The organism is Limnohabitans sp. Jir61 (genome assembly GCF_003063545.1).
Taxonomy (GTDB): Bacteria; Pseudomonadota; Gammaproteobacteria; order Burkholderiales; family Burkholderiaceae_C; genus Limnohabitans.
Genome location: NZ_NESD01000002.1, coordinates 446951 through 560623, shown reverse-complemented (window position 1 = coordinate 560623; position 113673 = coordinate 446951). Strand labels below are relative to the sequence as shown.

Genomic DNA, 113673 nt, shown 5'->3' with positions numbered 1-113673 from the left:
GCAAGATGCAAAGCCAGCCTTTGAGCATGCCGTTTGTGCCACCGATTTCGCTGGTGAATGACTTATCGCTCAAGCCATTCAACATGGCCTACTACCAGCTACAAAAAATGAAGCGTGGTTTTGATGTGGCGCACTATGAGCCCTTCTCGTACCCATTGGATAACTTGCAGCACTGGAACCGCATCTACGGCCCTCGCGGGTTTTACCAATACCAAAGTGTGGTTCCGCGTGAAGCGGGGCAGCCCGCCGTGCAAGCCATGCTCGACGCCATCGCCGCATCGGGTGAGGGGTCGTTCCTTGCGGTGCTCAAAACATTTGGCAACCGCGAAGCCAAAGGCATGCTCAGCTTCCCGCAACCGGGTGTGACGCTGGCTTTGGATTTCCCCAACCGTGGCGAACGCACGCTCAAGCTGTTTGAGCAACTCGATGCCATCGTGCGCGAAGCCAAAGGCCGTTTGTACATGGCCAAAGACGCGCGAATGTCGCGCGACTTGTTTGAAGCCGGTTATCCGCGCTTGTCTGAATTTACGGCGTACCGTGATGCGGGCATCAGCTCTGCCATGTCGCGCCGTTTGATGGAGTTTTAAGAATGCAACACATCGTCATCATTGGCGCAACCTCGGCCATGGCCGAACATTGCGCCCGCTTGTGGGCGCAAGCTGCCCCCGTTCGTCTTACCCTCGTGGGCCGCGACGAAGCGCGCACCAACCGAGTGGCAGACGACTTGCGTGTGCGTAGCCCACAGTCCACCGTGCAGGTCATGACGGCTGACTTTGTAAATGCATCAGCCATTCAACACACGGTCAACACCATCGTGGCACGGGCCCCTATTGATGTGGTGCTGATTGCCCACGGCGTACTGTCAGACCAAACCACATGCCAAGACGATGTGTTGGCGTGTGATGCTGCATTGCAGGTCAATGGTGTTTCACCCGTGTTGTTTGCCGAAGCATTCGCCAAGCCCATGGTGGCAGCTAACCACGGCACGATTGCCATCATTGGCTCGGTGGCGGGTGACCGTGGCCGCAAGACCAACTATGTGTATGGCGCAGCCAAAGGCTTGGTGTCGCGCTACGCGCAAGGCATGCAGCACCGCTTGGCGCACACGAACGTGAAAGTGGTGCTCATCAAGCCAGGCCCCACCGACACCCCCATGACAAGCGATCTCAAAGCCAAGGGCCAGAAAATGGCCTCGGTCGAGCAAGTGGCGCAAGACATTGTCAAAGGCATTGCTGCTGGCAAACCCGTGGTTTACACGCCCGGTATTTGGCAAATCATCATGTTGGTGGTGATGCACTTGCCACGGTTCGTATTTAACAAGCTGAATATTTAACTCAGCTGCACCACCTGCATTCCGGGTAGTGTGGGCGTTGGAAATTCTTCATGGTCAAACGCCTTGTCGCCATCCTCTGATGCCACGCCCGTGGTCACCAAGTTTTTAAAATCAAACTTGGTGTGATCCATCAAGTGTGAAGGCACGACGTTTTGCATGGCTGCAAACATGTTCTCGATGCGGCCAGGGTGCTTCTTCTCCCACTCGCGCAGCATCTCCCCCACCACTTGACGTTGCAGGCCGTCTTGGCTGCCGCACAGCGTGCACGGGATGATGGGGAACTGGCGCACTTTGGCCCAGCGTTCTAAGTCTTTTTCGGCCACGTAGGCGAGGGGGCGAATCACCATGTGGTCGCCGCCATCGCTCACCAGTTTGGGAGGCATGGCTTTGAGCTTACCGCCGTAGAACATGTTCAAGAAGAAGGTTTGCAAGATGTCATCGCGGTGGTGGCCCAGCGCAATTTTGTTGCACCCCAACTCGCCCGCCACGCGGTACAAAATGCCGCGGCGCAAGCGCGAGCACAGGCTGCACATGGTTTTGCCTTCGGCAATTTTTTCTTTGACGATGGAATACGTGTCTTGCGTTTCGATGCGGAACTTCACGCCCACTTGTGCCAAATACTTGGGCAGCACATCGGCAGGGAAGCCGGGCTGCTTTTGGTCGAGGTTGACCGCAATCAACTCAAAGCTGATGGGCGCGCGCTGCTGCATCATCAACAAAATGTCGAGCATGGCGTAGCTGTCTTTACCGCCGGACATGCACACCATGATTTTGTCGCCTTCTTCGATCATGTTGTAGTCGACGATGGCTTGGCCCACTTGGCGGCACAGGCGTTTTTCGAGCTTGTGGTTCTCGTGCTCGATTTTGAGTTGCTTGGGGTCTTTTTCTGCAGTAGTCATATTGATTTGTTGGGGACAGAGCTAAAGGTCTGTCCCGCAATTAATTCCATTGTCCTGTTTCCATGCGAATGGCCACTTCGCAGTCTTCAAAAATTTCAAGCTTGGCGATTTTTACGCGCACACCCAACACACCTGGCAGTTGCATGAGGCGATGGGCGAGTTTGCCAATGAGGGTTTCGAGCAGGTTGACGTGCTCGGCCGTGCATTCTGTGATGATGATTTGGCGCACCTTGCGGTAGTCCAGTACGTGGCAAATGTCATCGTCGTGCGGCAGCAGGGGTTGTGTGCCAAGGTTCAACTCGGCGTCTACTTGAATGGGCTGTGGGTCAATCTTCTCGTGCTCCAAGATGCCAAGGTTGGCATCAAAGCGCAGGCCGGTGAGGTTCAAAATTTGTGTACCTTTGCTTGCCATGTCACAACACTCCTGGTTTGGCGCGGAACACTTCTACACCCACCGCTTCGCAGTCGGGGTAGACGTCGGGTTTGCGAGTGGACACGCGCGCGGCCATCACGCCGGTGTGTTCAAGCAAGTGCGTGAGAATGTCGTCACACAAAGTTTCTTGCAGGTTGACGTGGCCTTGCGCGATGCGGGCGTGCACCACAGCACGCACAAAGTCGTAGTCCACCACTTCGTCGATGCGGTCGTCTTTGGGGCTGGTGCCCGCGAAGGACACATACAAGTCCACATCGATGACGATGCGTTGCGCTGCATGCAGCTCAAAGTCGTGGATACCAATGTACGCTTGCACGGTCAGGCCGCGCAAAAACAAGCGGCGGCATTTGAGCAATAGGGTGTCGTTCATGATTTGAAAAGTTCCTCGACCACAAACATCACATCGCGTGCCAGTGGTACCAAATGTTGGCCGTTGTCCACGCGCACGGTTGTGCCGGTGATGCTGGCGTTGCCCGCCAAAAACGCCACGCTGCTGGCCACGTCGGCAGGGTTGATGGGCTGGCGCAGCAAGTTGGCGCTTGCGGCACGGTTGAAGTTGTCTTGGGTTTGTGGACCGCTCAGATACATCAGGCCGGGAGCGACGGCATTGACGCGCAAAGTGGGCGCGAGCGATTGGGCTTGTAAGCTGACGGCGCGCTCCAGCGCGAGCTTGGATAGCGTGTACGAAAAATAATCGGGGTTAAGGTTGAACACCTTTTGATCCAACACATGGATGACGCTAGGTTTGGCGTGGTGCTTTGTCGAAGCCAAAGCTGGCGTTTCTGTCGCTGCGGTGGCACTTTCAGCGCTGATGGCTTCTTTCGCGCCATCGGCATGCAGCGCCGCCATCCACTTGCCAAAGCGCATAGGCGCCATGAGGTTGACCTTGATCTGCGCCAAAGCCTGAGCCTCGTCAAAGTCTGCGCCTTCGTCAGGCACAAACAACGAGGCGTTGTTCACCACGCATTGCAGCGCTGTGCCGGTGATGGCCACGGTCGTGTTAAAAATGCTTTGGCAGCTGGCTTCGTTTTCCAAGTCGCCTTGCACGGCCAGTGCATCCACGCCCAAGGCGCGCAGCTCGGCGCACAGGGCGCTGGCTTGCGTCTCTGAGTGGTTGTAGTGACACGCGACATTCCAACCCGCGCGCGCAAAGGCGAGGCCGATTTCGCGGCCTAAGCGAACGCTGCCGCCAGTGATAAGTGCCCAAGAGCGCATGGTGTGAGGTGCCTGTGGTGGAAAGACGGTGAGAAAGGTGGTTGGGTCGAGTTACGATCTGCACCCAATGATTACCCCCCAATTATCCAACGACCCGGGCCAACAGGCTTTGTACACGCTTATTCAGCGCAGCATCGCCAATGCAGGCGGCTGGCTGGGCTTTGACCACTTCATGGCGCTTGCCCTCTACGCCCCTGGCATGGGCTACTACGCCAACAGCTTGCGCAAATTTGGCCTGACGCCCGAAAGCGGTAGCGACTTTGCCACCGCCCCCGAAATGTCCAAACACTTTGGCCGCACGCTGGCCCACCAAGTGGCCGAAGCCTTGCAAGTCACGGGCACTGACGAGCTGTGGGAGTTTGGTGCAGGCTCTGGCGCTTTGGCCTTGCAACTGCTCGATAGCCTTGGCGACAGCGTGAAGCGCTACACCATCGTCGATTTGTCGGGCAGCTTGCGTGAGCGTCAACAAGACACACTGAAAGTCCATGCACACAAAGTGCAGTGGGTGGATGCCTTGCCCGAGCAGCTGAGTGGTGTGGTGGTGGGCAACGAGGTGCTCGATGCCATGCCTGTGCAGCTGCTGGTGCGTAAAAGCGGTGTGTGGCATGAGCGCGGCGTGATTTGGAATGCGGATGCTGCTTCACCATTGCAATGGGAAGACCGCGTGACCGATCTGCGTCCTCCCATGGACGTGCCAGGCGAACACGATTACCTGACCGAAATTCACAGCCAAGCCGAAGCCTTTGTGGCCACGTTGGCCGACCGTTTCAAAGCAGGCGAGGCAGCCACGGGCAAAGGCGGCGCGGCTTTTTTGATCGATTACGGTTTTCCCGAGAGCGAATACTTCCACCCCCAGCGCAGCATGGGCACGCTGATGTGCCACCAGTTGCACAAAGCAGATTCAGATCCGCTGGCTGATGTGGGCCGCAAAGACATCACCGCGCACGTGAACTTCACGGGCGTGGCACTGGCCGCACAAGACGCAGGCCTGAGTGTGTTGGGCTACACCACCCAAGCGCATTTCCTCATCAACTGCGGCTTGCTGCCCCCGTTGGTGGATGCGCCACTCGACGAAAAGAGCATGGCGCAAAAGCTGATCACCGAGCACGAAATGGGCGAGCTGTTCAAAGTGGTGGCTTTTGGCACGACCGAGTGGGAGCCGATAGGCTTTGCGCAAGGTGACCGCACTTACGTGCTGTAAGCTGCTTTATGACACGCTGGCTCATTGTTGTTTTCTTAGCGCTGTTGCTGATCAACGCGGTCACGCCTTGGCTTCAAAAGCTAGGCTTTGGGCGTTTGCCTGGGGATATTCGGTTCAAAATTTTTGGGCGCGAGATATTTATTCCTCTCGCTTCTACGATCATTCTTAGTCTCGTGTGCGCGGGCATCTCTAAGGTTTTGTAGTTGTTTGCGGACTCCCCCCCTGTGTCAAGCAGAGTTGGGTGTACCTGCTCTGCTCCTACGCCGCTGAAGCGGCTAGATGTCGCTGCCGCAGGCACACCCAACTCCGCTTGACGCGCGTGTTTGTGGGATTAATACGAAACGCGGGGAGTTACTTCGGTATTTCCTGCGGACATGCGTACGTGAAACACAAAACTAGGTTAGCCCAAAGCAGCGAAGCGGCACGGGTGGTGGCCGCGGCAGCGACATTAGGTGCGAAGCGACGGCGGAGCAGAGCGGTTACCGCCCATGCCGTTTCGATGCGCCCCACTTTCCGCACCACGCCAAACAACCCCGCAGCTTTCAAAGCGCAGCAGCAACAGCCTTCAACCGCGCTGCATCCATACGTGCCCCCACAGCTGGTCCTGTGAGCCCTTCAGCCAAAGCCTGCGAACTGATAGCCGCACCGTCCACCGACTGAGCCGCCTTCAACAGCAAAGCCAAGCGAGGCCCCTGTGCATAAGCCTCGTCCTCTTTGCCCAAACGTCCACGCGCATCACATTTACACGCTTGCAGAGCCAGCAAAAACCGCTCAGGTCGACGCAGCGCATCGCAACGCACCAACAAACGCAACACAGCTTCAGCACCAAAGCCCAAGCTCTGATGGATGTTGCCGTGTTCACGCGCCACAAGTTCAGCCAGTTCTTTGCATTCCACCGGCACGCGCCAACGGGTGCAGAGTGCGCGGGTGAGTTTTTCGCTGCGCTGTTCGTGGCCGATGTGGCGGGGCAATACGTCGGCAGGGGTCGTGCCTTTGCCGAGGTCGTGACACAGGCAGGCAAAGCGCACTTCGAGTGGCGCATTCACGCGCGCTGACGTATCAAGCACCATTTCTAGGTGGATGCCGGTGTCAATTTCGGGGTGGTACTCGGCGCGTTGCGGCACGCCGTAAAGCTTGTCCACTTCAGGCAGCAAACGTTGCAAAGCACCGCATTCGCGCAGCACTTGTAGCATGCGTGAGGGCTTCGCACCCATCAAGCCGCGAGACAGCTCTTGCCACACGCGTTCGCTCACCAAGGCGTCTACCTCACCTTCGGCCACCATCTCACGCATGAGCGTCATCGTCTCAGGTGCCACGGTGAAATCAGGAAAGCGCGCCGCAAAGCGTGCCAAGCGCAGAATGCGCACAGGGTCTTCGCGGAAGGCCTCGGTCACGTGGCGCAGCACCTTGGCGGCGATGTCGCGTTCTCCGCCATAGGGGTCAGTGCGCTGGCCGTGTTCGTCTTGCGCGATGGCGTTGATGGTCAGGTCACGTCGGGCCAGGTCTTCTTCTAGCGTCACATCGGGTGATGCATGCACAGCAAACCCGTGATAGCCGCGCGCGGTTTTGCGTTCGGTGCGGGCGAGGGCATATTCCTCGTGTGTGTCTGGGTGCAAGAACACCGGAAAGTCTTTGCCCACAGGCTGGTAGCCCTGTTCCACTAAAGCCTCGGGCGTGCCGCCAACCACCACCCAGTCGCGGTCAGACCCGGCAACGCCCATTAGGGCATCGCGCACTACACCGCCGACCAAGTAGGTTTTCATCAATGCCCCGGGATAAACAAGCGTTTGATGGATTTGGGTTCAGACACGCCGAGTGCGCGCAGACCTTGCGTGTGGCCGCTGGCAATGTTGTTGACCTTCATGGAATCCAAGTTGTCTCGGCTCATCAGCGTGGGGCCAGGTGCGAACTCCATCAAAAGCGCTTGCAGCCAACCGATGGCATAAGGCAGTGAGATAACAGGGCGTTCTTTGCCTACCCAACGGCCTGCGAGTTGTACCAGTTCAGTCAATGTCAGGATGTCTGGACCGCAAAGTTCATACACCTGGCCTTCGGTGCTTGAGGTGTTGACGCAATGCACGATGGCTTGCGCCACATCGTGCACCCACACCGGCTGAAAACGTGTGTGAGCCCCGGCCAGTGGCATGACGGGGAAGACCTTTTGCAACTTGGCAAACAGGTTGATGAACTGGTCGTCTTTGCCAAAAATCACGCTGGGGCGCACCAGCGTCAAACCCAGAGGCTCTTTTTCAGCAGCAGAAAGCAGAGCCAACTCACCACGCGCCTTGCTGCGTTGGTACATGGAGGGCCCGTGCACATCTGCACCTAAAGCACTGATGTGGATGAGGCGCGTGACGTTTTCGGCTTGGCACGCGCGTGCCAAGTTGGCGGGCAGGGTGACGTGGGCGTGGGTGAATTCTTCTTCTGTGCCGTGCAAGATGGCGATGAGGTTGATCACCACATCGTGGCCATGCACCAAGGCTTGCAGTTGGTGGGCAACATTCACATCGGCTTGCACCACAGTCACGCCGGGCATCATTTGGATGTGGCGTGCAGGCAGGCGTCTCGTCGGCACGGTGATTTGGTGGTGTTGCAGGCTCAGACGCGAGCACACATGGCGGCCTACAAAGCCGCTGCCACCGAGGATCAAAATTTTCTTAACTATGGGTTGTTGCATGCTTGAACTGTAGTGCGAATGAAAAAACCTTGAGTGGTTAGAATTTTTACATGTTGACACCCTCTCGCCTTGGCCTTGTATTGCTGCTTGTTGTGGCCTTGTGTGATGTCGGTTTACGCTATCAATCGTTACCTAGCCCTGCGGTCGCGGCTGTCGTGCCTGATGTCTCAACAGAGGCGCAAGCCTGTGCCAGCTTTAGCATCGTGCGCGAAGGCCTCATCCCTATGCCCGAAGGCGTGCCTGCAGCGCATGCCAGTAGCTTGGTCACTTTTCCTATTTCCCACCCTTTGAATTCACAAAAAGCCTTGGCTGCTTTTTGGTTCGCGGGCACACGCGAAAGCGGAGCGGATGTGCAAATTGCCTCGTCCACGTTTGATCGCAACACGCAAACGTGGGATGCGCCGCAATGGGTGGTCAATCGCCACGCCGTGGGCAAAGACCTTGGCATTCAAATCCGCCGTATTGGTAACCCCGTGGCTTGGGCCGATGCTGCAGGCCGCCTGCATTTGTTTGTGGTGGCCACTGGCTTGGGTGGTTGGGCGGCCTCACGTGTGGTGCATTTAACAGAGCAAACTCCTATGCAATTCAAGGTGGTGCGCACCTTGCCGCTCACGGCCTTGGTGCCAGCGTTCAACACCAGTACCTTGGTGCGCACTGTACCGCTGGCCTTGAACGATGGCGGTGCAGTGTTGCCTTTGTATTTTGAAATTGGCATCAAGTATGGCGTGGCTGTGCGTTTGAATGCACAGGGTGAGATGCAAAGCATCACCCGCATCACGCAACGTCGCGAGGTGTTACAGCCCACCTTGGTGGCACATTCGCCCACACATTGGTCAGCCTTCTTGCGTGACTACAGCCCTACTGAAATGGTTGCGCACTCTGAAACCTTGGATGCGGGTGCGCATTGGCAAGATGTTGGCAACTTATCGCTCTCTAACCCTGGCGCGTCGATTGCTGCTTTGCACTTGTCTTCGGGCGGTTTGATGCTGGCGCATAACCCTGCAGGTCGTGGTCGTGAGGTGTTGTTGCTCAGCACCTCTGCCAATCAACCACTGTCTTGGACCACACGCACGCTGATCGATGGCGTGAAGGCTGACGAATACTCGTATCCCACCTTGATTGAAGTGCCCCAAGGATTCGCCAATCAACCCACGCATCCTGATGTGTGGTTGAGCTACACCCACATGCGCAAATCCATTGCGTTTAAACAATTGCGATGCGTCGGGAGTAAGTCATGAGTTGGTTCGAGATGACTCATGCGATGTTGCCCGCATCCGTGTTGTTACCTGTATGGGTCGCGCTGTCTTGGGCTGTTGTGATGTCTGCCGTGGTGTTGCGGCTGGCTTGCCGACTCAAGTTCAAGCTGTGGATTGCTGCGGTGTTGGGTGTGTTGGTGTTGTTGCCACAACTTAAGCTGGCGAGCTACTTGGCGTTGGCATTCCAGACGCCGAGCTTGGTGTTGTTTGCCTGGGCTGTGTGGTGCTGGACGGATGCGCTTCAGCTGCGTAAGGCCCTGACGACGACGCCTATGCCTGTGGCTTTTTTAGGGGTGGTTTTGGGTTGGGCGTTGGTGCTGGACACCTTGAACTACTGGCCAGCATTTTTTAATCCACAGTTGTATGCGCTGGGGTTTGAATCTGCAGGCTTATGGCTGGTGCTGGCTATCACAGCCGCTGTGATGTATTGGGCGCAGCCGCCCAAGCGTTGGGCGCTCAGCGCTACTGCTGTGTTGGCTGCTTATGTGTTGCTGCGCTTGCCCACAGGCAATGCCTGGGATGCCTTGCTAGACCCGTTTGTGTGGCTGGCCTTGCATGTGCAGCTATGGCGCACGTGGCGTGCGTTACGCCTTGCTTAAGGCTTCTTCACCAGCAAGTATTCGCGCCAGAACATCACGCGCTCTGGCGTTTGCAAACTCTTGAGGTTGATTTCACCCGCAGGGTGACGGCCACGCAAACCAATGCGTTGCGCCAAGATTTGGCATTCGGCTTTTTCGCAATCAGGCGCGGCTTCTTGCCAATAGCGATGAACCACCACTGCATCGTCAGTTTTTAGACGTTTTGCAATGTCTGCGTCTTCGTTGGGTTCATGGTCCATGTAAGGCGTAATGTTGCCGATGCCTGGAATCAAAAAGCGCCAACGTTCAAAGTCACCATTGAAGTTGCTAGGCGTTGCCAGCTTGGCGCCTTGCAATTGCGCCACCACCTCTGGCGCATAGGTGTTTGATGCAGTGTGCAGCGGCGCACAGAGCATGCCAAACCATGCAAATAGGCTGAGTACCAAACCAAATAACCAAATCCAGCTAGCTTGTATAGATTGCGCGCCTGCGCGTGAGAGCAGCGTGCCAAACAAACGCAGCAAGGCCAGCACTTGCAAAGCCAAGATCAATAGCAGTCCGAGTCGGCCCCAAAGTGGGTACAGGTCAATGCGCCAACCTGCCCACAAGAATAATCCCAAGAAGCCAAGCCCTAATAAGCTAAACACCGTGCCTAAACCCATTGCAGTGCGCTGTGCCCACTGTGGCAAACGCCATAACCAGATGGCACATAAAACGCTCATCACAGGCATGAGGGGAATCAGGTAACGTGCAGATCGTTGGCTCGGCACCATGAAGAACACGCTCAGCAACAGCACATAAATCCAGAGCACAGCTTGTGGTTGTACAACGCCACCTAAGCGAGCACGCCAAGCGGGGCGCATTTGGAATAAGCCCCAAACAGCAACGCCAAAGATCAGTGGGCCGAGCATGGCTCCGTTTTGCATCAAGCCCAAGGCTTGCACCCAAATGCTGAAGCCGCCGACAAATGCGGTGTGCAAATAACTTGGCCCTCCTGCGCTGACCTTGCCCCAGTTCTCACCCACCACAAATTCACGCCACACACCCATCGGATCGGGGTCAACCACAAACCACAGGGCGAACAAGCCCAATGCAAAGAGGGTGCTCAACGTCACGCGCACAAACCATGTACGCCAAGCCGCGTGGTTGAACCAACACAGACTCACAAAGAGCGTTGCTGCCAATGGCGCAATCAGCACAAATGATTTGTACAAAGCCACCATGCCCCAGCTGATGCTGGCCACGACAAACACACTGTGCGCAGGTTTGAACTGGCCGCCTTGTATGCCTTGGTTACGCGCACGCAGCACTTGGCATAGCAGCCACCAAAACGGTAGATTCATCCAGAAGGTTTCAATCGCACTGGTCAAGTATGGGCGGCCATAGCGGTAGGTGCTAAAGCACCCCAAGAAGATCAAGCCAGCCATCCACCCCAAGGTATTGGCATTCAGAACTTTGGGAAAAGGCGTTGGCTCGGTTTTCTGGCGCAGCCAGTCATTGGCCAAGGCGCGGGAGGCCCAGACGACCAGTGTTGTATTCGCGAACGTGTAAAGCAGGCTGGGAACGCGAAGCCACAGCAGTTTCCAATCGAGGCCCAGCCACGGCACAACCATCGCTTGCCAAAACAGCAGCGGTGGTTTGGTGTTGCGCATGTGGTCAAGCTCAGAGGCTAAAGGCAACCATGTCCCTGTGCTTTGTGCTTGCAGCCATGTCTTGAAAGCAATGTGGGTGTAAACCAACTCGTCGCCGTTGCGCGGAATGTTTTCGCCGCCTAGGTCAAACATGTAAACCAACACAGCCAACACTAGCAAACCGAGGGTGATGCTTTGGTAGCGTTGTGTGCGCTCGTCGTCCGACACCTCGCGAGGGTTGCCTTTGAAGGTCCACCAATCATTGGCAAAGTAGTTGATGACGCTGGCCAACACGATAGCAAGCACGTTGCCTAGCAAGTAGTGCAGATGTTGCGCAAGCCACAGCGTCAAGATGTATTGCACGCTTGTGCCCAACCAAGAGGCGAGTCCATAACGCACAAATTGCGTGGCAATGCCACCATGAAACTCGGCTTGGCGGTCGCGCCATGTCCACAGACGGTTCCATGCAAAGTTGTTGACTGTGGCCAACAAAATCGCAATGGCGAGCGAGGCATACAAACGCTGCTCGTCAGAAGCGATAGATCCCAATAAAAACTCTTGGCACAAGTACAACACCGCCAAGTTGACCACCGTGCCGCTGGCCCCCACCAAACCAAACTTGATATAGCGCCAACGCGCCAACATGGTTTGCACGATGGACGGGCTGTTGTCAGCCAATGTGTGTGTGGTCATTTAAATTAGTTGCAGTTTGTGCAGGACCAGTTTTTCAACTTCAGCTACCGTGATGACTTTGAGGCACTGGTTGTCACCGTCGCAAAAGCTATCGCGATGGTTGTAGGCTGTGAGGCAAGGCGAGCAAGCCATGCCAGATTCAAGTACGGTGGCGCGTTCGCTAATGGGGCCATACAAACGGCCAGTTTCTGGGCCAAAGAAGGCGATCACATCTATCGGTGTCAAGCTCGCAAAGTGGCCGGGGCCGCCATCGTTGGTCACCAACAACTCGGCGTTGTGAAACAGCATCAGCAGCTCGCGTAGGTTACGCGTGTAACCCGTCAGGCCAATGCACAGTGGGTGGCTCACAGCGTGCAGCACGCGCTGAGCTTGAGGAGTGTCTTCGGGTAAGCCAATCACGCCAACGGCGCAGCCATTGGCAATCAGTGTTTTGGCCAGCGCGATGTAACTGTCTTCGGGCCACGCACGGATGGGCAGTGCACCGCCACTCACGTACAGCAACACGCGCTTGGTGTTACCCATGAAACTACCAAAGTCGGCCATCAAACGCTCTTGAAAGGCTTGTAGTTCAGCTGTATCCACGGGCAGTTGAGGCAAGCTTTGCTGAATGGCTGGGAGTACAAAGCGGGTGAGTGGACGCGAGGACGTGTCCTTCAGTTGGGCAGATGTCCACTGCAAAGCAGCTTCTATCACTTTGGCCAACCCGACAAATTGCAGGCTGATGTGCTGGTAGGTGTTGTATGGCACAGGCGCGTTCATGAAACTGCCGCGATACAAACCTTCTTGCGTGTGAGAGGTAAAGCCCACGCGCACACGGGCGCCGCAAGCGTAGCTGAGCAAGGCGCTGATCCGTGAGAACAGCTCGCAGTCGATCACGCCATCCAGTTGCAAGGCGCGCAGGTTCCGCGTGGTGTGCCATAGATCGTGCAGCAACGAGCCCAGCGATGAGTCGTCGAGCGAATGCAAATGAGCTTCCGGTACAAAGCCCAGCAAGCGCATCACACCTTGGTTTTTTTTGAGCTGCAACACATGCAACTCAGCGTCTGGGTGCTTGGCCTTGAGGTGGTCAAACATGGCTTTGGCCAACACGACGGAACCCATTTCCGACAACAAAATCACCAAAATGCGCGGCGTGGTATTGCGGTGTTGGCGGGCATTGGGTGCTAACAGCGCCAATAGTTTGGACCAGACTGAAAGCAGGGCGCACAACGCTTGGCCTGCCCAGCGATCGATTGCGCGTTGTGTCGAAATTTTCATAGTGCTGAAATTATCCCATTCCCCTAGGTATAGGCCTTGTCCGTCGGATACACCTCATAATTCGGCTCATGAACCAACTCGACGCCCTCAAGCAATACACCACCGTCGTGGCGGACACTGGCGACTTCAAGCAACTCGCTCAGTTCCAGCCGCAAGACGCGACCACCAACCCATCGCTGATTCTCAAAGCGGTGCAAAAGCCCGAATACCTGCCCCTGCTCAAAGACACCGTGGCTGCACACGGCAGCGAACCGATGGACGCGCAGATTGACCGCTTGTTGGTACGTTTTGGTTGTGAGATCTTGGCCACCATCCCAGGTCGCGTGTCCACCGAAGTGGATGCCCGTTTGAGTTTTGACACAGCTGCCACGGTGGCGCGTGCCAAGCGCATCATGGCCTTGTACGAGGCGCAGGGAGTGAAGCGCGAGCGCGTGCTCATCAAAATCGCTTCCACTTGGGAAGGCATTCAAGCCGCTGCCGAGCTAGAGCGTGAAGGCATTCGCACCAACCTCACCTTGCTGTTCTCGTTCGCCCAAGCCGTGGCGTGTGGCGATGCCAAGGTGCAACTCATTTCCCCCTTCGTGGGTCGCATTTACGACTGGTACAAAAAGTCCGCTGGCGCAGCGTGGGTAGAGGCCGACAACGCCAATGCCAATGACCCCGGCGTGAAGTCAGTCCGTGCGATCTATAACCACTACAAACGCCACGGCATCCAAACCGAGGTGATGGGCGCGAGCTTTAGGAATGTTGGCCAAATCACCGCCTTGGCTGGCTGCGATTTGCTGACCATTGCACCTGAGTTGCTGGCGCAATTGGGTGCAAGTAACGAGCCTTTGACGCAAGCCTTGAGCGCTTCTGCTGCCTTGCAGCTGGACTTGCCAGAGGTGCATCACACCGAGGCATCTTTCCGCTACGCGATGAATGAAGATGCGATGGCTACTGAGAAACTGGCTGAAGGCATTCGCGCTTTCTGTGTGGATGCGGTGAAGCTTGAGGCGTTGATGCACTGATTTGTTTGTGCTGGGCTGGCTGCTTTGGCCTACGCGCGTGAGCGAATGGGCAGGCCAGTCGCTCACGCTTTGGGCGATCAAAGAGATTCATCGACAGAGTTGTTCAGACGAAAAAAAGCCCCGCAGTGCGGGGCTTTTTTATTGGTCTGTCAGTCTGCAAAAAATGCATCCCGACGCAGCATGAGAGTGCAGGGCAAGGCGCTGGCGCGCTGACAGTGGCATCGCCACGGCAAGCGGCTGCAACGCCGCCCTGTGCTCTCAGGCAAGGAGCACGTATTACATGCCCATGCCGCCCATGCCACCCATTCCGCCCATGCCACCCATATCAGGCATGCCGCCGCCGGCTTCGTCTTTTGGTGCTTCTGAAACCATGCACTCGGTGGTCAACATCAAAGAGGCAACAGACGCTGCGTTTTGCAAAGCAGTACGTGTCACTTTAGTTGGGTCCAAGATGCCCATTTCGATCATGTCACCGTAGGTGTCGTTCGCAGCGTTGAAGCCGTAGTTGCCTTTGCCAGCCAACACAGCGTTCACCACAACGGATGGCTCGCCACCAGCGTTGTAAACGATTTCGCGCAATGGAGCTTCGATGGCTTTCAACACCAGTTTGATACCGGCGTCTTGGTCAGCGTTGTCACCTTTGATGGTGCCAGCTGTTTGACGTGCACGTAGCAAAGCTACGCCGCCACCAGCAACGATGCCTTCTTCCACAGCAGCGCGAGTGGCGTGCAATGCATCTTCCACGCGGGCTTTCTTTTCTTTCATCTCGACTTCGGTGGCAGCGCCCACCTTGATCACGGCAACACCGCCAGCCAACTTGGCCACGCGCTCTTGCAGTTTTTCGCGGTCGTAGTCAGAAGTGGCTTCTTCGATTTGCACGCGCACTTGTTTCACGCGAGCTTCGATGTCAGCAGCTGCACCAGCGCCGTCGATGATGATGGTGTTTTCTTTGCCCACTTCGATGCGCTTGGCTTGGCCGAGGTCAGCCAAAGTCACTTTTTCGAGTGTCAAGCCAACTTCTTCGGCAATCACTTTGCCGCCGGTCAAGATAGCGATGTCTTCCAACATAGCTTTGCGACGATCGCCGAAGCCTGGGGCCTTGACAGCCACAACCTTCAAGATGCCACGGATGGTGTTGACCACCAAAGTAGCCAAGGCTTCGCCTTCGACTTCTTCAGCAATGATCAACAAAGGACGGCCAGCTTTTGCAACGGCTTCCAAGGTTGGCAACAAGTCGCGGATGTTGCTGATCTTCTTGTCAAACAACAACACGAATGGGTTGTCCAACAAAGCAGCTTGCTTCTCTGGGCTGTTGATGAAGTAAGGAGACAGGTAGCCGCGGTCGAATTGCATGCCTTCCACAACGTCGAGTTCGTTGTTCAAAGACTTGCCGTCTTCCACAGTGATCACGCCTTCTTTGCCCACTTTTTCCATGGCGTTAGCGATGATCTCGCCAATGCTGTGGTCGCTGTTAGCAGAGATAGAACCGACTTGAGCGATTTCTTTGGTGGTTGTGGTGGCCTTGGTGGCTTTCTTCAACTCTTCGATCAACGCTGCAACAGCTTTGTCGATACCGCGCTTTAAGTCCATGGGGTTCATGCCAGCGGCAACGTACTTCATGCCTTCGCGCACGATGGCTTGAGCCAACACGGTAGCGGTTGTTGTGCCGTCACCAGCGTTGTCAGACGTCTTGGAAGCAACTTCCTTGACCATCTGAGCGCCCATGTTTTGCAACTTGTCTTTGAGTTCGATTTCTTTGGCCACAGACACGCCGTCTTTGGTCACGGTAGGGGCGCCGAAAGAACGCTCCAACACCACGTTACGACCCTTAGGGCCCAAAGTCACTTTGACCGCGTTGGCCAAAATGTTCACGCCTTCAACCATGCGTGCGCGGGCTTCGCCGCCGAAAATTACGTCTTTTGCTGCCATTTTGATATTTCCTTAAATTTCTGAATTCGTGAACTTATTCGACGACGGCGAAGAGGTCTTCTTCTTTCATCACCAACAGTTCGTCACCAGCCACCTTGACGGTTTGGCCGCTGTACTTGCCGAACAACACGCGGTCGCCGACTTTGACGGTCAAAGCTTTGACGTCGCCTTTGTCATTGGTCTTGCCTGGTCCGACGGCCAAGACTTCACCTTGATCTGGCTTTTCAGCAGCTGAATCAGGGATGACGATGCCAGAAGCGGTTTTTGTTTCGCTGTCGATACGTTTCACGATCACGCGGTCGCCGAGAGGACGAAGTTTCATTGCATCTCCAAATAAGAGCTAAGGGTTTGAAAGCAAAGCGTCCAGACAGTCTGGACGCCGATAAAGCCACTGGTAGGGTGTTGTTAGCACTCCCGACCATTGAGTGCTAATTTTAGGGTAACTCTGAGAATTTCAAGTCCTGCAGATGTGAAAAAGCACCGACTAAGCGGTGCTTTTTTGAAATCAGGGCAATTCATGCCCGATTCAGGGCGTTACTGTTGACGGCTGTTCGCGTTTAACAGGTCAGCCATGACGCGGTAGTCAGTTAATGGCGTGTGCCACATGCGAACTTCACGCTCGATCACAAGCCAGCCAGCGAGTTTGCGCTTGCAATACTTGGCAAACGTAAACAGGCCCAAGAACAACGCAGTCCAAAGCACCACCCAAGCGCCCAATTCTTGACCTTCTGGTGAGGCATCCACGATGTCATAGATTGATGCGATCAAGCTTAAAGCGCCAAACATCAGCAGGGCTGCAGCGTAAGTGCTTTCTTGTTGCAGGCGCTGTACAACGATTTGTGCAAAAGCGTAGGCGCGCTCTAAGCGAGCCACACCAGGGTGTTTGGTGCTGTAGCTGAGGTTGATAAATGTCGTCATGAGGAGCCTTTAAAAATTTATCAGTCGGTGTGTCTATCAATCCATTATAGGGATAACCCTAATATTCCGTGTTTATAAGGGGCATTTGTTAGGGACTGCAAAAAAGCACTCCAAATAAATAGTACTTAATAAGTATTCAAAGGGTTTACACTAACTTTTGTAGTTCTAAGGAATTAATCATGAGCTACTTACCTGCGGATGCAGGTAATTTTTAACCCTTGGCAAGTTAGCCAAATTTTGAAACAGAAGGATATTTATGAAAACGATCAGCCGCTTGTTGGCTTCATTGGTGTTGGTTGCTACCGCTGGTGTTGCTAGTGCTCAAATGAAGGCACCTACAAGCTCTTCTTACTATGGTGAAGTCGGCTACACAGCAACCTCGATTGGCGATAGTTCATTGACTTTTAAGCCTCAACTTATCCGTTTTGTGGTGGGTAAAGACATCAATCAAAACTTGTCAGTAGAAGGCATGTTCGCACCAACAATTGCGAAAGATACATACCGTGGTGTTGATATCAAAGCTCAAACATACGGCGTCTTCTTGAAGCCAAAACTGGAAATCGCGAAAGATACAGAGGCATTTGCACGCTTGGGTTGGGCGAAGTCCCAACTGGATTTGAGTGCGAATGGTGCATCGGTTTCTTCATCAGACTCGTCAGTGGCTTTCGGCGCAGGCGTGCAAACACAATTTAATAAAGATGTGTACGGTCAAATTGACTACTTGCGTTTCTACAGCAAAGATGGCGTCAAGGCTGATGGCTTGACCTTCTCTGTAGGTACACGCTTCTAATTCAAGTAAATACCAAAAAACGCCTTGTATGCAAGGCGTTTTTTTTATGCTAAGTGCAATCCATCACATCATCAAGGCAGGTCCAAGTTTTCAGCCGGCGCGGAAGCCGACCGCGGCCCCACCAGCCCCAATTTGGATTTGAGCGACTGCGGCTGCCCCGTGATAAGTGCCGCGTAGTTGGTGGTGTTGGACAGTACTTTCTTCACATAGTCGCGGGTTTCGTGGAAGGGCACGTTCTCGGCCCAGATCGCGCCTTCCAGCACTGGGCCTGTACCGTCGTTGGGCGCACGCCAGCGGCGTGAGCGGCTAGGGCCTGCGTTGTATGCGCCTGCGGCTAAAGGCATGGAGCCTTCAAAGCTGTCGAGTACCAGTTTTAAGTAACCCGTGCCAATGGCGATGTTGGTGTCGCGGTCGGTGATTTGGTCTGGGGTGAAACCTGAGAGACCAATTTTCCGCGCTGTCCATTTAGCGGTGGCTGGCATCACCTGCATCAGTCCCGATGCACCCACGCCAGAGCGGGCGTCAGTGACGAAGCGGCTTTCTTGGCGAATCAGGCCGTATACATAAGCGGGATCGAGGTTGATGGTTTTGCTACGCGCAATGACCGCGTCTTTGTGTGGCATGGGGAAGCGTTGTTCAAAGTCGATGGCTGCGCGTGTGCGTTCGCTGGTGTTGATGCAACGGTCCCATACTTGGTTGTCGCAGGCGTGTTGTGCGGCAGCTAGCAATTCGCGGTCGCTCATCATGCCGGCTTTGCCTTGGGCATCGACGAGGTTGGTGGCATAGTTCCATTCACGCACGCCTTCGCTGCGTAAGCCCATGCCAATGGCGTAGAGCGCGCGTTGCAGAGAAGGGTTGCGGCGGGCTACTTCCAGCTCTTCGGCGGTGGGGGCGGGTGGGCGTGCAGGCGTGGTGACTTTGCGGCCCAGTTCTTCCAGCGCGAGTTGCTCATAAAAGCCACGTACGCCGGCAATGCTTTCAAACATTGCGTTGGCATCTTGCTGAATTTGAGGCGTCACTTTTTTGCGTGCCAACAAGGCGCGTGCGTGCCAGTAAATCCAAGTTGGGTCTTTGCGTGCATCGGCACTCATGGCGGCGATGCTGCTTTCGACTACAGGCCACTTGGGTGTGTTGCCCGCGCGCAGTGCGGCGCGAGCTTTCCAGCCCAGCATGTCGTCGTTCAAGTCTTTGTCGTGCGCGACGCGCGCAAAGTGGGTGAGGGCATCGTCATCCAAGCGCATGGCCGATTGACGACCAATCACGCCCCACACCCAGTGGCGCTCCTCGGTGGTGAGGTAAGGCTGCCACTTGTTGCGCATCAGCTTGTCGGCTTTGTCTGGGTCAGTCGAGGCTATTTTGACGAGGGCAAGGACCACCAATTCTTGGCGCACCTTTTGTGGTGCGGCAATGTGTTTGGCTAAAAACTTCTCAGCGTTGTTGATGGCTTCAGGTGCAACGCTGGCTGCATCGGGGGCGACGATTTGAACAGCGTTGCGTGCAGTGCGTGGACGGTTGTGTTCCACCATCAAGCGGGCTTTACGCCAGATGTCGAGCGCAGTGAATTGCTTGGTGAAGTACAGACGGTCAGCGGCCAAGGTGCAGCCGTCGTCAGCCTCTTTCATGCCCATCCAGTTTTTGCGCACTTCGTCGGCAATCGATGCGCTGGCGTGTGGGCCTTTTTCCAGCAGCTCCACAGTTAAGAAGTAGCAGCGCAGCTCGCGGTCGTCGCGCATGCGGTAGTGCTGATGTTCGTCTGCCAGCGTGCTCCAGTCCCGTCGTTGGCCCAAGAGCAGAAGCCAGTCGTTGCGCAAGCGGTCTTCTTGATATGTGGCGGGGTAGCGGGCAAAGAAAGCGCGCACTTCTTGGTGCGAGGCTTCGTCTAGTCGAGCTTTGAGTTCCCAGTAAGCAGCCCATGGCTCTAGCAAGTGCCCTTTGGCTTGGGGCAGCAAGGCTGTGAGGCGTTTGCGGTCGCCGCGCTTGAAGGCTTGGGCCATGTCGGTGATCACGGCATCGGCCTGTGCGTTGTTAGACGCATTGGCAGCCAAACTGGGTTGAACAGCACCAAACGCAAGGAAAACGCTGGCAAACAATGACACAATGACTCGAACATTCATGCACTGATTATCTGTGGACAAAAAAACCTTGCGCCAGCAGCTCATTGAAGAGCGTTTGAACTTGCCCGATAGGCTGGAACGGGCCGACCTGTTGCAACGCGTGATGCGGATTTGGTTGTTCAACCGTCCTGACACCGTGGTGGGTGCCTACTGGCCCATCAAAGGCGAGTTTGACCCGCTGCCCGCCTTGCACCGCTGGAAGGAAGACGGCGAGTTGTCAGACCAGCCGCAGCGCAGACGCATTGGTTTGCCCGTGGTCGATAAGGCGCATAAAACACTTACCTTTCATGCGTGGTACCCAGGCTGCCCGATGGAAGAAGATGCTTATGGCATCCCCAAGCCCAAAGACACCGAAGTGATCGTGCCCACTTTGTTGTTTGTGCCCTGCGTTGGCTACGGACCAGGCGGCTTCCGCTTGGGCTATGGCGGTGGTTTTTATGACCGCACCTTGGCCACCTTGCAACCCAAGCCTTTCACGGCAGGTTTGGGCTTTACCCACGGCTTTTTGCCTGACTTGATGCCAGAGCCCCATGACATGCCGCTGGATGCCCTGTTGAACGACAACGGTATTGTTTGGCCCATGGGCTAAAGCCTCATGGCTATCTCAGTGCCATCAAACTTTTGAAGTCTGCTTCGTAAGCTTTAAGCGTCTGCAACATGTGCAGGCGTTGCGCTGGCGTGGTGCTGTTGTGTAGTTTGGCGAAGCCTGCACAGTTCTCATTCCACAGTTCACGGTTGTAGGCTCGGTAGCGCTCGTTGGGTGAGTTAAAGCTGCGGTCGACCAAGCCCCGCAGCAAGCTTTGCGCTTGCTCTTGTTTGTTTGCCGTGTTGCCCTCTTGTGAAATGCGTTGCAAGGTTTGCATGGTGTCGGCTTGGCGGCGTTCGCGCTCGGCGTAGCTCAAGGCTGGGTCAAAGATGGAAGTGCTAAGCCATTGGTTCAGCGCATCGCGTTGGGGCTTGTCTAGGCGACCATAAAAATCTTCGAGTCGGCTGGTGGCTTGCTTGGTGCGATAGCGCAGCCGTTCTTCGGTGTCTGGGTCTAGCCAGTCTTCTTTCCACGTCTTGTTGGTCTTGTCGAAGCGCTTGCGCACACTACGTAGTTGGTCAGCACTCAGTTGGCTTGACAGTTGAGCAGATGCCGGCTCGATGTGTCGCAGTAAGCCAGTGAAGCTGATCTTCATGTCCTCAGTGATCGCACATACCTGTGCGGGCGTGATGTCATTCGGGGCCATGGCTTGCATGCGTTTGAGCAAAGCCACGTACTCGGTCAGTTGCTGTTGGCGATGCCAGCGCTGCAGATCGGTCAGCGCATCACGGGTGAACTGCTTTTGCTCACCCTGTAAATCGGCGTAGCCATCGAGCCACCAGTAAATCAAATCGTCGCTGTTGTTGTAGACCACCTTGATGGTGCTACAGCCGCTCAAAGTCATCAGCGCCGCGAGTGCAAGCCAGACGGATGCATGGCGGATAATTCTGCGCAAGATAAGGATGAATGACATGAAAGCTTTGGATGTGGTGATCATGGCTGCCGGCAAAGGCACCCGTATGAAGAGCAGTATGCCTAAGGTTTTACACCGTTTGGCAGGCAAGGCTTTGGTGCAGCACGTGATCGACACGGCGCGCACCCTGAAGGCCCGCCACACCATCGTCATCACAGGCCACGGTGCAGAGCAAGTCGAACCCGCTTTGTTGGCGGCCAACACCACTGACCACTTGCAATTTGCTCGTCAAATGCCCCAACTCGGCACAGGCCATGCGGTGCAACAAACCGTGCCTTTGTTGGCCGATGACGGCGTGGTGGTGGTGCTGTCAGGCGATGTGCCGTTGACACAAGCCGACACGCTGCAAGCTTTGCTGGACTTGTGCGATGGCAAACAACTCGCACTCCTCACCATCGACTTTGCCGACCCCACAGGCTATGGCCGCATCGTGCGCAGCCCCAGCGGCCAAGTGCACGCCATCGTCGAGCACAAAGATGCCAATGCAGAGCAATTGGCCATCAACGAGGTGTACAGCGGCATCATGGCTGTGCCCGCCAAGTTGCTCAAACCTTGGCTGGCGCGTTTGGACAACAACAACGCGCAACAAGAGTTTTATTTGACCGATGTGGTCAAGTTCGCCGAGGCCGATGGCGTGCCGGTGGTGGCTCACAAAATTTCAGATGCCGCGCAAGTGGCGGGCGTCAACAGCCCCACACAATTGGCCGAGCTAGAGCGCGCGTTTCAACTGCGCCAAGCCCACGCCTACATGGCTGACGGCGTTCGCATCATCGACCCCGCACGCTTTGATGTACGCGGCCATTTGAGCTGCGCGCAAGACGTTGAGATTGATGTGAACTGTATCTTCCAAGGCAATGTGTCACTCGGCCAAGGCGTGAAGATTGGCGCGAACTGCGTGATTGCTAACTGCACCATCGAAGCTGGCGCAGTGATTCACCCCTTCACCCACATCGATGGCGAAAAGCTGGGCGTGACCGTGGGCGAGGGCGCATTGATCGGCCCATTCGCCCGCTTGCGCCCTGGCGCACAACTGGCGGCTGAGGTGCACATTGGCAACTTTGTGGAGGTGAAAAACTCCACCCTAGCCAAAGGCGCAAAGGCCAATCACTTGGCTTATTTGGGCGATGCCACCGTGGGCGAGCGCGTCAACTACGGCGCAGGCAGCATCACCGCCAACTACGACGGGGCCAACAAACACCGCACCGTCATCGAAGCCGATGTGCATGTGGGTAGCAACTGTGTGTTGGTCGCGCCCGTCACCATTGGCACGGGCGGCACAGTGGGCGGTGGCTCTACCATCACCAAGAGTACCGAGCCCGGCGCGCTGAGCGTGGCGCGTGGCAAGCAAGTGAGCATTGCCAACTACAAGCGGCCTGAGAAAAAGCCAAAGGCATAAAACGAAAAAGGCAGCCTAGGCTGCCTTTTTTATGTGTTGCGCAGCACAGGCCACGTGCTGGTGAACTTCGCACGCTTGGTCGCAAAAAACGCTTTCACATTCCGCACATTCGCATCCTGCGTGAGCAGGCGTTGCGTGATGGCCAGATAGTCGGGCATGTCTGCCGCTTGCACCACCAACACAAAGTCAGGCCCCGGTGACACGCGCCAACATTGCTGCACGGCGTCGTCTGCCACGGCGCGTTGCTCAAAGGCGTCAAGGTGTTCGGCACCTTGTGCATCGAGCGTGACTTCTACCAAGGCCGTCAAGCCGTGACCAAGTGCAGCACCTAATTTGTCGGAACTCAGTACCGCTATTTGTCGCTCAATCCAGCCCTCGTCGGTCAGGCGCTTGACGCGGCGCAAGCAGGTGGGCGGCGAAATTTTGAAGCGCTCGGCCAAGGCCACGTTGCTCAGCGTGGCGTCGTGCTGCAAGGCGTCGAGCAGTTTCAGATCGGTCTCGTCAAGAAATTCTTGTTTCATAAGCATCATTTAATTGAAATTAAATTCCAAATTAAGTTAATGATGGAATTTTCGTTCAAATAATAGAAAAAATAAACAAGAAATTTCTTTTTGGTCTGCTTAATATCTGGGCAACCCAATTTAGGAGTGCTCTTTATGTGTGGCATCGTCGGCGCCGTTTCTACCCGCAACATCGTTCCCATCCTCGTGCAAGGCTTGCAGCGACTGGAATACCGTGGCTATGACTCTTGCGGTGTGGCGGTCCACTCGGCTAGCTTGGGTGCCAAGCAAGGTGGCTTGCAACGTGCGCGCAGCACGGCACGCGTGTCTGAGCTGATGGACCAAGTCAAGGCCGACCACATCGAAGGCGGCATTGGCATTGCGCACACACGCTGGGCCACGCACGGTGCGCCTGCGGTGCACAACGCGCATCCCCACTTCAGCCACGGCACGGGTGCTGGCGCTGGTGTGTACACAGGCGATGTGCCTAACAAGGTGGGCCGCGTGGCGCTGGTGCACAACGGCATCATTGAAAACCACGACGAGCTCCGCGCTGCATTGCAAGCTAAGGGCTACGAGTTCTTGAGCCAAACCGACACCGAGGTCATTGCCCACTTGGTGGACAGCCTTTACAACGGCGATTTGTTTGATGCCGTCAAAGCCGCCATCGTTCAGCTGCACGGCGCGTACGCCATTGCCGTGTTCCACAAAGACGAACCGCACCGCGTCATTGGTGCACGCGCAGGCTCGCCGCTTATCTTGGGCGTGGGCAAAGAGCACAGCGAAACTTTCTTGGCCAGCGATGCCATGGCCTTGGCCGGCGTGACCGACCAAATCGTTTACCTCGAAGAGGGCGATGTGGTGGACATTCAAATTGGCAAATACTGGGTGCAAGACCGCAACCACAAAGCTGTGACACGCGAAGTTAAAACTGTTCAAGCACACAGTGGCGCAGCAGAGTTAGGCCCTTACCGCCACTACATGCAAAAAGAAATTTTCGAGCAGCCGCGCGCCATTGCAGACACGCTCGAAGGCATTGAGGGCATCACGCCCGAGTTGTTTGGTGACGGTGCGTACAGCGTGTTCAAAGCCGTCGACAACGTGCTCATCCTCGCTTGCGGCACCAGCTACTACAGTGGCTGCGTGGCTAAGTATTGGATTGAAGCGATTGCCAAAATCCCTTGCCAAGTGGAAATTGCCAGCGAGTACCGCTACCGCGAATCGGTGCCCAACCCCAACAGCTTGGTGGTCACCATCACGCAAAGTGGTGAGACGGCCGACACCTTGGCCGCGTTGCGCCACGCGCAAAGCTTGGGCATGGACAAAACGCTCACCATTTGCAACGTGTCCACCAGCGCCATGGTGCGTGAGTGCAAGCTGGCCTACGTCACGCGCGCTGGCGCTGAGATTGGCGTGGCTTCCACCAAAGCATTCACCACGCAGTTGGCCGGTTTGTTCTTGCTCACCTTGGCCTTGGCGCAAACCAAAGGCCGTTTGAGCGATGAGCAAGAAGCTGCGCACATCAAAGAAATGCGCCACTTGCCCGCCGCTTTGCAGGCCGTGCTGGCGCTTGAGCCGCAGCTCATTGCTTGGTCGCAAGAATTTGCCAGCAAAGAAAACGCTTTGTTCTTGGGCCGTGGCACGCATTACCCCATCGCACTTGAAGGCGCGTTGAAGCTCAAAGAAATCACCTACATCCACGCAGAGGCCTATGCCGCAGGCGAGTTGAAGCACGGCCCCTTGGCGCTCGTTACCAGCGCCATGCCCGTGGTGACAGTGGCCCCTAACGATGCGTTGCTGGAAAAACTGAAAAGCAACATGCAAGAAGTCCGCGCCCGTGGTGGCGTGTTGTATGTGCTGGCCGATGGCGACACGAAGATTGAAAGCAGCGAAGGCGTCAACGTCATTCGCATGCCCGAGCACTATGGCGTGCTCTCACCTATTCTGCACGTCGTGCCCTTGCAGCTGCTCAGCTATCACACCGCGTGTGCGCGTGGCACGGATGTGGACAAGCCGCGTAACCTTGCGAAATCAGTGACCGTTGAATAACGCGCCTCGCATCGAAGTCCTCTCTTCCCGCCTGCACGGCAAAGGTGTATTCGCCTTGTGTCACATGGCTGCAGGCGAGAGGGTGATCGAGTACGTGGGCGAAATCATTTCTATGGCCGAGGCGCAGCGTCGCCATCCGCATGACCCGAGCAACCCCGAGCACACGTTTTACTTTCACATCGACGACACGCGGGTGATTGATGGCTTGTACGACGGCAATGCTTCACGGTGGATCAACCACTCGTGCCGTCCTAACTGTGAGCCTGTTGAGGTGGATGGCCGCATCTTCATTCAAACGCGCCGTCAAGTGTGGCGTGGTGAAGAGTTGACGTTCAACTACGGCTTGGTAAGTGACGAGCCAATCACCGATGCACTCAAAGCCAAATACGCTTGTCGCTGTGGCGCAAAAAAATGCAAGGGCACAATGCTGGCATGACAGATACCTCCGCAAAATGGGACAAGGCATGCAAGACCTTGGATGAAGAATTTCAACTCATTGCCAGTGAGCTACCCACTATAGAAACGGCCAAAGCGTTGTTTTTGCAATTGGTGGGTCGTCGAGAAATCACGCAAGAGGCAGCCAATGCCTTGATGTTCAGTTTGTATTTTTCCGGTTACCTCAGCATGTTGTTGTCGTTCAAGCAACAAACGCCCGACTTTGAAGTGCCTGATTACTTGCACAACCATCCGGTGCTCGAGGCTTCTAACCGTTGGGCCCAATTGGCCACCGATGGCCATTTGTTGTTGCAGTTGGCGCAGCCCATCATTCGCGACACGCAAGATTTGTTGAACGCTTTGAACTAAACCCGAGCAATGAACCCTGAAGATTTGCAAAAGCTGGTCACGCTGCGCATGCCGTTTGGCAAACACCAAGGCACGGTCTTGGCTGACCTGCCTGGCAACTATCTGAACTGGTTTGCGCGTGAGGGCTTTCCCAAAGGCGAAATAGGACGCTTGCTGAATTTGATGCACGAGATTGATCACAATGGGTTGAGCGACTTGCTGAAACCGTTGAGAGGTGAGTAATAAAACGTACGCCAACAGGCGTATTGAGTCGCCGCACGATCGCAAAGAGAATCCATTTCCAAACAAACTTGGATTGATATGAGCGACGCAGTAAAAAACGATTTGCAACAAAAGCTACAGGCTTTGTATGTGGACTTAGAGAAGGCGAATATCGCCTTGTTCAGCAGCAAAAGTGTTGAGAATGAACTGGTTGTGCGTGCGCTTGAAGATCAAGTCAATGAGCTGATTGATACGCTGATCGAAATGGATGCCGAGCCGTTGGAGAGTTGACGCAGTTTTAGCGCACAGTCCCATATGGGCAATACCCAGGCCGAGGCCCCACTTGTGGATGCAGTCTGCAGGTGTTGGGCCTTTTTTCATACACGTTGCAACGCCGCGTTTTGGCATCTAAGTTTTGGCAGTCACCATTGGCGCGACGCGACAGGGTGAAGATGCTGTTCTTGAAATTGAAGTGCTCGATCACGCCGATCTTTTGCAGGCGTTTGGCAATTTGCTTGGGCTCTTCGTGCTCGGCTTCAAATGGGTCGACCAGCTCTAGGCGTACCAAGTCGGGCAACTTCACTTCCACCGGCATGGTGCAGCAGTTGGCAGCACAGGTGCTACACAGGCCGTTACGGTAGCGGGTCCAGGTGTCGCAGTTGTCGATGTTGACGATGGAGATGTGTGACCTCATGCTGCGTGCTCCACGGATGCAGGCAAAGATGGCATTTGATAGGCTAACACTTTGAGCGAGCGCTCGGGTGACACATCTGCGAACACCACAGGGTTGGCCACGCGTTCAACAAACTTCAGCTCAGGGGCGAGCTCTTTCATTTGATCTTGCAAAAAGTCTAGGCCCAGCTCAGGTGCATTCAGGCACAAAAGCGCATACCCGCCGGGGGCCAGTAGTTCAGGCAAACGGCGCATGAGTTTGGCGTAGTCTTTGGTGGCGACGAAGCTGCCTTTTTGGTAGCTGGGTGGGTCGACGATGACCAAACCATAAGGGCCGCCACGTGTGATCTTCCCCCACGTTTTAAAGATGTCGTGCATCAAAAAAGTCGCGCCCGTGGTGATGCCGTTAAGCGGGTGGTTCTGCTGGCCAATCGCCATCGCGCCGTGACTCATGTCCACATTCACCACTTGCTTAGCTCCGGCTTGCAGGGCCACCACCGAGAAGGCGCAGGTGTAGGCAAACAGGTTGAGCACTTTCAGGCGCGGCTGGTCAGCGCCGTAGTTGCGCACCATGCGTCGCACCCATTCTCGGCCTTCTGCCATATCCAAAAATAGGCCATGGTTTTGGCCTTTGAGCACATGGACCCGAAAGCTGCTGCCTTTCTCTGTCACCACATGTGGATCGGGTACTTCGCCACTCATCAAGCGTGTTTCAAGGTGGCCTTCGGCGCGGCATTGAAAAACCCAGTTCAGGGGCTGATCGGGCGAAATCTGTGCCCAGCGTGTCGACAGCGCGACACCGATCGTGGCAAGTTCATCGTCACTCACAGCTTGAAAACTGGTCAACACCAACACGGGCGGAAACGCATCCAGCGCCCATTGTTCGCACCCCGGGAACAAGCCACCACGGCCGTGGAAGACGCGTTGTGCGTCAGTGGGTAGCGCCATCGTGGCTATGGCATTCAGCAGGGCTTGCATGTGAGGTGTAACGAGACAAATTGGATGAGAAGTGCATAAGTGTATGTACTTGCCCTCTCAGACCTCGGGGTAAGGGCGGCGCGGTAGGATAGCCCCCTTTTTCAAAAAACAGTTCGGACATCTCATGACCCCAGCAGAGCAAGAATTACGCACCGCCGCACTTGACTACCACCGCTCGCCCACCAAGGGCAAGATTCGCGTGGAGCCAACTCATCCGCTGGACAACCAGCACGACCTGAGCTTGGCTTATTCACCTGGCGTGGCGTACCCCTGCTTGGAGATCGAGAAAGACCCACAACTTTCATACGAATACACCAGCCGTGGCAACTTGGTGGGCGTGATCACCAACGGCACAGCAGTGCTCGGTTTGGGCGACATCGGTGCATTGGCCGGTAAGCCTGTGATGGAAGGTAAAGGCTGTTTGTTCAAGAAGTTCTCAGGCATTGACGTGTTTGACATCGAACTCGACGAACACGATGCCGACAAATTGGTCGACATCATCGCGGCTATGGAGCCTACCTTTGGTGGCATTAACCTCGAAGACATCAAAGCCCCCGAGTGTTTCTACATCGAGAAAAAACTGCGCGAGCGCATGAGCATCCCCGTGTTCCATGACGACCAACACGGCACCGCCATCATCTCGGCTGCGGCCATGTTGAACGGTTTGGAATTGGCAGGCAAAGACATTGCCAACATCAAAGTCGCCGTGTCTGGCGCAGGTGCTGCTGCCTTGGCTTGCTTGGATGTGTTTGTGGGCTTGGGTGTCAAGACTGCCAATATTTATGTGTGCGACTCCAAAGGCGTGATCTACGAAGGCCGCCCAGGCGGCTACGACGAGTCCAAAGCCCGTTTCGCACAAAAGACCGAGCTGCGCACTTTGGCCGATGCGGTCAACGGCGCGGACGTGTTCTTGGGCTGCTCAGCCCCTGGCGTGTTGACGCAAGACATGGTCAAGACCATGGCCGTCAAGCCACTCATCTTGGCCTTGGCCAACCCCGAGCCAGAAATTCGCCCCGAGTTGGCCAAAGCTGTGCGCCCCGATTGCATCATTGCCACCGGCCGCTCTGACTACCCCAACCAAGTGAACAACGTGTTGTGTTTCCCTTACATCTTCCGTGGCGCTTTGGATTGCGGCGCGACCAAGATCACCGAAGAAATGAAGATTGCCTGCGTGCGCGAAATCGCAGACTTGGCCAAGCTGGAAGTGACCGCCGAAGTGCAAGCCGCTTACCCAGGTTTGGATTTGGCGTTTGGTGTGGACAACATTATTCCTAAGCCCTTTGACACTCGCCTCATCCAGCGCATCGCACCAGCGGTGGCTCGTGCGGCCGAAGCGTCGGGTGTGGCCAAGCGCCCCATCAAAGACTTTGACGCTTACGCCAAAACTTTGGCTGCTTGGGTGAAGTAACACCTTGAGTCGGCTTAAGCTCACCCGCGACAAAATGTACAAAATGGTATCGCGCCAAATGCATGGCGTGGTTCCGTGTTGGGTCTGCGGTGAGCATGTGGCGCAAGCCGACGCCACGCTTGAGCACATTCAGCCGCTCAGTGAAGGTGGCAACAGCCACCAAGAGAACTTGGCTATCAGCCACGACCGCTGCAACAATTTGCGCCACGCAAAGACCAAAAACTGATGCCCCATCGCAAAAAACACTCAGCTTTACTTGGCATCTGTTTGTTGCTGTTGGCGGTGATGTGTTTTGCCACACTGGACACTACCAGTAAGCGTGTCACGACGGTAGTTCCGTTGATGATGGCTCTGTGGGGGCGTTACTTTTTTCAGGCTGTGCTCACCACGGCTGTGGTGTTTCCCATCAAAGGCTTGGATGTTTTTAAAACTGAACATCCACGACGACAAATCACACGCGGCGTGTTGTTGGTCTCAGTCACGGGCTTGGCGTTTTCCAGTTTGAAGTTTATGCCTGTCGGTGAGTTCACCGCCATTGTGATGACCGTGCCCTTGTTGGTCACGTTATTGGCCGCACGAATGCTAGGTGAACATGTTTCGGCACGTCGCATGGTGTTGGTGTGTGGCGGCTTCATTGGTACGCTCATCATCGTGCGACCTGGCACACAAGTGTTTGGGTGGCCTTTGTTAATTCCTCTGGCGTTAGTCATTGTGAATGCGGCATTTCAGTTGCTGACCAGTAAACTGGCGCGTACCGAAGACGCAATGACCACGCAGTTCTACACCACTTGGATAGGCACACTGCTGACCTCTATTCCCTTGTTTTGGTTCTGGTCTCCCATCACAGACACGCAAGTTTTATTGGAGTTGATCTTGATGGGCGTAGCAGGGGGCGTGGGGCACTTTCTGCTTATCTTGGCTTTTGAGCGTTCGCCGGCAGGCACGCTCATGCCTTACATGTATGCGCAAATCGGGTTTGCAATGCTTGGTGATTGGCTGGTGTTCCAACATGTGCCAGACCAACTGTCGATGCTCGGCATCGGCCTGATCACCCTCAGTGGTGTAGCCGGCGGTTTATTGACTGTGTACGAGACACGACAAAAAACACAAGACTAAAGCGACAGTTTTAGTCGCTAAGTGGCTGAATCGCGTTTTCTAAATTCATAAAAATCGGTCGGCCGTCGGGCGTATTGAGCGGTACGATTTTTTCTTCATGACCATTCGCCGCAGGAATGAGCGCGCACAGCGTGGGGCTAGTGCGTAGCTCGCCATTCAGATGTACTTCAAGGTCAGCGATGACCAGTTGCACATCGGTGAGGATTTGTTTGACTCGCATGTTGATTTTTCCCTTTTAACGTTGTGGTGTTCGCTCAAGTTTTTGCACATCAAAATGCTGTGCTTTGAGGCGATCTAACAAAGCGTCATACGCTTTAGCGTTCACCAGCGGTGTGCGTGACAGCACCCACAGGTATTCACGCGATGCGTCGCTCACCGCGGCCAGTTGGTAGTCTGCATCGAGGTCAATCACCCAATAATCGCCCCACACGGCTGAAAGCCAACTCAACCACGCAGGCGCAAAGCGCACTTGGAGTTTTGGCGATGTCGCGGGGCCGACTTGGTGTGCTTTACCCAGTGCGTCGATGGTGCTGCCGTCGGCAGTGACACAGCTGTTGAGTACTTGAACTGATCCATCGGCTTGCGCCAAATACTGAGCGCGTGTGTTGGCTGCGCACTTGGTTTGGAACCGGTTGGGGAATTTGGCGATCTCATACCAAGTGCCCATGTAGCGCGGCACATCCAACGAGGCAATGGTTCTCACGCTGGGTAAGTTAGCAGGCGTTGCCACGTTTTGAGCTGCTACGTTCAATACATGGCAAACCAAAACGGTAGCGAGACAAAAGCGTTTGAGCGACATCGACGTTCCTTAATAACCGAATTGCATCTGCACATGGCGCAACACGATGTCAGCGATTTGAATCAACAGCATCAAAGCGATGGGCGATAAATCCACAGCGCCCATGTGAGGCAACACGCGGCGAATAGGAATGAGCAAGGGTTCAACCAATTGCGCCAAGAAATAACGTGCATCCGACGCTGAACTGAACCATGACATCAATGCGTAGGCAATCACCATCCACATCAGGCTCGACAAAATGACGCTGAGCAACTCAAACCCAGCGTTGGTGACTAAGCTCAGCCAATGCGCTGTTGCACCTGCCACGATCCAGAGCAGGGAATGTTTGGCCAGCAGTACCGCGTAGGCGGCGACCAAGCTGGCCGTGTCCAAGCGGCCGATGGCAGGCACAAAGCGACGCACCGGCAACACAATCCAATTGGTGATGCTGAACACAAATGGAGCAAGCGGATTACCGCCACTGCTAGAGAGGTTGATGCGCTGTAAATGCATGTACATGCGCAGCAAACAGGTGCCAGCCACCAAGCCCACAACGAAGTGGAGGATCAAAGAGAAAATTTGTATCAACATGGCTTGAGTTTAGGCGGGCTAAGGCAAAATTTGAAGATTCACGAAAGATTGTTCCGCATGCAACAAATCCCTACTTTGCCGCGTTTTATTTTTGCCAGCCGCTGGCTGCAGCTGCCTCTGTATTTAGGGCTCATTGCTGCGCAAGCGGTGTATGTGTTTCATTTTTGGGTGGAGCTGGTGCATTTGATTGAGGCTGCATTTGGCAGCCAAGCGGCGCTAGATGCGTTGGTCACCAGCATTGGTTACAAAACTGGCATGACCGTCACGCACCTGAGTGAATCCATCACCATGCTGGTGGTTTTAGGGCTCATTGACGTGGTGATGATCTCCAACTTGCTCATCATGGTCATTGTGGGCGGCTACGAAACTTTTGTGTCTCGTATGTATTTAGAAAACCACCCTGATCAGCCAGAGTGGCTCAGCCATGTGAACGCGTCGATCTTGAAGGTTAAATTGGGCATGGCCATCATTGGCATTTCGTCCATCCATTTGCTCAAAACCTTCATCAATGCCGCCAACTACGATGAGAAAGTGTTGATGTGGCAAACCATCATTCACATCACCTTCTTGCTCAGTGCTTTGGCGATTGCCTTGACTGACAAAATCTCCCAAGCGGCCCATACCTCGCACGCGCCTTCTTCGCACTAAACAGAACTTACTCAGCAGCACGCCACTCTTATGCAAGCACGCAACCCCATTCATCGCAACGCACTCGTTCTCTTTTCGGGTGGGCAAGACTCCACCACCTGTTTGGCCCATGCGTTGGCGCAATACGAGCGCGTGGAAACCTTGGCGTTTGATTACCGTCAACGACATTTGGTAGAGCTTGAAGCCCGCATCCAAGTGCTGGCGCAAGTGCGTGAGCAATTCCCGCAGTGGGGACACAAGCTGGGCGAAGACCATTTGCTTGATCTTGGTGTGTTGGGGCAAGTGAGCGAAACCTCGCTCACGCGTGACACCGCTTTTAAGATGGAAGCCTCGGGCCTACCTAACACTTTTGTGCCGGGTCGCAACCTGTTGTTCCTCACACTCGCCGCTGCTTTGGCCTACCGCCGTGATTTGGATGTGATCGTCACCGGCGTGTGCGAAACCGATTTTTCGGGCTACCCCGACTGCCGCGACGACACCATGAAGGCCATGCAAATTGCCTTGTCACTGGGCATGGACCGCCGCTTGTTGATTGAGACACCGTTGATGTGGATCGACAAAGCGCAGACGTGGCAGCTGGCCTTTGATCTTGGCCAAAAAGCACACGCCGATGGTGGGAATCAGTTGGTGGACCTCATCGTCGAACACACCCACACTTGCTACATGGGTGACCGCACGCATCGCCACGATTGGGGTTATGGCTGTGGCACATGTCCAGCGTGTGATTTGCGAGCTAAAGGCTGGGAGCGCTGGAAGGCGTAAGCCTTTTATTCCGCTACCAAAACGAATTTGGCTGCACTGCCTTGAGGCGCAGGCACAAACTGCCAAACGGTTTCGTGATGGCTGGCCACGCTGGGGCGGTGGGCAATAGACACCAAGCCGCCACCTTCTTCGCGCACCATGGTCAGAAGCTTTTCGTAGAGCGTTTTCTCGGCTGCTTCATCCAATGCACTCGTGGCTTCATCGGCAAAGATCCAGCGCGGACGCTTCAGCAACACACGCGCCAAGGCCAAGCGTTGTTGTTCGCCGCCTGAGAGCTGTTGAGTCCAGTGGCCGGCCACGTCTAGGTCATTTACTAGGTGCGGCAACAAGGCGTCGTACAAAGCATTCTTCAAGGCTTCATCGGTGTAGTGCTCGGCACTGTCGGGGTAGGCCAGCGCTTGGCGCAAGGTGCCTTCGGGGAAGTAAGGGCGCTGCGGCATAAACACGCTGCGCTCAGGCAGTACCACGGGGCCGTAGGTGATGGGCTCGCCACGGCGGTCGTGTGTGGGCGATGTCACGTGCGGCCAAATACCTGCCAACACGCGCAGCAAAGTGGATTTGCCGCAGCCCGAGGGGCCGCGAATCAAAACGGTGTCGCCAGCAGCAGCGTTGAGTGAGGTGTCGGCCAGCAGCACATCGCCATTGGGCAGAGAGATGGTGAGTGGCGTGGTGTGCAAGGCATTGATACCCGAGACAGCGCCGGTGAAAGACAGAGGCGCAGTGTCTGGCTCGGCTGCCTCATCCACTTTGACTGCCAGCATCTGATCTTGAAAACTGGTCAAACGCAGCGTGGTGGCTTGCCACGATGCCAAGCGGCTGTAGTTGCTGATGAACCAGCTGAGCGACTCTTGCACTTGGCCAAACGCAGATGAGATTTGCATCAACTCGCCCAGCTGAATCGCACCGCTGAAATAACGGGGCGACGCCACCAACATAGGGAACACCACTGCGGCTTGGCCGTAGCCTGAGTTGAACCAGGTGTAGCGTTTTTGCACGCGCAACAAACGCATGAAGTTGTCTAGCACTTGTGCAAAGCGTTCTTGCAGCGATAAGCGTTCTACACGGCCGCCACGGTCGAGCGCGATGGCTTCGCTGTACTCGCGCACGCGCATCAGGTGGTGACGAAAGTCGGCTTCAAGACGTTGTTGAGCGAAGTTGAGTGACGCCATCGAGCGGCCAATGAAGTGACCAATCAAGCTACCCGCCAGCGCGTAGGCCAAGGCCATCCACACCATGAAACCGGGGATGTTGTAGGTTTCGCCCAGCACATCAAAACTAAAGCCGCCAGACAGGCCCCACAAGATGCCCACAAAGCTCAGCAACGTGACGCTGGCATCGAGTAGGCCGAGTGACAGGCTCACGGTGTCAGCGGTGAACTGCTGCACATCTTCTTGAATTCGTTGGTCGGGGTTGTCTGTGCCGTTCTTGCTTTGCAACTCCAGCTGGTAGAACACATGGCCTTTGAGCCAGCGTTGCAAGTAGTCGCGCGTCATCCACGCACGCCACCGCACTTGCAGCAGCTGCGTGAGGTAAAAGCGATACACCGCCACGATGATGAAGCACGTGGCCAGCATGGCGAACACACCGAGCTGATGCCAAAACACAGCGGCGTCACGGTTTTGCAGTGCGTCGTAAAACACGCGGTTCCAGTCGTTGAACAGCACCATCATGTAAACCATGCCGAGGTTCAAGCCCACGCACGCGGCCAGCAGCAAGCGGGCGCGCCATTTTTCTTCCGACTTGAAATAGGGCAGTGACAAAGCCCAGACGCGGCTGAGTTGCAAGCGGCTTTTTTGCCAATTCGTCGCCACGTTGTTGGCAACGCTTCTGAATGCGTTCATGTTTTTTAGACTTCGGTGTTGCGCACCCCGCTGGCCACATGGCCTGCGGGTACGTGACGGGCGGCAGATTCGATGTGGCCGGTTTGGTCGTCAAAGAAAAAGTCGGGTTCAAACTCGCGCAAGAACTCGCCTTTTTCAAGGCCGCCCAAGAACATGGCTTCGTCTACTTCAATGTTCCAGTTCATCAGCGTGCGAATGGCACGCTCGTGCGCGGGCGCGCTGCGAGCGGTGACCAGCGCGGTACGTATGCGCATGTGTGGTGTGCCCGCTTGTTGTAGCCCTTGGAGGGCCAGCAGCAATGGTTTGAATGGGCCAGCGGGCAAGGGCTGCGCGGCATTGGTTTTTTCGTGCTGCTGAAACGCGTCCAAGCCTTGAGTTTGAAATACACGCTCAGCTTCGTCGCTGAACAACACCGCATCGCCGTCAAACGCGATGCGCACTTCGTGTGGGTTGGCTTCGGATGCGTGCGCTGAGTGTGGGTACACCTGCGCGGCGGGTACGCCTGCGTCCAAGGCCGAACGAACGTCCGACAAATGCGTGGACAAAAACAAGTTGGCGTTGAGCGGTCGCAAATAGCGCCAAGGCGATTGCCCGCGCGTGAAGCTGCCGCGCTGAATCGGTAAGCCGTAATGTTGGGCCGAGCGGAACACGCGCATACCACTGACCGGGTCGTTACGCGAGAGGATGACCACTTCCACACGTTGCGCTTCAGAGGTGTTGAAGGCCAAGAGCTTTTGCACCAACGAGAAAGCAACGCCTGGCTTGGCCGGTGTTTCGAGGCGGTCGAGCTGCAGGTTCATGTAGGCGCGGTCGTCGCCTTGTTCGAAGACTTGGTTTTCTTCTTCGAAGTCGAACAGCGCTCGCGATGAGATCGCTACAACTAACTTGCCGTCTAAAGAAACACCCATGAATTACCTCACCCACTGATTGAGTTGAATGATGGGCAGCATCACCGCTAAGACGATGAGCATCACCATCGCACCCATTGCCACGATGAGCAGTGGCTCCAGAATTGTTGCCAGTTGCAAAGCGCGGCGTTGCACTTCTTCGCTCAGCTGCGCGGCGGCGCGTTGCAGCATGGTGGGCAGTGTGCCGGTTTGCTCGCCCAAGCGCGAGAACATCACCAACAAGCGTGGAAAACGTTTGTGTTGTGCGATAGCCGATGCCAGCGGTGCGCCTTCGCGCACCAGTACCAGCGCGTCTTGCGCATCGCGTTTGAGGGCGGTGTTGCTGAGGGTGTCGGCTGCGGCTTGCAGCGCTTTCAAAATGGGCACGCCTGCAGTGGCCAGCATGGCCAAGGTGCTGGCAAAGCGTGCAGCGTTGTAGCCACGGGCCAAGCGGCCAATCAGCGGCAGCTGCAACCACATGGCATCAAAACGCAAGCGCACATCGGCTTGTTTTAAAGCGATATGTCCGCCTGCGGAAAGCAAGGTGATCAGCACCAAGCCCCACACCCAAAAGTTCTGCACAAAGCTGCTCAAGGCCAGCATGAAGCTGGTGAGCGCGGGGAGTTGCTGCTGATTGCTGCCAAACACCTGCGCCACTTGCGGCACAACATAGGCCAGCAAGAACAACACGATGACCAAGGCCACCACACACACGATGGCGGGGTAAAGGCCTGCGGCCAACAACTTGCCACGCAAGTTTTGCTGCTCTTGCAAATCGTCGGCCAAGCGTTCAAGCACCAGCCCTAAGTGGCCGCTTTGCTCGCCCGCACCAATTACCGCAGTGAAGATGGCACTGAACTCGCGGGGGTGTTGGCTCAGCGCTTTGGCAAACGGTGCGCCCGCATTCACCTCGGTGCGCAGGGCAGACACCAGGTCGCGCTGACGGGGTGTTTCAGCTTCGTCACTCAAGGCAGATAGTGCGCGTTCAAGTGGCAAGCCCGCGTTGACCAAACCTGAGAGCTGGCGTGTCCACACAGCCAGTGCTGTGCTGCCAAATACCTTACTTTCCCAAATGATGGTATTCAAGCCGCTGCTGGTGCGTTGTACTGGTTCTACCTTGAGCGGCACCAAATCTTGTGCACGCAACTGGCTGCGTGCGGTTCGCGCTGTATCGGCCTCCAGCACACCACGGCGCGTTTGGCCTTGAGGGTCTAGGGCTTCAAACGAGTAGGCGGGCATGGTGGATTTGGCTAAGTGGCAGGGGATGGTTGCAGAGGTTTAGTCGCGTGTCACGCGAATCAGTTCTTCGCGGGTAGAAATACCGTGGCGCACCAAGCGTTCGCCATCATCACGCATCAGCGTCATGCCGTTGCGCAAAGCTGCATCGCGCAGCTGCGCTTCGCTGGCTTGGTTGTGGATGAGGGCGCGGATGTCGTCGTTAGTGGTGAGAAGTTCAAAAATGCCAGTGCGGCCTTGGTAGCCGCTTTGGCCGCAGGCGACGCAACCCAAGCCGTAGGCTTCTCCACTGTTATCGCCGCAATGCGTGCAGGTTTTGCGCAGTAGGCGCTGGGCCAACACACCCAGTAAAGACGAGCTAAGCAAGAAGGGCTCTACGCCCATGTCGGTCAATCGGGTGATGGCGCTGGCCGCATCGTTGGTGTGCAGCGTGGCCAACACCAAGTGGCCGGTGAGCGAGGCTTGAATGGCGATTTGCGCAGTCTCGTAATCGCGAATCTCACCAATCATGATGATGTCTGGGTCTTGGCGCAGGATGGCGCGCAGGGCTTTGGCAAAGTCCAAATCAATCTTGGGGTTCACCTGTGTTTGGCCCACGCCAGCCAGCTCGTATTCAATCGGGTCTTCCACCGTCATGATGTTGTTGCGCGTGGCGTCTAGCCCTTGCAGGGCAGCGTACAGCGTGGTGGTTTTGCCTGAACCCGTGGGGCCAGTCACCAAGATGATGCCGTGCGGCTGATGCACCAGCGCTTCAAAGCGGCGCAGGGTCTCGCCTTCCATGCCCACGGCTTGCAGCGTGAGTTTGCTCTCGGTTTTGTCTAGCAAACGCAGCACGGCGCGTTCGCCGTGCGCACTGGGCAAGGTGGACACGCGCACGTCAATCGCGCGTTGACCGAGTCGCAGCGAAATGCGGCCGTCTTGCGGCAAACGCTTTTCGGCAATGTCCAACTCGGCCATGATTTTCAAGCGCGAAATCAATGCCGCGTGCAATGCACGGTTAGGCTGCACCACTTCGCGCAGCGTGCCGTCGACACGGAAACGCACACTGCTGTGGCGCTCATACGGTTCGATGTGAATGTCGCTCGCGCCATCGCGTGCGGCTTGCGTCAGCAGCGCGTTGAGCATGCGGATGATGGGTGCGTCATCCGCGGCTTCTAACAAGTCTTCTACCGCAGGCAGCTCTTGCATCATGCGTGTGAGGTCGGCATCGCTCTCGACTTCGCTCACCACTGCAGCGGCATTGCTGTCGGCTTGTGCATAGGCTTCGCTGATGCGTTTGGCCAGTGTGGCTTTGTCGGTGTATTCAAACGACTGCACCGCGTGGCGGCGCGTCACCTCGCTCCAGGCGCTCAGGTCTGGCGCATCGCTGTGCCACAGCGTGAGCGTGTGGCCATCGTCCTCCAGCAACAGCTGGTGGGTGCGTGCAAAGGCGTAGGGCAGCGGGCGGCGCATGGGTTACTTTGCTTCTTCTTTGGGCTTTGCTTCTGGCGCAGGCGGCAACACAGGTGAATTGCCTGAACCCAAAAATGGGTTGAAACCAGGCTGTGCGTTTTGCTGCATACCTAACATTTGCTGGTAACGGTTATTGCTCAGTGCATCTGATGCTGCCGCGTCACGCATGACCACTGGGCGCAAGAACACCATCAGATTTTTCTTGGTGCGTGTTCGGCTTTCGCTTTTGAAGAGCCAACCAATGACAGGAATATCACCTAGGGCAGGTACTTGACTTGCCGCGCCGGAGTATTCGTCAGACAGCAAACCACCCAACACGATGATCGAGCCATCGTCGACCAGCACATTGGACTCAATGCTTCGCTTGTTGGTGATCAGACCGGTGGACGACCCCACAGAGTTAGGCACTACGCTTGAAACTTCTTGGAAGATCGTGAGTTTGACCGTGCCAGTCTCGCTGATTTGAGGTTTGACTTTGAGTGTTAAACCTACGTCTTTGCGTTCAACGGTTTGGAACGGATTGACGGAGCCATTGGTAGTATTGTTGTTGGTGTACTGGCCAGTCACGAAAGGTACGTTTTGACCCACCACGATCTTGGCCTCTTCGTTATCCAAGGTCAGCAACGTAGGTGTAGACAACACATTGCCATCACCGTTTTGTTGCAAGAAGGTGGCTAAGCTGCCCAGCACGTAAGTGCCATTGATTTGTTTGGCGCTACCAATGTTCAAACCGCCACCCAAGGTACTGAGTGCTGTTGCGCCGCCAGATGCGCCAATGATGTTGCCTTGGCCTATGGTGGTGCTGATGGGGTTGTTGAAGTTGGTGCCAATGATGCCGACAGTGCCACCCGATTGGCCTCGTGCCGTTTGCCATTGGATGCCCATCTGTGCTGCTTTGTCGGCATTCACTTCAGCAATCAAACTTTCCACCATGACCTGCGCGCGACGTTGGTCAAGCATGTCAATTACGGCACGCAGTTGGCGGTATTGCGGTTCAGGTGCTGTGATGATCAGTGAATTGGTTGCGGTGTCCGCTTGAATTTGTCCGCCCGTGGCTGAACCTGTTGAGGCTGTTGTGCTGCCCAGTGTGCTGCCTGCTGTGGTCGGTGTTGGTGTGGCAGGTATCGGGTTGGCGGTGGTGTTGATCACTGGCGATGCATTGCCAGTTGCGCCACTTGCTTGTCCGCTGACTGCTGCACGCAAAGTGGTTGCCAGTTTGGTGGCGTCTGCATTTTTGAGATACACCACATGGATGTTGCCACTTGCGTTCGTTCCGCTAGGTTGATCAAGCTTCATGACCAATGACTTCACCAGTGCCACTCGGGCTGGGTTGGCCGCGCGCAAGATCAATGCATTGCTGCGTGGCTCAGCGAGCAGTGTGGTTTTGTATTCGCCGCCTGTTTGACCTGCTGCTGCAGGTGCTTGCGTCACATTGCTGCCTGATTCCACCAAGCGCAGCACCAAAGGAGCCAGGTCAACTGCGATGGCGTGTTTGAGTTGGATCACTTCCACGTCACTGGCATTCGAGACGTCTAGGGTTTCAATGATGCGGGCCATGCGTTGCAGGTTGTCTGCATAGTCCGTGATGATGATGGAATTGTTGCCTGGGTTGACATTGATGGTGTTGTTCGGGCTGATCAGCGGACGCAACACGGGCACCAAGTTGTTGGCTTGCTCAAAGTTGAGTTTGAAGATGTGCGTGACGATTTGGCCGCTACCCGAGCCACCGCTGGCCTTTTGGATTTCTTGCACATTGCCGCCTTGCAGTTTGGCATCTGCCTCAGGCACGATTTTGTAAAGGCCTTTGGTTTCAACCATCGCAAAGCCTTGCAGCCGCAAGGCCGCCAAGAACTGGCCCCACGCTTCGTTGGGTGACACGGGCAGTTCGGTCGTCAGATTGATCGTGCCCTTAACGCGGGGGTCCACCACCAAGTTGCGGTTGGACAAGGTGGCCAAGGTGCGCGCGACAGATTCAATCTCAGCATTCACGAAGTTGAGCGTGATTGGTTGCTGAGACGACTGTTGTTGCGAGGTCGCTTTTTTTGTTGGCGGTGCGGCGCGTGTGAGTGATATCTCAAGTAACGCAGGTGCGAGGCTCAAGCCCAGCGCTAGCGCCAAGACTGATGGTTGGAGAGAAAAGTGTTGCTTAGCCATACGCGTTAACCCATTTTCAAAATCGACTTTGAGCCTTGGCGCTGGCCAAGGATATTCAATAAATTGGAGAGTGCGGCCTCTGCGTCAGGCGCGGCAGAAGCCTCACCATTGAAGAGCACGCGCCCATTTAGCAGTTGGCCGCTGCCACTCAGTTGAAGGCCGCCTTCTAGCGTGTCGAGTGACAGCGCCATCGTGTCGCCGCCTTGCAAGCGTATGCGGTAAGTGCCCAAAGGACGCAAGGTGGAAAGACGGGTAGACAGCTGTTGCATTTGCAACTCGGCTTGGCCCTGCAGTTGTTCTTGACCTGCTTGTTGCGTCCATTGCAGCTGAGTGGTGTGCAGTTGCATTTGGCCTTCGGGCTGCACCGTGTTCCAAGGAGCGCCTAAACCGATCAGCCAGCTGGCCGGCCAGTTAGACGTGTGGTCGCTTACCTGCACGCGCATGCCACGCCACATGGGTGAAACATCTACGTGCACAGGTGTTGGCGTGCAGCAGTCAGACGCAATGGTTGCAGTGAGCGCGAGTCGCAGATTGACGAAATCAATGTGTGGGCCGAGCTGCCATGTCACACGCGTAGGCAGTACGCTGGTATTCGTGGGGCGCGTCAAATGTGACGAGGTCTGAATGTTCAGTGGACCTTCGTTGAGAACCCACTGTGCCGAGCCGTTCCACACGGTACCCTGTGGGTCTTGCAGCAATACACGTTCACCGCTTATTTGTTCAACGGTTTGCGTGAGCCAATGAGCGGGTGCTTGTGTGACACAAGCCAACGCCAAACCCAAGCTTGCACCCGTCCACGCCCAGCATTGGCCGGTGCTTGGAGCTGTGGTGTGGCGTCGTTGCATGGTTAATTTGTTTGTGAGCCACGCTGGGGCAGTGTTAACACAAGACTGCCATCCCAAGCTAACACTGGAGAAGTTGCAGCAGAGCCATTGCTGCGTGTGAGGTGCACCTCGAGAGGCAGGGCTTGTGCTTGGTTACGAGCTTGCGCTAACCAGTTGGCCAAGGTGGGTGCAGGCACGGCTTTGATCTGCACATTGACACGATCGCCTTGTACGTTGAGTTGAATCTGTGCGTTGGGTGTGAGCCCTTGTAAAAGGCGTAACGCTTCATCACGTGACAGTGCAGTGCGTGTTTGCAAGGTTTGGGCTTGCGCTTGTAAGGCAAGCATATGGGCTTGTTGCTGGCCAATTTGTGTGCGGCGGTTGTCGCCGTCGCGCAAGGTGCTGAGTGCAGGTGCAATGGCGACAGACCCAAACAACAACGCACCGAGCAACGCTCCCAATACGGTCAGGCCGTGTTGTTCGCGTGGGCTCAAGGCGTGCCAACGCGTCATGGCCTGAGTAAGAAGTGCTTTCATTTCGCCACCTCCGCTTGCAACACCCATGTGTCGTTGCTTTCTTGACGCAGGCTTAAGCCTTGGCGATTGAGGCGTGTCATCGCCGTCGCACTGTTATCCAGTGCAACACCTTGGATGCGCAGCGCATGGTTGGTGAAGTGAATTTGTTGCGGCGTTTGACCGGCTGGCAATACGCTGGCTAAGGCTGCGAGCATGGGCTCAAAGTCTGTGCTTGAGGCCGCGCTAGATTTTTGTTGCAGGGTGTCGACCTCGCGTTGCATTTGTAACGGTGCGTCGATGACCAAGCTCACAGCTGGGAAGGTGTTTTGCAAGATGGTTTTCAGCGAAGCCTGTTGCGCGCTTAAGGCGCTTTGCTCTCGCCATGCCAAAGCATTGAGCCCCAGCACTTGCAGCGCGACCAGAGTTAACATGCCCCAGCGCACAGGCTTCCAAGATGGCGCGTAAAACAAAGTGCGCCATGCAATCATCGCTTGGCGTTGGATGCGCTGCATGGGGCCTTGAGCCCACTCGCCTTGCGCCAAATCCCAATCCGATTGGCTCGACTTGACCCAACGTTGCGCTTCGCTTTGCAGCATGGGCTGACGCTGCAGCGTGCTTTGCACGCGCGCGACCATGGCAGGTTCGGCTTGAATTTGTAAATCGTCTTGGCTCAGTTGAGCAAATGCCCGCCATTGCGCAATGTTGGGAGGCAGTAGCGTCACACCGTGCGCGTGGCACAACACACTTTGTGAATGGTCGGGTTCACCCATGACTTGCAGCACAGCTTTGTCGCGTGGTGACAGTTCAGGCACGATGCGCTGCACGGTCAGGCCAGCGGCTTGAAGCGGCGCGAGTGTCTCGCGCAGCCATTGTTTGTCACACACGGCCACCAAGGTTTCTCCGCCTGTGCGCGCAACATCTAGCGCATTTGGAGCGAGCACGAGATGCAGCTGTTGTGGGTCATCTAGTAGGCGGTCTTCCAGTAAGCCATGCAACACATTTTGCAAACGTGGGCCATGGCTGGCCGGTGGCAGTTGCACATGCAACCAGGCCAAACGGCTGTGTGGCACAACGGCCACCACCTCGCCCGCATGAGCCGACAAGGTGCTGGCCGCGCCAATTGCGTGGCGCAAAACGCTGTGCCCATCTGAATGGACATGGGCGTAGCCAGTGCTCGCAGCGTTAGCAGAGTGGGGCAGTGCAATGATTAGCATGGAAAGCTCATTGTAGAGAGCCTGAATCGCGCCAAAGCACCTTCAAATCCTGCCCGTCGCGTACCACCAAAGACCGCTCTTGCAGGGTGGTTTGTGGCATGCGCAAGCGTCCCAAGACTTCAAAATATTGCGTGCTCACGCTGTGACTACCATCTAGGTTAATGGGGCGGCCCAAGGCCTTTTGAAACGCGTCCACCGTGCCCCAGTGTTGACGCTCGCGCTGTTGAATCAAACGTTTGGCATCTGACAGGCCAAGTCCTGGCACGCTGGCATACAGCACTTGCAAGCTGGCCGTGTTGAGGTTCACGGGTGTTCGCATCGGCAGGAGTGTGATGTGAGGGCTGAGCATTTGCAGCGTTTGTGGAGACACGCCAAACCAGCTGAGTTGTTCCACACGTTTGGGCATGAGCGGCGAACTGCTGTTGTACTTTTGTGCGTTCAGCAGACCTTGGGTCAGTAAGTTGAGTTGTGCAGGAGCTACGCCCAAGGTGTCAAACAAGCGCTCAAAGGCAATGACTGTTTTTCCATCGAGTTGTTCGCCTTGCAACAGATTGGCCACGTTGAGACGGCCTTGTAAATCATTGATCTGACCTGAAAGCAGAACTTGTTGGGTGAACTTTTCTTCTTCAGCGCTGCTACCCGTGCCATCGGGCAGAGCCGCTAAAAAGCTAGACAAACGAGCCTCTTGCAGTGGCACGGCCCAAGGCTCAGCAAGGTGGTCAGTGGGTGCATTGGCATCGCCCGCGCGCGTATCTTCACGCAAGATGACACGTGCCCAGTCCAATGCGCCGGTCAACAGCCAGCGCGCTTGTGTGCGTTGACGTTCTGCACTTTCAACCTCAATAGATTTCCATTGCTGCCAAAGTGCACCTGCCGCAAACGTCGCCACCAAAGCCACGGTGAGCATGGCGGCCAGCAGGGCTGCGCCGCGTTGTTGAGAGTAGGCTGCGCGCTTCATGTTTTGGTGTTGCTGAAGTTGGAACGCACCCAGTCGAGGGTAATGCGTCCGCGCATGCCGGTGCTGGCGGGGAGGTCAATTTGCAGGCGTATGGCGTCGGGTAACGCGCTTTGGCCAGTCGTATTGCTGCTGCTCGACAAAGGGTTGGTCCATGCATTGCCACGGAAGTAGGTCAGTTGCCATGCCTCCAGCGGGATCAGGCTGGTTTCAAATGCGGCGTCATCGCTGCTGGGGTTTTGGCCCCAGCGTTCGGCTTGTGCCCAAGCTTGTTGTAACGCTGCACGCGTTTGCGTTGGGGGCGATTGCCAACGCAGCCATTGGTCACCGCGCAGCGTCCATGCCACCACCCACATGCCAGCGTCTGAGCCGTCGGCACGCCACGCGGTGGCGTGGCGAGTAAGGCGCAATGTGCGGCCATCCCATTGCACGCCAACCTCCGCAATATTGGGTACAGGTTGCACGGCATTCAGATCGGCCTGCCATTGAGCGAGCACGGTTTGCAACACGGCAGTTTTGTCGACCTGCGCTTGTGTGATGTCGCGGCTGCGCATGAGGCTGTCAAGCCCACGCCAGCTCAAACCTGCCAGCACCGCCATGAGGGTGATGGCGATGAGCAACTCGATGAGCGTGAAGCCGCGTTGCTTGTGCATCAGTAACGCCCCAGCACGGTGGTGATGTTGAGTACGGGCGTGGCCGCATCAAACACTTGCGCGTCTACGCGTCGAAACGCGGGGTTGGGCGTGCTGCGCACGGTCAACGCCAATTCAAAGTTGCGCTCAGCTTGGGGGCAGGGTACGCGCGAGTCGCCAACGCTCGGTAGCTGTTGGGAGAGGCGCAGTTGGTTCAAGGCGTTGTCGGCGCAAATTTGCGCGAGCAGCACATCGGCTTGGCGTTGCGCGTTGCGCGTGAGCGCGCCGCTGACCTTGAGCCCACTCATCAAGGCGATGGCCACGATGGCGAGCGCCACCAAGACCTCAATCAGTGTGAAACCGCGCTGTTTCATGGCAACACTTGAAAAGGTTTGAGCCCGTCTGTGCCAATGGTCAGGGACGGTGCGGGCTTCGTGTTGCTGGCCGTCGCCATGCTCAGTGTGATCCGTGTAGGAGCCAACATGGGTTCGGGACCGAGCACCACCAAATTGGCTGGGGTTGCATTGTTTGCGGACGGAGTGGTTGTGTTGACGGTGGCTTGTGTGCCTGTCGTTGACCAAGTTTCGGTTCGCGCTGCAATGGGGCTGTTTGGGTTGCCAGAGGCTGGCCGAATGACAAAGCCTTCAGGCGTAGCTTGCCAAAGCAAAGCGACGCCACTGGTGCGCGATTGCGCTCGGGCGGCTTCGAGTATGGCCACCAACCGTTGTGCTTCTTGCTCTAGTTGAGTTTGGCTGCTGTTTCGCAGTGACAAACTCACACCGGCCATAGCGAAGCCAATGATGGCCAGCACCACCAACAGCTCCAACAAGGTGAGGCCGCGCTGGCGCTGCATGGCTGGTAATGTCGCGTGTTTTATTGCCAGCTGCCGAGGTCGGCGTTTTTGCCTTCGCCGCCGGGTTGGCCGTCAGCGCCGAGTGACAGCACATCCACTTCACCCTTCACGCCGGGGTTCATGTATTGGTAGGGACGGCCCCATGGGTCGTTCGGCAGCTTGTCGATGTAGGGCTTCCAGTTGAGAGGCGTGGGGCCAGCCGTGGGCTTGACCACCAAAGCGTTCAGGCCTTGCTCGGCGGTGGGGTAGTTTTGGTTGTCCAAGCGGTAGAGCTTGAGCGCGTTCATCAGGTTTCCCACGTCGGTTTTGGCGGCGGTCACACGTGCATCGTCCGCACGGTTGAGCACGTTGGGTACCACGAGTGCAGCGAGCACGCCAATAATGGCGAGCACCACCATCAGTTCAATCAGCGTGAAGCCACGTTGGCGTTTGGCTTTTGGGGCGGTTTGTTGGGCTTGCATATCTGGCATTTCAAAAATTTTTTATCAATGATCAATCATAATCCGCTGATGCTTCGACATAGACCTTCATTTGCCACTGCTCTTAGCGCTTCGTCGCGCTTGATGTTGCCTGCTGCATCCTTGCTGGTTTGGGGCGCTGTCGCGTTCAGTGCGGTCACCTGGGGTTTGCGTTGGTCGGCCACAGGCGCTGCGCCCGGCAATGCAACCGCTGTCGCGCAGTCATCGCCAGAGATCGATGTGTCTGCCGCCGCCCGCACCCTAGGCGCTGCGCCAGTGCAAACTGCGGCTGCGCCCACATTGGCCAGCCGTTTTCAATTGCAAGGTGTGATGGCTGGCGGGCCTGATGCTGGTGCCGCCCTCATCGTGGTGGATGGCAAACCCGCCAAACCCTACCGTGTGGGCGCTATGGTGGCCGATGGTTTGGTGCTGCAATCAGCCGAAGGTCGTCGCGTGAACCTTGGTGTGGCGATGGATGGCCCGCAAACTTTGGTGTTGGAATTGCCAGCCAAAAAATAAGCAGCCTCCTAAGTTGGCTGAATGGCATTAAAAAAGGGTAGCTAAGCTACCCTTTTTTCGTTTTCGTCTGAGCGTTTCAGCGCTGCAAGAACAAGCGATACGCTGGGTTTTGCGTTTCTTCCACATACGGATAACCCAAACCATCCAAGAAAGCGGTGAACGCTTTGTTGTCGGCCTTTGGCACTTGCAAGCCCATCAAGATGCGGCCGTAGTCCGCGCCTTGGTTGCGGTAGTGGAACAGGCTGATGTTCCAGCCCGGGCGCATGGCCAGCAAGAACTTCATCAACGCACCTGGGCGCTCTGGAAACTCAAAACGCAAGATGCGTTCTTCGTGTGCCAATGACGAATGCCCACCCACCATGTGGCGGATGTGCTCTTTGGCCAGCTCGTCGTGTGTGAGGTCAATCGAATCGAAACCACTCTTGGTGAAGTGGCTCGCAATCTTGCTGCTTTCGCCTTTGACGCCCGTGGTCAAACCCACAAACACGTGGGCCTTGGCTTGGTCGCTCATGCGGTAATTGAACTCGGTGACGTTGCGGGGCGACTTGCTGCCGCCAAAACTGGGCAGCTTGCCAATCAGCTCGCAAAAGCGGCGCAGGCTGCCGGGCTGCTCGGGGATGGTCACGGCAAACAAAGCTTCGCGTTCTTCACCCACCTCGGCACGTTCAGCCACAAAGCGCAAGCGATCGAAGTTCATGTTCGCGCCGCACAAAATGGCGGCGTAGGTTTCGCCCTTGGTTTTGTGCTCGGCCACGTATTGCTTGATCGCGGCTACAGCCAATGCGCCTGCGGGTTCAACGATGCTGCGGGTGTCCACAAACACGTCTTTGATGGCGGCGCACACAGCATCCGTATCCACCGTGATGAAGCTATCGACTAAGTTTTTAGACACGCGGTAGGTCTCTTCGCCCACCAGCTTCACCGCTGTGCCATCGGAGAACAAGCCCACGTCGTTGAGCGTGATGCGTTTGCCTTTTTGCACCGATTGCATCATGGCCGACGAGTCGTCCATTTGCACGCCAATCACTTTGATCTCGGGGCGCACGGCCTTGATGTAGTTGGCCACGCCGCTGATCAGGCCGCCGCCGCCAATCGCCACAAACACTGCGTCGAGTTGGTGCAAGTTCAAGCCTTGCAACTGGCGCAGCATTTCCATGGCAATCGTGCCTTGGCCAGCAATGACATCGGGGTCATCAAACGGGTGCACAAACGTCATGCCGTTTTTCTTTTCGAGCGTGAGGGCGTGGGTGTAGGCGTCTGAATAGCTGTCGCCCGCCAACACCACCTCGCCGCCCAAAGCCTTGACGGCTTCAATCTTCACGCTGGGCGTGGTGGTGGGCATGACGATGATGGCTTTGGTGCCTAGGCGTTTGGCACCCAGTGCCACGCCTTGGGCGTGGTTACCGGCAGAGGCGCAAATGACGCCTTTTTTCAGCTGGGCTGGCGTGAGGTGCGCCATCTTGTTGTACGCACCGCGCAGCTTGAAGCTGTGCACGGGCTGCTGGTCTTCGCGCTTCAAGAGCACGGTGTTGTGAATGCGGCGGCTCAGGTTCTTGGCCACCTCCAGCGCAGATTCAACGGCCACGTCGTACACGCGGGCGGTCAAGATTTTTTTCAGGTAATCGGCGGGCTGCAGGGCGCGCGCTTTGGGGGTGCGGGTAGACATGGGGTGATTGTCTCTTATGCGAAATGGCGAAAAAAAACCCCAAGTTTTGCAACTTGGGGCTGAATCCACTTTTGAGGGTGGAGGAGACAAGCCCCTAGTGTATGCAATTTTTGTTGCGGCGCAACATTTCGCAGACAATTGCACTAGAAATTATTTGGAGATCAACATGGAATGCACCGTCAGCTGGACTGGTAACTCTGGCACCCGCTCAGGCATGGGCTTTATTGCAGAAACAGGCAGCGGCCATGTGGTGGCGATGGACGGCGCACCCGATGCCGCCAAGCCCGAGAACGGCGGTCAAAACTTAGCGCCACGTCCGATGGAGTTGCTATTGGCAGGAACCGGCGGCTGCACCGCGTATGACGTGGTGCTCATCTTGAAGCGCGGCCGTCACAACGTGCAAGGCTGCAGCGTGAAGATCGTCAGCGAACGCGCCACCGAAGACCCCAAGGTGTTCACCAAGATCAATATGCATTTCACCGTGACGGGCCAAGGCGTGCCAGCCAGCGCGGTAGAGCGTGCCATTGCCATGAGTCATGACAAATACTGCTCGGCGAGCATCATGCTGGGCAAAACTGCTGAAATCACCACCAGCTTTGAGTTGGTCGAGGCTTAACAGACTTAAAGCAAGGTTTAGATGCGGTGCGCCACGGTGGTCATGACCTTGGCGGCTACTTGCATCATGGCCTTGAAGGGCGCAGGCAGCTCAGCCGCACCCGCAGCCAACGCCTCTTTGGCGTGCTGCGCTTCATCGGTTTTCATTTGAGCCACGATGGCGCGGCTGGGGCCATCGTTTGCGGGCAACAGGCCTAGGTGGCTTTCTAAGTGTGCTTCGACCTGACGCTCGGTCTCCACCACAAAACCTAGGCTCATTCGGTCGCCGCCCAGCTTGGCGGCTGCGTAGCCAATCGCAAACGAGCCTGCGTACCAAAGTGGGTTGAGCAAGCTGGTGCGCCCGCCTAGCTCGTGCAGGCGCTGCTCGCACCAAGCCAAGTGGTCGGTTTCTTCGTTACAGGCCGTGGTCAGGTGCTGGCGCAATGCGTCGTTCTTTGTGGCTAAAGCCTGCGCGGTGTAAAGCGCTTGGGCGCACACCTCACCCACATGGTTCACGCGCATCAGGGCTGCGGCTTCGGCCTTTTGGCTTTCGGTCAGTGGGGCAGGCGTGGGTACCTCGGCCGCCCACATGGGGGTGGGCCGATTGGCGTGGTGGCGGGCAAAGACGGTGCGCAAGGCGCTGTCGGCGGCGGTAAGTAGGGCATCCATGACGTGCAGTTTAAGTTCTCCAGCCCACGGGCCGTGCTGACCTAGGTCAGACTTTGTGTCTTTGTGGAAATCCTCGATTTCTGAGGGTTTGCGATGGGTTTGAGGCATTTGTGTTGCAAGGGTGCAACACAAAACCCCTATTTTTAAGGCTTGTCATAGAACATTGCACAAGCCTCTGTTTCAATACACCCAACTTCCCGAAAACGGAGGTTGGCTTTGGGTAAACCAAAAGCCCCTGTTCAAACCTTGGAGAACCTTGAAATGAAAAAAACCCTCGTTGCTATCGCAGCACTCGCCGCCGCTACTGGCGCAATGGCTCAATCTAGCGTTGAGCTCTATGGCATCATCGACATGGGCTATAACAAAATCGTGTCTGATGGCACAGCTAAAATCACTCAAACTTCTGTTGGCGCTGGTGCTAACTCTGCTAACGGTTCTGGTAACCTGAACGGTTCACGTATCGGTTTCCGCGGCAAGGAAGACCTCGGCAACGGTTTGAATGCAGGTTTCGTGATCGAATACGGCGTTAACTTGACAGGTATTGGTACCGCTAATACCGCTAACGATGCCAACGCTGACGCCCTGACTAAGGAAAGCGCAATCGGTCAAGCTGGCTTGGCTAACGTGCGTCAAGGTTTCTTGAGCTTGTCAAAGAACACTTTGGGTACAGTTAACGTTGGTACACAGTACGCATTGCACGATGCGACATCTGGCGCAGTTGCTGGTTCTTCTGCTACTGGCGGCACCAACAACGTGGTTGGCGCTTCTAACTTGTTGAAGTACGGTTACACAGGCGGTCAACCTCGCTTGGCTAACGCTATCGGTTATGTGTCTCCAACATTTAGCGGTGTAACTCTGCGTGCAATCCGTAACGAAGGTAAGGCAGTTACTGGTGACTCTACAGTTGCGGGTACTTCAAAAACAAACAGCGCCAACTCTTTGGCTGTTGATTACGTGAACGGTCCATTGAAAGCTGGTATCGCTCAAACGAAGTACGAAAGCGTTGGCGCTATCGCAGCAACTGGCGGTCAAACAATGTTGGTTGACGTGTTGGGCGGCGGGAACGACCGCGTTGGCGCAACAGCACTGGCTGCAGGCACATTGATGAACATCACAAACCGCGTTGCTGGTGCTCAATACAATGCTGGATTCGCTAATTTCGGTGTCAACCGTGGTACTTACGAAACCAATGCTTTAGCTTCAACAGCCAAGGACATTAAATCTGGTCAAACCTTGTACTCAGTTGCAGTTCCAGTTGCTGCTGGTGTGAACGTGATGGGCGGTTATGCAACCGGCATGTTGAGCCAAGGTGGTGCAGATGCATACAAGACCTCTGCTTATGACTTGATCGTGGTTAAAGAATTGAGCAAGCGCACAAACGTGTACGCTTTGTATGTCAAGACTAAATACACAGCTCAAGCTACCACTAACAGTGCCGCTGACGCACAACAATACCAATACGGTGTTGGCGTTCGCCACTCTTTCTAATTCCCACGCTAGCGTAAGCTAGTTAAGGATATTAAAAAGACCCAAAGCCCCATCCCTTGCAAAAGTGGTGGGGCTTTTTCAATTTAAAAGATCAATATATTGGAGACAAATATGACATCAATGACAAAAATCGTTTTGGCTTGCGCTGCTTTGGTTGCTGCAACAGGCGCATTTGCACAGAAGGCTGGGGACAACATTGTCGGGCTTGGCTTGGCTTATATTAGCCCACGTGCGGATGTTGGAGCTTTGAGTACTACGGGCAATATGGGTGCTATCTTGCCGGGCACAACTGCCGATGTCGGCGCAAAAGCCACTGTGTCAATTGGCCTGTTGCACATGTACACAGATAATATTGGTGGTGAATTTACACTTGGCATACCTGCCGAGTTCTCACAAACTTTAACCGCCAACGGTACAGGCCATCCCGACGCAGCCAAGATGAAAATCTGGACCCCGACTGCAGTAGCTAAGTATTTTTACGCAACGCCACAAGATAAGTGGCGCCCATACTTGGGTTTTGGTATCTCCCGAGTCTCATTCCACAATGTCTCAACATTAAATGATGGTGGTACTGTGACAATTTTAGGTGGAACATCTGCCAATTTCAGTTCGTCATGGGCTCCTGTCTATAACGCTGGTGCTGTTTACAACATTGATGACAAGTGGAGCATCAATGGCTCTGTGTCCTACATCCCTGTTAAAACAGATGCAACATTTGTTGGAAAAACTTTGGGTCCATACCAAGGCGGAACTACAACAGGTGCAGTGAAACTTAATACAACAGATTACATTATCCGTATCGGTTACCGCTTCTAATTCTCGCGCTGGCTAAGTCAGTTAAGGATTAAAAGTTCAAACCCCACCACTCGAAAGAGTGGTGGGGTTTTCTTATGGATGTTGAGATGTTGACTTGCATCAATAGATGCTGGCAGATGGTTTGATGTGCATCAAGCCTTGGTGTGCGGGGTTGCAGTGAAATCAATAGCACGGGAATAGACCCGAGTCACGCTAAGGAAATACATCATGAAAAAAATTATCGTCGCCGCTGCTGTGGGTATGTTGGTTGCTGGTCAAGTTGCTGCACAAGAGAGCCCATGGTTGGTTCGTGCTCGTGCTGTGAACATGCATATGACAAACAACAACGCGACACCCGTTGCTGGACTTGGCGTACAAAACAAAGCAATTCCTGAAGTGGATATTTCTTATTACTTCAACAAGAACGTGTCTGCAGAGCTGATTTTGACTGTCCCACAACAAATGAAAGTTGTGGCTGCAGCGAGCGACGTGGGCACTTTCAAAGCTTTGCCACCCACACTGACTGCGCAATACCACTTCACAGATTTTTCTGGCTACACACCCTATGTGGGCGCTGGCCTGAATTTCACAAAAATCACGAAAGTCAGCTTGGGTACTTATGGTTTGGATAACCACAGCTACGGCTTTGCATTGCAAGCTGGCGTGGACGTGCCATTGACGAAGCAACTGTCTTTCAACTTCGATGTGAAGAAAGTCCAAATTCAATCAGATGTGTACGCAAGCGGCGCGAAGGCAGGCACGCTCAAACTTGATCCAACATTGGTCGGCGTAGGCGTTGGCTACCGCTTTTAATTCTGATGCTGGCTAAGAGCCAGCTAAGCATTTAAAAGTCAAAAACCTCCATCACATTCATGCGTGATGGAGGTTTTTTCGTATGGATATTCAATGACTGTCGTTGTCGCCTAGGTCACGGTGATTTTCGGGTCATGCCAAGTCGTTCAATGTTGAGTTTTTCAGCCTCATAGGTTTGTACGGCATAGCGTGTGTAATCTTCAGTGCTCATGTAGATCACGGGCTGAGCATATTTGTCGAGTGTCTCTAAGACCTTGGGGTCATCCAAAGTTTTCTTGAAGGCGTCGTGCAGCACTCGAACGATGGTGGGGTCCATGTTCTTGGGGCCGCCAATGCCAAACGGGGACTCGCTGATGGTGTCCCATCCGCACTCTTTGACGGTTGGCACATCGGGTGTGAGCTTGCTTCTGCTGCGGCCCAGTGTGGCCAATACACGCAATTTGCCCTCTTTCACCCAAGGCATGTATTCAGGAATGGCGCACATCAAGCGAATTTGCCCACCCAAGATGGCTTGCATCAACTCGGCAGACCCCTTGTAGGGAATGTGATTGAGCTCGATACCAGCCTTGTTCGCAAACTCTTCCACAGCCAAATGCGGCGTTGTCCCCGTGCCTGTGCTGCCATATTCCAACTTGCCTGGATTGGCCTTGGCATAAGCCACCATGTCGTTGAGTGTTTTGAATGGCACGTCCGCATTGGCAACGATGCCAAAGGTATATCCAGTCAGGCCTACGATGTGGGTTAAATCCTTCACGGGGTTGTAGGGCGTTTTTTGCATGTGCGGCAAACGGTAGACCCCCAGTGGCAACTGGGTCACTGTATAGCCATCAGGCTTGGCGCTGAGCATGGCCGTGGCCCCCAATGTGCCGCCTGCGCCCGGTTTGTTATCGATGATCACTTGCACACCCAGGGCGCGGCTTGCACTTTCTGCAAAGGCGCGCATCACCGCGTCGCTGCCGCCACCTGGCGGCCAAGGCGCAATCAGGGTGATGCTTTTGTTAGGAAATTTATCGTTGGTGCTGGCAAATACGGTAGTCGAAACGGCACTGGCCAATGTGCAGCCCATGCCTTGCAATGCGGTGCGTCGATTGAAGTTAGTCATGATGGATAAACCGTGCAGCCTGCACCGCACTTGGGGTTGTCAAACGAGGGATGTGCCCCAGCATAGGTGCTTTGATGCGTTGCGTCAAAGCTTGAATATTGGCATCCACGTGGCTCATGTTGGCATCCACCACATTGGCCACCCAACCCATGAGCGAGAGACCGCGAGCTTGAATGGCTTCTACCGTAAGCAAGGCTTGACTGATGCAGCCCAAGCGCATGCCCACCACCAGCACGACAGGCAGCGCGATTTGCTGGGCCAAGTCTGCGGTGTCAAACGTGTGGGTGAGCGGCACACGAAAACCACCCACGCCTTCCACCACCACGGCATCTGATTGCGCACGCACTTGGTCAAAGCAATGCAAGATGTGCGCAGGGTCAATGGCTGTGTGTTCGAGCTCGGCGGCTATGTGAGGTGCAGCAGGTGTTTGAAACAAATAAGGTGTGGTGATAGCTTGCGGTAACTGCACATGGGCACTGGCTGCCAGCATGTCTGCATCGTCGTTGTGCCATGCACCATCGCGCCATTCAGCGCCGGCTGCAATGGGTTTCATGGCAGCCACGCGTACACCGCGTAGTGCCAAGATGTGCAGCAGTGCAGCCGATACCAAGGTTTTGCCAATTTCCGTGTCCGTGCCTGTGACAAAGCACGAAAACGCACCTGGCGGCAAGCCATGCAGCTGTGGAGATGCCGCGCTCATGCTGGGCCTCCACTGACAAGCGCTTTGACGAGTTGCGCCACATCAGCCGTGGTGTGCGCTGCAGACAGTGTGATGCGCAATCGCGCGGTGCCCACAGGCACCGTAGGCGCACGAATGGCAGTGATCCAAAGGCCTTGTGTTTGCAAGTCGGCTGAGGCTTTGAGCACGTCCGCATTGCTACCAATGATGATGGGCTGAATGGCTGTGCGTGATGGCAACCGTGACCAGCCCTCGGGAATAGGCGCTGTGGAGAACTGCTGAATCAACTCATTCAAGTGTGCGCGACGCGCTTTGCCTTCGTCACCCATGATGATGCGCAGGCTGGTCAGCAGTGCGTGTGCCAATGCAGGCGCTGCTGCCGTGGTGTAGATGTAGGGGCGAGAGCGTTGCACCATCCAATCAATGAAGGTGTCGTGCGCCGCCACAAACGCGCCGCCCACGCCTGCAGCTTTGCCAAGTGTGCCCATGTAGATGAGGTTGGGCGAGCGCAGGTTGAGGTGCTCCAAAATACCGCAGCCTGTGTCACCCAACACGCCAAAGCCATGGGCGTCATCGACCACCAGCCAAGCGCCATGCTGCTCACACAAAGCCAAGAGCTCGCGCACTGGGGCAATGTCGCCGTCCATGCTGAACACACTGTCGGTGACCACCACTTTCGTTTGGCTGGTGCAAGCTTTGAGCTGCTCGTTCAAGGTCTGCGTGTCGCAGTGTGGGTAAAGCTGCACCGCGCTGCGTGAAAGACGAATGCCGTCAATCAACGAGGCATGGTTAAGCGACTCAGAGAACACAGTGATGTCACCCTGTGCACTGTCAGCCAAGGCGCTCAAGATGCCCAGGTTGGCCATATAGCCTGTGCAAAAGTAAAGCGCGCGTGCCGATTCAAGGTGGGGCGAGAGCATGGACGCCAGCTTTTCTTCCAAACGCGCATGCGACTGAAAATGCCCGCTGATGAGGTGCGATGCACCACTGCCAGCGCCATACAACGACGCACCTTCTTTCAACGCTTCCACCACTTTTGGGTGGGCCGCTAAGCCTAGGTAGTCGTTGCTGTTGAACGCCAGCAGGGGTTTGCCATCCACCACCAAATGCGGTTGGCAAGGTGACTCGGCACTGAGGCGCTTGCGACGCAAACCTTGGGCATCAATGTCAGCCAGTTTGGTGGAGAGGTTTTGAAGCAAGGGGTGCGTCATGCGTGCACCACTTTTTCAAACACGGTGTGTAAGCGTGTGGCGAGCAAATCAATCTCGTCGTTGCTCAAAATGTAGGGTGGCATCAGATACACCGTGCGACCAATCGGACGAATCAGCAGTTCGTGCTCAAGTGCGGTGGCAAAGAAACGCCGTGAAAAAGTGGCTGCTTTTGCGGCATCAGCCACTTGTGCATCAAAAGCCCAAATCATGCCCTGTTGGCGGAAGTTCTTCACGTGACTGTGCTGCCTCAACGGCTCAAGTGCGGCCGTCATACGCTGGGCGCGCACTTGGTTTTGTGCAAGCACGTCGTCTTCTTCAAATATCGCCAAGGTTGCCAGCGCAGCTCTGCATGCCAGTGGGTTGCCTGTGTATGAATGCGAATGCAAGAAGCCACGGGCTACGCTGTCGCTGTAAAAGGTTTGGTAAATGCTGTCGCGCGTCATCACCAACGACAAAGGCAAATAGCCACCGCTGATGCCTTTAGACAAACACACAAAGTCAGGCCAAATGTGTGCTTGCTCACACGCAAAGAATGTGCCGGTGCGACCGCAACCCACCGCAATTTCATCCGCAATCATGTGCACCTTGTATTGGTCGCACAGTTGGCGAACCAGTTGTAAATACAAAGCGCTGTGCATGGCCATGCCGCTGGCACATTGCACCAATGGCTCAACGATGACGGCGCTGATGTGGTCAGCGCGCTCTTGCAGCAACAGCTCTAACTCGTGGGCAGCGCGACGGGCTTGGTCGTCGTCGGTTTCGCCGTCTAAGGCCAAACGCGCATCGGGTGACATGAGGCAGTGCGTGGGTTTGAGCAGTGCGTCATAGGCATCACGAAAAATTGCTACATCGGTGACAGCCAATGCGCCTATGGTTTCGCCGTGGTAACCACCTTTGAGGCACACAAACTCTTGCTTGGCAGGCAACCCAAGGTTGCGCCAAGAGTGAAAACTCATCTTCAGCGCAATCTCTACCGCTGATGCGCCGTCTGACGCATAAAAGCAGTGGCCCAACACACCCTCCGTCAAGGCAGACAGTTTTTCTGACAACGCCACCACGGGTTCATGCGTGAAGCCCGCCAACATGGCGTGTTCTAGGGTATCGAGCTGGTCTTTGAGGGCGGCATTGATGCGTGGGTTGGCATGACCAAACAAATTGACCCACCACGAGCTCACGGCGTCTAAGTAGCGTCGGTTGTCGCCGTCATACAGCCATACCCCTTGGCCACGTTTGACGGCCACCAATGGCACGGTCTCGTGGTGCTGCATTTGGGTGCAGGGGTGCCACACGCTTTGTAGGCTGCGCTGCACCAGCTGAGAGGAATGGGTGTTTTGCAAAAAAACCTCACATCTAAATAAAGGGCTTTTCGCCACGAAAGGCACATTATCCCAGTCCATTCCTACGTCAGCCTTAGGTTGGCTTTTGTTGCTATATTTAGTGGATATCTTTTTAGAAGTTTTCTGTATGCAATCTACTTTGCAAAATGAACAGCCTGTTCATTTCGTTAAACCTGTGCAAGCCCCTGCAGTTGTTGACCACGCGTGGTCTTTGGCCGCTGTGGAAGAGCTGTTCAACCTGCCTTTCAACGACTTGATGTTCAAAGCGCAGCAAGTTCATCGTGAGAACTTTAATCCTAATGAAGTTCAGCTCTCAACCTTGTTGTCCATCAAAACGGGTGGTTGCTCAGAGGACTGTGGCTATTGCCCACAAGCCTCACGTTACGACACCGGCGTGGAAGCTACCAAGTTGCTCGACGTTGAAACCGTCAAAGCTGCAGCCACAGAAGCTAAGAAAAACGGCGCAACCCGTTTTTGCATGGGCGCTGCATGGCGTGAACCCAAAGACCGCGACATTGAAAAAGTGGCTGAGCTGATCCGCACGGTCAAGGACCTTAATTTAGAAGCTTGCTGCACTTTGGGTATGTTGACGGCTCAGCATGCCCATGCGCTCAAAGACGCGGGCTTGGACTACTACAACCACAACCTCGACACTGCGCCCGAGACCTACGGCAACATCATCACCACCCGCGTGTACCAAGACCGTTTGGACACGCTTGACAACGTGCGCTCAGCAGGCATGAACGTGTGCAGTGGTGGCATCGTGGGTATGGGCGAGTCACGCGCTCAACGCGCGGCGTTGGTGCACCAGTTGGCTAACCTCAATCCTTATCCTGACTCAGTGCCCATCAACAACTTGGTGCAAGTCGAAGGCACTCCTTTGCACGGCACTGAAAGTTTGGACTTGTTGGAGTTTGTTCGCACCATCGCGGTGGCGCGCATCACCATGCCTAAAGCCCGTGTGCGTTTGTCTGCTGGCCGCCAAGAGATGGGTGAAGCCATTCAAACTCTTTGCTTCATGGCAGGGGCTAATTCCATCTTCTATGGTGACAAGCTCCTCACCACGGGTAACCCTGACTGGGAACGCGACCAAGCGCTTTTGGGTAAGTTGGGAATGAAGACCAATTGAGTTGAAAGTCTCTCAAGTGACGCCATCTTGATCCCCATCAGATGGCAAGGCTTTGAAACTCAATAAGAATGGTGCTCTGTTTCACAGAGCGCCATTTTTTTGCGCCTCGCGCGTGGATAAAAATTGTTCAGCCAAGGAGTCCAAATGAAGAAGCTTTTACTCGCAACCGTTGTTGCCGTCTCCGCGGGATTGTTCGCTTTGGGCAATTGCTTTGCACAAACTTTTCCCAACAAGCCCATTCAAATCATCGTACCTGTAGCAGCAGGTGGTGGCACTGACTTGTTGGCCCGAACCTTGGGGCAAAAAGTGAGTGAATTGCTGGGGCAACCCGTGGTGATTGAAAACAAACTCGGTGCTGGCGGCAACATCGGCGTAGAAATGGTGGCCAAGGCCAAGCCTGACGGTTACACCTTGATTCTTTCGCCTGGCACCATCGCCACCAATGTTGCGGTGTACCGCAAGTTGCCATATGACTTGTTGAAAGACCTACAAACCATCACCTTGGTGGGGCAAACAGGTTCGGTGCTGGTGGTGCATCCATCCGTGAAAGCCACCAACTTGCGCGAGTTTGTTGAATTGGCGAAAGCCATCCCAGGCGAGTTGAATTTCGGCACAGCGGGTATGGGGAGCCCGCAGCATTTGCATGCTGAATTTTTTAACCAACTAGCAGGCACGAAGACCAATCACATTCCGTACAAAGGTCAATCGCAAGCGATGACCGATTTGGTTGGTGGTCAATTGGCTTATATGTTTAGCCCTATTCAAAACGCGCTGCCGTATATCCAACAAGGACGCATCCGTGCGCTGGCAGTGGCTGCTTCTACGCGTAACCCCGTGTTGCCCAATGTGCCTTCGCTGGCTGAAGGTGGTTATAAAGGCGTGGACTTGGCCAACTGGTTTGCATTGTTTGCCCCAGCAGGTACGCCGCCTGCAATTGTGAAAAAACTCAATGCTGCATTTGTGCAAGTGGGTAAAAGCCCAGAGATGAAAGCCAAGTTTGAAAAACTTGGGTTTGAACCTTTCTTCACCACCTCAGAAGAGGGAACCGACTTCATGCGTGCCGAGCTGGTGCGATGGGCACGCGTGGCAGCCTATGCCGGCATCAAAGCAGAATAATGAGCACACCATGACAACACAACACTTAGAAGACTTGGCACTGGCCAACCACATATTGGTCAATGAGGGCGTGCTCGATGGCTTTGGCCACATCAGTGTGCGCAACCCAAATAACCCAGAGCGTTTTTTTATCGCGCGTAGCATGGCGCCTGCTTTGGTAGAAGTGGAGGATATGGTCGAGGTCGACCTCGATGGCAACGTGCATGATGCCCAAGGCCGTCGCACCTATGTGGAGCGTTTCATTCACAGCGCCATCTACAAAGCACGCCCAGATGTGATGTCGGTTATTCACAGCCACTCACCAGCAGTGATTCCGTTTGGCGTGACGGGCGCACGCTTACGTCCCATCTGTCACATGAGTGGGTTTTTAGGCGCGGTGACACCGGTCTATGAAATTCGACATAGCGCCGGCGAAAGCACAGATTTACTGATCAGCAATCAAGCTTTGGGCGAGTCGTTGGCCAAGGTGTTGGGTCAATCCAATGTAGCCCTCATGCGTGGACATGGCAGTGTGACCGTGGGTAACTCCATCAAACAAGCCGTTTTCCGTGGGGTCTATACCGAGAGCAATGCCCGTTTGCAAAGCGAAGCTTCGCGTTTGGGCGAAATCACTTTCTTAACGGAAGCTGAAGCCCAAGCCACATCTGACATGAATGATATGCACTTGGACCGGCCTTGGGAAATGTGGAAACGCAACGCCAACAAGGGCCGTTGAGCAATTATTGATAAGTGTTTCTGCTTAGGGCTTTCCCGAGGGTCTCTGTCCCTAGAATGTGGAGTCCCAATTCATTACTTCTTCAACTGGAGCAACTCATGAAAAAGCAGTTCATTACCTTGGCCGTGGCCACCTTGTTGGCTGGCACCGCATTCGCGCAAGCCAATGACACCCTCGCCAAAGTCAAAGCCGCAGGCTCAATCACCATGGGTGTGCGCGACTCTTCTGGCGCTTTGTCTTACACCTTGGGTGACGGCAAGTATGTGGGCTACCACGTTGAGATTTGCCAACGCATCATCGCCAACCTCGAAAAAGCAGCTGGCAAAAAGTTGGAAGTGAAATACACACCCGTGACTTCACAAAACCGCATTCCTTTGGTGGAAAACGGTACTGTGGACATCGAGTGCGGCTCGACCACCAACAACGAAGCTCGCCAAAAGCAAGTGGCCTTCGCATTCACCACCTACGTTGAAGAAGTGCGCATCGCCGTGCATGCCAACTCGGGCATCACAACTATTGCTCAGCTGAACGGCAAGAACGTGGCCACCACCACAGGTACTACCTCTGTGCAACTGTTGCGCAAGAACGAGCGCGCCACTGGCGTTGACTTCAAAGAAGTGTTCGGCAAAGACCACGCAGACAGCTTCTTGCTGCTCGAGTCTGGCCGCGCTGATGCATTCGTGATGGACGGCCAAATCTTGGCTGGCAACATCGCCAACTCTAAAGCTCCCGCCGATTTCAAAATCGTGGGCGAAGTGTTGAACGTCGAGCCCATCGCCATCATGTTCCGCAAGGACGACCCAGCTTTCAAGAAATTGGCTGACGACACCATCGCTGGCTTAGCCAAGTCTGGCGAGCTCGCCAAGCTTTACGACAAGTGGTTCACGCAAGCCATTCCTCCAAAGAACATCAAGCTCGGCATGCCTGCCAGCGATGCCAACAAGGACGCTTGGAAAAACTTGAACGACAAGCCTGTCGAAGCCTACGCCAAGAAGTAATTTAGAAGACGTATAGACATGACACTCGATTGGCAGGTTTTTCTTCAGGACGACGGTGGTGGACGAACCTACCTCGAGTGGATGTTTGAAGCCTGGGGCTGGACGCTTTCAGTAGCGGGCAGTGCTTGGGTAGTGGCGATGGTGTCAGGGTGCCTCATGGGCATTCTGCGTACCTTGCCCCAAGATACGCGTTTGAATGTTTGGTTAGCGAGATTCGCCAACGCGTGGGTGGAGCTGTTTCGCAACATCCCCGTGTTGGTCCAAATTTTTCTCTGGTACTTTGTGTTGCCTAAGGTCTTTCCGGCCATGCAACAAGTGCCGGGGTTTGTGTTGGTGGTGTTGGGCCTAGGCTTCTTTACCTCCTCACGCGTGGCCGAGATGCTGCGCGCCGGTATCCAAGCCATGCCGCGCGGCCAGCGTTATGCGGCCATGGCCATGGGTTTTACCACTTGGCAAACCTACCGCTATGTGTTGTTGCCTATTGCGTTTCGCACCATTTGGCCACCGCTCACCAGCGAGTCGATGAACTTGCTGAAAAACTCTTCGGTTGCCTTTGCGGTGTCGATTGCCGAACTCACCATGTACGCCATGCAAGTGCAAGAAGAAACCTCGCGTGGCATTGAGGTGTACTTGGCCGTGACGGCGTTGTACACCGTGTCAGCCTTTGCTGTGAACCGTGTGATGGCCTTCGTGGAACGCCGCATGCAAATCCCTGGCCTCGTGGTCGCGGGCAATGTGGGCGGGGGGCACTGAGCATGAGCGCACTTGATTTTTCTTTTGTCGAATGGGACATCTTCAACAAGTTTGTGTTGAAGGGCATGTTGTTCAGCGTGGAGCTGACCATCGTCGCTACCGTGGGCGGCATTGTGTTTGGCACCATCCTCGCGCTGATGCGCTTGTCGGGTAATAAGTTTCTAGAACTGCCAGCCGTCATCTATGTGAACGGCATGCGATCCATCCCCTTGGTGATGGTGATTCTGTGGTTCTTCTTGCTGATTCCGTTTTTGATTGGCCGCTCCATCGGCGCGGAGCTGTCGGCCACGATTACCTTTGTGGCGTTTGAAGCGGCGTACTTCAGCGAGATCATGCGGGCGGGCATTCAGTCCATTCCGCGTGGTCAAGTGATGGCCGGTCAAGCTTTGGGCATGACCTATAGCCAGAACATGCGCCTCATTGTGTTGCCACAAGCTTTTCGCAACATGATTCCTGTGTTGCTCACGCAAACCATCATCTTGTTCCAAGACACCTCGTTGGTCTATGCCATTGGTGCGTATGACTTGCTCAAGGGCTTCGTCACTGCAGGCAAGATTTATGGCCGCGTGGAAGAGGTGTACATCTTGGCTGCCTTGGTGTATTTCGTGATTTGTTTTGGCCTCTCGGCCCTCGTGCGTCGCTTACAAGCGCGCATTGCCATCATTCGTTAAGCGTCGCGAAGAATGCGCGTTCAAAATTCGAGCTGGAGTTCATCGTGATTGAATTAAAAAATGTTTCCAAGTGGTACGGCCCCGTTCAGGTGCTGAACAACTGTTCCACCAACATCCAAAAGGGTGAAGTGGTCGTGGTCTGTGGCCCATCAGGCTCAGGCAAATCCACCCTCATCAAAACCATCAATGCCTTGGAGCCTTTCCAGCAAGGCGAAATCATGGTCGACGGCATTGCTGTGCACGGCAAAGACACCAACCTGCCCAAACTGCGCAGCCGCGTGGGCATGGTGTTCCAGCACTTCGAGTTGTTTCCGCATCTGTCGGTGACCGAAAACTTGACCATTGCGCAGCAAAAGGTGTTGGGCCGCAGCGAAGACGAGGCGCATGCCCACGGATTGAAATACTTGGAGCGCGTGGGTCTGATGGCGCACAAAGACAAGTTCCCAGGCCAGCTCTCAGGCGGTCAACAACAACGCGTGGCGATTGCCCGTGCCTTGAGCATGGACCCCATCGTGATGTTGTTTGACGAACCCACCTCAGCACTCGACCCCGAGATGGTGGGCGAGGTGTTGGATGTGATGGTGGACTTGGCCAACGAAGGCATGACCATGATGTGCGTGACCCACGAAATGGGTTTCGCCCGCAAAGTGGGCAGCCGCGTGATCTTCATGGATGTGGGCGGCAAGATTTTGGAAGACTGCTCGAAGGATGAGTTTTTCAACCACCCCGAAAACCGTCAGCCACGTACCAAAGAGTTCTTGAACAAGATCTTGGCGCACTGACACCTAATTGGGGTCAGATTCCAATTAATTAGGCGTCTCTTGATGGGGCGCCTTTTTCTTTGTTGCTTTGTTATTTGCATTCGTGAAGGTTTCTCTTCGGAGAGGGTTGCGCAGCTTGGGTACGGCGGCTTCCTCATGCTGGGGTACCAGAAATCGTCAGCCGCCGCACCCAAGCCGCGCAACTGGTGTTGGTTGAAACATTTCAGGCGATTGTGTTTGCGTTGGCTGGAGGTGGCTTATTGCGTAGGACCGCAAAGGCAGTCATCGTCGAGGCAACTTGGGTAGCACCAACAGTTCTAATCCAACTTTTGTAGGTCGCAGTCTGTGGGTGGAGGCAGTGGGCAGGTGACGATTTCTGGTACCCCAGCATGAGGAACCTGCTCACTGCCTGCGCACACAGCGAGCTCAGAACCAAAGCCAACTTCGTCGACAATCAAGGCATGACGCAACAAATCACCATCACAAAACCCGACGACTGGCACCTGCACGTGCGCGATGGCGCTGCACTCAACACCGTGGTGCCCCACACCGCCGCCGAATTTGGCCGCGCCATCATCATGCCTAACCTCAAGCCCCCCGTCACCACGGCGGCGCAAGCGCTTGAGTACAAACAGCGCATCTTGGCCGCAGTGCCCCAAGGCATGAGCTTCGAGCCTTTGATGACGCTCTACCTCACCGACAACCTGCCCGCAGACGAAATAGCCCGCGCCAAAGATGCTGGTGTGGTCGCCGCCAAGCTTTACCCAGCTGGTGCCACTACCAACAGCGATGCCGGCGTGACCGACATGCGCAAGACCTACAAAACACTCGAAGCCATGCAAAAGGCGGGCATGTTGTTGTTGGTGCACGGTGAAGTCACTAGCAGCGACATCGATTTGTTTGACCGCGAAGCTGTGTTCATCGACACGCAGCTCATTCCGCTTCGTAAAGATTTCCCCGAACTCAAAATTGTGTTCGAGCACATCACTACCGCTGACGCCGCGCAATACGTAGCATCGAGCGACAAGTACACCGGCGCGACCATCACCGCGCACCACTTGCTGTACAACCGCAACGCCATCTTCACCGGCGGCATTCGCCCACATTTCTATTGCTTGCCTGTGTTGAAGCGCGAGACACACCGCTTGGCCTTGGTGCATGCGGCCACCAGTGGCTCACCCAAGTTCTTCTTGGGCACAGACAGCGCCCCACACCCGGCGCAACTCAAAGAGCACGCCACCGGCTGTGCCGGTTGCTACACCGCCCATGCAGCTATGCCTATGTACGCCGAAGCATTTGATAACGCAGGCGCGCTCGACAAACTTGAAGGCTTCGCCAGCTTCCACGGCGCAGACTTTTACGGCTTGCCACGCAACACCGGCACGCTCACCCTGCGTAAAGAAAGCTGGACGCCGCCCGAAAGCTTTGCGTTTGGCGAGGCAGACTTGAAGCCCCTGCGCTCTGGCGAGGCCTTGCCTTGGCGCGTGGTTTAAGTCCAAAAACAGAAGGCTTTGCAGGCGCTGTCTTAGCCGAGATTGATTGGTCCCAACCCTGGTTCGCACCGTGGCGCGAACTCGGTGAGCCCACGGCGCAACTTGCGCTTCAGCAGCGAAGCGTGGCCGAAGCACTTAACGCAATACATCACGCAGCCAAGCGCGAGGTCGGCGCTGGCTCGGGTGATATTGCGAGCGCAGCGAGCGTGAATACGCTCCGTGCTGGCCTGGCGCTTGGCGATGCCAATGAGGTGAAGTTCGTCCCCCAATCAGCTCTGCCCGAAGGCCAAGCCTACGAAGACTTCATCTTCAAAACCGCGCAAATCCCCACTCGAGACGGTTTGCACGACTTTTTCAACGGCCTGTGCTGGCAACGCTTTCCATTGGCCAAACGCCGCCTGAACCAACTGCAAGCCGCAGAAATTGAAGACCAAGGCGTTCGCGCCACACGTGGGCCCGTGCGCGATGCACTCACACTCTTTGATGAGAACGTGGTGCTCATGCACGCGCCCGACGAGGTGTGGGACGCACTGCAAGCGCGTGATTGGCTCAAGCTCTTTGTAGACTTGCGCGAGCAATGGCAACACGTGCACCTCGTGTTGTTTGGCCATGCCTTGGTGGAAAAACTTGTCACACCCTATAAGTCGATCACGGGCCATGTGTACCGTGTAGATAGTCAAGTGAACCCACACGACGAAGCTGCGCTTGACGCGTGGCTGGTGCAAGACCTGCAACCCGAGAAGCTCGCCACCAAACCTTACGAGCCGTTGCCTGTGCTGGGCATTCCGGGTTGGTGCGCCGCCAATGCAGAGCGGGCTTATTACGAAGACGTCAATGTGTTCCGCCCGAAGCGCGAGATGGTTAAACCTAAATCGCTTGCGACGTAAACCTTCTAAATCGAACCAAGGCTTTGCCTAACTTTTGTGTGGTTTTTAAATGCCATGCATTGAATTGCCAGCAATCGCCCCTACCATTCACAACAGCGGACCTTTGTACTACCCGCTGAAAAGGAAACCATGAAACGCATTCTTCTCTTCGTCCTCACCAACCTCGCCGTCATGGTGGTGCTGGGGGTCGTCGCCAGTTTGCTCGGCGTCAACCGCTTTCTCACCGCCAACGGTTTGAACCTGTCTGCCTTGCTGGGCTTCTCGCTCATCATGGGTTTTGGCGGCGCATTCATTTCACTCTTGATGAGCAAGCCCATGGCCAAGTGGAGCACGGGTGCTCACGTCATCAATCAACCCGCCAACCAAGACGAAGCGTGGTTGGTCAGCGTAGTTCAGCGCTTGTCTGAGCGCGCTGGCATCACCATGCCCGAAGTGGCCATTTACGAAGGCGAGCCCAACGCGTTTGCCACCGGTGCATTCAAAAACTCAGCATTGGTGGCTGTGTCCACTGGTTTGCTGCAAGGCATGACCAAAGAAGAGATCGAAGCCGTGTTGGGCCACGAAATTGCTCACGTTGCCAACGGTGACATGGTCACGCTCACGCTCATCCAAGGCGTGCTCAACACCTTTGTGGTGTTCTTGAGCCGCGTCATTGGCTACTTCGTCGACAACATGCTGCGCAGCAAAGACGACGAATCTACTGGCCCTGGCATGGGTTACTACATCACCAGCTTTGTGCTCGACATCTTGCTTGGCTTTGTGGCCAGCATGATCGTGGCGTGGTTCAGCCGCTACCGCGAGTTTGCTGCGGATGAAGGTTCTGCCAAACTCTTGGGCAACAAGCAACCCATGATCAATGCCTTGGCGCGTTTGAACAGCATGCAAGCGGGCGAGCTGCCCACCAGCGTGGCGGCCATGGGCATCACGGGTGGTTTGGGCAAGTTGTTTGCCTCGCACCCACCGTTGGAAGAACGCATTGCTGCGTTGCAAGCAGCGCGCTGATTTTTGAGTACGCCTAAATCTCCTTGGACGGTCGCCCCCGCGCAAGCGGTAGCGACCGTTGCCATTCAGCCTGCTGCTGAACTCACGCCTGCGCAAAAGCGTTTCAATACGTTGCTGGCGCGTGTGTCGGCGTTGTCTGATTCGATTGCCACGCTAGAGGCCTTGTCCACGCAGCACCGCAGCAGGCACTTGACGGCGATGAGCGCGTTGAAGAGCCAAGAAGACGCGGCACGTAAAAACCTGTTGCTGTATTTGGATGGGTGCTTGCACAGCGCAGAGCTCACGGCCACACACCGACGCAGCGCCACGCAAATCATCCTTGCGCTATGCGAAGCACTGGAGCACAAGAAAGATGGCCAAGTGCAAGCCGTCTTCAACCAACACCACAGCGAAGAAGACGCGCAAGCTTTGGCCGAAGAAGCGCGTGCCGGTGCAGAGCACGCCAAAGCGGTGTTTGAAGATTTGTTAGGCAAACCTTTGCATGACGCGGACGATTTGCACACGGCAGAGGCCGTGTTTGAAGCGGGCCTGCGCCAATACCGCGAGCAGCAGCAACGTCTCGAAGACAAACGCCAAGCCAAGAAGGCCAAGAAAAAACCAGCAGCCCGTCAGCTCAAAGACGCGCAGCAAAAGATGGATGCCAACACCGCGCTGCGCACGGTGTATCGCCAGCTTGCCAGTGCCTTGCACCCCGACCGCGAACCGGACGAGGCCGAGCGTCTGCGCAAGACCGCGCTGATGAGCGAAGTCAACGCTGCGTATGACCGCAAGAACTTATCCGAGTTGCTCAAGCTGCAATTGCAAATTGCACAGATCGACAGTGCAGCCCTGAGCCGCATTGCGGACGATAAGCTCAACGCCATGTGCCTGCTGCTCAAAGAGCAAGTAGAGGCGCTGGAAGAAGACGAAGCGCAAGCCCAGTTTGAAATTCGCCACTACCTCGGTGTGAATGAGCTAGACCACATCAGCGCCGAGAGCTTGGCCCGAGCGCTGGCCATTCAGCTGCGCGACAAAGAGCACGAAGTCGACACGCTAGAGCGCGACCTGCGTCGCATTCAAAACGAAGCAGAGCTCAAACGCTGGCTCAAAGAGCAAGCCCAGCTGGCCAAAGAGGCGCGTGCGGAGCTGACCGATTTGGATCGGTTGCTGTACCGATAAAAAGAAACAGCGCCGATGAAGGCGCTGTTAAGCTTTTTAACCGCTGAGTTATTAGCCCGGAATATCTGGCTCCACCAATTTGGCCAATTGCTCCAGCGATTCTTGCCATCCGAGGTAACACATCTCAAGGGGAATCATCTCAGGAATGCCTGTTTGGGTGACGTTCAACTCAGTGCCGCAGATCACCGGCGTGAGCGACACCGTCACCTCCAGCACACCGGATAAGTTGGGGTCTTCAAACTTGTCGGTGTAGCGGATGCGCTCGTGTGGCACGAGCTCAAGGTACTCACCACCAAACGAATGTCCATTGCCACTGCCGAAGTTGTGAAACGACATGCGGAATGTGCCACTTACTTTTGCATCGAGGTGATGCACGGTGCAAGTGAAACCATAAGGCGGCAGCCACTTCGCCAAAGCGCTGGCTTCTAGAAAAGCGCGATACACCTTTTCGGGCGATGTTTTCAAAACACGGTGAAGGTGAACACTTCGGCTCGACATGTCGATCTCCATGAAAGAGTTTTCAAATACTTGCAGCTCTTAAACCGGCAAGTAACCTTCCACCGACAAGTAACGCTCGCCCGTGTCGTAGTTAAAGCCTAGCACGGTCGCACCCGCTGGAATCTCTGGCAGCTTCTGTGCAATCGCAGCCAGTGTGGCGCCAGAAGAGATGCCCACCAACAAACCTTCTTCCGTCGCGCTGCGGCGGCCCATTTCGCGGGCGGCGTCAGCTTCAACTTGAATCACACCGTCGAGCAATGCTGTGTCTAAATTCTTAGGAATGAAGCCTGCGCCAATGCCCTGAATGGGGTGGGGTGCAGGCGCGCCGCCGGAGATGACGGGCGACGCTGTGGGCTCCACCGCATACACCTTGAGCTTGGGCCACTTAGCTTTGAGCACTTTGGCCGTGCCTGTTAAGTGGCCGCCTGTGCCTACGCCTGTGATCATCACGTCCACGCCATCAGGAAAGTCCGCGATGATTTCTTGCGCGGTGGTGCGTGTGTGCACGTCGATGTTGGCTGGGTTTTCAAACTGCTGAGGAATCCATGCGCCGGGTGTTTGTGCGGCCAGTTCTTCAGCGCGTGCAATCGCGCCCTTCATGCCTTTTTCGCGTGGTGTCAAATCAAACGATGCGCCGTAGGCCAGCATCAGGCGGCGGCGCTCGATGCTCATGCTGTCTGGCATGACCAAGATAAGTTTGTAGCCTTTCACAGCAGCCACCATCGCTAGGCCAACGCCTGTATTGCCCGAGGTCGGTTCGATGATCGTGCCGCCTGCTTTGAGTGCGCCCGACTTCTCTGCCGCTTCCACCATGGCCAAAGCAATGCGGTCTTTGATGGAGCCACCGGGGTTGGTGCGCTCGGATTTGATCCACACCTGGTGTGTGTTGCCAAACAAGCGGTTGATGCGGATGTGTGGCGTGTTGCCGATGGTGTCTAAAACGCTGTTGGCTTTCATGGGGTGCTCCTGATGTGTTTGATGCTTGGTCTGAAATATACGTGGCTTTGAAAGTGCCGTCTGTCGCGCAGTTTTTGCGGTGTTGTTAGCGGGGGTCAGCCATGAGCTGGCGTGCGACAGCCTCACCCACTTTGATGCCATCCACCCCTGCCGACAAAATGCCGCCCGCATAACCCGCACCTTCGCCTGCAGGGTACAGGCCAAAGAGTGTGGGGCTTTGCAAGCTGTCGTCTTCGCGGGCAATGCGCAGGGGCGATGAGGTGCGTGTTTCTACACCGGTCATCACCGCATCGTGCATGTCAAAGCCTTTGATTTTTTGGCCGAACACCGGCAGCGCTTCGCGCATGGCGGTGATAGCGTAGTGTGGCAATGCGCTGTTGAGGCTCACCATCTTCACGCCTGGTTTGTAGGAAGGTTCGACGCTGCCTAGCGCAGTGGATGCACGGTCAGCCACAAAGTCGCCCACCAGTTGTGCGGGCGCTTCGTAGGTGCTGCCGCCCAGTGTGTAGGCGTGGGCTTCGAGTTGGCGTTGCAACACGAGGCCAGCGAGTGGGTGGTAGCCACCGGGGGCATCGTGCGTGGTGTGGCGCACGCTGTTGCCTAGCTCTTGGCCCAGTTCGGTTTCAAAGGCGGCGGGGTCGGTGGGGTAATCGCTCGGGTCAATACCTACGACGATGCCTGCGTTGGCATTGCGCTCAGCACGTGAGTATTGGCTCATGCCGTTGGTCACCACGCGGCCTGCTTCGCTGGTGGCAGCCACCACTGTGCCGCCGGGGCACATGCAAAAGCTGTACACGGCGCGGCCGTTTTCGGCGTGGTGCACCAGCTTGTAGTCGGCGGCGCCCAAGAGCGGGTGGCCAGCGTGTTGGCCCCAACGTGCGCGGTCAATCACGCCTTGTGGGTGCTCAATGCGCACGCCTACCGAAAACGGTTTGGCTTCCATCGCCACCGCATGGCGGTGCAGCATGGTGAAGGTGTCGCGCGAGCTGTGGCCCAGTGCCATCACCACATGGCGGGCGGGCAGGGTGTAGGTCTCGTCGGTGGCGTGGTTGTGAATGCGCAGGGCTTGAATGGCTCGGGGGGATGACGCGTTGCTAGCGTTGTCTTCGTAGTCGATATCCACCACGCGTTGTTCAAAGCGCACTTCGCCGCCTAAGCGGATGATTTCTTCGCGCAAGCCTTCCACCACTTTCACCAGTTTGAACGTGCCGATGTGCGGATGCGCGGTGAACAAAATTTCTTCGGGCGCACCAAAGCGCACAAACTCATTCATCACCTTGCGGCCCAAGTGGCGCGGGTCTTTGATTTGGCTGTACAGCTTGCCGTCCGAAAACGTGCCTGCACCGCCTTCGCCAAACTGCACGTTGCTTTCGACATTCAAAATCTTTTTGCGCCACAAGCCCCAGGTGTCTTTGGTGCGTTGACGCACGGTGGTGCCGCGCTCAATCACTATGGGCTTGAAGCCCATTTGCGCCAACACCAGCGCCGCAAAAATACCGCAGGGTCCAAAGCCGACCACCACAGGCCGCTCGCCTGCATGTGTACCCCAGTCGCCCGGCGCATTTGCAGGCGCGTGCCACGACATGTCGGGCGTGGGTTGGATGTGTGAGTTCTTTTCGTACTTGGCCAGCAGCGTGGCTTCTTGCGTTGCATCGGCCAAGGTGATGTCGACGATGTAGACCACCAACAAGTTTTGCTTTCGCGCATCAAAGCTGCGCTTGAACACATTCAGCGTGGCGATGGCGTTTGTTGATATGCCCAAAGCTTCAGCAGTCAGTGCGCGCAACTCATCAATCGGGTGAGGTGGAAGCTGGCGGTCTGCCTCGGTTTCGGCCGGCGCATCGGCAGCGCGGCGTTCTTCTACAGGGAGGGCAGACAGCGGGAGTTTGAGTTCTGAGAGTCGAATCACAAGCGTGTGGCCCGTGGTGATCGGGCAAGTTATGTCGAGGGCCTTGATTATCCGTCGATAATCAAGCCGTGAAGCTCGCTAGGCCGTCGCTGGTGCAATCTGGGAAACCAGGCACTGGAGGAACGTCCGGACTGCGTAGGACAGCGTAAGAGGTAACACCTCTCCACCGTGAGGTGAGGATTAGAGCAACAGAGACGAGCCGATTTAGTTCGGGTGAAACGGGCAATCTCTACGCGCAGCAATACCAAGTAGGCCAGCGTTGATGTGGTTCCGCAGAGTTGGCGGGTAGGTAGCACCGAGCCGAGTGGGTAACCCTCGGCCCAGATTAATGACGGTCACGCCGTGGGCAACCACGGTGCACAGAATCCGGCGTATCGGCGAGCTTCACACTTTTCTATTAGACACATACCCTTTGACCTGACTTGCCCAGCAGAAGTGACAATGTCATACGCAACGGATATTTCAGAATCCGACGCGAGCTTGTTTTTGAAAGGTCATCTCCATGTGGCATCAACGCCTTCAAATCACAACACGATGGTTGACTGTTGTGGCTTTTATTAGTTTTTTTGGAAATGGCCTAGCAGCTCAAAACTCTGAAGCGGATGTATCTGTCCCTAGAGGAATTCAAGACATCGTCGCGCTGATCAAACAAACCGCAGCGGATACCCAATTACGTGACTCAGATATCAAGCGTCTGTCGGAAAAAGTCGCTGCTGACGCCTCGTCTCAAGATAAATACATTTTTTATTACTTGCAGGCGCAAGCGGCAGAACGACTAGGTCGAATCGATTTACGCATTGGTTTTCTCAAGAATGCACTGACGTTTGCGAAAGAAAGAACGGCCCAAGAATTCATCACAGCACAAGAGTTGGGCGCTGCCGAGTTAGAGGTTGGCAATGCCAAAGTTGGAATCGAGCGGTTCATGGGTTTGCTCGCTAGGGTGCCTAACAACATGAGCGGTATGTTGATGGGGCAAAACTCAACGATTGCACGATCATTTGCGCAAATAGGTGATTTCCAATCGAGTGAAAATTATTTGCGTAACGCAGATTCCACCTTGGTGATGCTAAGGAGGAGTAACAACTACGGCACTTATGGGTTCAATTGGAATCGAAACTATTTCCAAGCTGTCGGTGAGCTTGCTTATCAAAAAGGACGTTTGCTAGATGCAGAGATTGCTTATCGCAAAGCAATTGAATACTTAGAGTCAGGCATGGTTGCGCATGAAAAGCGATTTTTGGCAGGCGGCATGGGGTTGGGGGTTCCGGGGACAGGGAGCGATACAGATACGGGCAACCCTAATTCATTTAAGGCTGCCAATGAAGGCTTGTACCTCAAGTTGAGTGATATTTTGTTGAAGTCACGCAAGGTGAATGAGTCTGAATACTTCGCCAGAGAGGGATTGAAAAAGTCTTTGGCTCGAACAGGCAAGGCATCGCTTGCCACGTCTAACGCACTTCGGCAACTTGCAGTGGTGATGTTGAATCGCGAAAGAAATAAAGATGCCATTTACCTGCTGAATCAAAGCTTGCAAGGTTTAATAGATGCAGGCGTGACCGCTGAATCTATTCAGTTGGCTGTGACTAAAAAAACCATGGCATCCGCTTTGATTGCAAATGATCGATTTGTAGAAGCTTTGAAAATTTACTCTGAATTAGAGGCGACAGTTCAGACTTATCCTGAAACAGGCCGATTTGTAGAAGTCAATAGCCCTGATCGGGTGCTGGCGCTGATTCGTACGGGTGCTTTGCAAGAAGCTGAAGATTTTGCGAAACAACTGCTTGTGTTGGCGGAGGCTCGATCTGGCAAATCGTCGCGTGATGCAACGCAGGCCAAATTGTTGCTTTCCGTTGCTTTGGCAGAGCAAAGAAAAGACGAGGCAGCACACGCCTCATTTGCCGTAGCCATCAATGAATTGATTGATCAAGAGCGAGAAGTTTCTGAAGAGGCAGATGGGATCTCCTCCAAGGAGAAAAAATTCCTTGCTGGCTATGTCGAGTCGTATCTTGGCGTTTTGTCACGTGCTTATGGAAAAACACAAAACTCAAAATTGATCAGCGAGGCTTTTGTGTTGGGAGATTTGGCGCGAAGCAGTAATGTCCAGCGTGCGTTGAGTGCGAGCACCGCTCGAGCCAACATCACCAATGAGCGTTTATTAAAACTGGTTCGTGAAGAACAAGATTTGAATCAACAAATCAGTTTCTTAACGCGTTTTAGTAAAGAGCTTGCAATGCAGCCTGCAAATCAGCAGTTGCCACAAATTCAAGCGAAGATGAAGTTAGACATCGAGCAACTTCGAAAAGACGCAAAGCAGGCCTCGCATTTAATTGCACTGGATTTCCCTGAGTATGCTGAATTGGTTAGTCCCAGACCCATTGCGTTGGAGAAGATTCAAAAGTTAATCAAATCAAATGAAACGCTGATCACATGGTTTATTGGCAAGCAAACCAGTTATGTTTGGGCGGTTAATCAGCAAGGTGAGCCGCTGTTTAAGTCTATTGAGATGGGGCAGGCAGATGTCCGCAAGTCAGTGACACAGTTGCGTAAGTCGCTAGATCCTGGAGTTGATCGCATTGATGCAATCCCACAGTTTGATTTCCAGCTCTCGAATCGTTTGTATGACACTTTGTTTAAACCAGTTCAAGAGGCGTTTGTTGGGAAAAACACGCTTGTTGTCGTGCCTCATGATGAAATTGGTCAGTTGCCATTGGGTGTTCTGACAACTTCACCTTTTCAGTTGAAAGGTAAACCTGAAAAAGTATTTGCCAATTACAAAGAGGCACCTTGGTTGATTCGTCAGTTTGCCATCGTCAGCTCACCTTCTGCGACATCTTTGAGTGCTTTACGCTCATTACCAGAGCCTAAGAAGGGAAGGCTAGATTTCATTGGTTTTGGGGACCCACTTTTCAGTGTGGCCCAAGCTAACTTGGATGAAAAATTACCTGTGAGTACAGAGAGGGCATCAAGAGGTGTGCCATTTCGTTTGAGAAGCTCACCCAACACATCTTCAGTGAGTTCGGCGCAAGTGAGTTTGTTACCTAGGTTGCCAGACACCAGTGAAGAAATTTTAGAAATTTCCAAGCTTTTTCAAGTTGTGCCTGAGCGAGATATCTATTTGCAAAAACGTGCGAGTATTGATGAAGTCTTGAAAGTTGATTTGTCTAATCGCAAAGTCGTCATGTTCTCCACGCATGGTTTGATTCCTGGAGAACTTGACGGCCTGACACAACCTGCGTTGGCTTTGACAAATCCAGAAGTTAAAAATCAAAAAGGTGATGGCCTGCTGAAAGTAGACACCATTTTGACGCTCAAGCTTGATGCGGATTGGGTGGTGTTGTCTGCTTGTAACACGGCTGCAGGTGAAGGCGATGGCTCTGAGGCTTTGTCGGGACTAGGTCGCGCATTTTTCTACGCAGGAGCACGCGCCATATTGGTATCTAGTTGGCCTGTTGACAGTGAAGCGGCGCGTCAGTTGATGACTGATTTATTTAGACGCTACACGCAAGAAAAAGGCGTGAGCAAATCGCAGGCACTTCAATTGGCCAGTTTACGTATGCTGGATCAAGGCGCGCCTGACGATGAAAAATCAGGCTATACCTATTCACATCCTTTGTTTTGGGCGCCGTTTACCATGGTGGGTAATTAATCAACAGAGTTGTTCAGTTCGCGAGGCGACATGAATTTCAAATACAAGGTGGTTCATGTCGTCACAATGCGCTAAAGATAGTTTTGAGCAGCCCATCGTGCTTGAAACCGCATTAGCTAAATCGATGGTGTTTTCAGATATTGATATCCAAAGTCGCATGAGCGTGGCGCGGCCCGACGAGCTGCAGTTTGAATACACGCGCCTGATGATGGGTGTGTTGCTGTTTCAGCCGCAACCTAAACGTATCTTGATGGTGGGCCTGGGTGGCGGCTCGCTGGCTAAGTTTTGTTACAAGCATTTGCCAGAGACGCACATCACGGTGGTGGAAATCAATCCGCATGTCATTGCATTGCGCCAAAGCTTCTTAATCCCCGATGACGATGCGAGCTTTCAAGTGGTGCAAATGGATGCTGCACATTTCGTGGCGCAGACTGAGCAAAAATTTGATGTGGTGTTTGTCGATGGCTTTGACCAACACGGCATGCCCGAGCAGTTGTGTTCGCCTCAGTTTTATTCAGACTGTCGCCGCGTGTTGAATATGGGTGGCGTGGCTGTGGCCAACTTGCACCGCTTCAGCGCTTACCGCGATGTGTATGTGGACCGAATCGAAGCGGCGTTTGACGGTGCGTTGTGGATTGTCAATGCACCGGGCACGACCAACTGCGTGGTGTTTGCCATGCAGGAGTTCTCTAAAGAAACCAAGCTCAGCTATAGCAAACACAAGCCTGCTCATATGAGCGAGGAAGCTTGGGTGCAAATATCCTCTAGCGTGGCGCGAACGTTTTTAGCGACGCAAGAAAGTTTTAAGGCTTAATGCGCCGCCCATTCGATGATTTGATGCTCGCGTGTGACATGCGTTGTGGTGAAACCTATTTGTGAAAAGTAGGTCACCATGGCTTGTCTGAATTCTTCAGGGCCAACCGTGCGCAGCTTGAACTCACCGTTGAAGACATGCGCGTCCTGCTTGTGTTCCACGGCTACCAATTGCCGTGATGTCAGTTGTGCCAAGCTGCACAGCCAATGAAAAGTGCGTGCTGGTATGCGTGCGCCAGTGGCGACAGCGACGATCACATCTTCACCTTGCCATTGCAGTTGGTCGGTCATCACGATCACGCCTGATATGTCTGGGCGCATTTGGTGTGGCAACAGCGAGCCTTCTTGTCGCCATGCGCAATGAAAACTTTGGCAAGGGTCTTGGGGCCGATCTTGGTAAATGCCGCAACCTTCGCTTGTGCAGTGCGTGCAGGGTGCGCCAAGATGAGCCCTTGCAACTGGGTGATTGATGTCAAGCCAACCTTCGCAACAAGCAGTGCAAGGTTGGCAGTTTCTGGTGTTAATTGTTGACATTTGCCAACGGTAATTGGCGCATCGTTTGGTGTGGGTGACGTCTATGTCATCCGAATGGTGAATGACTCAAATGTCATCAGCCATTGAGGTTGCGTATGCGCTCCACATGCGCCAGTAGCGAGCGCATGGCCACAGGCCACAACCGCGGTGCCACATCGTCATAAGCTAGCTTCACCCAATCGTCCATGCTGCCCTCAGGGTGCTGCTGCATGACCTTCAAAATTTTGGCTTCGCGTTTGAGGCGATGCGCTTTGAGGTGGCTGATGCAGGCACGCGCATCGTACGGCTCGCCCCACAAGTTACCCAGCACATAGCCGTGGGCGGGCAAGATGAAGTCGATGCGGTCTTGTTCACACGCAGCCAGCAGTTTGTCGAGCGAGTTCAGGTAATCGTGCATGTTGCCATCGGGTGGGTCGATGACGGTGGTGCTGCCGTTGAGCACATGGTCGCCGCTGAACAACAAACCATCCTCTTCGAGTACCAAGCACAGGTGGTTGGCTGCATGGCCTGGTGTGTGAACAACGCGCAAGGTGTGCGTCACCTCATGGCCTTGCAACACCAAGCGCTCGCCGTCTTGCAACTCGCGGTCGGGTGTGAACGCGCTGTGCGCCCGCGCAGATGGAAGTGAGGCAAGGCCAAGAATAGGCGGCGTGTGTCCGTGTTGTGTGCACATGGCTTGCAGTGGTGCTGCACCCGGTGAATGGTCGGGGTGCGAATGCGTACACACGATGTGGCGAATGTTGCCGCCTGCGGCACGCCACAAACGGTCGAGGTGTTCAAGGTCGGCCGGGCCGGGGTCGATGGCGGTGTAGCCGGTGTCGGGGTCGCCCACCAAGTAGCTGTTGGTGCCGGGTCCGGTCATCACGCCGGGGTTAGGGGCGGTGAGGCGCTGCACATTTTTCAGCAACAACACAGGCTGGTCGCTCACCCAATCGAGGTGGTGCAGCATTTGCCCATCGGGGCAGGTGAGGGCGAGTTCGCCAAACGGTGCTTCGTGCTCCATGTAGCGGGCTTCTTTGCCGCCTAGCCAGCCAGCACGAGGGCAGCTGGTGAACCATGGTTGTTCGCTGGCGCAGTCGGCCAACACGCTGTCTACGGTCGCGTAGTTTTGCATGCGCTCTAGCGTTTTGATGGTGGGGTAGATGATGAAGAAGTTGCCTTGCATGTGACGGCTTAAAGCATCTGCAGGGCGCACCCACTCGGGGGCAAATTGTTCTTTCTCATCAGCCACGGGCGTTTGTGCGTCGGGCATGCGGGCCACGAGGAAGGGCACGTCGAAGCGGCGGGGCAGTTCGCGGTCGGTGATCCAGTGGGCCAGCACAAACACTTCATCTGCAGCGAGAGTGAGTCCGCGTGCAGCGCATTGCTGCGCAAAGTCGCCGCCCGATGCTTTGCGGTCGAGTGCGGCAATGTCTGAGGCGTTGGCCATTTGACCGTTGGCATGACGTGCCAGCAAGATGCCCAATTCTTCAAAGCTTTCGCGAATGGCGGCAATGGCTTGGGTCAGGTGCAAGTCACTCTGCGTGTCCCGACGTTTGGCGTGTGGGTGAGCTTGCGCGTCAGCGGCGTCAATGCCGCCGCCGGGAAACACATACGCGCCCGGTGCAAAGCTGGCCGTCATTGAACGGCGTGTCATGAGCACTTCTAGGCCTTGCGGGCCATCACGCAGCAGCAGCACGGTGGCGGCGGGTAAGACGCGTGCGGGTTCTTTGTGGGGATGAAGGAGTTGGGAAGAGCGTGCCATGCGCACATTATGGAGAGGCCCAACAAACGTGGCTTTGTACGTGTTTACCCTTGCGTAAAATCCGCATGAATTTAGCCGCTGCTTGCGTCAACAATTTGCCTAAGACAAATTATTCAGGAGTGATCTGCATGCACCGACGCATATTTAAAAACGTTTTGGGCCTAGCCTTGACCCTAGGCGCGCTGTGCGTGCCGCAACTTGCCACTGCACAAGCTTGGCCAACCAAGCAACCCATCAGGTTGGTGGCTGTCTTCCCGCCGGGGGGGTCTGTTGATCAAGTGGCGCGCATCATTGCGCAGCCGTTGTCTCAGCAGTTGGGTCAGAGTGTGATTGTCGAAAACCGTGGCGGCGCATCTGGCGTCATTGGCACGGCGGCTGTTGTGCAAGCGCCCGCAGATGGCTACACCTTTGCTGTAGTTTTTGATACGCACGGCGTGAATCCTGCGCTCAACCCCAATATGCCTTTTGACACTAAAAAAGATTTAGTACCTTTGGTGCTGGTGGGTACATCACCCATGGTGCTGGCCACCAACGTCAACTCGGAATACAAAACATTCAAAGATGTGGTGGATGCAGCGAAAGCGAACAAGAACGTGAGCTTTGGCACGATTGGTAATGGCAGTTTGGGTCACTTGGCGATGTCTTTGTTAGGTAAAGACGCTCGCGTCGAGTGGACGCATGTGCCTTACAAAGGTGGTGGCCCCTTGATGAGCGATGCTGTTGCAGGTCATGTGCCTTTGTCGATCGGCTCTGTGTTCGTGACCAAGCCACACATTGACAATGGCCGCATGCGTCCTTTGGCTGTGACGACCAGCAAGCGCGCAGCAGATTTGCCGAATGTTCCAACAGTGGCTGAAAACGGCTACCCCGGCTTTGAAGCGCCTGCATGGTGGGCTGTGTTGGCTTCTGCAAAGACGCCTCCAGACATCGTTAAACGCATGAATGAAGAGCTCAACAAAGTGTTGAAAAATCCTGAGGTTGCCAAGAAATTAGATGCACAAGGCATTGATGTGATGGGCGGAAGCTCAGCGCAGGCCAGTACGTTCATCGACAAGCAAATGACTATTTGGGCCAAAGTTGTGAAAGACAACAATATCAAAGCAGACTGATTTTTCAAATTGGATTTGTCAGCAAAAAAGCCACCGTTTAGGTGGCTTTTTTATTTAACAAATCATTTTTTTTAGCGTGGTGTTTCGCCTTCAGGTGAAACATGCAAGGCGACTAAGAAGCGTGCCACCATGTTGTAAGTGGCAATTGCAGCCGTCAGCTCCACCAGTTCAGTATTGGTGAATCGGGCTTTCAATGCCGCAAACAAACCATCTTCAACAGTTACCTTTCGTGTCATCTGTGCTGCGTATTGCACGACCAAGCGCTCGATGTCGCCCAGTGCGGCGTCCACTACAGGTTGGCAGGCATCGCCTTGCACGATTCGGTTCAACGCGTCAAGCTCGGCTTGTGTACCACCTGCGGTGAGGAAGTCTGGCGCATGATGGTGGTATTCATACTGAGCACCTGTTAGCAATGCCACTGTGCAAATGCCCAACTCGCACAATCTCCGGCTTGTGGGCAAGCCCGTGCGGATGTTTTTCAAATACACGTTCCAGCCGCGTGCGACGGGCTCGCTCCACAACAATGCAAGATCAAGGTTGATGAACTCGCCGCCGCGGCGCGCCAAGATGGCGTCAACCAAGTCTTGGGGTTGATGTTTTTGTTCTGGGGTCCAAGCAGGAATGCGCATGTGAATAACAGGTGAGTGAATAGTGGGGCATGAGCATAAGGCCAAGTTCACCAAAGCTTTGACCACTGTGCGACACATGGATGAGGCTCTCAGCCATTCGCGTGACGGCTTTTGCTGTGTGCCCGATAATCAGCGCATGCGAATTCGCTTTACCAAAATGCAGGGCGCGGGCAACGACTTCGTGGTCTTGGATGAGACCACGCAGCGTTTGCACCTCACGCCCGCCCACTACCGTTTTCTGGCCGACCGTCACTTTGGCGTGGGCGCAGACCAAATCCTCACCGTGCGCCCAGCGCCTCAGCCTGACGTGGACTTTGAATACGTCATCCACAACGCCGATGGCGGCGAGGTTGAGCAATGTGGCAACGGCTCACGTTGCTTTGTGCGCTTTGTGCGTGAGCAAGGGCTGACCGATAAAACCACCGTGCGCGTCAAAGTGCATGGCGGCGTCATCACGTTGCAAGAAATGCCAGATGGCCAAGTGACGGTGGACATGGGTGCACCCGTGTTTGACTTGCCTCATGTCCCGTTTGCGCCCAAATACGCCCAAGCACTCAACGACACCCAGTGGCAATTGCAACTGGGCAATGGAGATTCGCCCAAAGTGGGTGTGGTGTCAATGGGCAACCCACACGCCGTGCAAGTGGTGGACGATGTGGACACTGCCCCCGTGTTGGAGCAAGGCCCCCTCATTGAAAACCACGCGGCTTTTCCTAAGCGCGTGAACGCAGGCTTCATGCAAGTGGTCAATCGCGGCGCTGTGCGTTTGCGCGTGTTCGAGCGCGGCGCGGGCGAAACATTGGCCTGCGGCACGGGCGCTTGCGCGGCTGTGGTCACCGGGATTCGCTGGGGTTTGCTGGATCCACGCGTGACCGTGCAAACCCACGGCGGCACACTCACCATCGAATGGCAGGGCGGCGATGCGCCCGTGCACATGACTGGCCCAGCCACCACCGTCTTTCAAGGCGAAATCAACATTCCGGATACCCTATGACCAACGCTGCCATGAACCCCATCACCGAAGACGACATTGCCAATTTTTTGGTGAACACGCCTGATTTTTTTGAGCGTCACGCCGAGCTGTTGTCAGCCGTTAAATTGACCAGCCCACACAACCATCGCGCGATTAGCTTGCAAGAGCGTCAAGCCGAAATGATGCGCGAGAAGATTCGTGCCCTCGAGCTGCGCATGATGGACATGATGCGCCACGGCACAGAAAACGAGGTGCTGATTGAACGCATGCAGCGCTGGGTCAAAACCCTGTTGATGACCAGCAACGCACGTGATTTGCCACACACCATTGCGGACCATATTCAACACGACTTCATGGTTCCGCAAGTGGCCATCAAGGTGTGGGGCGTGCGCGAGGATTTCAAAATTGAACCCTTCGCGCAAAGCGTGATCGACCCCATCAAAGACTTTGCTGCGTCGCTGACCACGCCCTATGTGGGCATCAACAACAACTTCGATGCTGTGCAGTGGCTAGCCGACCCCGCCGCCGCTCAGTCGGTGGCCTTCATCGCCTTGCGCGCCACGCGCCCCGACGACACACCACAAACTGCCGCTGAGCAGCCGGTGATTGGTTTGTTGGTCTTGGCCTCGCCCGACCCACAGCGCTATTACGAAGGCATGGGTACTACCATCATCGAACGCATGGGTGACTTGGCCAGCGCAGCACTCTCACACCTGCGCTAAAAACAAACATTCAAAGCACATGGACCTGGTCGCCCGCTACCTCGACCACGTTCGCTTTGAAAAGCGTTTGGCTGAGCGCACCGTCACGCTTTACAGCCTAGACCTAGAAAAACTCACCGACTACGCCGCACAAGCCAACGTGGCACTCGAAGCGGTGCAAAGCACACACATTCGCCGCTGGGTTTCGCACATGCACAGCGGTGGCCGCAGCGGGCGCGGCATTGCGCTCATCCTCTCGGGCTGGCGCGGGTTTTATGTGTGGCTGGGTCGTCAAGGCTTGGTCACGAGCAACCCCGTGCAAGACGTGCGCGCACCCAAAGCCCCCAAGCCCTTGCCCAAAGCTCTGAGCGTGGACGATGCCGTGCAACTGGCCGAGTACCACGCCGCACCTGACGCCGCTGACCCGTGGCTAGAGTGCCGCGACGCCGCGCTGGTGGAGCTGCTGTACGGCTGCGGCCTGCGTGTGGGTGAGCTGGTGGGCTTAGACGTGCAAGCGGGCGCACAAGCCAAAGGCTGGATTGACTTTGACGGTGGCGAAGCCCACGTGCTGGGTAAAGGCAGCAAACGCCGCAGCGTGCCCGTGGGCGGCAAAGCGCTAGAAGCCATGCAAGCATGGGTCGCAGTGCGCGACCAAGGCCTCACACCCGCCACCTCCGAGCAAACCGCGATGTTCATTGGCCGCAACGGCACACGCCTCACGGCGCAAGCTGTGTGGCAGCGCCTGCGTCAGCGCAGCCTGAAAGCGGGCTTGTCCACACCAGTGCACCCGCACATGCTGCGTCACTCATTTGCCAGCCATGTGCTGCAGTCGAGCCAAGATTTGCGCGGGGTGCAAGAGCTGTTGGGCCACGCCAACATCACCACCACGCAGGTGTACACGCGCTTGGACTTTCAGCATTTGGCACAGGCTTATGACTCTGCGCATCCTCGGGCTCGGAAGAAGTAACTTTTGTTCGTTGCTAAGTGCGGCCCAAGTCAGGGGTGGGGCAGGCGCATCGGCTCATGCGTCGCTGCGCGCCAAAATCGCCTCAACGCCTACCCCACCCCTGACTTGGGCCTTGTTGGCTTGCCAACATTGGCCTGCGTGATTTTTGTCACATGCCACAAAGAGTGGTTTGCGAATGCTGGGTTAACAAGCACTCGTAGCCATGGCGTGTACCGGAGCCCGATGCGGCGATTTTGGCGCGCAGCGACGCATGAGCCGCAGCGGGCTCCGGTACGCGACGTGGCGAAGCGCAAGAAACAGCAACAAACACCAAAACCACCAGCGAAATAAACCGCAAAGTACAAGTCAAACCACCAACGACTCAAACGACAATTGAGTCAATGAAAACAATCAAGCTAAGAGAAGGCAAAGAGCGTTCTGCGCTGCGCCGCCACCCGTGGATTTTTGACGGTGCCATTGCCAAAGGCAGCGGCGATGCCGGCGAAACCGTGCGCGTGGAGTCGTACGACGGTCAGTTTTTGGGCTGGGCATCGTGCAGCCCTGAATCAAAAATTCGTGCGCGCATTTGGAGTTTTGACGAAGGTCAGCGCATTGATGCGTCGTTTTTTAAAGCCTCCATTGCTCGCGCTATCGCGGCGCGTACCCGGTTTGACATTCAAAGCAATGGCGTGCGATTGATTCATGGCGAGTCCGACGGGTTGCCCGGCCTCATCGTGGACCGCTATGACGACATCTTGGTGGCATCGTTTTTGTCGTGCGGTACGGAGCGCTGGAAAAGCGTGATTGCCGACGAGTTGCTGACGCAAACAGGCCTGACCAAACTCTACGAACGCTCAGACTCGAACGTGCGCAAGCTTGAAGGCTTGCCCGAGGTCACTGGCTGGCTTCGCGGCGAGGGTGCTACGGGTGTGGTGCTGCGTGAGCACGATTGGCAGTTGTCGCTCGACGTGGCCGAAGGGCACAAGACAGGTTTTTATTTGGACCAGCGCGACAGCCGCAAAAAATTTGCTGATTACACCAAGCGCTTGCAGTTTCAGCGCGTACTGAACTGCTATTGCTATACCGGCGGCTTCACCGTTGCCGCTTTGGCTGGCGGTGCTGCGCATGTGACGTCGATTGACTCTTCCGGCCCCGCGATCGAGCTGGCCAAGGCCAACGTGGCGCTGAACGGCTTTGACGCATCTCGCACCACGATGATGGATGCCGATGTGAATGCCTCGTTGCGTCAGTTCATTCAAGAAGGCCAAACTTTTGATGCCATCGTGCTGGACCCGCCGAAGTTTGCGCCGTCTGCCGCGCACGCTGACCGCGCGGCGCGTGCCTACAAAGACATTAACCGCTTGGCGTTCAAGTTGTTAGAGCCGGGTGGCGTGCTGTTTACCTACAGCTGCTCGGGCGGCATCAGCGCGGATTTGTTCCACAAGATTATTGCCTCTGCTGGCATTGATGCGCCGTGTGATGGCTATATCAGCGAGCGCATGCAAGGCGCGCCCGACCATCCGATGACGCTGACCTTCCCTGAAGGTGAATACCTCAAGGGGCTGGTGGTGGTGAAAGCGGCGGAGCTGGTTGAAAAACCTAAGTCGGCCACAATATCGGGTTGATTGAAACGTTTAGAAATAAGGCTTCTCTTTTATGTTGATCCCCGCCACCATCCTGACCGGCTTTTTAGGTTCAGGCAAAACCACTTTGCTCAAGCGCGTGCTGACCGAGGCCCACGGCCAAAAGATTGCCATCATCGAAAATGAGTTTGGCGAAGAAAATATCGACAACGAGATCTTGGTGTCTGACACCAACGAGCAAATCATTCAGATGAACAACGGCTGCGTGTGCTGCTCGATCCGCGAAGACTTGCGCACCACACTGCAACTGCTGGCCGCCAAAAAACGCAAAGGCTTGCTCGACTTTGACCGCGTGGTGATTGAAACCACGGGCTTGGCCGACCCCGGCCCTGTGGCGCAGACCTTCTTCATGGACGATGAGATTGCAGAGAGCTTTTTGCTCGACTCCATCTTGACCTTGGTCGATGCCAAGCACGCCGCTCAGCAGCTCAATGACCGCCAAGAGGCGCGTCGCCAAGTGGGCTTTGCCGACCAGATCTTCATCAGCAAGGTCGACCTCGTAACGCCCGCCGAGTTGGACGCGTTGCAACACCGCTTGAAGCACATGAACCCACGCGCCCCACAAAAAGTGGCGCATTTCGGTGAAGTGTCCTTGAGCGAAGTGTTTGACCTGCGCGGCTTCAACCTCAACGCCAAGCTCGACATCGACCCTGACTTCTTATCAGACGACGACCATCACCACCATGATGGCGAGCACTGCGACCACCCCTCGCACAAGCATGGTCATTCACATGACCACGCCCACCATGACCACGAACACGGTGAACACTGCGACCATCCTTCACACGCGCATGAGCATGATCACGGGCCAGGTCACCATCACCACCACGATGACGATGTGAAGAGCTTTGTGTACAAGTCCAAGCGCCAGTTTGACCCCGCCAAGCTGGAAGACTTCCTTGGCGCCATCGTCAACATCTACGGCCCAAAGATGCTGCGCTACAAAGGCGTGCTGAATATGAAGGGCACAGAAAAGAAAGTGATCTTCCAAGGCGTGCATCAGTTGATGGGCAGTGATTTGGGCCCCGATTGGGCCGAAGGCGAAGAGCGCATCAGCAAGATGGTGTTCATCGGTATTGACCTGCCAAAAGACATCTTGATTCAAGGTCTTGATCAGTCCTTAGTTTGATGAAATATGGCAGTTTTTGCAAATTTAATGAAACCTTGGGGTTTGTGGCTACAATCCCGCGCGCCAGACCCTGCCAGCACACCCGTGCTGTCGGAGGCCGCTAGGAGACCCACAGTGAACGCTAAATCCAAGAAAACCGCTTCCAAAAAGCCTGTTCCCGCTAAAAAAGCGGCCAAAACAGTTGCATCGCCTAAAGCGGTTGCGAAGAAGATCGTGAAAAAACCTGTGGTGGCCAAGGCCCCCGCTAAGTCTGCCAAGCCAGCGGCTAAGGCTGCGGTGAAGTCCACCGCGAAGCCTGTGGCCAAGAAGGCTGCACCAGCCAAGGCGGCTGCTAAGAAGGTGGTTGCTAAAAAGGCGCCGGTCAAAAAGCCCGTCGTCTCCAAAGCAGTTGCTAAAGCAGCGCCTAAAAAAGTGGTCGCTAAGAAAGCGGCAGCGCCTGCTAAAAAAGCAGTGACCAAGAAAGTGCCTACCAAGGTCGTCAAGGCTCCTGCGAAAGCTGTCAAAACCCCAGTCAAGACGGTGAATACGCCGGTCAAGGCTAAAGCCCCTGTAAAAGCACCGACTAAGCCCGTTGCAAAGAAGGCCGCTGCGAAGCCTGTGGCCAAAGTGGCAGCCAAGACAGCGTCAAAGGCCCCTGTTAAAGCCGCGCCAAAAGCAGCCGCTAAGCCCACCGTGAAGGCTACACCTGCTAAGAAAGCGCCTGTGGTCAAAGCGGCAAAGCCTGCCAAAGAACCCAAAGTCAAAGTGGTGGCCGCACCTGCACCCATCGTGCACGTCACGCCCATCATTCCTGGCTACACCCCTGTGGTGCACAAGAAAAACTCCAGAGCTGCCAAGATGGCGGCTTTGGTTCCACCCCCGCCAGCTCAAGTGGTTGCGTCCAACGCAGCCAAGAACAGCTTTATGCCTATGACGGCACCCTCTGCTCCAACCATTGTTCCTGTGATACCTAAAAAAGACGCCAAGCTTGCCAATAACTGGAAGACCAAAACGGTTGACCAACTGACCGATGCAGAAATCATCGCAATGCCCGACACCGAGTACATGAATGACATGCAAATGGCATTCTTCCGACTCAAGCTCGTTCAGCTGAAAAACGAAGTACTGAGCAACGCCAGCGAAACAACCGAGCATTTGCGTGAAGACACCGTGGTGGTGCCTGATCCAGCCGATCGCGCAACTATTGAAGAAGAACACGCTTTGGAGTTGCGCACACGTGACCGTGAACGCAAGTTGCTCAAGAAGATTGAGCAGTCCATCCACCGCATCGACAGTGGTGACTATGGTTACTGTGACGAAACTGGCGAAGCCATCGGCGTGGGCCGTTTGTTGGCTCGTCCAACCGCTAGTTTGTCCCTCGAAGCCCAAGAACGTCGCGAAATTAAGCAGCGCATGTTCGGAGATTGATAGCCAAAACGCCAAAAATCATCAAAAAGCAGGCTCACAAGCCTGCTTTTTTTATGCCTGTTTTTCTTCATAAGCCACTTTTAGTGCCTTTTCTAAGTGCTTCATTTATAACGATTTTTAGGCTGTGACGTAGATGTTAAAATCGCTGTAAGTTGTTGATTTCATTGAAAAAATTCCTAATTTGGGTGTTCTGAACTGGTTTTCCTGCTACAGTGCAAATAAGTGCAATTAAGTGGTGAAAAGTGCCTTTTGGCTTTTTCGCTCCGCTTGGTTGTTTGATTTGTATGTGGAAAAAGGGTAGTCAACGTGTTTCAGGGCGCTTCATCGCTGAGTCTCGACGCCAAAGGTCGTCTGTCGGTGCCAACTCGGCATCGCGACGTCTTGAGCGCGACTGCGGCTGGGCAGCTCACGATCACGCGTCACCCCCACGGCTGTTTGATGGTTTTTCCACGCACCGAGTGGGAGAAGTTCCGCGAACGCATTGCTGCGCTGCCAATGAGCGCGCAATGGTGGAAACGTATCTTCTTGGGTAATGCGATGGATGTGGAGATGGATGGCACAGGTCGTGTCCTCATCTCGCCTGAGCTGCGCACGGCAGCGGGCATCAGCAAAGACACCATGCTGCTTGGCATGGGCAATCATTTTGAACTTTGGGACAAAGCGACTTACGAGGCGCAAGAGGCCCAAGCCATGCAGGGCGACATGCCTGATGTGTTCAAGGAATTCTCTTTTTAAAGGATGACGGTGGACACGCCATGGCAGCACACCACCGTCCTACTCAGCGAAGCTGTCGATGCTCTCGACATCAAGCCGGACGGTACCTACGTAGATGCGACCTTTGGTCGCGGTGGGCATTCCCGTCTCATCTTGTCAAAGCTTTCGTCCCAAGGCCGTTTGATTGCATTCGACAAAGACCTCGATGCGATCGCGGTGGCCGAACAAATTCAAGACCCGCGCTTTTCGATTCGTCACCAAGGCTTCACGCACTTGGGCGAGTTGGATGCGGGCTCGATCGACGGCGTGCTGATGGATTTGGGGGTGAGCTCACCCCAGATCGACAACCCAGCACGCGGTTTCTCTTTTCGAAACGACGGTCCTTTGGATATGCGCATGGACACCACCCGTGGCCAGAGCGTGTCCGAGTGGCTGGCCGAGGCGGAAATTCAACACATCGCGGAGGTGATACGTGAATATGGCGAAGAACGGTTTGCTTTACAGATTGCAAAGGCGATTGATGCTCGCCGACAAGAACGGGGCGTGCCTACATCCACCTCTGAATTGGCCCAGCTCGTGGCTGACACGGTCAAAACCCGCGAGCCGGGCAAGGACCCTGCAACGCGCACATTTCAGGCTTTTCGGATTTTCATCAATGCCGAGCTTGAGGAGTTGCAACAAGCGTTAAGCGCTTCGTTGCAAGTCTTGCGCCCCGGAGGTCGATTGGCTGTGATCAGTTTCCATTCTTTGGAAGACCGCATCGTCAAGCAGTTCATCACGCAGCATTCGCGTGAGGTGTACGACCGTCGGGCGCCGTTTGCTGCACCCAAAGTGATGGACTTCAAAGCGATTGATCGCGTCAAACCCAGCGTTGCTGAGGTGGCGGGCAACCCCCGCTCACGCAGTGCCATCATGCGCGTGGCTGAACGGTTGGGAGCTGGCGTATGAGTCGCGTGAGCTTGCTCCTCATGATTGCGGTCATGGCCAGTGCGCTGTATTTGGTGCGCACACAGTACGAGTCGCGCTCGCTCACGACGGAGATTGACCGCGCCACCAGTTTGGCGCGCAACCTAGAAACAGAAAACGACCGCTTGGATGTGGAGCGCCGTGCGCAAGCCACACCCCTGCGTGTCGAAAAACTCGCGCGTGAGCAGTTGCACATGCGCACCATCACACCAGCCATCACGCAATACGCCACCGTGTCGGGTGGCGTTGCTGTGTCTGCATCTGCTCCTGCGGAGGTTCGCCCATGAGCAGCCGTAGCGTGCAATACACCTCTAGCCCCTTGCTCGCGAGCAAGACGCCCATCTGGCGCAGCCAGTTCATCGTGGCTGTCATTGCTGCGGGCTTCTTAGGTTTGGTGGCGCGCGCTGCGTATGTGCAGGTGATTGACAACGCTTTCTTTAAGCGTCAAGGCACCGTGCGCTTCGTGCGCACTTTGGATTTGCCAGCCAACCGTGGCCGCATCTTGGACCGCAACGGCAACATCTTGGCGTCCAGTGTGCCCGTGCCGAGTATTTGGGCGAACCCAGAAGACATCGAGCGCGACCCCACTCAACTCAGGGCGTTGGCGAAGCTATTGGGCATGACCGCTGCAGAGCTCGACAAGAAACTTCAAGACGAAGACAAAACTTTTGTGTGGCTTAAGCGCCAAGTGGACGAGTCGGTGGCCAAAGACATTGCTGCCCTCAAGATCAAAGGCGTATACGACCGCAAAGAATACAAGCGCGTCTATCCAGAGGGCGAATCGGTGGCTCACGTGGTGGGTTTCACCAACGTTGAGAACTTGGGTCAAGAAGGGGTGGAGCTGACCTTCAACAAAGCCTTGGGTGGCAAAGCCGGTTCACGCCGCGTTATCAAAGATCGCTTGGGTCGCGTGGTGGAAGACATTGGCGAAATGGTGCCGCCTTTGGATGGTGAAGATTTGCAGCTGAGTATCGACAGTAAGGTGCAGTACTTTGCGTACGAAAAAATCAAAGAAGCGGTACTAAACAATAAAGCCGCTGCAGGTAGTGTCGTTGTGCTCGATGTCAAAACGGGCGAGATTTTGGCGTTGACCAACTATCCCAGTTATTCGCCAGCTAAACGTGGCAATTTGAGTGGCGCGCAGTTACGCAATCGCGCACTCACCGATACCTTTGAACCAGGTTCGACGATGAAGCCAATTGTTGTGGGGCTGGCTCTGGAAAAAGGACTTGTCACGCCAGAGAGCACGATCCAAATTGGGAACGGCAAATTCAAGGTGGGTACTGCCACGATCACAGATGAGCATGCACATGGGTTGTTAACTATCAATCAAGTGATTCAAAAGTCCAGCAATATTGGGGCATCTAAGTTGGCGTTGCAAATGCAACCTCACGACATGTGGGAAGTGTTCACACAAGTCGGTTTAGGGCAAAAACCTCAAGTGCCTTTTCCAGGCGCAGTGTCTGGCAAGGTCCGTGCCTACAAGACTTGGCGCCCCATTGAGCAAGCCACCATGAGTTATGGCTATGGTCTGTCAGCCAGCTTGTTTCAGCTGGCGCAGGCGTATACGGTGTTTGCGCACGATGGTGAGATGGTGCCTGTGAGTCTGGTCAAGACCAACCAGTCGGTGGTCAGTGGTGTTCGGGTGTTCTCGTCGCAAAACGCAGCGTCTATGCGCAATATGCTGCACATGGTGACCATTCAAGGTGGCACTGCCCCTAAGGCGCAAACCATGGGTTATGCCGTGGGTGGAAAAACAGGGACTGCACATAAGGTCGAAGGTAAGGGTTACGCGAGTAAAAAGTACCGTGGCTTTTTTGTTGGCATTGCACCGATTGACAACCCTCGCATCGTGGTAGCAGTGATGGTGGATGAGCCCACGAATGGTGCTTACTTCGGTGGTGATGTGGCAGCGCCCGTGTTTAGCCAAACGGTGCAACAAACTTTGCGCATGATGGGTGTGCAGCCTGACATGGCGGTCAAGCCCCAAGTGGTGACCCAAGTTGAAAAGGAGTCCTTCTGATGAAGCGACTTCATAGCCCGCAAGACGCCGCGCAGTGGCTGCGCACCCATGTGCGCGGTGTGGTGCACACTGACAGTCGTCGCGTTGGATCGGGCGATGGCTTCATTGCTTGGCCTGGTGGTGTGACGGACGGCCGCGAATTTGTTGCCGCTGCGTTAAAACTAGGTGCGACAGCTTGTGTGGTGGAGCAATCAGGCTCTGATGTGTTTGCATGGGGCGAGAACCCAGCCATTGCCACCTATGACGGCTTGAAAGCGGCCAGTGGTTTGATCGCTGCCGCGTATTACGAACAACCCAGCCATGCGCTAGACGTGGTGGCTATCACAGGCACCAATGGCAAAACATCCACTGCATGGTGGTTGGCACATGCCTTGCAAAACGCAGGCAAGCGTTGCGCCATCGTGGGCACCTTGGGTGTGGGCGAAGTCGGTCACCTTGAAGTGACGGGTATGACCACACCCGACCCCGTTCTGCTGCAAGGCCGTTTGCGCAACATGGTGGATGCTGGTGTGAATGCTTGTGCGATTGAAGCTTCGTCTATTGGCTTAGCTGAGCATCGCTTAGACGGGACGCAGGTGCGCGTGGCCATGTTCACCAATTTCACGCAAGATCATTTGGACTACCACGGCGACATGGCCAGCTACTGGCAAGCCAAGCTGACTTTGTTCAGCTGGGCAGGATTGCAAGCGGCTGTGGTGAACGTGGACGATGCACAAGGTGTGGCATTGGCTGCACAGTTGCAAGCGCGTGACGATTTGCACGTGTGGACAATTTCTTGTGTGCCGAATGCAGTGCGAAGTACAAAACACATCGTGGCACGCCACATCCAACACGGCGCCATGGGCTTGTGTTTTGATGTGGTCGAGGGTGACGAAGTTCGCACGCTTGAGACGCAGTTGGTAGGCCACTACAACGTGAGCAATGTATTGGGCGTCATCGCCTGCTTGCGCGCTTTGGGCTACAGCTTGGCAGATGCCGTGCAAGCCTGTCACGTGTTGCCTGCAGTGCCAGGCCGCATGCAAACCGTGGGCGAGGCGGGTGAGCCTTTGGTGGTGATTGATTACGCCCACACACCCGATGCCGTGGCGCAAGCTGTGCAAGCTTTGTTGCCACTGGCGCAGTCACGCGGCGGTGAGTTGACTTGTGTGTTGGGTTGCGGTGGTGACCGCGATGCTGCTAAGCGCCCCTTGATGGCCGCAGCCGCAGAGCAATACGCGCAGCACGTGGTGCTGACCAGCGACAACCCGCGCAGCGAAGACCCACAAATAATTTTGAATCAGATGCTGGCTGGTTTGCAAAATGCAGCCAAGACAAAAGTGATTGCCGACCGCGCTCAAGCGATTGCGCAGACTCTGCTGCACGCGCGTGTGCAAGATGTGGTGCTGGTGGCTGGCAAAGGTCACGAGGACTATCAAGAAATTTCAGGTGTCAAACATCCGTTCAGTGATGTGCAACATGCACGCGACGCGTTGACACAAAGGAGGGCGCATGTCTGACATGAACCTCAGCTTGAAGCAAATCAACCAGTGGCTCACAGGCGCACTGTTGCATGGTGACAGTGGCTTGGTCGTCCAACGTGTCAACACTGACAGCCGTACCTGCCAAGTGGGCGATTTGTTTGTGGCCTTGAAAGGCGAGCGCTTTGATGCGAACGACTTTTTATCGCAGGTCGCAAGCAACGGCGCAACGGCTGCCTTGGCGCACCATGGTTTAGACGCTGCCAAGTTGGCAGGCGTGCAAGTGCCAGACACGCGCATTGCTTTAGGCCAATTGGCCAAAGGTTGGCGCAGTCAATTCAATTTGCCCGTCATTGCAGTGACCGGCAGCAACGGCAAGACGACGGTCACACAAATGATTGCCAGCATCTTGCGTGCAGGCTTTGGTGATGACGCCTTGGCCACGCAAGGCAATTTGAACAACGACATTGGTGTGCCGCAAACCCTGCTGCGCATGCGCGCGCATCACCGCAGCGCTGTGGTGGAGTTGGGCATGAATCATCCTGGCGAAATTGCAGGATTGGCCGAAATGACGAAAGCCACCGTCGCGTTGGTGAACAACGCACAGCGTGAACATCAAGAGTACATGGCCACTGTCGAAGCAGTAGCGCAAGAAAACGGCGAAGCCATCAAGGCTTTGCCAGTGTCCGGCGTGGCAGTGTTCCCTGCGCACGACGAATACAGTGCACTGTGGAAAACCTTAGCAGGCAGCCGTGTTTGTATGCGTTTCTCCATGACAGGCGAAGCTGAGGTGCAGTTGCTCAAAGCCGATTGGTTGAATGACCACTGGGCTGTGGAAGCACAAACGCCATCGGGCGTGTTGCGTACGCAACTTCATATCGCTGGTCGCCACAACGTGGGCAATGCGTTGGCGGCTACAGCCTGCGCCTTAGCAGCAGGTGTTTCGCTCGATGTGATCGCGCAAGGTCTCAACAGTTTTGAACCCGTCAAAGGACGTTCACGTGCCTTTGGCATTCAGTGCCAAGGCCACGACATCACTGTGGTGGATGACACCTACAACGCCAACCCCGACTCAGTACGCGCCGCAATCGATGTGCTGGCAGAGTTACCTGCGCCACGCTTACTGGTGCTGGGTGATATGGGGGAAGTGGGCACACAAGGCCCAGAGTTCCACCAAGAGGTGGGCATCCACGCTGCAGAAATGGGCATTGACCATGTGCTGTGTTTAGGTGACTTGGCTGCACATACGGCCACAGCCTGCGGCGCGAACGCACAACACATGACAGACATCGACACACTCAACGCGCAAGTGCTGAAGCAGTTGCCGCAGCTTGGCAGTGTGCTGGTGAAAGGCTCACGCTTCATGAAGATGGAGCGCGTGATTGAGGCCATCAACGCCTGTCACGATCACCATAAAAAGGAAACGACACCATGCTGCTAACACTAGCCCAATGGTTGCAAACGCTCTCGCCAGAATTTGGCTTTTTCCGCGTGTTCCAGTACCTCACCTTCCGTGCGGTGATGGCGGCGTTGACCGCTTTGTTGATTGGTTTGATTGCTGGCCCAGCTGTGATTCGCCGATTAGCGGCGTTGAAGATTGGTCAGCCCATCCGTGAATACGCCATGCAATCGCACCTGGCTAAGAGCGGCACACCCACCATGGGCGGTGTGCTGATTTTGATTGGCATCGCTGTTTCCACTTTGTTGTGGGCTGATTTGTCCAACCGCTTTGTATGGATCGTGATGATCGTCACCTTTGGTTTTGGCGCGATTGGGTGGGTTGATGACTGGCGCAAAGTCGTGAACAAAGACCCAGAGGGTATGCGTTCACGCGAGAAATACATGTGGCAATCCATCATTGGTTTGACTGCTGCACTTTACTTGGTGTTTAGCATTTCAGAGAGCAGCAACTTACGCGTGTTGGAGTTGTTCTACTCGTGGGTGAAGTCGGGCTTTGATGTGAATTTGCCCCCTAAGGCGGGTTTGCTTTTGCCCTTCATCAAGGAAGTGAGCTACCCACTGGGCGTGTTTGGCTTTGTGATCATGACCTACTTGGTCATCGTGGGCTCGAGCAATGCTGTGAACTTGACCGACGGCTTGGATGGCTTGGCCATCATGCCGGTGGTGATGGTGGGCTCCGCTTTGGGGGTGTTTGCCTATGTGACCGGTAGCTCGGTGTATTCCAAATACCTGTTGTTCCCTTACATCCCCGGCTCGGGCGAGTTGATGATTTTCTGTGCGGCCATGGCCGGTGCAGGCTTGGCGTTCTTGTGGTTCAACACACATCCCGCGCAAGTGTTCATGGGTGACGTGGGTGCGCTCGCTTTGGGCGGTGCGCTGGGCACGATTGCAGTGATCGTGCGTCAAGAAATTGTGCTGGCCATCATGGGCGGCATCTTTGTGGTGGAAGCCTTGTCGGTCATGTTGCAAGTGACGTACTTCAAATACACCAAGAAGAAATATGGCGAAGGCCGTCGCATTTTGAAGATGGCGCCTTTGCATCACCATTTCGAGAAGAGCGGCTGGAAAGAAACCCAAGTCGTCGTGCGTTTTTGGATCATCACCATGCTCTTGTGTTTGGTGGGTCTGTCGACTTTGAAGCTGAGATAAGAAGATGCAGCAACTCCACAACCAATCAGTGCTGATTCTGGGCTTGGGTGATTCCGGCCTGGCGATGGCGCGTTGGTGCGTGCGCAACGGTGCGCAAGTGCAAGTCGTGGACACGCGTGCCGAGCCGCCGCATTTGGCAAGTTTGCGTGCAGAGTTGCCAGAAGTGAAATTTGTGCATGGTGCGTTTGAGGCCAACTTGGTCGAAGGCCAAGATGTGCGTGCGGTGTTCAAGAGCCCAGGTCTGAGCCCTGAGTCTGTGGCGCCTGTGTGGAACGCTGCAGTAGATGCTGGTTTGTGGGTGGGCACTGAGCTGACTTTGTTTGCGCAAGCGTTGAGTGATTTGCAAACCAGCATGGCTTATCACCCCAAGGTCTTGGCCATCACGGGCACCAACGGCAAAACCACCGTCACTTCCTTGACTGGGCAATTGTTAGAGCGTGCAGGTAAACGCGTGGCAGTGGCCGGCAACATCGGCCCCACATTGTTGGATACCTTGTCGCAAGCGTTGGACAAAGCGGCCGAAGAACAAGCCGCTGCTGATGTGATTGCCGCCCAAGAAGCTGAGGCACAGGCTGCAGACGAAGCCTTGGCAGAGCAAGCGCGTCTTGACGCAGAAGCCAAAGAACAAGCCGCTACTGCGCAAATGGCTTTGGATGCCGAAGATGCGTTGGCGCAAGAAGCTGCCGCTGAAAGTGATGCTGAATCACAAATGGCATTGACGGACACTGAAGCCGAGCAAGCTGAGGCAGTTGCAGCCGCAGATGACGAACCATTTGAAGTGGACTTGCCGCCACTCGTGCCACCGCCGCCGCCACCCGCAGATCATCTGTATCTGCCGCAAGTGTGGGTGTTGGAGTTGTCGAGCTTTCAGCTGGAAGGTGTGGACAACTTCGAGCCGACAGCAGCCACGGTGCTCAACCTCACTCAAGACCACCTCGATTGGCATGGCAGCATGGACGGCTACGGCGCTGCGAAAGCCCGTATCTTTGGCAAGCGTGGCGTGTTGGTGCTTAACCGCGAAGATGCAGGCGTGATGGCCATGTTGGACAGTGCACCTGCTGAAGCAACAGAAGTCGTAGCCAAACCCTCGCGCGCCAAAACGCCCAAAGTTCAAGTGCGTGCGCACCTTACCTTCGGTGGTGACTTGCCACAGCGGCCCGGCGACTATGGCATTGAAACCGTCAACGGCATGACATGGCTGGTGCGTGCGCTCGAGGCGGACGAAACCCGTAAACGCAAAAAAGACGACGAAGAAGAAATTCACATTCAACGCCTCATGCCAGCCGATGCGCTTCGCATTCGCGGTCGCCACAACGCACTCAATGCTTTGGCTGCATTGGCGTTAGCCGGAAATGCCGGTGGCGATCTGGCCCCCATGTTGTTTGGTCTGCGTGAGTACCAAGGCGAGCCCCACCGTGTGGAGCCCGTGACTGTGCTCAATAGTGTGGAGTATTTTGACGACAGCAAAGGTACCAATGTGGGTGCCACTGTGGCTGCCTTGCATGGTCTAGGTGTGGACCGCCGCTTGCTGGTCATCTTGGGCGGTGATGGCAAAGGTCAAGACTTTGCACCTTTGAACGAGCCCGTCGCACGCTATGCACGTGCCGTGGTGCTGATTGGCCGCGATGCGCCTGCATTGCGCGAAGTGTTGCAGCACAGCGGCGTGACCTTGTTGGATGCAGCTACTTTGGAAGAGGCCGTCAAACGCTGTAGTGAACTTGCCCATTCAGGCGATGCCGTGTTGTTGTCACCCGCGTGCGCAAGCATGGACATGTTCCGTAACTACGCGCATCGTGCCGAAGTGTTTGTGAACGCTGTGAACCACTTGGTGGAAGAAGCTGGAGGCATGGTGTGAGTGACATGAATGCATCCAGCAAAGCCTTTTTCATGCATCGCATGAAGCTTGGTCTTGGCCGTCTGTTTGGCGGTGAACCCGAGAAGGGTATGGATGCTTTGCCTGTGCGTGTGCACGGCACCGAGTTCACACGTACTGCGGCGTCACCCGTGCATGTCAAAGGGTTTGATCAACCGTTGGTGTGGGTCACGTTTGCCTTGCTGATGTTCGGCTTGGTCATGGTGTATTCGGCATCGATTGCCATTCCCGACAACCCACGCATGGGCGCGGGTTACACGCAAACGCATTTCTTGTTCCGCCATGGTCTATCGCTATTTGTAGCGTTTGTGGCGGCTCTGCTGGCTTTTCAAATTCCCCTTAACACGTGGGAGCGGATCGCGCCTTGGGTGTTTATTGTCTCCATCGTGTTATTGATCGCCGTATTGATTCCGTTCATTGGTAAATCGGTCAATGGCGCACGCCGTTGGATTGGCTTGGGCTTCATGAATTTCCAGCCATCCGAATTGGCCAAGTGGGGGGTGTTGCTCTACGCCGCCAACTACATGGTACGCAAGATGGATGTGAAAGAAAACTTCTTCGCTGCGGTCACACCGATGGGTGCTGCAGTAGCGGCGGTGGGTTTGTTGCTCCTATCTGAGCCAGACATGGGCGCGTTCATGGTGATCGCTGTAATTGCCATGGGTATTTTGTTCTTAGGCGGCGTGAACGCTCGCATGTTCTTCTTGATTGCTACGGCACTGGTGGGTGTGTTTGGCTTGATCATCGCCACCTCTGAATGGCGTCGTGAACGCATCTTTGCTTACCTCGATCCATGGAGCACAGAGCATGCACTGGGTAAGGGCTATCAGTTGTCGCACTCACTCATTGCCATTGGTCGCGGGGAAATTTTTGGTGTTGGTTTAGGTGGCAGTGTCGAGAAACTGCATTGGTTGCCCGAAGCGCACACAGACTTCTTGCTGGCTGTGATTGGCGAAGAGTTTGGCTTTGTCGGTGTGGTCGCTGTGATTGGCATGTTCATGTGGCTGACCCGCCGCATCATGTACATCGGCCGTCAAGCCATTGCGATGGACCGTGTGTTCGCAGGTTTGGTCGCACAAGGCGTAGGCATTTGGATGGGCTTTCAGTCTTTCATCAACATGGGTGTGAACTTGGGCGCCTTGCCTACCAAGGGTTTAACTTTGCCACTCATGAGCTATGGCGGCTCTGCGATTTTGTTGAACCTCATTGCCATTGCGGTCGTGTTGCGCGTGGACTTTGAGAACCGCGTGGTCATGCACGGGGGGCGTCTATGAGCACGACCCAACGCACCGCACTCATCATGGCTGGTGGCACAGGAGGTCACATTTTCCCAGGCTTGGCTGTGGCTGAGCAATTGCGCATTCATGGCTGGAATGTGCATTGGCTCGGTGCACCTGAGCCCAGTATGGAAAGCTTGCTTGTGCCTCCTCGTGGCTTTGCGTATGAGACCGTTCAGTTTGGTGGCGTGCGCGGCAAAGGTGTCAAAACTTTGGCGCTATTGCCTTTCAAGTTGTTGCGTGCGTTCTGGCAAAGCCTGTGCGTGGTTCGCCGCGTCAAGCCCGATGTGGTGGTGGGTCTTGGCGGTTACATCACATTCCCCGCCGGCATGATGGCCGTGCTGTGGGGTGCACCTTTGGTGTTGCACGAGCAAAACTCTGTGGCGGGCATGGCCAACAAAGTGTTGAGTGGCGTGGCTGACCGTGTGTTCTGCGCTTTCCCCAATGTGTTGCCAAAAGCTGAGTGGGTGGGCAACCCCATGCGCGATGGGTTTGTGAAACAGCCAGAACCTGCGCAGCGTTTTGCTGAACGCACGGGCCCTCTGCGAGTGTTGGTGGTCGGTGGCAGTTTGGGCGCACAAGCACTCAACACCGTGGTGCCGCAAGCCTTGGCCAAAATCCCTCACGATCAACGCCCTGTGGTGACCCATCAAAGTGGTGCCAAACAAATTGATGCACTGCGCACGGCCTATGCCGAAGCAGGTGTGCAAGCAGAACTGACGCCTTTCATCGACGACACCGCGCAAGCCTTTGCCGATGCAGATGTGGTGATTGCACGCGCGGGTGCCAGCACTGTGACCGAGTTGGCCGCTGTTGGTGCTGCTGCGATCTATGTGCCCTTCCCCCATGCGGTGGATGACCACCAAACCACCAACGCACGCTTTGTGGTGGACGCAGGTGGCGGTTGGTTGATGCCACAAAACGAATTGAAAGTCCAAGACTTGGCAGACCGTTTGCAATTCATGACGCGCCGCACTTTGTTGGCATGTGCCGAGAAAGCTTATGCCGTGCGTCAAGTGGACGCGGTAGATCAAGTGGTGGCCGCTTGCGAGCAGCTCGCAGCGAAAGGAAAAAAATAATGAAACACGCCATTCGTCACATCCATTTCGTCGGCATCGGCGGCGCAGGCATGAGCGGCATTGCTGAAGTGTTGTTGAACTTGGGCTACGCCGTGTCAGGTTCCGATTTGTCAGACAGCGCGGCCTTAAAACGCCTGCAAAGCTTGGGCATCCAAACCCATGTGGGCCATGATGCCAAAAACATTGCAGGTGCCGATGCGGTGGTTACGTCCACTGCGGTGCACGCAGACAACCCTGAAGTGGTGGCAGCACACGCCAAGCTGATTCCCGTCGTGCCACGCGCCGTGATGTTGGCAGAGTTGATGCGTCTCAAAACTGGCGTAGCCATCGCTGGCACGCACGGCAAAACCACCACCACCAGTTTGGTGGCCAGCGTGTTGGCTGAAGCCGGCATGGACCCCACGTTTGTGATTGGCGGCAAGCTCAACAGTGCAGGCGCGAATGCCAAGCTGGGTTCGGGCGACTACATCGTGGTGGAAGCCGACGAGTCAGACGCATCGTTCTTGAACCTCTTGCCCGTGATGGCCGTGGTGACCAACATCGACGCCGACCACATGGACACCTATGGTCATGACTTCAACAAGTTGAAGGGTGCGTTCATCGAGTTCTTGCACCGCATGCCTTTTTACGGTGCAGCGATTTTGTGCACGGACGATGCCGCAGTGCGCAGCATCTTGCCCGAGGTGTCACGCCCCATCACCAGCTACGGCTTCAACGAAGAAGCGCAAGTGCGCGCGGTGAATGTGCGCGCTGACAACGGCCGCATGTGCTTCACGGTGCAGCGCCGTAACGGTGTGACATTGCCTGACCTCGACATCACGCTCAACCTGGCGGGGGAGCACAACGTGCTCAATGCCTTGGCTGCGATTGCGATTGCAGTGGAGTTGAACGTGCCGGATGAGGCATTGCAAAAAGCCTTGGCCGAGTTCAAAGGGGTGGGGCGTCGCTTCCAACGTCACGGTGAAGTGGCTGCGAAAACGGGTGGCGAATTTACCCTCATCGAAGACTATGGCCATCACCCGGTGGAAGTGGCTGCCACTCTGGCGGCAGCGCGTGGTGCATTTCCTGGCCGCCGGTTGGTGTTGGCATTCCAGCCACACCGCTACACCCGCACGCGCGATTGCTTTGAAGACTTCGTCGAAGTCATGGGTCGCGCCGATGTGTTGTGGCTCTCTGAAATTTATGCCGCGGGTGAAACGCCGATTGCCGCTGCCGATGGCCGCGCACTGTCGCGCGCCATGCGTGTGGCAGGCCATGAAGCCTTGGTGTTCGTGGACGACATTCAAAAAATGGCCCAGGTCATTGCCGACAACGCCCAAGCGAGCGATGTGGTGATGTGCATGGGCGCAGGGTCGATTGGCCAAGTGCCAGCCAAGGTGCTGGAGTTGGTGCAACAACGTAAGAGCTAAAACATGACTTTCAATATCAACACTGCCAAAGTTGCCGTCCTCATGGGTGGCCTGTCTGCTGAACGTGATGTGTCCATCATGTCAGGCAGCGGTGTGCTCAAGGCTTTGCAAAGCAAGGGTGTCAACGCCACCGCGTTTGACCCAGTAGAGCGCAGCTTGGATGAGCTCAAGCGCGAAGGCTACACACACGCCTTCATCGCGCTACATGGCCGCTATGGTGAAGACGGTGCCGTGCAAGGTGCGTTGGAGTTGCTGGGCATTCCCTACACCGGTTCAGGCGTGATGGCCTCTGCGATGGCCATGGACAAAGTTATGACCAAGCGCGTGTGGAGCGCTGTGGGTTTGTCGACACCCGGCTATGTGTGGTTGTCACCCGAAGACCAAACCGCAGACAACATCCAAGCGATTCCTGCCAAGCTCGGCTTGCCTTTGATCGTCAAGCCACCACGTGAAGGTTCATCCATTGGCATGAGCAAAGTCACGCAAGCGAGCGAGATCCAAGCTGCAGCTCAGTTGGCTACCCGATACGACCCCGATTTGTTGGCAGAAGAATTCATCACCGGTGAAGAGTTGACATGCCCGATCTTGGGCAACGGCCCAAATGCCCGTGCTTTGCCCGTGGTGCGCATTGCCGCTCCCGATGGTGCGTATGACTACAACAACAAGTACTTCACCGATGACGTGAAGTACCACTGCCCAAGTGGTTTGCCTGAAGCCGAAGAGCAAGAGATTCAACGTTTGGTGGTGGCCGCATATCGTGCATTGGGTTGCCGTGGCTGGGGCCGTGCTGACATCATGTTGCGCGCCACTGACCGCAAACCATTTTTGCTGGAGATGAATACATCGCCCGGTATGACCAGCCACTCCTTGGTGCCCATGTCTGCTCGTGCGGCGGGTATCAGTTACGAAGACTTGTGCTTGATGTTGTTAGAGAGTGCAACGCTAGATCACCCCGGAGGTCCAAAAGCCGTATGACCACGCGCTACACCCACATGCGTCCACGTCCCAAGGTGAATGCCTTGGTGGCTGTGCCGCTTGACGTCAAGCTCATGCACATGGCGGCATCGCTCATGTTCGTGGGATTAGTCGTGGGTGCGTTGGTGGGCGGTGTATGGGCTTTGGTGCAACTGCCTACGTTTGCGCTGCGGGGTATCACGGTGCTGGGCGATGTGGAACACAACAACGAAGTGACCTTGCGCGCCAATGTGGTGACCAAGTTCACAGGTAACTTCTTCACGGCCGATTTGGGGCGTGTGCGCAGTGCATTCGAGAGCGTGCCATGGGTGCGTTTGGCTTCGGTGCAGCGTGAGTTTCCCAACCGTTTGCGCGTGACGCTGCAAGAGCACAAACCTGTGGCGTACTGGGGTGATGACGGTGAGCAACGTTTGGTCAACAGCTACGGCGAAGTGTTTGAAGCCAATGTGGGTGATTTGGATGACGACAAGATGCCACGCTTGAGTGGCCCTGACAGTCAATCACAACAAGTGTTGCAAATGTATTTGGCACTGCAACCTGCTTTCAAAGCGTTGAGTCTGCCAGTTGACAGTTTGGCGCTGACCGATCGCGGGAGCTGGCGCGCCAAACTGGCGCACGGCGCAGTGATTGAGTTAGGCCGCGGTGGTGTGGATGAAGTCATGGCGCGTGTGCAACGCGTCTCACAAACACTGGCACAAGTGACAAATAAATTAGGTCGCAAAGTGACGTCGATTGAATCGGCAGATTTGCGACACGACAACGGTTATGCGCTTCGGGTGCGCGGGGTGAGCACGCAAGACGTGTCTTCCAAACGCTAACGAGCACAGAGAGAAGTAGAGAAAGAACGAGGCTGTTATGGCAAAAGATTACAAAGAACTGGTGGTCGGCTTAGACATTGGCACAGCCAAGGTCATGGTGGTCGTGGCCGAAGTGTTGCCCGATGGCGAGCTGAAACTTGCAGGCCTGGGCGTAGCCCCGAGCAACGGTTTGAAACGTGGCGTGGTGGTCAACATCGACGCGACCGTGCAAAGTATTCAGCAGGCTTTGAAAGAAGCCGAGTTCATGGCTGACTGCAAGATCACGAATGTCTACACCGGCATCACCGGCAGCCACATTCGTGGCATCAACTCCACCGGCATGGTGGCGGTGAAAGACAAAGAAGTCACGGCAGCCGATGTAGCACGCGTGGTGGAAACCGCCAAAGCCATCAACATCTCCACCGATCAACGCTTGTTGTTGGTGCAGCCGCAAGAGTTTGTGATTGACGGCCAAGACGTGCGCGAGCCGATTGGCATGAGCGGCATTCGTTTGGAATCCAAAGTGCACATCGTCACAGGTGCACAAAGCGCGGCTGAAAACATCATCAAGTGCGTGCGTCGTTGCGGCTTGGATGTGGACCGCTTGATGCTCAACCCATTGGCATCGAGCATGTCGGTCTTGACCGATGACGAGCGTGAGTTGGGCGTGGCCTTGGTGGACATTGGTGCAGGCACGACCGATGTGGCCATCTTCACCAATGGCGCGATTCGTCATACGGCGGTGATTCCAATTGCGGGTGACTTGATCACCAGCGACATCGCGATGGCTTTGCGCACGCCGACCAAGGACGCAGAAGAAATCAAGATTGAGTCTGGCTACGCCAAGCAGTTGCTGGCTGATCCTGATATTCAAGTGGAAGTGCCGGGCCTCGGCGACCGAACACCACGCATGTTGAGTCGTCAAGCGTTGGCGGGTGTGATTGAGCCTCGTGTGGAAGAAATCTTCTCACTCGTGCAGCAAGTCATCCGTGACTCAGGTTACGAAGAAGTGTTGTCGTCAGGCATTGTGCTCACGGGCGGCAGCGCGGTCATGCCGGGCATGGTTGAGTTGGGCGAAGACATATTCTTGAAACCAGTACGCCGCGGTGTGCCGCAGTACAACAGTGCCTTGGCAGATATGGTGGCTCAGCCCCGTGCGGCCACGGTCATGGGTTTGCTGGCTGAGGCAGGTGTGGACCGTCAACGCGGCTTCAAAGTTTCACAAAAGAGTGGATCTGTCAATTCGTTCATGGACAGTATCAAAAACTGGTTTGTGGGGAACTTCTAAACATGATTCCACACACCAAGCTCCATCTCGCACGCGGCAGCCCGCCGCAACGACCGCACAGGCATCGACGATGTCGATACTGTGCCGCCAACGCGCCACCCTCATAGAAGGAGCGCGATGAACCAAAAGCAAAAAACAAACGACTTAGGCAACTGCAAAATTTTTAGATTAGGAGAAACATCATGAGCATCGAAATGATCGAAGTTGAAGCATTCAACTCAGGCACCCAAATTAAAGTCATTGGCGTGGGTGGCGGCGGCGGTAACGCTGTGGAACACATGATCAGCTCTGGCGTTCAAGGCGTGGAGTTCGTCACAGCGAACACCGACGCACAAGCACTGCGCGTGAGCAATGCGCACAAAGTGATTCAGTTGGGTTCCACAGGTTTGGGCGCTGGTAGCAAGCCAGACCGCGGCCGTGAAGCTGCAGAGGCCGCGATTGACGACATCCGCATTGCCCTCGAAGGTACCAACATGTTGTTCGTCACAGCAGGTATGGGCGGCGGCACAGGCACAGGTGCTGCACCTGTGGTGGCACGTGTGGCTCGTGAGATGGGTATCTTGACCGTGGGCGTGGTGACCAAGCCCTTCGAATTCGAAGGCAGCCGACGCATGAACAATGCTGAAGCAGGCTTGGCCGAACTCGAAGCCAATGTCGACTCACTGATCGTCGTGTTGAACGAAAAGCTGATGGACGTGTTGGGCGAAGACGCCAGCCAAGACCAAGCTTTCGCATTTGCCAACGACGTGTTGAAAAACTCGGTCGGCGGTATTGCCGAGATCATCAACGTCGAAGCGTTGGTGAACGTCGACTTTGAAGACGTGCGCACCGTGATGAGCGAAACCGGCAAGGCCATGATGGGCACAGCAGCTGCCAGCGGCCCAGACCGTGCACGCATTGCGGCTGAGCAAGCCGTGGCTTGCCCATTGCTGGAAGGCGTGGACATGTCGGGTGCCAAGGGCGTGTTGGTGTTGATCACCGCAGCCAAGGGTGGCTTGAAATTGTCTGAGTCGCGCGAAGCCATGAACACCATCCGCAAGTTTGCCTCGCCAGATGCACACGTGATTTACGGTACTGCTTACGACGAAAACTTGGGCGACCAAATTCGCGTCACCGTGGTGGCCACAGGTTTGGCCGGCAGCCGCCGCGCTGCGCCTCAGTTGCAAGTGTTGCGCACAGGTACGGACGGTGTGGGCTTCCCAACGACGCAAGCTAACAATGCATCACCAGCTGGTGTGTTAGCTGCTGCAACGGGTGGCTTGGCAGGTTTGGCCAGTGGTTTGGGCCTTGGTTCCGCTGCGGCGCAACCTAACTACGACTCCATGAACTCTCCCGCCGTGTGGCGTGGCAACCGCACCTCGGCAGCTGCCAAGGTCGATGCCTTGTCGTCTGGCGGCATGGACGACTACGAAATCCCAGCCTTCTTGCGCAAGCAAGCAGATTGAGATTCATTAATCACTGCGATTAAATAAGTGAATCACCTCTTTGGAGGGGATTCACTAAAATCTCACTGTGCTTAAACAAAGAACCCTTCAATCCCTCACCAAAGCGGTGGGTGTCGGTCTTCACAGCGGTCAACGCGTGGAGCTGACATTGCGCCCTGCGCAACCCGACACGGGCATTGTGTTTCGTCGGGTGGATTTGCCGCAGCCTGTCGATATTCCGATCACCGCCACGGCGGTGACGGATACGCGGTTGGCTTCGACCATCTCCAATGGCGGTGCGAAGGTGTTCACCGTAGAGCATTTGATGTCGGCCTGTGCAGGCCTTGGCATTGATAACCTCTACATCGACATCACTGCGGAAGAAGTGCCTATTCTTGATGGCTCGGCTTCGTCGTTTGTGTTCTTGCTGCAAAGCGCGGGCATCGTGGAGCAAAACGCGCCCAAGCGTTTCATTCGCGTCTTGAAGACGGTGGAAGTGCGTGAAGGCGAGGGCGCCAATGTGAAGTGGGCGCGTCTTGAGCCTCACCACGGCTACAAGCTGAGCTTTGAAATTGATTTCCGTCATCCCGCGGTGGACTCCACGGGCCAGAGCGTGGTGTTTGACATGGACACTGATGTGTACACCCGTGATATTGCACGCGCTCGTACATTTGGCTTCACGCGTGATGTGGAAATGATGCGTGCCAACGGCCTCGCCTTGGGCGGCGGATTAGACAATGCCATCGTGATGGATGACTACAAGGTCCTAAACAGCGATGGTTTGCGCTATGACGACGAGTTTGTGAAACACAAAATTCTCGATGCCATGGGCGATTTGTATTTGATTGGCAAGCCTTTGTTGGCTTCATATGTGGCCTTCCGCTCGGGTCATGCGATGAATAATTTATTGCTACGCGAATTGCTCAGTCAGCCTGATGCGTATGAAGTGGTGACCTTTGACGATGCACGCAAAGCACCTCCTGGTCTGGCACAGCTATCGCCTGCTTGGTAAGTCGTCTGATATTGGTGTGATTTAAATAGGGGGACTTGATGACAGTATTCCACGTCTCCACCGTGTTTTTGTTGCTGGGTTTGCTCTACCTTATTTTGCCGATTACAGTTTGGATGGCTTTGGTTAAACAGCCATCGCGTGGCATCACTCTATGGTGCTTAGGTGGCGTGATCTTAGGCATAGGTTTGATCCTGGTCGGCTTAAGAGCTTTACTACCTGTTGTTGTTTCGTACCCGATTGCAAATTTAGTGATGTGGAGTGGTATCTCCATTCAAATCGCAGCTTTGCGGTATTCATTGGGTCAAAACACATCCATCCGCATTATTTTTTCGTTGCTGATGCTGAGCTTAGGAGCATTTGAGTTTTGTCGCCAGATTTTGCAGAATTCAGTTTTGCGCTTTACGTGTTCGATGTTCATTTTTACTTTAGCTTTTACCTATATTTCCTATTTAGGCTGGCACATATCAAAACGCTATCAGCTCAGAAGTGCGAGATGGTTTTCGTTCGTTTACAGCGTTACGTCAATTGTGATGTTCGTACGAATGAGTCGAGCTCTAGTGGGATTGTCAGAGCCTGATGTGATCTCGCAAGGAGTGGACAGCTACTTGACAGTGGCCGCAGGTTTTTTGATTTCGATTCTTGGAAACTTTGCCTATGTTGGCGTGGTTCTAGAAGCATCGACGAGAAGAGAAATGGATGCTGTAGCGCAACGTGCGCGGCAAGATGAAAGTATTCGCTTGAGCGAGCAAATTGCACAGCTGGAGCGACAACGCACGCTGGGGACCATGTCCTCATCGTTTGCACATGAATTGAGTCAACCCTTAACCGCGATTTTGATGGATGCTCAAGCTATCAAGTCGAGCGTGGTTGCTGGCGAGTCAAATATGAAAGAGATTGTTGAGTCAGTAGAGGAAATTGAAAAGAACACATACCGCACAGTGACCCTTGTGGAACGTATTCGTAATTTCATACGACCAGCGCAAAACGAATATGAGCGTGTCGACTTAAGAACAGTTTTGCAAGATGTTGCTAACTTGCTGGCATACGAAATACGCAAAAATAATATGAAGATTGATCTTCAGTTGGATGAGGAATCATGCTTCGTTGAAGGAGACCGCGTTCAACTGTCTCAAATTGTTTTGAACGTATATCGCAATGCCATTCAAGCGATGCAAGAAACTAAAAATAAGCGAATCATGGTGACTTTGGAAACTGTGGATGAGCGCGTTGTTTTGCGAGTCAGAGACTTCGGCTCGGGTATTGCAGATGAACTCAAGGATAAAATTGGTCAGCCTTTCATGACTACCAAAAAGGATGGTTTGGGTGTTGGCCTGTCTATCTCACGCACGATTGCTGAAATGCACAGTGGCAGCTTAAACATTTCGAATGTGGTCGACGGTGGAGCGATCGTTGAGCTAAATTTGCCAGCATTTCAGTCCTAAGAGTTAGCGACTTCGTCCCCCCTTGTACATGCCACTTGTGCTGCGCTGTAATTCAGTCGCTATAGCTAGCTTAGCCATCGAGTGCCCCGCATGTGCATGAGTGATCGCAATGCCCAACGCATCCGCCGCGTCTGGCCCCGGTAGGCCAGGTAAGTTAAGTAAGCGCTTTACCATTTCTTGCACTTGTTCTTTCTTAGCCAAACCATGGCCCGCTACCGCTTGCTTCATTTGTAGCGCAGTGTATTCGGCGACTGGTAAGTTACAGGTGGCTAGCGCAGTGATGCATGCTCCTCGCGCTTGACCTAACAAGAGCGTGGCTTGTGGATTGACGTTGACAAACACAATTTCGACTGCCGAAGTATCAGGTTTGTAACGCTCCACCACCTCGTGAATGCCATCAAACAATACTTTCAGCCGCTCGGCCAAATTACCTTGTGCTTCTTTGTTGGTTTTGATGGTGCCGCTGGCTACATAAAGCAGCTGGCTGCCGTGCTTCTCCACCACGCCAAAGCCGGTGGTGCGAAGTCCGGGGTCAATACCAAGAATTCGCATTTACGGCAGTTGTGCGCTACCCATGCGCATCAAAATGATTTCAGTTCGGCCCAGCAGGTATTCAGATTGCGGGAACTTTTGGTAATGCTTGGGGCGCGGCAGCATGACAGCCAAGCGGCCAGCTTCCCAAGGTGTGAGTTGTGACGCAGGCTTTTGAAAATAGTGTTGTGCTGCAGCCTCTGCGCCAAAAATGCCTTCGCCCCATTCCACGTGGTTGAGATAAATCTCGAGGATGCGTTGTTTACTCAGAACGCTTTCAAGCATCAGGGTCAAGACAAATTCTTGGCCTTTACGGATAAAGGTACGTTCGCCTGAGAGAAATAAATTCTTTGCCAGTTGTTGCGTGATGGTGGAGCCTCCCACCACTTTTGGTGCTGCTTTACCTTGCGTTTTTTTGCTGGCCTGCAGTTCAGCTTTGGCGTTCTTGGCCCATGCTTTTTCGATGGCATCCCATTGCACGCCATCGTGTTGCGCGAAGATATCGTCTTCAGAGGCAATCACGGCACGTTTGAGGTTGTTTGAAATTTGCATATAAGGTACCCAGTCTTGTCGCCAACGTAGACGGTCTTTGGTATTGAAGATGCGCCAAGCCTCCGAGCGTTCAAAGGAAGTGGACTCAGGCACTAGACGAGCCATGAGTGCAATGCGGCCCAAGAAGAAAACTTGCAAGCCAAGCCATGCCACGCAAACCAGTAACAACCATCGTAGCCAAGGGCGAAAGCGTGAGGGGTTCATGTGGCGCTGAGTTGGCGTTAGTTGGCAGCTTCGCCGCCACGGGTTTGCAAGGTGTTGTTGCGACTGAAGATGAAGCGTGAGACCACGGCCAGTTGATCAGCTTGCTTGCGCATTTCTTCGGTGAATTCGCCAAAGGGTCCTGCGGCTGTGGCAATGGCTTGGGCGCGACGGTCAAGGTCGGCTTGGCCCGAGCTTTGCACTACTTCCGTGGCCAACACGCGGCCATTGGTGTTGACTGTGATGATCATGGTCAATTCACCATAGAGCTTTTGCCCGCCGTTAGTTGCAGGGAAATAGCGCGTGCCACGTTCTTCGATTTTGCGACGCAGCGTGTCGTAGTAAAGCGCATAAGCCACTTGTTTGGTGGCGGGGCTCACGTAGTGTTTGCGAGGGCGTGCGTTGTCTTGGTTGATGCGCTCCTCGATCTCTGCCAAGAGCTTGAGTAGTTGACGGCGTTTTTGTTCAATCGCGTCTTGTTCAGCTTGTGACTTTTGTGGCTGAGGTGGCGGCAGTTGGGCGAGCAGATTTTTTACTTGGGCCAATAGCAGCGATTGTTCTTTGCGCATCGCTGCTACTTGGCGCTGTATAGATTCGGTCATCTCACCCACGGAGGTGGTGGCGGCCGTTGGCAGAGGCGAAGTGGCTCGTCCTTCTTTCAGTTCTCCACCACCTGCGAGCTGGGTTTGCGCCAACGCTTGTGCTTTGTCTGGTGCATCAGCTTTGGCGCGCGTGTTGACCAAAATCACGTCCAGCGGTGCGTCGCTGAACAAGCGGTCAAAGCGCTCAGGTGCAGCGATGCGCAGCGTGAGCAGAGCGCCATGAAAGACGAATGAAATGAACAAGGCTTTTTGCAGCCTTGACCATTGCTTCCATGAATAACGCGAGAGCATCACGCTGCCGTTCCTTCCGTTGTGGGTGCCTCGTTCACGTCCATGGCCAAGGCGATGGGTCCTGCAGCGCTGTCATCTTCGTCTTCCGTCATCTCAGCTTGCTCGGCACTGGTGGGCGAATCGGCTTCAAGGATGTGGAGCAAATGGCCACTGATATCGAGGCTGATGTCGTCCACATCACTCAAACGAATCTGCACACGTGCGCCGCGTGGCAAGTCACCGCCTCCAAACACGGGCAAGACCAAAGGCAAGTCATCAGCGCGCGCCATAGGTGGTTGGCCCGGGAAAGCTTTGAACACCGTAGCACTGAGCTCGGTGATGTTGTGTTGCTTTAAATACTGCAACGTCCAAAAACGCTCCATACCGTTTTGGTAGGCGTTGTACGCGCCATAGGCGCCATCGAATGCAGAGATGATCGAGAACAACTCGGCATCTTTAGGTTTGAACGGTGCGGCCAAAGCCGCTGTGCTGCCGTGTTTGGCGCACGCAATGATTTGCCATTGGTTGACGAGGTCGGTATAGCGGCGAAGGGGCGAGGTGCTCCAAGCGTAGCTGGGAACGCCAATGCCAGCGTGTGGTAATGCTTTGGTGCCCATGCGCACTTTGACGCCGGGTAGCAAGCTGGCTTGGCTGCGGTAAATGCCGGGCACGCCGAGTTCAGCCATCCAATTGCCCCAGGTGCTGTTGGCCAGAATCATGGCCTCGGCCACCATCAAATCCAGCGGTGCGCCGCGTTGGCGGATGCTGATTTGCACATGTTCATCTCCTTTGGGCTCAGCGCCGTCGTTGCCGACCAAACGGAAGTTGTAATCAGGGCGGTTGAAGTTTTCGGGTTTGCCGCGCACCACTTCGCGCTGGGCTTTGAGGTGTTGTGCCAAGCGGAACATGAATGCCAGTTGCGCACGTGGCATGGCAGGCTCCACCACGTCAGCGGCGTGCGTGAAGCTGTTGTCGTTCAGCCAAGCTTCGGTGACGATGGCGTCGAGCTGGTCGTGTCGCAAGTTGGCAGCAATCGGTACACGCTCCACGCGTGTTTCGGTGTTTTGCAAGGCCAGCGTGACTTCGTCAAACGTGGCGTACAACGACACCGCAGGGCAGTCACGCCCTTCTTGCAAGGTGTAAGTTTGCACCACATCGTCGGGCAACATGGTGATCTTGTAGCCGGGCATGTAGACGGTGGACAAACGCTTGCGGCCCAACTGGTCAATTGCGTCGCCCGGTTTCAAAGCCAGTGCAGGCGCGGCGATGTGAATGCCTAGCGTGACCGTACCTGTGCCCAAGCCTTGCACAGACAGGGCGTCGTCAATCTCAGTGGTTTGTGAGTCGTCAATTGAATACGCCTTCACATCGACCAGTGGCAACTCGTCGGCAATGACGGGTGCTTGTAGGTTGGGAAAGCCCGTGCCTTTGGGGAAGTTGTCAAACAAAAAGCGTTGCCAGTGGAACTGGTAGGCCGAGTTGATAGCACCTGCTTTTTGCAGCAAAGCGAGTGGTGCGGTTTGTGTGGCGCGTGCTGCTTCGACCACGGCTTTGTACTCGGGTGCGTTCTTGTCAGGCTTGAACAAGATTTTGTACAGCTGCGTTTGAATCGGTGCGGGGCAAGTGCCTTGGCCCAACTCAGCCGCCCAGCTTTCAATTTGCGCTTGGATTTGCTTTTTCTTTTCGATGCCAGCGAGCGCTTGGGCAATCACCTTGGCAGAAGCTTTCTTGAAGCGGCCTTTGCCAGAACGACGAAAGTAATGCGGTGCTTCGAACAAACGAAACAGCGCTGCGGTTTGTTGAGTCAGGGTAGCTTGTGCGCTGAAGTATTCGCGGGCGAGGTCGGCAAAACCAAACTCGTCTTCGGGGGCGAATTCCCATGCGAGGTCAAGCTCGATGGTGGCGCTCAAAGTCTGTGCATCACGCATCAGGTCGGCGGGCGAGGGTTTCTCAAACTTGAGCAGCAAATTGGCGGCCTTGACCTTGACCCGTTTGCCGGATTCCAGCTCGATTTGGGCCGAGCTTTCAGCTTCAGAGAGGATGCGGCCCGTCTGGAATTTTCCAGCTTCTTCAAACAATGCGTACATGGGTGCAATTGTCCCATGCTCGGCAGGTGTGCTGCCTTAAGGGGCAGCTTGTAAATCTAGAAATGCCAGCACTAGCGGCAGGTAGGTTTCAAAGTTGCTGATGGCGTGGTCTCCGCCCTCTATGACCACTTGGGTTGAGTCGGGGTAACGGGCGGTCATTTCTCGCCAATCCAACACTTCGTCACCTTTGGCGATCAAAGCCCATGCGCGTTCGGGGTAGGGCAGTGGGCCGACCTCCAGAGTGCGCAATTCGTCCACAAATTCGGGCGCAAAGTAAAAGCGTTCAGCTGGGTCATGCCAAGCGGTTTGATCGCCAATGTATTTGGCCAAATCGCGTGCAGGGTGGATGGCGGGGTTGAGCAGAACGGCTTTGCAAGCGCGTTGAGTTGCTAACCATGTGGCGTAAAAACCACCCAGCGATGAACCTATCACCGCCATGCTTTGGGCGGGCCAGTGGGCAGTGCCTTGTGCAATCAAGGCGGCAGCGGCTTGGGGAGAGGGCGGCAGCTGAGGGCACCACCAAGTGATGTGTGGAAACTTTGCCGCCATGACGGCCGCTACTTGCCTAGCTTTGGTGGACTGAGGCGACGAGCGAAAACCATGCAAATACAGCACGTGTGTGGTGGGCAATGGCTTAACAAACATAGTCATGCCTCATGCTAGCAGTGCCAGCCAAGAGGGTCTCTTGACAGGGGATAATTACGTCATGTCCACCGTCATCCATAAACCCAGCCCATTTCAGCGCTTGATGCCTTTGCTCAAAGGTTTTGATGGCCCATTGGCATTTGGCATTTTTTTGTTGGCGTGTGCAGGCTTGATGACCATGTACTCGTCTGGCTTTGCCAATGGGGCGCGTTTCTTTGACCATGGCCGCAACATGATGATTGCGGGTTTCATCATGTTTGTGGTGGCACAAATCCCACCGCAGCGTTTGATGGCGTTTGCGGTACCGCTTTACACCGTGGGTGTAGCGCTCTTGGTGGCGGTGGCTTTGTTTGGTTTGACCAAAAAAGGCGCACGCCGTTGGCTCAACGTGGGGGTGGTGATTCAACCCAGTGAGATCATGAAAATCGCCATGCCGTTGATGCTGGCTTGGTGGTTTCAAAAGCGCGAAGGCCAATTGCGGCCGCTCGACTTCTTTGTGGCTGGGATGTTGCTGTTGATCCCCGTGGGATTGATCGTACGCCAGCCTGACTTGGGTACTGCCATTTTGGTGTTATCCGCTGGTATGGCCGTGATTTTCTTTGCGGGCTTGAGCTGGTGGCTCATCGTGCCGCCCATTCTCATGGGCCTCGTGGGTGTGGGTTTGGTCGTGTGGTTTGAACCCACTTTGTGTGCGGATGGTTTCCGTTGGCCGATCTTGCATGATTACCAGCAGCAACGTATTTGTACTTTGCTAGATCCGTCAAGGGATCCGTTGGGTAAAGGCTTTCACATCATCCAAGGCATGATTGCGATTGGCTCTGGTGGCTTTTGGGGTAAGGGCTTCATGCAAGGCACGCAAACCCATTTGGATTTCATTCCTGAGCGCACGACCGACTTTGTGTTTGCTGCCTTTGGTGAAGAGTTCGGTTTGATTGGCAACTTGATGTTGATCGCGGGCTTTATCTTTTTGATTCTGCGCGGCTTGGCCATCGCGGTAGAAGGCCCCACACTGTTTGCTCGTTTGCTGGCAGGCAGCGTGACCTTGAGCTTCTTCATCTATGCCTTTGTGAACATGGGCATGGTCAGCGGCATGTTGCCTGTGGTGGGCGTGCCGTTGCCATTCATCAGCTATGGCGGTACGGCGATGGTCACGCTCGGGCTGGGCTTAGGGATATTGATGTCTGTCGCCAAGGCCAAACAGTTGGTGCAGTCATAATTCGCGCATGATTTCACGCGAACCCACCCTTGAGCGATTGGCCATTGCCCGTCAACTGTTGTTAGAGCCTTTTGGTTTGGACGAAAACGACTTGGCCAAAACATTGGCCGAGATCAAAGCGCACAAGGTTGACGAAGCCGATTTGTATTTTCAATACACCCGTGCCGAAGGCTGGAGTTTGGAAGAGGGCATTGTCAAAACTGGCTCCTTCAGCATCGACCAAGGCGTCGGTGTTCGCGCTGTGAGCGGCGAAAAAACCGCTTTCGCATATTCCGACGATATTTCCAAAGCCTCTCTGATGGACGCCGCACGCACGGTGCGCACCATTGGCGCAGCGGCAAAAGGTGGCCGTGTCAAAGTGCCTTCACGCAAAGTGGCGTCGAGCCGTTCTTTGTATGGTGACTTGGACCCCATCTCTTCACTCAACAGCACGGAGAAAGTCGAGCTGCTGGGCCGTGTCGAACAAATGGCTCGCGCCAAAGATCCCCGTGTGATTCAGGTCATGGCCGGTTTGGCAAGTGAATATGACGTGGTGATGGTGGTGCGTGCCGATGGCACCCTGGCTGCCGATGTGCGCCCCCTTGTTCGTCTGAGCGTGACCGTGATTGCCGAGCAAAATGGTCGTCGTGAAGTGGGCTCTGCCGGTGGTGGTGGTCGCTTTGGCTTAGACCA

112 protein-coding genes, 1 other RNA gene and 1 pseudogene (2 of these 114 only partly in view) are annotated in these 113673 nt (G+C 55.2%); 65 read left to right on the top strand and 49 right to left on the bottom strand.

Annotation, left to right across the window (positions count from 1 at the left end; all coding sequences use genetic code 11):
- Both B9Z35_RS09065 and B9Z35_RS09060 read left to right on the top strand, forming a co-directional pair.
- A protein-coding gene (locus tag B9Z35_RS09065) for an FAD-binding oxidoreductase (protein WP_108283358.1) crosses the window boundary here: on the top strand, positions 1–587 show its end. The gene continues 754 nt to the left of window position 1, outside the view; the window shows 587 of its 1341 coding nt (coding positions 755–1341); its start codon lies off the left edge, out of view; it ends in the stop codon at positions 585–587.
- A gap of 2 nt (positions 588–589) precedes the next feature.
- On the top strand, positions 590–1333 hold the full coding sequence (locus B9Z35_RS09060) for an SDR family NAD(P)-dependent oxidoreductase (RefSeq protein WP_108283357.1): 744 nt from the start codon (positions 590–592) through the stop codon (positions 1331–1333).
- On the opposite strand, the gene ttcA is transcribed toward B9Z35_RS09060, so the two are convergent.
- The 4 genes from ttcA to B9Z35_RS09040 are packed head-to-tail and all read right to left on the bottom strand — an operon-like array spanning position 1330 to position 3880.
- Positions 1330–2232: a tRNA 2-thiocytidine(32) synthetase TtcA gene (gene ttcA / locus B9Z35_RS09055; RefSeq protein WP_108283356.1), complete on the bottom strand. Its 903-nt coding sequence runs from the start codon at positions 2230–2232 to the stop codon at positions 1330–1332. The genes B9Z35_RS09060 and ttcA overlap by 4 nt on opposite strands.
- A 40-nt stretch (positions 2233–2272) precedes the next feature.
- Positions 2273–2644 (bottom strand): dihydroneopterin aldolase, encoded by a 372-nt coding sequence (locus B9Z35_RS09050; RefSeq protein ID WP_108283355.1) that lies wholly within the window; start codon positions 2642–2644, stop codon positions 2273–2275.
- Between the two features lies 1 nt (position 2645).
- Entirely contained in the window at positions 2646–3035 is a 390-nt protein-coding gene (locus B9Z35_RS09045) for a dihydroneopterin aldolase (RefSeq protein WP_108283354.1), read from the bottom strand.
- On the bottom strand, positions 3032–3880 hold the full coding sequence (locus B9Z35_RS09040) for an SDR family oxidoreductase (protein ID WP_108283353.1): 849 nt from the start codon (positions 3878–3880) through the stop codon (positions 3032–3034). Before B9Z35_RS09040 ends, B9Z35_RS09045 begins: the two co-directional genes overlap by 4 nt.
- Before the next feature lie 67 nt (positions 3881–3947).
- On the opposite strand from B9Z35_RS09040, the gene B9Z35_RS09035 reads away from it, so the two are divergent.
- Both B9Z35_RS09035 and B9Z35_RS09030 read left to right on the top strand, forming a co-directional pair.
- On the top strand, positions 3948–5081 hold the full coding sequence (locus B9Z35_RS09035) for a class I SAM-dependent methyltransferase (RefSeq protein ID WP_108283352.1): 1134 nt from the start codon (positions 3948–3950) through the stop codon (positions 5079–5081).
- Positions 5082–5089: 8 nt separating this feature from the next.
- On the top strand, positions 5090–5284 hold the full coding sequence (locus B9Z35_RS09030) for a DUF2905 domain-containing protein (protein ID WP_108283351.1): 195 nt from the start codon (positions 5090–5092) through the stop codon (positions 5282–5284).
- A gap of 339 nt (positions 5285–5623) precedes the next feature.
- Here B9Z35_RS09030 and B9Z35_RS09025 read toward each other — a convergent pair whose 3' ends face one another.
- Positions 5624–6844 carry a multifunctional CCA addition/repair protein gene (locus tag B9Z35_RS09025; protein ID WP_108283350.1) on the bottom strand — a complete coding sequence of 407 codons (1221 nt, stop codon included), beginning with the start codon at positions 6842–6844 and terminating at the stop codon, positions 5624–5626.
- Entirely contained in the window at positions 6844–7758 is a 915-nt protein-coding gene (locus B9Z35_RS09020; protein ID WP_108283349.1) for a complex I NDUFA9 subunit family protein, read from the bottom strand. Before B9Z35_RS09020 ends, B9Z35_RS09025 begins: the two co-directional genes overlap by 1 nt.
- A gap of 50 nt (positions 7759–7808) precedes the next feature.
- Between B9Z35_RS09020 and B9Z35_RS09015 the strand changes: the two genes are divergently transcribed.
- Positions 7809–8996, top strand: coding sequence for a sialidase family protein (locus B9Z35_RS09015; protein ID WP_108283348.1), 1188 nt, complete (start codon positions 7809–7811; stop codon positions 8994–8996).
- A complete protein-coding gene (locus B9Z35_RS09010; protein ID WP_108283347.1) occupies positions 8993–9613 on the top strand; it encodes a hypothetical protein in 621 nt (206 codons plus the stop codon). Before B9Z35_RS09015 ends, B9Z35_RS09010 begins: the two co-directional genes overlap by 4 nt.
- Here the strand turns inward: B9Z35_RS09010 and B9Z35_RS09005 are convergent.
- Both B9Z35_RS09005 and B9Z35_RS09000 read right to left on the bottom strand, forming a co-directional pair.
- On the bottom strand, positions 9610–11916 hold the full coding sequence (locus B9Z35_RS09005; RefSeq protein ID WP_108283346.1) for a GtrA family protein: 2307 nt from the start codon (positions 11914–11916) through the stop codon (positions 9610–9612). The two genes, B9Z35_RS09010 and B9Z35_RS09005, sit on opposite strands and share 4 nt — an antisense overlap.
- Positions 11917–13173 (bottom strand): glycosyltransferase family 9 protein, encoded by a 1257-nt coding sequence (locus B9Z35_RS09000; RefSeq protein ID WP_108283345.1) that lies wholly within the window; start codon positions 13171–13173, stop codon positions 11917–11919.
- Between the two features lie 68 nt (positions 13174–13241).
- Between B9Z35_RS09000 and tal the strand changes: the two genes are divergently transcribed.
- Positions 13242–14183, top strand: coding sequence for a transaldolase (gene tal, locus B9Z35_RS08995; protein ID WP_108283344.1), 942 nt, complete (start codon positions 13242–13244; stop codon positions 14181–14183).
- Between the two features lie 276 nt (positions 14184–14459).
- Here the strand turns inward: tal and groL are convergent, their stop codons facing one another.
- The 3 genes from groL to B9Z35_RS08975 form a co-directional block, all read right to left on the bottom strand.
- Positions 14460–16112 carry a chaperonin GroEL gene (gene groL / locus B9Z35_RS08985; protein ID WP_108283342.1) on the bottom strand — a complete coding sequence of 551 codons (1653 nt, stop codon included), beginning with the start codon at positions 16110–16112 and terminating at the stop codon, positions 14460–14462.
- Between the two features lie 34 nt (positions 16113–16146).
- On the bottom strand, positions 16147–16434 hold the full coding sequence (gene groES, locus B9Z35_RS08980) for a co-chaperone GroES (protein ID WP_108283341.1): 288 nt from the start codon (positions 16432–16434) through the stop codon (positions 16147–16149).
- 212 nt (positions 16435–16646) lie between these two features.
- Positions 16647–17030, bottom strand: a complete 384-nt coding sequence (locus B9Z35_RS08975) for a hypothetical protein (RefSeq protein ID WP_108283340.1) — start codon at positions 17028–17030, stop codon at positions 16647–16649.
- 256 nt (positions 17031–17286) lie between these two features.
- Here B9Z35_RS08975 and B9Z35_RS08970 point away from each other — a divergent pair, with 256 nt between their 5' ends.
- The gene (locus B9Z35_RS08970; RefSeq protein WP_108283339.1) at positions 17287–17820 is read left to right on the top strand and encodes a porin family protein; all 534 of its coding nucleotides are present in this window, start codon (positions 17287–17289) and stop codon (positions 17818–17820) included.
- 71 nt (positions 17821–17891) lie between these two features.
- On the opposite strand, the gene B9Z35_RS08965 is transcribed toward B9Z35_RS08970, so the two are convergent.
- The gene (locus B9Z35_RS08965) at positions 17892–19934 is read right to left on the bottom strand and encodes a lytic transglycosylase domain-containing protein (protein ID WP_108283338.1); all 2043 of its coding nucleotides are present in this window, start codon (positions 19932–19934) and stop codon (positions 17892–17894) included.
- 13 nt (positions 19935–19947) lie between these two features.
- Here B9Z35_RS08965 and B9Z35_RS08960 point away from each other — a divergent pair, with 13 nt between their 5' ends.
- Positions 19948–20523 carry a 5-formyltetrahydrofolate cyclo-ligase gene (locus tag B9Z35_RS08960; RefSeq protein WP_108283337.1) on the top strand — a complete coding sequence of 192 codons (576 nt, stop codon included), beginning with the start codon at positions 19948–19950 and terminating at the stop codon, positions 20521–20523.
- Positions 20524–20533: 10 nt separating this feature from the next.
- On the opposite strand, the gene B9Z35_RS08955 is transcribed toward B9Z35_RS08960, so the two are convergent.
- Positions 20534–21433: a DUF6279 family lipoprotein gene (locus B9Z35_RS08955; RefSeq protein WP_146178983.1), complete on the bottom strand. Its 900-nt coding sequence runs from the start codon at positions 21431–21433 to the stop codon at positions 20534–20536.
- On the opposite strand from B9Z35_RS08955, the gene glmU reads away from it, so the two are divergent.
- Entirely contained in the window at positions 21423–22829 is a 1407-nt protein-coding gene (gene glmU, locus B9Z35_RS08950; RefSeq protein ID WP_370444119.1) for a bifunctional UDP-N-acetylglucosamine diphosphorylase/glucosamine-1-phosphate N-acetyltransferase GlmU, read from the top strand. The two genes, B9Z35_RS08955 and glmU, sit on opposite strands and share 11 nt — an antisense overlap.
- A 29-nt stretch (positions 22830–22858) precedes the next feature.
- On the opposite strand, the gene B9Z35_RS08945 is transcribed toward glmU, so the two are convergent.
- Positions 22859–23350 carry an Lrp/AsnC family transcriptional regulator gene (locus B9Z35_RS08945; RefSeq protein WP_108283334.1) on the bottom strand — a complete coding sequence of 164 codons (492 nt, stop codon included), beginning with the start codon at positions 23348–23350 and terminating at the stop codon, positions 22859–22861.
- A gap of 135 nt (positions 23351–23485) precedes the next feature.
- Between B9Z35_RS08945 and glmS the strand changes: the two genes are divergently transcribed.
- From glmS to B9Z35_RS08920, 5 genes are all read left to right on the top strand, one after another.
- Complete coding sequence (gene glmS / locus B9Z35_RS08940; RefSeq protein ID WP_108283333.1) at positions 23486–25378, top strand: glutamine--fructose-6-phosphate transaminase (isomerizing); 1893 nt, start codon at positions 23486–23488, stop codon at positions 25376–25378.
- Positions 25371–25814, top strand: coding sequence for an SET domain-containing protein (locus B9Z35_RS08935; RefSeq protein ID WP_233246524.1), 444 nt, complete (start codon positions 25371–25373; stop codon positions 25812–25814). Before glmS ends, B9Z35_RS08935 begins: the two co-directional genes overlap by 8 nt.
- Positions 25811–26182: a hypothetical protein gene (locus B9Z35_RS08930; RefSeq protein WP_146178982.1), complete on the top strand. Its 372-nt coding sequence runs from the start codon at positions 25811–25813 to the stop codon at positions 26180–26182. The genes B9Z35_RS08935 and B9Z35_RS08930 overlap by 4 nt, the downstream gene beginning before the upstream one ends.
- A 9-nt stretch (positions 26183–26191) precedes the next feature.
- Positions 26192–26404: a DUF3820 family protein gene (locus B9Z35_RS08925; RefSeq protein ID WP_108283330.1), complete on the top strand. Its 213-nt coding sequence runs from the start codon at positions 26192–26194 to the stop codon at positions 26402–26404.
- A 78-nt stretch (positions 26405–26482) separates the two neighbouring features.
- Positions 26483–26674 carry a hypothetical protein gene (locus tag B9Z35_RS08920; protein ID WP_108283329.1) on the top strand — a complete coding sequence of 64 codons (192 nt, stop codon included), beginning with the start codon at positions 26483–26485 and terminating at the stop codon, positions 26672–26674.
- Between the two features lie 7 nt (positions 26675–26681).
- Here the strand turns inward: B9Z35_RS08920 and B9Z35_RS08915 are convergent, their stop codons facing one another.
- The gene (locus B9Z35_RS08915; protein WP_108283328.1) at positions 26682–27077 is read right to left on the bottom strand and encodes a YkgJ family cysteine cluster protein; all 396 of its coding nucleotides are present in this window, start codon (positions 27075–27077) and stop codon (positions 26682–26684) included.
- On the bottom strand, positions 27074–28033 hold the full coding sequence (locus B9Z35_RS08910) for a class I SAM-dependent methyltransferase (protein WP_108283327.1): 960 nt from the start codon (positions 28031–28033) through the stop codon (positions 27074–27076). The genes B9Z35_RS08915 and B9Z35_RS08910 overlap by 4 nt, the downstream gene beginning before the upstream one ends.
- Positions 28034–28157: 124 nt before the next feature.
- Between B9Z35_RS08910 and B9Z35_RS08905 the strand changes: the two are divergent.
- From B9Z35_RS08905 to B9Z35_RS08895, 3 genes and pseudogenes are all read left to right on the top strand, one after another.
- A pseudogene (locus tag B9Z35_RS08905) lies at positions 28158–29435 on the top strand (malic enzyme-like NAD(P)-binding protein); the annotation flags it as partial.
- A gap of 49 nt (positions 29436–29484) precedes the next feature.
- Positions 29485–29667, top strand: coding sequence for an HNH endonuclease (locus tag B9Z35_RS08900; RefSeq protein WP_233246523.1), 183 nt, complete (start codon positions 29485–29487; stop codon positions 29665–29667).
- On the top strand, positions 29667–30557 hold the full coding sequence (locus B9Z35_RS08895) for a DMT family transporter (protein ID WP_108283325.1): 891 nt from the start codon (positions 29667–29669) through the stop codon (positions 30555–30557). The genes B9Z35_RS08900 and B9Z35_RS08895 overlap by 1 nt, the downstream gene beginning before the upstream one ends.
- A 10-nt stretch (positions 30558–30567) precedes the next feature.
- Here the strand turns inward: B9Z35_RS08895 and B9Z35_RS08890 are convergent, their stop codons facing one another.
- The 3 genes from B9Z35_RS08890 to B9Z35_RS08880 are packed head-to-tail and all read right to left on the bottom strand — an operon-like array spanning position 30568 to position 31926.
- Positions 30568–30777 (bottom strand): hypothetical protein, encoded by a 210-nt coding sequence (locus B9Z35_RS08890; RefSeq protein WP_108283324.1) that lies wholly within the window; start codon positions 30775–30777, stop codon positions 30568–30570.
- Between the two features lie 15 nt (positions 30778–30792).
- On the bottom strand, positions 30793–31356 hold the full coding sequence (locus B9Z35_RS08885) for a lipocalin family protein (RefSeq protein ID WP_108283323.1): 564 nt from the start codon (positions 31354–31356) through the stop codon (positions 30793–30795).
- A gap of 9 nt (positions 31357–31365) precedes the next feature.
- Positions 31366–31926, bottom strand: coding sequence for a YggT family protein (locus B9Z35_RS08880; RefSeq protein WP_108283322.1), 561 nt, complete (start codon positions 31924–31926; stop codon positions 31366–31368).
- 57 nt (positions 31927–31983) lie between these two features.
- Here B9Z35_RS08880 and B9Z35_RS08875 point away from each other — a divergent pair, with 57 nt between their 5' ends.
- Positions 31984–32574 carry a TIGR00645 family protein gene (locus B9Z35_RS08875; protein WP_108283321.1) on the top strand — a complete coding sequence of 197 codons (591 nt, stop codon included), beginning with the start codon at positions 31984–31986 and terminating at the stop codon, positions 32572–32574.
- Positions 32575–32622: 48 nt separating this feature from the next.
- Positions 32623–33336 (top strand): 7-cyano-7-deazaguanine synthase QueC, encoded by a 714-nt coding sequence (gene queC / locus B9Z35_RS08870; protein WP_108283530.1) that lies wholly within the window; start codon positions 32623–32625, stop codon positions 33334–33336.
- A gap of 5 nt (positions 33337–33341) precedes the next feature.
- Here queC and B9Z35_RS08865 read toward each other — a convergent pair whose 3' ends face one another.
- The 13 genes from B9Z35_RS08865 to gspG are packed head-to-tail and all read right to left on the bottom strand — an operon-like array spanning position 33342 to position 46360.
- A complete protein-coding gene (locus B9Z35_RS08865; RefSeq protein ID WP_108283320.1) occupies positions 33342–35177 on the bottom strand; it encodes an ABC transporter ATP-binding protein/permease in 1836 nt (611 codons plus the stop codon).
- A 5-nt stretch (positions 35178–35182) separates the two neighbouring features.
- The gene (locus B9Z35_RS08860) at positions 35183–36085 is read right to left on the bottom strand and encodes a 5'-nucleotidase (RefSeq protein ID WP_108283319.1); all 903 of its coding nucleotides are present in this window, start codon (positions 36083–36085) and stop codon (positions 35183–35185) included.
- Positions 36086–36088: 3 nt separating this feature from the next.
- Complete coding sequence (gspF, locus tag B9Z35_RS08855; protein ID WP_108283318.1) at positions 36089–37303, bottom strand: type II secretion system inner membrane protein GspF; 1215 nt, start codon at positions 37301–37303, stop codon at positions 36089–36091.
- A 39-nt stretch (positions 37304–37342) separates the two neighbouring features.
- A complete protein-coding gene (gspE, locus tag B9Z35_RS08850; RefSeq protein ID WP_108283317.1) occupies positions 37343–38752 on the bottom strand; it encodes a type II secretion system ATPase GspE in 1410 nt (469 codons plus the stop codon).
- A gap of 3 nt (positions 38753–38755) precedes the next feature.
- Positions 38756–40906 (bottom strand): type II secretion system secretin GspD, encoded by a 2151-nt coding sequence (gene gspD / locus B9Z35_RS08845; protein WP_108283316.1) that lies wholly within the window; start codon positions 40904–40906, stop codon positions 38756–38758.
- Between the two features lie 5 nt (positions 40907–40911).
- The gene (gene gspN / locus B9Z35_RS08840) at positions 40912–41751 is read right to left on the bottom strand and encodes a type II secretion system protein N (protein ID WP_108283315.1); all 840 of its coding nucleotides are present in this window, start codon (positions 41749–41751) and stop codon (positions 40912–40914) included.
- A gap of 2 nt (positions 41752–41753) precedes the next feature.
- Positions 41754–42266, bottom strand: a complete 513-nt coding sequence (gene gspM / locus B9Z35_RS08835; RefSeq protein ID WP_158268134.1) for a type II secretion system protein GspM — start codon at positions 42264–42266, stop codon at positions 41754–41756.
- The gene (gene gspL, locus B9Z35_RS08830; RefSeq protein ID WP_108283313.1) at positions 42263–43459 is read right to left on the bottom strand and encodes a type II secretion system protein GspL; all 1197 of its coding nucleotides are present in this window, start codon (positions 43457–43459) and stop codon (positions 42263–42265) included. Before gspL ends, gspM begins: the two co-directional genes overlap by 4 nt.
- Before the next feature lie 7 nt (positions 43460–43466).
- Complete coding sequence (gene gspK, locus B9Z35_RS08825; protein WP_108283312.1) at positions 43467–44417, bottom strand: type II secretion system minor pseudopilin GspK; 951 nt, start codon at positions 44415–44417, stop codon at positions 43467–43469.
- The gene (locus B9Z35_RS08820; protein ID WP_108283311.1) at positions 44414–45067 is read right to left on the bottom strand and encodes a type II secretion system protein J; all 654 of its coding nucleotides are present in this window, start codon (positions 45065–45067) and stop codon (positions 44414–44416) included. Before B9Z35_RS08820 ends, gspK begins: the two co-directional genes overlap by 4 nt.
- Positions 45067–45420: a type II secretion system minor pseudopilin GspI gene (gene gspI / locus B9Z35_RS08815; protein ID WP_108283310.1), complete on the bottom strand. Its 354-nt coding sequence runs from the start codon at positions 45418–45420 to the stop codon at positions 45067–45069. Before gspI ends, B9Z35_RS08820 begins: the two co-directional genes overlap by 1 nt.
- Positions 45417–45899 carry a prepilin-type N-terminal cleavage/methylation domain-containing protein gene (locus B9Z35_RS08810; protein WP_108283309.1) on the bottom strand — a complete coding sequence of 161 codons (483 nt, stop codon included), beginning with the start codon at positions 45897–45899 and terminating at the stop codon, positions 45417–45419. The genes gspI and B9Z35_RS08810 overlap by 4 nt, the downstream gene beginning before the upstream one ends.
- A gap of 20 nt (positions 45900–45919) precedes the next feature.
- Entirely contained in the window at positions 45920–46360 is a 441-nt protein-coding gene (gspG, locus tag B9Z35_RS08805) for a type II secretion system major pseudopilin GspG (RefSeq protein ID WP_108283308.1), read from the bottom strand.
- Between the two features lie 27 nt (positions 46361–46387).
- Here gspG and B9Z35_RS08800 point away from each other — a divergent pair, with 27 nt between their 5' ends.
- On the top strand, positions 46388–46876 hold the full coding sequence (locus tag B9Z35_RS08800) for a general secretion pathway protein C (RefSeq protein ID WP_233246522.1): 489 nt from the start codon (positions 46388–46390) through the stop codon (positions 46874–46876).
- A 76-nt stretch (positions 46877–46952) separates the two neighbouring features.
- On the opposite strand, the gene ilvA is transcribed toward B9Z35_RS08800, so the two are convergent.
- Entirely contained in the window at positions 46953–48542 is a 1590-nt protein-coding gene (gene ilvA, locus B9Z35_RS08795; RefSeq protein ID WP_108283306.1) for a threonine ammonia-lyase, biosynthetic, read from the bottom strand.
- 166 nt (positions 48543–48708) lie between these two features.
- Between ilvA and B9Z35_RS08790 the strand changes: the two genes are divergently transcribed.
- A complete protein-coding gene (locus B9Z35_RS08790; RefSeq protein WP_108283529.1) occupies positions 48709–49158 on the top strand; it encodes an OsmC family protein in 450 nt (149 codons plus the stop codon).
- A 17-nt stretch (positions 49159–49175) separates the two neighbouring features.
- Here the strand turns inward: B9Z35_RS08790 and coq7 are convergent, their stop codons facing one another.
- Positions 49176–49805 carry a 2-polyprenyl-3-methyl-6-methoxy-1,4-benzoquinone monooxygenase gene (coq7, locus tag B9Z35_RS08785; protein ID WP_108283528.1) on the bottom strand — a complete coding sequence of 210 codons (630 nt, stop codon included), beginning with the start codon at positions 49803–49805 and terminating at the stop codon, positions 49176–49178.
- Positions 49806–50066: 261 nt separating this feature from the next.
- Between coq7 and B9Z35_RS08780 the strand changes: the two genes are divergently transcribed.
- The 3 genes from B9Z35_RS08780 to B9Z35_RS08770 all read left to right on the top strand — a co-directional run bounded on the left by B9Z35_RS08780 (position 50067) and on the right by B9Z35_RS08770 (position 52901).
- Complete coding sequence (locus tag B9Z35_RS08780; protein WP_146178981.1) at positions 50067–51293, top strand: porin; 1227 nt, start codon at positions 50067–50069, stop codon at positions 51291–51293.
- Between the two features lie 111 nt (positions 51294–51404).
- Positions 51405–52109 (top strand): OmpW family protein, encoded by a 705-nt coding sequence (locus B9Z35_RS08775; RefSeq protein ID WP_108283304.1) that lies wholly within the window; start codon positions 51405–51407, stop codon positions 52107–52109.
- A 207-nt stretch (positions 52110–52316) separates the two neighbouring features.
- Positions 52317–52901: an OmpW family protein gene (locus tag B9Z35_RS08770; protein WP_108283303.1), complete on the top strand. Its 585-nt coding sequence runs from the start codon at positions 52317–52319 to the stop codon at positions 52899–52901.
- Between the two features lie 115 nt (positions 52902–53016).
- On the opposite strand, the gene B9Z35_RS08765 is transcribed toward B9Z35_RS08770, so the two are convergent.
- Genes B9Z35_RS08765 through bioA form a run of 4 tightly spaced genes read right to left on the bottom strand, consistent with a single transcriptional unit; the run spans position 53017 to position 57230 of the window.
- Complete coding sequence (locus B9Z35_RS08765) at positions 53017–54003, bottom strand: tripartite tricarboxylate transporter substrate binding protein (RefSeq protein WP_108283302.1); 987 nt, start codon at positions 54001–54003, stop codon at positions 53017–53019.
- Positions 53996–54703, bottom strand: a complete 708-nt coding sequence (gene bioD, locus B9Z35_RS08760; protein ID WP_108283301.1) for a dethiobiotin synthase — start codon at positions 54701–54703, stop codon at positions 53996–53998. The genes B9Z35_RS08765 and bioD overlap by 8 nt, the downstream gene beginning before the upstream one ends.
- Entirely contained in the window at positions 54700–55893 is a 1194-nt protein-coding gene (gene bioF / locus B9Z35_RS08755; RefSeq protein ID WP_108283300.1) for an 8-amino-7-oxononanoate synthase, read from the bottom strand. The genes bioD and bioF overlap by 4 nt, the downstream gene beginning before the upstream one ends.
- On the bottom strand, positions 55890–57230 hold the full coding sequence (gene bioA / locus B9Z35_RS08750; protein ID WP_255416684.1) for an adenosylmethionine--8-amino-7-oxononanoate transaminase: 1341 nt from the start codon (positions 57228–57230) through the stop codon (positions 55890–55892). Before bioA ends, bioF begins: the two co-directional genes overlap by 4 nt.
- 127 nt (positions 57231–57357) lie before the next feature.
- On the opposite strand from bioA, the gene bioB reads away from it, so the two are divergent.
- The 11 genes from bioB to B9Z35_RS08695 all read left to right on the top strand — a co-directional run bounded on the left by bioB (position 57358) and on the right by B9Z35_RS08695 (position 67913).
- Complete coding sequence (bioB, locus tag B9Z35_RS08745; RefSeq protein WP_108283298.1) at positions 57358–58359, top strand: biotin synthase BioB; 1002 nt, start codon at positions 57358–57360, stop codon at positions 58357–58359.
- 144 nt (positions 58360–58503) lie between these two features.
- Entirely contained in the window at positions 58504–59475 is a 972-nt protein-coding gene (locus B9Z35_RS08740; protein ID WP_108283297.1) for a tripartite tricarboxylate transporter substrate binding protein, read from the top strand.
- A gap of 10 nt (positions 59476–59485) precedes the next feature.
- On the top strand, positions 59486–60190 hold the full coding sequence (locus B9Z35_RS08735) for a class II aldolase/adducin family protein (protein ID WP_108283296.1): 705 nt from the start codon (positions 59486–59488) through the stop codon (positions 60188–60190).
- Between the two features lie 98 nt (positions 60191–60288).
- Positions 60289–61188 carry an amino acid ABC transporter substrate-binding protein gene (locus tag B9Z35_RS08730; protein ID WP_108283527.1) on the top strand — a complete coding sequence of 300 codons (900 nt, stop codon included), beginning with the start codon at positions 60289–60291 and terminating at the stop codon, positions 61186–61188.
- Between the two features lie 18 nt (positions 61189–61206).
- A complete protein-coding gene (locus tag B9Z35_RS08725) occupies positions 61207–61941 on the top strand; it encodes an amino acid ABC transporter permease (protein ID WP_108283295.1) in 735 nt (244 codons plus the stop codon).
- Positions 61942–61943: 2 nt separating this feature from the next.
- Positions 61944–62612: an amino acid ABC transporter permease gene (locus tag B9Z35_RS08720; protein WP_199219796.1), complete on the top strand. Its 669-nt coding sequence runs from the start codon at positions 61944–61946 to the stop codon at positions 62610–62612.
- Between the two features lie 44 nt (positions 62613–62656).
- Complete coding sequence (locus B9Z35_RS08715; RefSeq protein WP_108283293.1) at positions 62657–63394, top strand: amino acid ABC transporter ATP-binding protein; 738 nt, start codon at positions 62657–62659, stop codon at positions 63392–63394.
- Between the two features lie 440 nt (positions 63395–63834).
- Entirely contained in the window at positions 63835–64866 is a 1032-nt protein-coding gene (gene pyrC, locus B9Z35_RS08710) for a dihydroorotase (RefSeq protein WP_108283526.1), read from the top strand.
- A complete protein-coding gene (locus B9Z35_RS08705) occupies positions 64851–65753 on the top strand; it encodes a DUF3025 domain-containing protein (RefSeq protein ID WP_233246521.1) in 903 nt (300 codons plus the stop codon). The genes pyrC and B9Z35_RS08705 overlap by 16 nt, the downstream gene beginning before the upstream one ends.
- A 129-nt stretch (positions 65754–65882) precedes the next feature.
- The gene (htpX, locus tag B9Z35_RS08700; RefSeq protein WP_108283292.1) at positions 65883–66755 is read left to right on the top strand and encodes a protease HtpX; all 873 of its coding nucleotides are present in this window, start codon (positions 65883–65885) and stop codon (positions 66753–66755) included.
- A gap of 3 nt (positions 66756–66758) precedes the next feature.
- Complete coding sequence (locus B9Z35_RS08695) at positions 66759–67913, top strand: hypothetical protein (RefSeq protein ID WP_108283291.1); 1155 nt, start codon at positions 66759–66761, stop codon at positions 67911–67913.
- 51 nt (positions 67914–67964) lie between these two features.
- Here the strand turns inward: B9Z35_RS08695 and B9Z35_RS08690 are convergent, their stop codons facing one another.
- From B9Z35_RS08690 to B9Z35_RS08680, 3 genes are all read right to left on the bottom strand, one after another.
- The gene (locus B9Z35_RS08690; RefSeq protein ID WP_108283524.1) at positions 67965–68411 is read right to left on the bottom strand and encodes an SRPBCC family protein; all 447 of its coding nucleotides are present in this window, start codon (positions 68409–68411) and stop codon (positions 67965–67967) included.
- A 39-nt stretch (positions 68412–68450) separates the two neighbouring features.
- The gene (gene cysK / locus B9Z35_RS08685) at positions 68451–69368 is read right to left on the bottom strand and encodes a cysteine synthase A (protein ID WP_108283290.1); all 918 of its coding nucleotides are present in this window, start codon (positions 69366–69368) and stop codon (positions 68451–68453) included.
- Positions 69369–69453: 85 nt separating this feature from the next.
- Positions 69454–71277 (bottom strand): NAD(P)/FAD-dependent oxidoreductase, encoded by a 1824-nt coding sequence (locus tag B9Z35_RS08680; protein ID WP_108283289.1) that lies wholly within the window; start codon positions 71275–71277, stop codon positions 69454–69456.
- Positions 71278–71347: 70 nt separating this feature from the next.
- Here B9Z35_RS08680 and rnpB point away from each other — a divergent pair.
- From rnpB to B9Z35_RS08665, 3 genes are all read left to right on the top strand, one after another.
- Positions 71348–71667: RNase P RNA component class A (rnpB, locus tag B9Z35_RS08675), an RNA gene on the top strand.
- A 112-nt stretch (positions 71668–71779) separates the two neighbouring features.
- A complete protein-coding gene (locus B9Z35_RS08670) occupies positions 71780–74923 on the top strand; it encodes a CHAT domain-containing protein (RefSeq protein WP_108283288.1) in 3144 nt (1047 codons plus the stop codon).
- A 55-nt stretch (positions 74924–74978) separates the two neighbouring features.
- The gene (locus B9Z35_RS08665) at positions 74979–75737 is read left to right on the top strand and encodes a fused MFS/spermidine synthase (protein WP_108283287.1); all 759 of its coding nucleotides are present in this window, start codon (positions 74979–74981) and stop codon (positions 75735–75737) included.
- On the opposite strand, the gene B9Z35_RS08660 is transcribed toward B9Z35_RS08665, so the two are convergent.
- Positions 75734–76027, bottom strand: coding sequence for a hypothetical protein (locus B9Z35_RS08660; RefSeq protein WP_146178980.1), 294 nt, complete (start codon positions 76025–76027; stop codon positions 75734–75736). The two genes, B9Z35_RS08665 and B9Z35_RS08660, sit on opposite strands and share 4 nt — an antisense overlap.
- Positions 76028–76346: 319 nt before the next feature.
- Entirely contained in the window at positions 76347–78014 is a 1668-nt protein-coding gene (locus B9Z35_RS08650; RefSeq protein WP_108283284.1) for an MBL fold metallo-hydrolase, read from the bottom strand.
- A gap of 128 nt (positions 78015–78142) precedes the next feature.
- Here B9Z35_RS08650 and B9Z35_RS08645 point away from each other — a divergent pair, with 128 nt between their 5' ends.
- A complete protein-coding gene (locus B9Z35_RS08645; protein ID WP_108283523.1) occupies positions 78143–79123 on the top strand; it encodes a tripartite tricarboxylate transporter substrate binding protein in 981 nt (326 codons plus the stop codon).
- A gap of 71 nt (positions 79124–79194) precedes the next feature.
- Here B9Z35_RS08645 and B9Z35_RS08640 read toward each other — a convergent pair whose 3' ends face one another.
- On the bottom strand, positions 79195–79830 hold the full coding sequence (locus tag B9Z35_RS08640; RefSeq protein ID WP_233246520.1) for a carboxymuconolactone decarboxylase family protein: 636 nt from the start codon (positions 79828–79830) through the stop codon (positions 79195–79197).
- 58 nt (positions 79831–79888) lie between these two features.
- Here B9Z35_RS08640 and dapF point away from each other — a divergent pair, with 58 nt between their 5' ends.
- From dapF to B9Z35_RS08525, 23 genes are all read left to right on the top strand, one after another.
- Positions 79889–80746, top strand: coding sequence for a diaminopimelate epimerase (gene dapF / locus B9Z35_RS08635; RefSeq protein ID WP_108283521.1), 858 nt, complete (start codon positions 79889–79891; stop codon positions 80744–80746).
- The gene (locus tag B9Z35_RS08630; protein ID WP_108283283.1) at positions 80743–81447 is read left to right on the top strand and encodes a DUF484 family protein; all 705 of its coding nucleotides are present in this window, start codon (positions 80743–80745) and stop codon (positions 81445–81447) included. The genes dapF and B9Z35_RS08630 overlap by 4 nt, the downstream gene beginning before the upstream one ends.
- A 19-nt stretch (positions 81448–81466) precedes the next feature.
- A complete protein-coding gene (locus B9Z35_RS08625; RefSeq protein ID WP_108283282.1) occupies positions 81467–82393 on the top strand; it encodes a tyrosine recombinase XerC in 927 nt (308 codons plus the stop codon).
- Between the two features lie 380 nt (positions 82394–82773).
- Positions 82774–83997, top strand: a complete 1224-nt coding sequence (locus B9Z35_RS08620; RefSeq protein ID WP_108283281.1) for a class I SAM-dependent rRNA methyltransferase — start codon at positions 82774–82776, stop codon at positions 83995–83997.
- A 31-nt stretch (positions 83998–84028) separates the two neighbouring features.
- On the top strand, positions 84029–85144 hold the full coding sequence (locus B9Z35_RS08615; RefSeq protein WP_108283280.1) for a GTP-binding protein: 1116 nt from the start codon (positions 84029–84031) through the stop codon (positions 85142–85144).
- Positions 85145–85258: 114 nt separating this feature from the next.
- Complete coding sequence (gene dksA / locus B9Z35_RS13160; RefSeq protein ID WP_370444118.1) at positions 85259–86551, top strand: RNA polymerase-binding protein DksA; 1293 nt, start codon at positions 85259–85261, stop codon at positions 86549–86551.
- Between the two features lie 306 nt (positions 86552–86857).
- Positions 86858–87286, top strand: coding sequence for a division/cell wall cluster transcriptional repressor MraZ (gene mraZ, locus B9Z35_RS08605; protein WP_108283278.1), 429 nt, complete (start codon positions 86858–86860; stop codon positions 87284–87286).
- Positions 87287–87295: 9 nt separating this feature from the next.
- On the top strand, positions 87296–88213 hold the full coding sequence (rsmH, locus tag B9Z35_RS08600) for a 16S rRNA (cytosine(1402)-N(4))-methyltransferase RsmH (RefSeq protein ID WP_108283520.1): 918 nt from the start codon (positions 87296–87298) through the stop codon (positions 88211–88213).
- A complete protein-coding gene (gene ftsL, locus B9Z35_RS08595) occupies positions 88210–88518 on the top strand; it encodes a cell division protein FtsL (protein WP_108283277.1) in 309 nt (102 codons plus the stop codon). Before rsmH ends, ftsL begins: the two co-directional genes overlap by 4 nt.
- Positions 88515–90254 (top strand): penicillin-binding protein 2, encoded by a 1740-nt coding sequence (locus tag B9Z35_RS08590; RefSeq protein WP_108283276.1) that lies wholly within the window; start codon positions 88515–88517, stop codon positions 90252–90254. Before ftsL ends, B9Z35_RS08590 begins: the two co-directional genes overlap by 4 nt.
- Entirely contained in the window at positions 90254–91750 is a 1497-nt protein-coding gene (locus B9Z35_RS08585; RefSeq protein WP_108283275.1) for a UDP-N-acetylmuramoyl-L-alanyl-D-glutamate--2,6-diaminopimelate ligase, read from the top strand. The genes B9Z35_RS08590 and B9Z35_RS08585 overlap by 1 nt, the downstream gene beginning before the upstream one ends.
- Before the next feature lies 1 nt (position 91751).
- Positions 91752–93152: a UDP-N-acetylmuramoyl-tripeptide--D-alanyl-D-alanine ligase gene (murF, locus tag B9Z35_RS08580; RefSeq protein WP_108283519.1), complete on the top strand. Its 1401-nt coding sequence runs from the start codon at positions 91752–91754 to the stop codon at positions 93150–93152.
- Complete coding sequence (gene mraY, locus B9Z35_RS08575) at positions 93143–94321, top strand: phospho-N-acetylmuramoyl-pentapeptide-transferase (protein WP_108283274.1); 1179 nt, start codon at positions 93143–93145, stop codon at positions 94319–94321. The genes murF and mraY overlap by 10 nt, the downstream gene beginning before the upstream one ends.
- 4 nt (positions 94322–94325) lie before the next feature.
- Positions 94326–96176, top strand: coding sequence for a UDP-N-acetylmuramoyl-L-alanine--D-glutamate ligase (gene murD / locus B9Z35_RS08570; RefSeq protein ID WP_108283273.1), 1851 nt, complete (start codon positions 94326–94328; stop codon positions 96174–96176).
- A gap of 41 nt (positions 96177–96217) precedes the next feature.
- Positions 96218–97468 (top strand): putative lipid II flippase FtsW, encoded by a 1251-nt coding sequence (gene ftsW / locus B9Z35_RS08565; protein ID WP_370444123.1) that lies wholly within the window; start codon positions 96218–96220, stop codon positions 97466–97468.
- Entirely contained in the window at positions 97465–98550 is a 1086-nt protein-coding gene (gene murG / locus B9Z35_RS08560; RefSeq protein WP_108283271.1) for an undecaprenyldiphospho-muramoylpentapeptide beta-N-acetylglucosaminyltransferase, read from the top strand. The genes ftsW and murG overlap by 4 nt, the downstream gene beginning before the upstream one ends.
- Positions 98550–99959, top strand: a complete 1410-nt coding sequence (gene murC / locus B9Z35_RS08555) for a UDP-N-acetylmuramate--L-alanine ligase (protein ID WP_108283270.1) — start codon at positions 98550–98552, stop codon at positions 99957–99959. The genes murG and murC overlap by 1 nt, the downstream gene beginning before the upstream one ends.
- A gap of 3 nt (positions 99960–99962) precedes the next feature.
- Positions 99963–100934: a D-alanine--D-alanine ligase gene (locus B9Z35_RS08550; RefSeq protein WP_108283269.1), complete on the top strand. Its 972-nt coding sequence runs from the start codon at positions 99963–99965 to the stop codon at positions 100932–100934.
- Complete coding sequence (locus tag B9Z35_RS08545; protein WP_233246519.1) at positions 100931–101752, top strand: cell division protein FtsQ/DivIB; 822 nt, start codon at positions 100931–100933, stop codon at positions 101750–101752. Before B9Z35_RS08550 ends, B9Z35_RS08545 begins: the two co-directional genes overlap by 4 nt.
- 37 nt (positions 101753–101789) lie before the next feature.
- Complete coding sequence (gene ftsA, locus B9Z35_RS08540; RefSeq protein WP_108283268.1) at positions 101790–103019, top strand: cell division protein FtsA; 1230 nt, start codon at positions 101790–101792, stop codon at positions 103017–103019.
- A gap of 182 nt (positions 103020–103201) precedes the next feature.
- Positions 103202–104464, top strand: a complete 1263-nt coding sequence (ftsZ, locus tag B9Z35_RS08535) for a cell division protein FtsZ (protein WP_108283267.1) — start codon at positions 103202–103204, stop codon at positions 104462–104464.
- Positions 104465–104531: 67 nt separating this feature from the next.
- On the top strand, positions 104532–105455 hold the full coding sequence (gene lpxC, locus B9Z35_RS08530; RefSeq protein WP_108283266.1) for a UDP-3-O-acyl-N-acetylglucosamine deacetylase: 924 nt from the start codon (positions 104532–104534) through the stop codon (positions 105453–105455).
- A 38-nt stretch (positions 105456–105493) separates the two neighbouring features.
- Positions 105494–106897, top strand: a complete 1404-nt coding sequence (locus tag B9Z35_RS08525) for a sensor histidine kinase (protein ID WP_108283265.1) — start codon at positions 105494–105496, stop codon at positions 106895–106897.
- A gap of 3 nt (positions 106898–106900) precedes the next feature.
- On the opposite strand, the gene ruvC is transcribed toward B9Z35_RS08525, so the two are convergent.
- Genes ruvC through B9Z35_RS08500 form a run of 5 tightly spaced genes read right to left on the bottom strand, consistent with a single transcriptional unit; the run spans position 106901 to position 111791 of the window.
- Positions 106901–107449, bottom strand: coding sequence for a crossover junction endodeoxyribonuclease RuvC (gene ruvC, locus B9Z35_RS08520; protein WP_108283264.1), 549 nt, complete (start codon positions 107447–107449; stop codon positions 106901–106903).
- Positions 107450–108184: a monofunctional biosynthetic peptidoglycan transglycosylase gene (gene mtgA / locus B9Z35_RS08515; RefSeq protein WP_108283263.1), complete on the bottom strand. Its 735-nt coding sequence runs from the start codon at positions 108182–108184 to the stop codon at positions 107450–107452.
- Positions 108185–108201: 17 nt separating this feature from the next.
- The gene (locus B9Z35_RS08510; protein WP_108283262.1) at positions 108202–109074 is read right to left on the bottom strand and encodes an energy transducer TonB; all 873 of its coding nucleotides are present in this window, start codon (positions 109072–109074) and stop codon (positions 108202–108204) included.
- A complete protein-coding gene (locus tag B9Z35_RS08505) occupies positions 109074–111140 on the bottom strand; it encodes a ribonuclease catalytic domain-containing protein (protein ID WP_108283261.1) in 2067 nt (688 codons plus the stop codon). Before B9Z35_RS08505 ends, B9Z35_RS08510 begins: the two co-directional genes overlap by 1 nt.
- Positions 111141–111176: 36 nt before the next feature.
- Positions 111177–111791, bottom strand: coding sequence for a YqiA/YcfP family alpha/beta fold hydrolase (locus B9Z35_RS08500; RefSeq protein WP_233246518.1), 615 nt, complete (start codon positions 111789–111791; stop codon positions 111177–111179).
- A 55-nt stretch (positions 111792–111846) separates the two neighbouring features.
- On the opposite strand from B9Z35_RS08500, the gene rodA reads away from it, so the two are divergent.
- Both rodA and tldD read left to right on the top strand, forming a co-directional pair.
- Positions 111847–113001 carry a rod shape-determining protein RodA gene (gene rodA, locus B9Z35_RS08495; protein WP_108283259.1) on the top strand — a complete coding sequence of 385 codons (1155 nt, stop codon included), beginning with the start codon at positions 111847–111849 and terminating at the stop codon, positions 112999–113001.
- A 7-nt stretch (positions 113002–113008) separates the two neighbouring features.
- Positions 113009–113673: the start of a metalloprotease TldD gene (gene tldD / locus B9Z35_RS08490; RefSeq protein ID WP_108283258.1), read on the top strand. Its footprint extends 796 nt past the window's final position; the window shows 665 of its 1461 coding nt (coding positions 1–665); it begins with the start codon at positions 113009–113011; its stop codon lies off the right edge, out of view.

Bases quoted from the DNA above. Each gene is read 5' to 3' on its own strand.
- B9Z35_RS09060 (WP_108283357.1), top strand. From the start codon at position 590: ATGCAACACATCGTCATCATTGGCGCAACCTCGGCCATGGCCGAACAT.
- ttcA (WP_108283356.1), bottom strand. From the start codon at position 2,232: ATGACTACTGCAGAAAAAGACCCCAAGCAACTCAAAATCGAGCACGAG.
- B9Z35_RS09050 (WP_108283355.1), bottom strand. From the start codon at position 2,644: ATGGCAAGCAAAGGTACACAAATTTTGAACCTCACCGGCCTGCGCTTT.
- B9Z35_RS09045 (WP_108283354.1), bottom strand. From the start codon at position 3,035: ATGAACGACACCCTATTGCTCAAATGCCGCCGCTTGTTTTTGCGCGGC.
- B9Z35_RS09040 (WP_108283353.1), bottom strand. From the start codon at position 3,880: ATGCGCTCTTGGGCACTTATCACTGGCGGCAGCGTTCGCTTAGGCCGC.
- B9Z35_RS09035 (WP_108283352.1), top strand. From the start codon at position 3,948: ATGATTACCCCCCAATTATCCAACGACCCGGGCCAACAGGCTTTGTAC.
- B9Z35_RS09030 (WP_108283351.1), top strand. From the start codon at position 5,090: ATGACACGCTGGCTCATTGTTGTTTTCTTAGCGCTGTTGCTGATCAAC.
- B9Z35_RS09025 (WP_108283350.1), bottom strand. From the start codon at position 6,844: ATGAAAACCTACTTGGTCGGCGGTGTAGTGCGCGATGCCCTAATGGGC.
- B9Z35_RS09020 (WP_108283349.1), bottom strand. From the start codon at position 7,758: ATGCAACAACCCATAGTTAAGAAAATTTTGATCCTCGGTGGCAGCGGC.
- B9Z35_RS09015 (WP_108283348.1), top strand. From the start codon at position 7,809: ATGTTGACACCCTCTCGCCTTGGCCTTGTATTGCTGCTTGTTGTGGCC.
- B9Z35_RS09010 (WP_108283347.1), top strand. From the start codon at position 8,993: ATGAGTTGGTTCGAGATGACTCATGCGATGTTGCCCGCATCCGTGTTG.
- B9Z35_RS09005 (WP_108283346.1), bottom strand. From the start codon at position 11,916: ATGACCACACACACATTGGCTGACAACAGCCCGTCCATCGTGCAAACC.
- B9Z35_RS09000 (WP_108283345.1), bottom strand. From the start codon at position 13,173: ATGAAAATTTCGACACAACGCGCAATCGATCGCTGGGCAGGCCAAGCG.
- tal (WP_108283344.1), top strand. From the start codon at position 13,242: ATGAACCAACTCGACGCCCTCAAGCAATACACCACCGTCGTGGCGGAC.
- groL (WP_108283342.1), bottom strand. From the start codon at position 16,112: ATGGCAGCAAAAGACGTAATTTTCGGCGGCGAAGCCCGCGCACGCATG.
- groES (WP_108283341.1), bottom strand. From the start codon at position 16,434: ATGAAACTTCGTCCTCTCGGCGACCGCGTGATCGTGAAACGTATCGAC.
- B9Z35_RS08975 (WP_108283340.1), bottom strand. From the start codon at position 17,030: ATGACGACATTTATCAACCTCAGCTACAGCACCAAACACCCTGGTGTG.
- B9Z35_RS08970 (WP_108283339.1), top strand. From the start codon at position 17,287: ATGAAAACGATCAGCCGCTTGTTGGCTTCATTGGTGTTGGTTGCTACC.
- B9Z35_RS08965 (WP_108283338.1), bottom strand. From the start codon at position 19,934: ATGAATGTTCGAGTCATTGTGTCATTGTTTGCCAGCGTTTTCCTTGCG.
- glmU (WP_370444119.1), top strand. From the start codon at position 21,423: ATGAATGACATGAAAGCTTTGGATGTGGTGATCATGGCTGCCGGCAAA.
- B9Z35_RS08955 (WP_146178983.1), bottom strand. From the start codon at position 21,433: ATGTCATTCATCCTTATCTTGCGCAGAATTATCCGCCATGCATCCGTC.
- B9Z35_RS08945 (WP_108283334.1), bottom strand. From the start codon at position 23,350: ATGAAACAAGAATTTCTTGACGAGACCGATCTGAAACTGCTCGACGCC.
- glmS (WP_108283333.1), top strand. From the start codon at position 23,486: ATGTGTGGCATCGTCGGCGCCGTTTCTACCCGCAACATCGTTCCCATC.
- B9Z35_RS08930 (WP_146178982.1), top strand. From the start codon at position 25,811: ATGACAGATACCTCCGCAAAATGGGACAAGGCATGCAAGACCTTGGAT.
- B9Z35_RS08925 (WP_108283330.1), top strand. From the start codon at position 26,192: ATGAACCCTGAAGATTTGCAAAAGCTGGTCACGCTGCGCATGCCGTTT.
- B9Z35_RS08920 (WP_108283329.1), top strand. From the start codon at position 26,483: ATGAGCGACGCAGTAAAAAACGATTTGCAACAAAAGCTACAGGCTTTG.
- B9Z35_RS08915 (WP_108283328.1), bottom strand. From the start codon at position 27,077: ATGAGGTCACACATCTCCATCGTCAACATCGACAACTGCGACACCTGG.
- B9Z35_RS08910 (WP_108283327.1), bottom strand. From the start codon at position 28,033: ATGCAAGCCCTGCTGAATGCCATAGCCACGATGGCGCTACCCACTGAC.
- B9Z35_RS08900 (WP_233246523.1), top strand. From the start codon at position 29,485: ATGGTATCGCGCCAAATGCATGGCGTGGTTCCGTGTTGGGTCTGCGGT.
- B9Z35_RS08895 (WP_108283325.1), top strand. From the start codon at position 29,667: ATGCCCCATCGCAAAAAACACTCAGCTTTACTTGGCATCTGTTTGTTG.
- B9Z35_RS08890 (WP_108283324.1), bottom strand. From the start codon at position 30,777: ATGCGAGTCAAACAAATCCTCACCGATGTGCAACTGGTCATCGCTGAC.
- B9Z35_RS08885 (WP_108283323.1), bottom strand. From the start codon at position 31,356: ATGTCGCTCAAACGCTTTTGTCTCGCTACCGTTTTGGTTTGCCATGTA.
- B9Z35_RS08880 (WP_108283322.1), bottom strand. From the start codon at position 31,926: ATGTTGATACAAATTTTCTCTTTGATCCTCCACTTCGTTGTGGGCTTG.
- B9Z35_RS08875 (WP_108283321.1), top strand. From the start codon at position 31,984: ATGCAACAAATCCCTACTTTGCCGCGTTTTATTTTTGCCAGCCGCTGG.
- B9Z35_RS08865 (WP_108283320.1), bottom strand. From the start codon at position 35,177: ATGAACGCATTCAGAAGCGTTGCCAACAACGTGGCGACGAATTGGCAA.
- B9Z35_RS08860 (WP_108283319.1), bottom strand. From the start codon at position 36,085: ATGGGTGTTTCTTTAGACGGCAAGTTAGTTGTAGCGATCTCATCGCGA.
- gspF (WP_108283318.1), bottom strand. From the start codon at position 37,303: ATGCCCGCCTACTCGTTTGAAGCCCTAGACCCTCAAGGCCAAACGCGC.
- gspE (WP_108283317.1), bottom strand. From the start codon at position 38,752: ATGCGCCGCCCGCTGCCCTACGCCTTTGCACGCACCCACCAGCTGTTG.
- gspD (WP_108283316.1), bottom strand. From the start codon at position 40,906: ATGGCTAAGCAACACTTTTCTCTCCAACCATCAGTCTTGGCGCTAGCG.
- gspN (WP_108283315.1), bottom strand. From the start codon at position 41,751: ATGCAACGACGCCACACCACAGCTCCAAGCACCGGCCAATGCTGGGCG.
- gspM (WP_158268134.1), bottom strand. From the start codon at position 42,266: ATGAAAGCACTTCTTACTCAGGCCATGACGCGTTGGCACGCCTTGAGC.
- gspL (WP_108283313.1), bottom strand. From the start codon at position 43,459: ATGCTAATCATTGCACTGCCCCACTCTGCTAACGCTGCGAGCACTGGC.
- gspK (WP_108283312.1), bottom strand. From the start codon at position 44,417: ATGAAGCGCGCAGCCTACTCTCAACAACGCGGCGCAGCCCTGCTGGCC.
- B9Z35_RS08820 (WP_108283311.1), bottom strand. From the start codon at position 45,067: ATGCACAAGCAACGCGGCTTCACGCTCATCGAGTTGCTCATCGCCATC.
- gspI (WP_108283310.1), bottom strand. From the start codon at position 45,420: ATGAAACAGCGCGGTTTCACACTGATTGAGGTCTTGGTGGCGCTCGCC.
- B9Z35_RS08810 (WP_108283309.1), bottom strand. From the start codon at position 45,899: ATGCAGCGCCAGCGCGGCCTCACCTTGTTGGAGCTGTTGGTGGTGCTG.
- gspG (WP_108283308.1), bottom strand. From the start codon at position 46,360: ATGCAAGCCCAACAAACCGCCCCAAAAGCCAAACGCCAACGTGGCTTC.
- B9Z35_RS08800 (WP_233246522.1), top strand. From the start codon at position 46,388: ATGATCAATCATAATCCGCTGATGCTTCGACATAGACCTTCATTTGCC.
- ilvA (WP_108283306.1), bottom strand. From the start codon at position 48,542: ATGTCTACCCGCACCCCCAAAGCGCGCGCCCTGCAGCCCGCCGATTAC.
- B9Z35_RS08790 (WP_108283529.1), top strand. From the start codon at position 48,709: ATGGAATGCACCGTCAGCTGGACTGGTAACTCTGGCACCCGCTCAGGC.
- coq7 (WP_108283528.1), bottom strand. From the start codon at position 49,805: ATGGATGCCCTACTTACCGCCGCCGACAGCGCCTTGCGCACCGTCTTT.
- B9Z35_RS08780 (WP_146178981.1), top strand. From the start codon at position 50,067: ATGAAAAAAACCCTCGTTGCTATCGCAGCACTCGCCGCCGCTACTGGC.
- B9Z35_RS08775 (WP_108283304.1), top strand. From the start codon at position 51,405: ATGACATCAATGACAAAAATCGTTTTGGCTTGCGCTGCTTTGGTTGCT.
- B9Z35_RS08770 (WP_108283303.1), top strand. From the start codon at position 52,317: ATGAAAAAAATTATCGTCGCCGCTGCTGTGGGTATGTTGGTTGCTGGT.
- B9Z35_RS08765 (WP_108283302.1), bottom strand. From the start codon at position 54,003: ATGACTAACTTCAATCGACGCACCGCATTGCAAGGCATGGGCTGCACA.
- bioD (WP_108283301.1), bottom strand. From the start codon at position 54,703: ATGAGCGCGGCATCTCCACAGCTGCATGGCTTGCCGCCAGGTGCGTTT.
- bioF (WP_108283300.1), bottom strand. From the start codon at position 55,893: ATGACGCACCCCTTGCTTCAAAACCTCTCCACCAAACTGGCTGACATT.
- bioB (WP_108283298.1), top strand. From the start codon at position 57,358: ATGCAATCTACTTTGCAAAATGAACAGCCTGTTCATTTCGTTAAACCT.
- B9Z35_RS08740 (WP_108283297.1), top strand. From the start codon at position 58,504: ATGAAGAAGCTTTTACTCGCAACCGTTGTTGCCGTCTCCGCGGGATTG.
- B9Z35_RS08735 (WP_108283296.1), top strand. From the start codon at position 59,486: ATGACAACACAACACTTAGAAGACTTGGCACTGGCCAACCACATATTG.
- B9Z35_RS08730 (WP_108283527.1), top strand. From the start codon at position 60,289: ATGAAAAAGCAGTTCATTACCTTGGCCGTGGCCACCTTGTTGGCTGGC.
- B9Z35_RS08725 (WP_108283295.1), top strand. From the start codon at position 61,207: ATGACACTCGATTGGCAGGTTTTTCTTCAGGACGACGGTGGTGGACGA.
- B9Z35_RS08720 (WP_199219796.1), top strand. From the start codon at position 61,944: ATGAGCGCACTTGATTTTTCTTTTGTCGAATGGGACATCTTCAACAAG.
- pyrC (WP_108283526.1), top strand. From the start codon at position 63,835: ATGACGCAACAAATCACCATCACAAAACCCGACGACTGGCACCTGCAC.
- htpX (WP_108283292.1), top strand. From the start codon at position 65,883: ATGAAACGCATTCTTCTCTTCGTCCTCACCAACCTCGCCGTCATGGTG.
- B9Z35_RS08690 (WP_108283524.1), bottom strand. From the start codon at position 68,411: ATGTCGAGCCGAAGTGTTCACCTTCACCGTGTTTTGAAAACATCGCCC.
- cysK (WP_108283290.1), bottom strand. From the start codon at position 69,368: ATGAAAGCCAACAGCGTTTTAGACACCATCGGCAACACGCCACACATC.
- B9Z35_RS08670 (WP_108283288.1), top strand. From the start codon at position 71,780: ATGTGGCATCAACGCCTTCAAATCACAACACGATGGTTGACTGTTGTG.
- B9Z35_RS08665 (WP_108283287.1), top strand. From the start codon at position 74,979: ATGTCGTCACAATGCGCTAAAGATAGTTTTGAGCAGCCCATCGTGCTT.
- B9Z35_RS08660 (WP_146178980.1), bottom strand. From the start codon at position 76,027: ATGACCGACCAACTGCAATGGCAAGGTGAAGATGTGATCGTCGCTGTC.
- B9Z35_RS08650 (WP_108283284.1), bottom strand. From the start codon at position 78,014: ATGGCACGCTCTTCCCAACTCCTTCATCCCCACAAAGAACCCGCACGC.
- B9Z35_RS08645 (WP_108283523.1), top strand. From the start codon at position 78,143: ATGCACCGACGCATATTTAAAAACGTTTTGGGCCTAGCCTTGACCCTA.
- B9Z35_RS08640 (WP_233246520.1), bottom strand. From the start codon at position 79,830: ATGTGTCGCACAGTGGTCAAAGCTTTGGTGAACTTGGCCTTATGCTCA.
- dapF (WP_108283521.1), top strand. From the start codon at position 79,889: ATGCGAATTCGCTTTACCAAAATGCAGGGCGCGGGCAACGACTTCGTG.
- B9Z35_RS08630 (WP_108283283.1), top strand. From the start codon at position 80,743: ATGACCAACGCTGCCATGAACCCCATCACCGAAGACGACATTGCCAAT.
- B9Z35_RS08625 (WP_108283282.1), top strand. From the start codon at position 81,467: ATGGACCTGGTCGCCCGCTACCTCGACCACGTTCGCTTTGAAAAGCGT.
- B9Z35_RS08620 (WP_108283281.1), top strand. From the start codon at position 82,774: ATGAAAACAATCAAGCTAAGAGAAGGCAAAGAGCGTTCTGCGCTGCGC.
- B9Z35_RS08615 (WP_108283280.1), top strand. From the start codon at position 84,029: ATGTTGATCCCCGCCACCATCCTGACCGGCTTTTTAGGTTCAGGCAAA.
- ftsL (WP_108283277.1), top strand. From the start codon at position 88,210: ATGAGTCGCGTGAGCTTGCTCCTCATGATTGCGGTCATGGCCAGTGCG.
- B9Z35_RS08590 (WP_108283276.1), top strand. From the start codon at position 88,515: ATGAGCAGCCGTAGCGTGCAATACACCTCTAGCCCCTTGCTCGCGAGC.
- B9Z35_RS08585 (WP_108283275.1), top strand. From the start codon at position 90,254: ATGAAGCGACTTCATAGCCCGCAAGACGCCGCGCAGTGGCTGCGCACC.
- murF (WP_108283519.1), top strand. From the start codon at position 91,752: ATGAACCTCAGCTTGAAGCAAATCAACCAGTGGCTCACAGGCGCACTG.
- mraY (WP_108283274.1), top strand. From the start codon at position 93,143: ATGCTGCTAACACTAGCCCAATGGTTGCAAACGCTCTCGCCAGAATTT.
- murD (WP_108283273.1), top strand. From the start codon at position 94,326: ATGCAGCAACTCCACAACCAATCAGTGCTGATTCTGGGCTTGGGTGAT.
- ftsW (WP_370444123.1), top strand. From the start codon at position 96,218: ATGAAGCTTGGTCTTGGCCGTCTGTTTGGCGGTGAACCCGAGAAGGGT.
- murG (WP_108283271.1), top strand. From the start codon at position 97,465: ATGAGCACGACCCAACGCACCGCACTCATCATGGCTGGTGGCACAGGA.
- murC (WP_108283270.1), top strand. From the start codon at position 98,550: ATGAAACACGCCATTCGTCACATCCATTTCGTCGGCATCGGCGGCGCA.
- B9Z35_RS08550 (WP_108283269.1), top strand. From the start codon at position 99,963: ATGACTTTCAATATCAACACTGCCAAAGTTGCCGTCCTCATGGGTGGC.
- B9Z35_RS08545 (WP_233246519.1), top strand. From the start codon at position 100,931: ATGACCACGCGCTACACCCACATGCGTCCACGTCCCAAGGTGAATGCC.
- ftsA (WP_108283268.1), top strand. From the start codon at position 101,790: ATGGCAAAAGATTACAAAGAACTGGTGGTCGGCTTAGACATTGGCACA.
- ftsZ (WP_108283267.1), top strand. From the start codon at position 103,202: ATGAGCATCGAAATGATCGAAGTTGAAGCATTCAACTCAGGCACCCAA.
- B9Z35_RS08525 (WP_108283265.1), top strand. From the start codon at position 105,494: ATGACAGTATTCCACGTCTCCACCGTGTTTTTGTTGCTGGGTTTGCTC.
- ruvC (WP_108283264.1), bottom strand. From the start codon at position 107,449: ATGCGAATTCTTGGTATTGACCCCGGACTTCGCACCACCGGCTTTGGC.
- mtgA (WP_108283263.1), bottom strand. From the start codon at position 108,184: ATGAACCCCTCACGCTTTCGCCCTTGGCTACGATGGTTGTTACTGGTT.
- B9Z35_RS08510 (WP_108283262.1), bottom strand. From the start codon at position 109,074: ATGCTCTCGCGTTATTCATGGAAGCAATGGTCAAGGCTGCAAAAAGCC.
- B9Z35_RS08505 (WP_108283261.1), bottom strand. From the start codon at position 111,140: ATGTACGCATTGTTTGAAGAAGCTGGAAAATTCCAGACGGGCCGCATC.
- B9Z35_RS08500 (WP_233246518.1), bottom strand. From the start codon at position 111,791: ATGACTATGTTTGTTAAGCCATTGCCCACCACACACGTGCTGTATTTG.
- rodA (WP_108283259.1), top strand. From the start codon at position 111,847: ATGTCCACCGTCATCCATAAACCCAGCCCATTTCAGCGCTTGATGCCT.